The following is a 115,343-nucleotide window of genomic DNA, read 5'->3' as shown; positions in this document are numbered from 1 at the left end:
CGATGCGTCCGAAAACCAGCGCGCCGAACGGACGCACAAGAAAACCGGCTGCAAAGGCGAGCAAAACGAAGATGTTACGGGTTGTTTCCGGATATTCATTGAAGAACGCGGCACCAATGAAAGCAGCCAGTGTTCCGTAAAGATAAAAATCATACCATTCAAAAACTGTGCCGAGCGAAGAAGCGAAAATCACCTTCTTTTCTTCGCGCGTCATTTTTTGCGTGCCGACCTTGGCACTTGATGAAACTGACATAAGAGTCCTCCCAACAGCATTTTTGCTGACGTGCGCGAATGTTCTCCTCCAACTTCCGCACACTTTCTCACGCAGGTATGATGAACTGAATCGTTTGATCCGTTTATTATCTTTTAGTATGAGACGGTCCTGAGCTTAAGCACCGATCGCTCCGAGGGTTAGCTGTGGCGCGATCAAGTGCTTTTTTGAGAGCATAAAATAACGAAGTCGAGATTTGCTTCTTGCAGCCGTTATGAGCTTACCGTAACTATGAAATAGAAATAAGAATCTGTAACGCTGAGGCGTGGGCAGCGTAGTTAGCGGAGACCTATAACCGGTGTCAGGTCCGTCATTTTCTTTGTTAGGGGCATATTTCCCATCTTGGATGCTCTGTCTTTTCATTGCGATAGTGATCACTATTTTGGTGCGGGTGATTATGATCCGCATTGGTCTTGATGATATTCTTCCGTTTCGCCTGACTGCCTATACTGCAATGGTTATCGCGATCGCCTGCGGCCTCGCGCTTTTTGTGTATGGTCGATGAGCATGGAAAATAACGCTTATAGCAAAAGAGAATTCAGTACGGTTGGCGTTCTGCTCACCGGCATTCTGATCATTGTCGCCTTTGTGTTGGCATGGCTTTACCTGCGTGAGGCCAATCAGAATCCGCTTTCAAACGATGCCGTTATTGGTGCCAATATTGTTAATATTGCTGCAACGGTTCCCGGCAAGGTTATTTCAATAAATGTTAAAGAAAATCAGGAAGTCAAAAAAGGCGATATACTTTTCTCAATCGACCCGGTGCCGCTTAAGCTTCTCGTAGATCAGACGGCGGCTGATCTTGCAATTGCAGAGGCGGCACTTGATTCACAAAGGCGCGCCGTGCATGCTGAATCACAAAATGCCCAGATAGCCGACCAGCAAGTGGTGCGTGCGCGAACAAATCTGGATCTTGCAGAAGCCACGCTCAAGCGCCTTGAAGCACTCAGTCCCAAAGGCTATGTCACGCGGCAGCAGGTTGATGATGCGAAGACCCTGCGCAATGATGCGCAGATCAGTCTGGCACAGGCAGTCAAGCAGGCTGAGGCCGCAACAACAATTGTCGGTACGCTGGATAGCGCGCAGGCGTTGGTTCGAGCAAGGCAGGCCGCACTCGCACTGGCGCAGCACAATCTGGATAATGCTGTGGTCACGGCACCGCATGATGGTAGAATTGTGAGTGTTCTCAACGGGACCGGTCAGATCATTGCGCCGGGGCAGTCTCTGTTCACATTGATCGATACTTCAAGCTGGTATGCATCCGCTACGTTCCCGGAAACCGAGTTGGGGGGAATCAAGGTGGGAAGCTGCGCGCAGGTGCGAATTCTTGCCGACAGTTCGATTGTCGTCAAAGGCCGTGTTGAAGGTATCGGTTGGGGCGTTTCATCGGAAGATCTCATCAATATACCACGCAACCTGCCTTATGTGCCGAAGAATCTGAACTGGGTGAGAATTGCGCAACGGTTTCCAGTGCGCGTAAAACTGATTGATCCGCCAGCCGAGCTGACACGCTCCGGCGCATCAGCCGTTGTGACAGTGCATAATGGCAACGAGTGTTAACGACACGCTCTGGGACGCAATCCGCGAAACTCTAGCGGATCTGGCGCCTTTTCCGGGCCGCATGGCAACCGCATGGCGTGTTGCAGCGGTTTGCGCCCTTGTGGCAGGCATCGCGATGATGTTTCACATCCCGGAATCGGCTATTAGCTGCTACCTTGTTATCTTCCTCATGAAAGCCGACGGAGCCGAAAACACCGTTGTAGCAACCGCTGCCATCATTGCCATTACACTGCTGGTGGCTTTGATGGTGCCGGTGCTAGCATGGACCGTTGAATCCGCATTGCTGCGCATTCTCGTGATGATCGCCGTCTCATTTATATTCATTTTCCTTGGTGCTGCCAGCAAGCTTGGCGAAGGGGGCAGCATTGTCGCGCTGATCATTGCCTTTATTCTCAGCCTTGTGAATGAGGTCCCGATCAATGGCGTGATTTCGCTTGCTTTGCGATATGCATGGGAAATGGCCATCCTGCCGATGTTTGTGATTGCAGGCTTTAGCCTGTTTTTCGGGCGCTGGAGCCTGACACTGCTGCGCGAGGAGTTGCGTGAACGCCTGCTAGTGGCGCGCAAGGTGCTCGCAGACAACAATCCCATCATGAACCCTTTGTTGCGGGAAAAGCTTGGGGCCGCCAACGAAGACGAGAACAAACGTTCGATGCTTGTTAAAATATTGCATCAGACCACGAAAAAAAGACTGGCCCACATTCAGACGGATATTACCGCTTCTTATCAATTGCTTTTTGCAGCCTCTGCGCTTCCCGCTGATCTCTCAGCTGAGAAACGCCAGCATTATGCCGGGCAAATCGATAAAATGGTCGATGCGCTTGATAAAGACGCACCGCTTCCACCGCCCGAAGCGATGCCTGACACGTCTGCCCAAAGGCAGGAGGCGGGTATCTTACAGGCGCTTAGAAATATCGCTGGGAGCGAAAAAACCGATTATAGAAAAGGTTCTGGCGACTCGTTCTTTGCTGCAGACGCTTTTACCAATCCCATCTATCAACGTTTTGCGCTTAAAACGACTTTGGCGGCGATCCTCTGCTATGTGTTTTATGCGGCGATTAACTGGCAGGGCATTCATACGGCGATGGTCACTTGCTATGTCGCTTCCCTTGGTACGGCGGGTGATACAATCCATAAGCTGACTTTGCGCATCACCGGCTGTCTTGTCGGTGCTGCTATTGGCATTGCGTCGCTTATATTTCTTATGCCGCAACTTGAATCTGTTGGCAGTCTCATGGTTCTGGTCTTTGCGGTGGCACTGCTTGCGGCTTGGGTCTCTGCAGGCAGTGAAAAAGTGTCCTATGGTGGCGTACAGATCGGCCTCGCATTCACTTTGACCGTCTTGCAGGGCTTCGGCCCGACCACCGATATGGACACGGCGCGCGACCGTATTATTGGCATCCTGGTCGGGAATTTTGCGGTTTATCTGGTCTCGACGCTGATCTGGCCTGCGCCGGTTGTCACCGTCATTCGCCAGCGTCTCTCCGATGCTGCGCGAAAGATAGCTGAAATTGCATCGGTTGCACCGGACGAACGAGCGGAGATGATCAACACTGCCGCCGAAACAGAGCGTCTGCTTGATGAAGTGCGTTATTGCTTTTATCTGCTGCCTTTTGAGCCTGCGGCCCTTCGTCCATCAGAGAAACTTGAAAAAACCTTTGATGGCTTTGCCGATCAGCTTGCTTCACTCAACAAGGAAGTCTACTTTTCCGATCAGGTCATGCCTGATGCTGTTGAAAGATTGAATGCGCTCTCATTGCGCATAAAATCCGATGGCATACAAAGCGAAATTTCACTGGAAAAGCAGGCGTATTCTGCCGAGGACGCAGAAAATGAGGGGGCAAACAAAATCGATAAGCATCTTGCGCATATGGAAGCTCTTTTGGCAGGTGGTAAGGCATGAGAAAGTCTTCTGCTCCAGCCTCCATAGCGTTTCTTTCAGCTTTTGGTTTCGTGCTTAGTGGTTGTGCGACCGATGCTTTGAAGCTGGCGCCATCAGCACCTGATCAGCCGTGGAAGGCCGATCAGCACAAAGGCTCGCCCGCCAATGCGCCGTCGCGGACGAAAGATTTTAGTGTTCCTTCCAATCCGGAGCTGGCTTTGATTTCCAGCCCTGTGGCAGTTGATACGCGACCTTCTTATGATCTGGCGCAGTTGATCGACCTCGCGCAGCGCAGCAATCCGGGTACCCGCAATGCGTGGGAAAAAGCGCGGCAGGCGGCCCTTGCTGTCGGAATGGTCGAAGCGACAATGCTGCCGATCATCTCTGCCAATGTTATTGGCGGCGTGCAAAGAACCTCAACACCCGTCGATGTCCCGCTTATCGGTGAGCGTGACGTCAATACGACGCTGAAAGGCGTATCACCCTCTCTTGCCTTGCAATGGCTGGTTTTCGATTTTGGCCAGCGGGCAGCATTGGCAGAGGCTGCAAAACAGGTTTCGTTTGCAGCCAATGTCACGTTCAATGCGATGCATCAGAAACTGATCTTCGATGTTACACGAACATATTATGAATATAGCGCCGCAGTGGCTGGCCACCGCATCGCGCAACAGACCTTGCGTAACAGCAAGGCCGTTCTTGCGGCGGTTCAGGCCAAGCTCAATGAAGGACGAGCGACAACAGTTGAGCTTGCGCTCGCCAAACAGCAGGTTGCGCAGTCGGAATTGAGGCTCGTTAAGGCAGAGGGGCAGCAGCAGACCCTTTATCAGGCGCTTCTGGCGTCAATGGGCGTCAATGCCATGTTGAACATCAATGTTGAGAGTTCAATGAACAGACCGCTGCCTTCAAAATTTGATGGCGTGACACAATCGGTTGTAGAAACAGCTTTGTCGCGGCGACCCGATCTTATTGCAAGCTACGCTGCTTTGCAGGCCAGTAATTCCGGGATCAAGGTGGCGCAGGCGGAGTTCTTGCCGAAAGTCTTTGTGGCGGGTGCGCTTGCTTCCACATCCAACAGTTTCAACGCCGGAAGCCTGCCAACAATCGGTAATCAGTCGTCGGGCATGGGCATTCTCGTTGGCGCGACAATGCCCCTTTATGACGGAGGACTGCGTGCGGCACAGCTCAAGAATGCGCAATCCACGCACAGTGCAGCAACAGAAACTTTTCGTCGCGTACAACTTGATGCGGTTGCGGAAATTGTTCTTGCATCCAATAGTCTGAAAACGGCTCTGGCGGCAAATAAGGCCGCCAATGTACTGGTTCAGACATCTGGCACAGCTTTTGACGCTGCACTTGAATCCTATAAAAATGGATTGGGTACGATTACGGTGGTGAATGAGACGAACAATTCTCTGCTGGATGCAAAGCTGGCGCAAACGGATGCTCATGCGGCAGCATTGATTGCTGCTGCCAATCTTGCGTTTTTCACAGGTGCGTTGACATCAAGCACAAGCCTGCCGGGCGTTGCGTCTGCGCAGTAAGTGAAAACAGGCATGCGGGAGACGGGGTAAAATGGCGAAATACTGGATAGCTGCGGGTATTATTCTGCTTTTAACCGTTGCCGCCTTCGTGTTCTGGTTTCTCATCCGGCACAAAAAGGGGTGGTCGAGAAGTATTATCGCCCATCTCACATTTGTGGCGTCAATGTTCGGCTTGATCATGACGTTCAGGCAGGTCGCCTATATGTTGCTTGCGGATTACAAAATAACCGCGATCACACCGGAACTCATCAATACCCTGTCGACCTTCTTCATGGCTCTGATCGCCATGCAGCAGCTCTTCCAGTTGATCAACCGTTTGACCCATAGCCAGATTGACCGCGGCAATGACGTGACGTCCGCACGTATGGTTGCGCGCATATTAAAACTGGCAATATTCCTGATTTTGATGCTGCTGTTCGGGGAGCAATTCGGGATTGGTCTTTCCGGCCTGCTCGCTTTTGGTGGCATCGGTGGCATCGCTATCGGCGTGGCCGGCAAAGATGTTCTGAGCAATCTTTTTTCGGGCGTGATGCTTTATTTTGACCGCCCGTTCAGCATTGGCGATTGGATCAGCTCGCCAGATCGGAATATTGAAGGCACCGTTGTGGAAATTGGCTGGCGACTTACCAAGATCAAAACCTTCGACAATCGTCCGCTCTATGTTCCCAATGCAGCCTTTTCGACGATCAGCGTTGAAAATCCGGGCCGCATGACCAACAGGCGCATTAATACGACGATTGGTTTGCGATACGAAGATGGTGACAAAATTGCCGGGGTTGTCGACGACATAAGGTCGATGCTCAAGGCCAACCAAAAAATCGATCAGACACAGAGTCTGTTGGTTTATTTCGATGCGTTTGCAGATTCATCGCTCAATATCATGGTCTATTGTTTCACGAAAACGACCCGTTGGGCTGATTGGCTTCAGGCACAGCAAGAGGTCTATCTCAAGATCATCGAAATCGTGCATGCGCATGGTGCCGACTTCGCATTCTCATCTGAAACGCTTTATATTCAACCTGATAAGGCGGCACAGCAGAAGCCTGTTGAACAATAGGCTTCTACGCTGAGCGATAAGAAATGTGGGAGTCCATGCTGAAATATTAGTTATCAGTATAATTGCTAATATGTTATTGGAGTCCTTGCTTCGCCACTTTCCTAAGGCAAAAACCTTCGCTCTCTGGCGCTTTCGAGCACATTTGGTAATCGAGAAGGGTGCCCCCATTGAAAGACAGGTTTTTCTTCATTCCTATAGCGGGTGAAGCGGTTGAAGAAATCAAAAGAATAGATTGGTCAAAGAATCCGTTGGGCCAGCCGGAAAGCTGGCCGCGCCCGCTTAAGACAGCAGTTCAGATGATGCTGACGTCGCATTTTCCGAAAGCCATTGCCTGGGGGCCGGAATTTATCACGTTTTACAACGATGCTTTCAGAACGATTCTTCGCGACAAGCAGAACTGCATGGGCCAGCCATTCAATGAAATATGGGCTGAAGTATGGGAGGATATTGGGCCGATAGCCGAAAGGGCGATGCGGGGAGAGGCCACGTTTATTGAAGACTTTCCGTTGCTCGTTAATCGTTCGGGCTTTGATGAACAGTGTTATTTCACCTTCTGCTACAGCCCGATTTTAAATGAAGATGGCAGCGTTGGCGGCATGATGGACACTGTCATTGAAACGACTGGAAAAGTTGAGGCCGAGAAAAATGCGCGGATCATGAATGCCGAGCTTGCGCATCGCATAAAAAATACTTTTAGCATTGTCAGCGCAATCGCCAGCCAGACCTTTAAAAGCCAGGATAATGAAGACGAACTTAACGCATTTTCCAGACGCCTTTTTGCGTTAAGCAGTGCGCATAATGTCTTGCAGTTTGGAAAAAGTTCAAGTGGGTCATTGGCACAGATCATCGCTGAAATTACTGCTGCACTCGGTGTTGATCAGCGTGTTGATGTTGAAGGCAGCGACATTTTTATCGGGCCGAAAGCTGCAAGTTCAGTGTCGCTTTTGATCCACGAACTGACGACAAATGCTATCAAATACGGTGCATTATCCAATGATGCTGGGCGTATTTCCATCTGCTGGAATACCGCTGATCATGAGGGAACGTCCACGCTGCTTCTGAATTGGTGTGAGACGGGTGGGCCTGAAATAACCAAGCCTGGCAAAATTGGCTTTGGGTCAAAACTCATCCGAATGGGTCTTATGGGAACAGGCAATGTCGAGGCCGATTATGCTCCTTCCGGATTTCGGGCTAGAATGAGCGCCCCTATCGATCAGATGCAGGGCGAGGGGCGACTTTACAATGACGGTTAGAGCGCTCCCGAAAGGCGGAAACTGGCTTTCGGGACACGATGCGCGTTAAAACAAAGAAGTCAGTCTGCTGCGGAAAGCAATCCATCAATTATCCGCTGCTGCTATTGAGGGCCGTCTGGTCAAGTCGGTACAAGGCATCGCAATTTTTAAGATTATCTGCACAATACGGATTGTGCCGAATCTAATTGCAATGGAGCGTTAAGCCGATGCAAAGAATTACCATCACTGTCGATGATGATCTTATGACAGAACTGGACGCTTTGATTGCTTTAAAAGGCTACGCCAACCGCTCGGAGGCCGTGCGCGATCTTGTTCGGGCAAGTATAAAAGACACGGCAATTGCATCTGATGCGATGACAGAATGCGTTGGCGTCTTAAGCTATGTGTATCAGCATGAAGCGCGTGATCTGGCGAAAAAGCTGACCACATCGCACCATGAGCATCATCATATGTCGCTGGCGTCCCTGCATGTTCATCTCAACGAAGACCTGTGCCTTGAGGTGAGCCTGCTTCGCGGCGAAGCAAAAGCTGTAAAAGAATTCGCAAATTCCATCATTTCGCAGCGTGCAGTCGTTTACGGCGATGTTTCAATCATTCCCCACAATGCGCACCATGAATAGGCTTTGAGACCGAATATTCATATTAGAATCATTGATTTAGATTGCTCTGTCAGTCTAGGTTCGGGGCTGCGAAGAGTCATCTTTTAAAAAGCGAGTGATTATGGATCTGACAGTCATCGTCTTTATACTCGTATATCTTGCGATGGGCTGCGGAACTCTTCCCGGATTTAAGGTCGACCGCACGGGAGCTGCCATTATAGGCGCTCTCGCTATGCTGGTGACCGGTAGCATAACAGCACAGGCTGCGTGGAATGCCATCGATTACCGGACGCTGGGAATGCTTTTCGGACTGATGGTCGTGTCGGCTGGATTCTCGGTTTCGGGCTTTTATGGCTGGGCGGCGAAGCGCGTAACCGAGCTGCCATTATCACCGCCTTTGCTGGTTGGCGTTCTGGTTTTTATGGGCGCTGCATTCTCTGCTTTTTTGACAAAGGATGTCGTCGCGGTGGCGATGACGCCTTTGCTCGTGTCCGTTACCCTCACAAGAGGGCTAAACCCTGTGCCATTTCTTCTTGCGTTTTGTTTTGCAGTGAACACAGGTTCAACAGCAACGCTGATCGGCAGCCCGCAGAATATGATTGTTGCGCAGGAGCTTGGGTTATCATTCAATGGTTTTCTGAGTGCGGCCGCAGTACCGGCTCTTCTTTCGCTGCCGATCGTTTGGGGTGTCATCGTTCTGGCCTATCGCAATCGCTGGCAACTCACGCAGCAGCCGTCTTCGATGGCAGATGCAGGGCAGGACGGTGCGATTGATGCGCTTGAAACGGCAAAGACGGCAATCGTTGCGGTGATTGTCATTGGAATGTTTATTTTTAGCGACTTGCCGCGAGAGCTCATCGCCATGGCGGGCGCGGGGGTGTTGCTGGTCAGCCGCAAAATCTCTTCTCACGATATGCTTAAACATGTCGATGGTGATCTTCTGCTTTTGATCATGGGACTTTTTGTTGTCAATGCAGCCATTGCTGCGACCGGCCTGCCGCAAAATGTTCTCGGTTATTTCCGCGAAGCCGGGCTTGATCTTAACGAGCCGATCTCCCTGTTTTTTGTCGGTGGCGTTCTGAGCAATCTTGTGGGGAACAATCCTGCGGTTATGTTGCTGGTACCCTATCTTCAGTCAGGATCTGGGTCTGATGCCTTGGGTGCAGCGCTTGCGCTGGGGACAGGTTTTTCAAGTAATATGATTATTTTTGGCAGCCTCGCAGGAATTATTGTCGTAGAGCAGGCATCTGCGCGCGGTATCAAGATATCATTTGCTGAGTTTTCGCGCACCGGTATAGTTGTTATGGTTCTTTGTATGTTGATGGCAGCATCTTGGGTGATTTTTTTAACCAAAATGTAAGGACAATATGAAGTAGTTTGAAAGTTTTTTAAACTTTTTAATGATTTATATAAAAATTTATAGATCGGTTGTGTATTGTTATTTTTTTGTTCCTTTTATTCAATGTTTATTTGAGTTGTATGTAAAATACTTATTGCCCCTCGTAAAATAGATTGATAGCTTCTTCGTGATGGCTTTATTTTGGGGGTGGGCTTATAGAATGCCGATCTCCCCCTTTTCTTGGTACGGAGGTTACGTATGCATTTCACGCCCCGGGAAATCGACAAACTTATGATTCACACGCTGGCGATTGTCGCGCAGCGCCGTAAAGATCAGGGTTTGAAGCTCAATCATCCTGAGACTGTTTCTTTGATTGCTGCGGCTGCACTTGATGCTGCGCGCGCTGGCAAGACGCTCGAAGAAGTCATGGAACTCGCGCGCAAAACCATCACCAAAGATGATGTGATGGAAGGTGTTGTCGAAATGATTCCTTATGTGCAGGTCGAAGCCGTTTTCACCGATGGCAGTCGCCTGGTTACTGTCCACGATCCAATCCAGTAAATCCTACGGAGGCTCAGTTATGGCTGCAGATAAGGTAAAGACTCCTGTTGGAGGCTTGGTTCTCGGCAAAGGCGATATTGAAATCAATGCCGGATACCCAACAACCACTTTGAAAGTCCGCAATACCGGCGATCGTCCTATTCAGGTCGGTTCGCATTATCATTTCTTTGAAGTGAATGCCGATCTTGAATTTGATCGCGAGCAGGCGTTCGGAAAGCGCCTGAATATCCCCGCAACGACCGCTCTTCGTTTTGAACCGGGTGATGAAAAACAGGTTGTGCTCGTTCCTTATCAAGGCAAGCAGCGCGTGCTCGGCTTTAACGGTCTGGTGAATGGTTGGGTTGGCGATGAGAGCTACAACGATTCCCGTCCGCGCCTGACAGATGCGATGGAGCGCGTCGCGAAATACGGTTTCAAGAACAAGCCGTAATTGCCCGTCTGTGAGCGAATTTTGATCTGATTAATCAGTTCGACGCTCCAATCGTTTGTTTGACGTGCATCTTATCTGAAAGCCGATTCACACTTTTCGGGATGCGCTCTAGAATTTCAGCGAACAGGATACTGAGATGGCTAAGATTTCAAGGCAGCAATATTCGGATCTTTACGGTCCGACGACCGGCGACAAGATTCGCCTCGGCGATACGGACCTTTATATTGAGATTGAAAAAGACCTTCGTGTTTATGGCGAAGAAGCTGTGTATGGCGGCGGTAAAACGCTGCGCGATGGCATGGGGTATGACAATGAATTGACGAGCGCAGCCGGTGCGCCCGATCTGGTCATTACCAACGTGACCATCGTTGACCCTATTCAGGGTGTTATCAAGGCGGATGTCGGCATTAAGGACGGCCTGATCTACGGGATCGGTAAAGCTGGCAACCCCTCCACCATGTCGGGTGTCACGCTGCCGCTTGGGCCGGGAACGGATGCCATTTCAGGCGAACATCTGATCCTGACCGCTGGCGGTATCGATGCGCACGTTCATTTCATTTCGCCCCAGCAGGCTGAAGCCGCGCTCAGCAATGGCGTGACCACGCTGTTTGGTGGCGGCATTGGCCCGACAGATGGCACCAACGGTACGACCATCACGCCGGGAACGTGGAACATCGAAATGATGTTGCGCTCCTTTGATTCATGGCCGGTCAATGCCGGTGTGCTTGGTAAGGGCAATTCATCATCGGCATTGTCGATCGAAGAGCAGATTCGCGCCGGTGCCATGGGGCTTAAAATCCATGAAGACTGGGGCAGTACCCCAGAGGCTATCCGCACATCGCTGACCGTTGCCGATGAATATGACATTCAGGTCTGTATTCACACGGATACGCTCAACGAAGCCGGTTTTGTTGAAAATACCATTGCCGCTTTCGAAGGCCGCACCATTCACACCTATCACACCGAAGGTGCGGGCGGCGGACATGCGCCTGACATTATTCGTGTTGCAGGTCAGTCAAACGTTATTCCGAGCTCGACCAATCCGACGCTTCCTTATGGCATCAATTCGCAGGCCGAATTGTTTGACATGACGATGATCTGCCACAATCTGAGCCCGAAAATTCCAACCGACGTGGCCTTTGCTGAAAGCCGTGTCCGCCCGGAAACCATCGCTGCTGAAAACGTTCTGCACGATATTGGCGCGATTTCCATTCTCTCCAGTGACAGTCAGGCCATGGGCCGCGTCGGTGAAAACTGGATGCGGACCATTCAAACTGCACATCTGATGAAAACCCGCTTTGGTGCCTATGAAGGCGACAAGTCGGGCAATGACAATCAGCGCGTCTTGCGTTTTGTTTCCAAGGTGACAATCAATCCGGCGATTGCACAGGGCGTCTCTCATGTTGTCGGCTCGATTGAAATTGGCAAAATGGCAGACTTGGTGCTTTGGGAACCCGCCTTTTTCGGCGCGAAGCCCAAAATGGTTATCAAAGGCGGCATGATCTCATGGGCGCTGATGGGGGATCCGAACGCATCGCTTCCAACGCCACAGCCAGTCATCTATCGTCCGATGTATGGCTCATTTGGATCGGCTTTGCCGAAAACCCGCGCGACATTTACCTCGCTGGCTGGTTTCGATGCCGGTATCGTCAATCGTTATGAACTGAAGTCACAGGTCATCCCTGTCTACGGCACCCGCGCTATCAGCAAGGGCTCGATGGTTCGTAACAATGCTTTGCCGACCATTGAAGTTAACCCGGAAACATTTGCTGTTACCGTTGATGGCAAACATGCGACTGTTGAGCCTGCAACCAATGTTCCTTTGACGCAGCTTTACTTCTTCAGTTGATAAGACGCTCTCGGGAGGGAGCGAAAACGTTCCCTCCTGTTTTGATTTTGGATGCAAACACCGAATAGTGCTGGTCTTGCCGCATTTTCGACTGCCGATATGAAGCGCCTGCTTCCGGAGGAATTATGATTCTCGTTGAGAAAACACTCGGTAATATCAAGGATTCTGTGTGGCATGAGCGTTCGCATCATGCGCAGGTTGACTATCTCGCCCTTGAGCAGTGGGAAGCACCGAAAAGCCGTCTGCGCAAGGCGAGTGAAGGTGGCGTTGAGCTTGCAATCTCTTTGCCGCGGTCCGAGCATCTGCATGATGGCGATGTGCTGCATTATGATGAAGCCGCGAAACTCATTGTTGTGGCACGTATTGCCCTCAAAGAGGTGATGGTTATTGAGCTTGAAGGTTTGGAAGAGCTCGCGCCGCAGGACATCCTGCGCATTTGCTTTGAACTCGGCCATGGGCTGGGTAATCAGCATTGGCCAGCCGTGATCAAAGGCTCAACCGTCTATGTACCGCTGTCTGTTGATCAGAAGGTGATGGCATCGGTGATGCGCACGCATGCTTTTGAAAGAGTGAAGACCTATTTCGCTCCTGGCGAGGAGATTGCTGCAAAGCTCGATGCGAAGGAAGTTCGTATGCTCTTTGCCGGCGCCGATGCGACCCCGCATCATCATCATGATTTGCATAAGCATTCTCATGAACATCATCATGGTTCGGAAGCGCACACCCATGAACACAGTCATGAGCACACCCATGATCACGATCATGGGCATGAGCATCACCACGGGCACCATCACCACAGGTAAGTAATGTCAGGCATACAGAAAAGCGAACCACGTTGCGGGCAGGACATGGTTCTTCTGGCGAGATTGCTGCAATTTTCAGATTCAACCTTGCCGGTTGGTGCATTCGCATTTTCAAATGGGCTTGAATCCGCTTTGCAGACTGAGGTCGTAACCAATTCGGCAAGCTTGCATCAGTTCGTCGAGCTCGTTGTGCGTCAGGCTGCCCATATGGATGGTATCGCTTTTCTTCATGCGCATCGTGCCATTGTGGCGGGTGATTATGACAGCGTGCTTGCTGCGGATCATGAGATATGGAATCGCCGGGTTGGCGAAGAACAGCAGATGATGCTTGCGAGAATGGGAAAGAAATTCGCTGAACTCTCTCTCAAGATCAGCGATTTCCCACAGCTTGAGCGCTGGCTGAAAGACATTAAATCAGGCGAAACGCCGGGTTGTTTTCCAGTTGGTCAGGCGCTCGCGCTGGCGCATATGGGCGCGGATGAGAAACAGGCATTTGTTGTGCATCAATACGGCGTTGCGTCGATGGTTCTCAGTGCTGCGGTTCGACTGATGCGGATCGATCATCTGGATACGCAGCGCATATTATTTGCTTCGCAAAGCCGTGTTGAAAGCGACTATGCTGATGTGTGTGGTCTGGCGCTTGATGAAATGTCCAGTTTCGCGCCCGTCTTTGATGTTCTGGTTGCGCATCACACAAAAACGCATGTCCGGCTATTTATGAATTAAGGCATGTCTCCCACCGTCGAAATCGATTTTGTGAGACTTGCTTTCGGAAATTCAAACAGGAATGAACCATGAAAAAAATCACGCGTATTGGTATTGGTGGACCTGTCGGTTCGGGCAAGACGGCGGTTATTGAAACCATCACCCCACGGCTCATTGAGATGGGTATCAAGCCGCTCATTATTACCAACGACGTTGTTACGACTGAAGATGCCAAGCAGGTCAGGCGCACACTCAATGGCATTCTGATTGAAGAAAAAATCGTTGGCGTTGAGACCGGCGCGTGCCCGCATACGGCGGTGCGTGAAGACCCGTCGATGAATATCGCTGCGGTTGAAGAGCTTGAGGAAAAATATCCCGACAGTGATGTGATCCTGATTGAATCGGGCGGCGATAATCTCACGCTGACATTCAGCCCAGCACTCGCTGATTTTTACATCTATGTGATTGACGTTGCGGCCGGAGACAAAATTCCACGCAAGAATGGCGCTGGCGTCTGCCAGTCGGATATTCTGGTCATCAACAAGAAGGATCTGGCGCCTTATGTCGGTGCAAGCCTTGAGGTTATGGATCGCGATTCCAAACTGATGCGCGGCAAGAAGCCTTTTGTTTTCACCAATTGCAAAACCGGTGAAGGCATTGACGATCTGATGCAACTGATCCTTGATATGGCTCTGTTTGACGTGAAACCGGTTCAGGCGTCTCAAGCCTCTCAGGCGGCTGGGTAATGTCATGAGCTTACACGAGCGACTAAGCCGACTTGATGCAGCCCGTGAACTGAGCGGGTATCATACGCAGCCTGCACAGATGCGTGCTGCCGGACCCGGCAAAATCGGCGAATTGCGTTTGGGCTTCTCCTTACGCAATGGTCGCTCGGTACTGCACGATCTTTATCGTGTGGCCCCGCTTCTGGTGCAACAGGCGCTTTACTGGGACGAGGCGATGCCGGAATTGCCGATCTGCTCAATCATTTCGATTGGCGGCGGCATTCTTCAGGGGGATCGCTACAAGATCGATATTCATGTGGGTGAAGGCGCATGTGCTCAGGTCACATCACAGGGCGCTAATCGTGTTCATCAGATGGATGCCAATTATGCTTCACAATATCAGACCGTGACGGTGGAAGCAGGGGCATATCTGGAATATCTCCCTGATTTTACAATTCCCTATCGCAATTCCCGCTTCATCAATCAGACCGATATTGTGATTGATGAGAGTGCGACGCTCATCTATGGCGAGATGATGATGACGGGACGCAAGCATCATCATGAAAGCGAGCGTTTTGGTTTCGATCTGCTTTCCATGCTGATCTCGGCAAAGCGGCCAGACGGCAAGTGCCTGTTTACAGATAAGGTCCTGATTGAAAAGGGCAATCCGACCATCGATTTTGCTGCGGTCATGCGTGGCTACGACGCGTTTGCAAATATCATCTGCATAACGCCGCCCGATGTTGCTGCGCGGATCAAAGAGCGTGTTCAGGTGAACTTCAGTACCGACGCGCCACGCGCAATATCCGGGGTGTCAGCGCTGCCCAACAATGCGGGGCTCATTTTGCGCGCTGTCGGCATGGAGAGCTACGACGTGCGCGCTGAAGTGCGCAATTTCTGGCAGATTGTTCGGGAAGAGGCGCGCGGTCGCACGTTACCAGAGGAATTCCTTTGGCGTTAAAGCACTTGTGCTCAAAAAGTGCGAAGCGATTTTGTGGTGGGTAATGCGTGAAGGCAAATAGACAGAGCGGAGATCTGGCTAAGAGGGGTTATCGAAATGGCAGACAAGAAAGTGAGTTTTCCAATCGCCTGCCTGCGTGGGGCGGGACAGGTGTTCTTTATGGAGAATGCCTTTACCGGATTGCTGTTTGTTGCTGCAATTGCTTATGCATCCTATGCAACGGGCGGCTGGGCAATCACAATTGGTGCAGTCGTTGGTCTCATCGTCGCTACATTGACCGCACAATTGCTTGATTGCGATAAGCCATCCATTCATTCGGGCCTGTTTGGTTTTAATGGCATTCTTGTTGGTGTTGCTTTGCCGACATTTATCGCGGCCACGCCTCAACTCTGGTTTTATATCATCATCGGCTCGGCGCTCAGCACCGTTATCACAGCAGCATTCGGCGCAACGCTTACCAAAAGCTGGGGCATTCCGGGGTCTACAGGGCCATTTGTTTTGACGGGCTGGCTCATGGTTGCGGCTGCTTATTCTTTTGGCGCGCTTGATGTCACTGGCGACAGTCCCAAACTCGCCTCAGATTATTTGCAGGGGGCCGCTACAATTCCCGCAAATATTGAGCTGGTGCAAATTTTCTTCCGCAATATTGCGCAGGTCTTTTTGCTTGGCAACGAGGTCAGCGGCGCTTTAATTCTGCTCGGCATTTTTGTGGCGTCGAGGCAGGCAGGTATTGCAGCAGCGCTTGGATCGCTGATCGCGATGATAACCGCCATTGGCATGCGTGCTGATCCTGCGGTCGTCATTCAAGGGCTTTATGGTTTCAGTTCTGTTCTGACAGCCATTGCCGTGGGCGTTGTTTTCCTGAAGACGGATGGAAAGGTGATTGCCTATGCAGTGCTTGCAACCATCGTTACTGTTTTCATTCAAGGCGCTTATGATGTGATTATGTCTCCGATGGGACTGCCATCCTTCACGGCGCCCTATGTGCTCACACTGTATCTGTTTATCGCGCCGAAGAAGCTACTTGCACCGCATCCACATAAGCCGGTGGCGCAGCATCTGGTTAAAGATAACTAGATTTTCTTGTTAAAATTCAAATAGTTCAGAGTTCCAAATCTGAAGGAAAATAACATGCAGTCTATCAGCGCAGGCGATACAGCCTTTATTCTAATCTGCACCGCACTGGTGTGCATGATGACTCCCGCACTGGCCTTGTTTTATGGCGGACTTGTCCGCCAGCGTGATGTTCTTTCCATCATGATACAGAACTTTGTTTGTATGGGCGTGGTTGGCCTCATCTGGGTTTTTGGTGGGTTCAGTCTGGCTTTCGGTCCGTCCATAGGCGGCGTCATTGGTGATATCACCACCTATTTTGGCATGTATCATGTCGGTATTGAGCCAAATCCAACTTATGCAGCAAACGTTCCCTTCATTATGGTGTTTGCGTATCAGATGATGTTTGCGATCATTACGCCTGCGCTGATGACAGGGGCCTTTGTCGGACGCTTCAAGTTCGGGGCTTATCTGTTCTTTATCGCATTTTGGACGATCCTAGTTTATTTGCCAGCAGCCCACTGGGTTTGGGGCGGCGGGTTCCTTGCGAAACTTGGCGTTGTTGATTTCGCCGGCGGCATCGTTATTCATGCCTCCGCGGGCTTTTCAGCACTGGCCGCAGCCAAATATCTTGGAAAGCGCAAACTCGCTCCCGGCGAAACGGAATCGCGGCCTGCAAGCCTGCCACTTGTGGCCATCGGTGCCGGTCTTCTGTGGTTTGGCTGGTTTGGCTTTAATGCCGGCGGCGCATATGCAGCCGATGCGCTCGCGGCTTATGCTTTCACCAACACCATGCTTGCAGGCTCCATCGCTATGCTTGTCTGGATGTTCTGGGAATGGAAGGAATCCGGTCGTCCGTCCTTCTCCGGTGTTCTTGTGGGCGCAGTGACGGGTCTTGCAACGATTACACCTGCTGCAGGTTATGTGGAGCCGATCACAGCGCTTCTCATCGGTGCTATCGGCGCATCGGTCTGCTTTAATGCCAAATATGTGCAGAAATGGCTCAAAATTGATGACACATTGGAAGTCTGGCGTGCGCACGGCGTGGGTGGCATGACCGGCGCGGTCCTGATCGGTGTTACCGCGAGCTCCCATATCAACGCTGTGTCGGCAAGTGCCTATCAGCTTGGTATTCAGGTTCTGGCGGTTGTTATCGTTGCTGCTTATGCCTGGATTATCACGATGATCCTGCTAAAAATTCTGGATGCTTTTGGTCATCTGCGGGTGCCTGATGATATTCAGCGTGAAGGTTTGGATGACGAGCTTTATGGCGAAAATGCTTTCAGCTTGTGGGGCATGAAAAGACAGATGGATAAGTAATCTGGCATTATTTATTCGGAAAAGCATAAGTGAGCCCGTGTAAGATATTTCACGGGCTCGTTTGGCCTGCCTAGCAGTTGAATATCAATAAAAGTTTGAACTTTACCTATAAGTATATTGCGCCCGCCAAACACCCTCAGTAAGATGATTCTGTAAAAAGATCATACTTCGGAGAGTGCGATGAATTGGGTGTCGGTTGCGATTGCAGCGATTGTGACATGGGGTGCTGCGACACAGGCATGTGCCGCGCCAAAAGACAGCCTTGTTCTGGCAATCGGCGGCGAGCCGGATAATGGATTTGATCCTCTGGCGGGTTGGGGTGGCTATGGAAACCCCTTGTTTCAATCGACCCTTTTGCGGCGCGATGTCGATCTTGGCACTGTCCCTGATCTTGCAACCGAGTGGAAACTCTCCGACGACCGTAAAGTCTGGATCATCAAGCTGCGTGACGATGTGCGCTTTTCCGATGGATCGCCGCTCACTGCGGAAGATGTTGCATTCACATTCAATACCGCCAAAGCATCAGCCAATGCGATTGATCTGAGTGTCATGGAAAAAGCGGAAGCCGTTGATAAAAACACGCTTCGTATTTCGCTCAATAAACCATGGATCACTTTTGTTGAGGCGTTTTACACACTCGGCATTGTTCCGGCTGCGACCTATGGAACGGAATATGCACGCAAGCCGATCGGCTCCGGGCCTTATAAACTGGTCGCGTGGAATGAAGGTGAACAGCTTATCGTCGAGCGCAATGACGCCTATTATGGTGACAGAGGACCGTTTGAGAAAATTACGTTCCTTTTCACGGGTGAAGCGCCGGGGCTTGCGGCTGCAAATGCTGGCGCGGTTGATATGGTTGCCGTTCCTGCACAGCTTGCCGACACCATTCCCAATGGATTTAAGGCTATACCGGTTCAGACCGTCGATAACAGAGGGCTCAGCCTGCCTTTTGTAAAGCCGCATGACGTGAATGGTCGCAAAGTGGGCAATGCAGTGACTTCCGATCCTGTCGTCCGCAAAGCGATCAATATGGGGCTGGATCGGAAGCTCATTGTCGATGTGGCGCTTCATGGTCATGGAACGCCAGCATTCGGTCCTGCCGATGGATTGCCGTGGGCAGGTAAGGCGGATACCGTCGAGTTCAATCTGGATGCTGCAAAAGCGCTGCTCGATGAAGCGGGCTGGGTTGCCGGTGATGATGGCATTCGATCCAAAGACGGCATAAGAGCCGCTTTCCCGATCAATTACCCTGCCAGTGATGCAACCCGGCAGGCATTGGCTGAGACATCAGCCGAATTACTGCGCCCATTGGGTATTGATGCGACGCCAAAAGGTGGAAGCTGGGACGCGATTGAACGCGTCATGCATTCCGAGCCTGTGGTTTTTGGCTTTGGCAGTCACTCACCCTACCAGCTTTATAGCCTCTTTGCTGAAAAGCTGCGCGGGGTCGAATATATGAACCCAAGCTATTATGCGAACAGCCAGGTTGAAGCGCTTTTTGAGAAAGCGCAGGGCGCAGAAAGTCTTGAAGCTTCGCTGCCTTATTGGTCGCAGGCTGCTGATTATTATGGTCTGAAGGGCGACAATTCATGGGCGTGGCTGGTCAATCTCGATCATGTCTATCTGGCCAATAAATGTCTCGATATTGGAAAAACCCAGATCGAACCGCATGGGCATGGCTGGCCGGTGACTGCAACAATTGCAAACTGGCGGTGGACCTGCGAGTGAATGTTGCGATCATCACTTTAATTGCATTGCGGGTTTTGCGCCTTGGCGCCTTGGTCGTGTGCGTTGCTTTCGCAGTGTTTTTGCTGATGAAAGCTTCGCCGATCGATCCGGTTGACGCTTATCTCGGACCAGCCATGGCCTATGTCGGTCCTGAACAGAAGATGCAGATTGCCGCCATCTGGGGGCTGGATCGTCCTATTTATGAGCAGTTTGCGCGATGGGCAGGAAATATTCTGTCGGGCGATCTGGGTTTCAGCATCACATACAACGCACCGGTAAGCGAAGTGATGAGCAGCCGCATTGGCGCTTCGCTGACATTGACGGGGCTTGCATGGCTTTTGTCCGGTCTTCTTGGCTTTGCCCTTGGACTGGTTTCAGCAGCTTATGAGGGGCGCTGGATCGACCGCACCATCCGATTGTACTGTTATATTCTTGCGGCAACGCCAACGTTCTGGCTCGCCATGCTGATGCTGGCGCTGTTCTCGGTTAAGCTCGGCTGGACACCAATCTGTTGCGCAGGTCCGATTGGCGTTCCTTCTGACCAGGTGAGTTTTCTTGAGCGTGTCCAGCATCTGATATTGCCATTATCGGCATTGACGCTTTTCGGGGTTGCGCAGATTGCTCTGCACTCCCGTGCCAAGCTTATTGAAGTGCTGCAATCGGATTATATCACGTTTGCGCGTGCCCAAGGCGCGCGTCAGGGCGACATTATCCTGCGTCACGGTGTTCGAAATGCCGCTTTACCAGCCCTGACGGTGCTCTTTGCTTCAATAGGCGAGATTTTTGGCGGGGCCATTTTGGCCGAACAGGTTTTTGCATGGCCGGGATTGGGACGTGCCACGGTTGAAGCAGGCATTCGGGGCGATGTGGCTCTGCTGCTTGCCATCGCAATGCTCATGACTGTGATTGTTTCGACCGGGAATATGATTGCCGATCTTCTGTATCGCGTTGTTGATCCACGATTGAGAGAGGGAGCATGATGTTCATCCCTCTCAATGGACGCATACGTGCATTGATCAGTGCGCTGTTTTCGCTGGCAATAATCGTTGCGATCTCTATTGCTGCATGGGCCTATGGTGAAACGGGTATTCGCTCCGATTTTGCGATACGCAATATGGAACCCTCCCTTTCGCACTGGTTTGGAACGGATCAGATGGGACGGGATATGTTTGCCCGTACATTGCACGGTCTTACGCTGAGCCTGCGCGTTGGAATTCTTGCCGCAGGCTTTTCCGTGGTCATCGCCCTTGTGATTGTCCTTTTATCAGGCCTTGGTAAAACTGCGGATGCGATTGGCAGTTTTGTCACCGATGGCATGCTGGCTATGCCGCATTTTGTTTTGCTTATTCTTATAAGTTTCGCACTGGGTGGCGGTACGGGGGCAGTTATTATCGCCGTTGCGATCTCTCACTGGCCACGTTTCGCGCGTATTCTGCGCGCTGAACTCATACAGGTGCGTGCCGCACCTTTTGTCGAAGCATCGCGCAGTTTTGGAAAATCGCGCCACTTTATCTTGATAAACCACATTCTTCCGCATCTGTTGCCGCAAATGCTTGTTGGCTTTCTGCTGATGTTTCCGCATGCAATTTTGCATGAAGCCGGTCTGACCTTTCTGGGATTTGGGCTTGAACCATCGCGGCCAGCCATTGGCATTATGCTCTCAGAAGCGATGCGTCATATCAGCGGTGGCCGTTGGTGGCTGGCGCTTTTTCCCGGTTTGGCTTTATTGATCATGGTGCTGTGCTTTGACGTGCTCGCCAATGGATTGCGCCGCCTGACCAGTCCGAGGGAGGCTCAGACCTGATGCTTGAAATCAATAATCTTTGCGTTTCGTTTCGTCGCTATAACGGTTTTTTTAGCCAGGATATGATTACCCGGCTGTCGGATATTCACCTCAGTATTGCGCCGGGCGAGATTGTTGCAATGATCGGGCATTCAGGGGCCGGGAAAAGTCTGCTTGCTCATGCGATTTTGGGACTTTTGCCAAACAATGCCATTGCGGAAGGCGATATTTGTTTTCACGGAAAACCGTTGTGTAAGAAGAGCTTGAGTGAAAAGCGTGGCCGGGAAATCGCGCTTCTGCCACAACAAACGACTTATCTTGACCCAACGGCAAGTGTCGGTGCGCTGATTGGCTGGGCCGCAAACCGCGCTGGCAAGCCGCCTGCGATTGAAAGTCGCCTGATGGATGTGGGCTTGAGTGCTGATGTTGCCCGCCTTTATCCGCATCAGCTTTCAGGAGGCATGGCGCGGCGCGTTTTGATGGCACAGGCGATCTCCGGCGGGGCTAAATTGCTGATCGCAGATGAGCCGACAGCAGGGCTGGATCCCACCAATCGCGATATTATTCTGGCTAAACTGCGCAAACATGCTGATGAAGGCGGTGCCGTCTTGCTCATCACACATGATTTGATTCCTGTGCTTTCCTATGCGGATCGTATTGCGATTCTGAATGACGGGAAAATGTGTTGTCTGGCGCCAACATCAGCCTTCAGCGGAAGAGGAGAAACGCTCGGTTCTACCTATGCGCAATCACTCTGGCGTGCGCTGCCACAAAATGACTTCCATGCCTATGCTTGAAGCAAAAAACATCACGGCCGGCTATGGCAAACGAACGATCTTCACCGATGTTTCGCTGAGCCTGAGCGCGGGAACAATCTATTGTATTTCGGGACCATCGGGCTGCGGCAAGACCACGTTGGGTCGTATTCTTGCGGGGCTGAACCGTCCTGTTTCCGGTGCAGTCTCTTTTGGTCAGCAAAACCTATCGGACGCAAAACTTTGGCCGGTACAATATCTCTATCAGTCGCCGCTTGCAGCGATGAATCCACGCTGGCAGATCCGAAAAATCATTGCTGAATCTGGTCCGGTCGATCCCGATATTGCGCGGACTCTTGGCGTTGAAACAGAATGGGAAAACCGTTATCCGCACGAGTTGTCAGGCGGACAATTACAGCGTGTCTCAATCCTGCGCGCACTTGGCGCAAAACCTGCATTTTTGATTGCTGATGAAATTACCTCGGCGCTCGACCCCGTTGCACAAGCACAGATATGGCAACTGTTGTCGATGCTTGCAGAGAAGCACAGTCTTGGTATTGTCGCGATCAGCCATGATGAGAGCCTGCTTTCAAGAATAGCTGGCGCAAACAATCACTTCCGATTGGGTCGGTAGAGACGTGGACAAAAAAAGCCGGGAAAAATTCCCGGCTTTCTGACTATTATGCAATCACACAGGTAATCTCTGGCGGACCAAGGTCGTCCAATACGAAGCCCCCCAGGCAATCACATCGTCGTTAAAGTCATATTCCGGGTGATGCAGATTGGCACTTGGACCATTGCCAATATTGATCATTGCGCCCGGCACTTCATTGAGCATGAATGCAAAATCTTCGCCGCCAAGAGTGGCGGGCATGTCGCGCGCGACGCGGTCCGCACCGGAAACCGCCTCAGCGGCGAGGGCTGCCAGTTCGGTTTCACGTTCGTGATTGATGGTGACGGGATAATTACGCTGATAATCAAGTGTGGCCTTCGCGCTAAAAGCATCAGCAATACCAGCAACAGCACGCGTCAGCCGCTCCTCGATGTGATTGCGCACTTCTTCGCGCAATGTGCGGACTGTACCGGTCAATTTAATCTTCTGCGGAATGACATTAAAGGCGTCACCGCCATGAAGCGTGGTGATCGAAATGACGGCGGAATCAAGCGGATCGATGGTGCGTGCGCTCAAGGTCTGAATCGCCTGAATAAGCGCTGCCGTCACCGGAATTGGGTCAATCGTATGATGCGGGGAGGCGGCATGTCCGCCAACACCTTCGATGGTTATCTCCAGCACATCGACCGAGCCCATGATCGGACCGGAGTTGATAATGAAGTCACCGACCGGCAGGTTTGGACGGTTATGCATGCCGTAAACTTCATTGACCGGCCAGCGCTTGAAAAGGCCGTCATCAATCATCGCTTTGGCACCCGCGCCGCCTTCTTCCGCCGGCTGGAAGATCACAATGACGGTGCCGTCGAAAGCGCGGCTTTTTGCCAGTTCACGTGCCGCGCCTAAAAGCATCGTCGTGTGACCATCATGGCCGCAGGCATGCATTTTACCCGGAATTTTTGAGGCCCATTCAGCGCCGGTTTCTTCATGGATTGGCAGCGCGTCCATATCGGAGCGAAGGGCAATAGCGCGGCCTGATTTGTTGGTCTGTCCGTGAATGACACCGACAACGCCGGTGCGGCCAATGCCGGTCACGACTTCATCAAGGTCTGCCGCACGCAGCGCTTCCGCGACTTTTTCCGCTGTGCGATGAACATCATAGAGCAGTTCCGGATTTTCATGCAGATCACGTCGGAAGGCAATCAGTTCGTCGAGCTGGTTCGAGGTCCAGTTTTCAACCGGCATATCAGGCTCCTTTTTCTGCAGCGTCGAGTGTGTATCGGAAGTCGCAATGACTTGCGCCCTGCATGATGGTCTGGGTGCGTTCAAGCTTCATTTCCGGATTGTAGCCAATGCAGAAATCGCCATCGCGATTACATGATAGAAGGTGCCCGATATGGCCCAGTCCCATATCCCGGTACATTTCTGAATAGCGGCAGCGCTTTACATTGAAATCGAAATGATCTTTGCCCTGTGACAGCACTTCAATTTCCAGCGCATCATCCTTGGTCCAAAGCGGTAGAATATCGGCAAAGTCCTGAAGGTCCGGCGTGTGGCCCAGTTCCTGCGCAAAACTGCGACCCTGTTCAATCGCCGAGCGCGTTACCGCTTCGCCGATGGCAGCCTGAGCTTCTTCCTCGCCTGCCCGCTCGCGAAGAACCTCATAAACATTTTTAAGAACAAGCGCCTCAATGCGGCGACGTTCGAGAATTGGCATCTGATTCATGGATCAACCTTTCGCATGAATGTTATTCAACTTCGCTTATAACTGAGGCTCTGTTTTATCCTTACGCCGCAACCAGGCGAGATAGAACGGCGCAATCTTTCGCGCAATTTTGTGGAAGGGCAGAGGGGCAGGGTCTGAAATCGGAAGTGCGAGCTCCTGTAATGGTTCGCCATCAAGCGCGCGTGCAAATTCGCGTCCAAGTGCTGTGCCAAGCGCGACCCCGCGGCCATTGCAGCCTATCCATGCCCAGCCGTTGGTTCCAAGCTGATGCATGCGCGGAAAGCGATCCCACGTCATGCCGATATAGCCGCTCCAGACATGGGTAATTTCGGGTTCACCCAAGGCCGGAAATGCTTCTGCCATATTGCGGGCGGCTTTGCGTTTGACGCGTTCGGCAACATTATAATCACCCATCACCACGCCGCCGGTGATCAGCCGGTTACGCGCGTCATAGCGGAAAAAGCGCAGATCGCCGCGTGTATCAGAGACAGCTTGACGGCCCGGAAGAATTGTTGCACGCAGAGTATCACTGAGCGGGGCCGTTGCCATTTGCCATGAAAGAACCGGCACGATGGAGCGCGCCAGACGCGGTGCAAGGCTTTCACGCAATTCGCCTGTATAGGCATTGGTTGCAAGCAAAAAGCCTTTTGCACGAACCGTTGCATTACCAACGCGCACGATCCAATGGTCGCCTGTTCTTTCGAAAGATGTGACAGGGCTTTGCTCATGGATGATCGCGCCGTGACGCTCCGCAGCAGCGGCCAGACCACGCGCAAGGGCGAGCGGATTGATGTGGCCACCCGTTGGGTTAAACATGCCACCATACCAGAAATCGCTGCCCAACAACTTCGATGTCGCGGTGCTATCAAGATATTGCGCTGGAAAGCCAAACCGCTTCCATGCCTCCACACGTGATTGCGATAGTTTCACGCGGCCCGGTGAATGCGCAGGCTGGAACCAGCCGGTCTGTTCAGCCTCGGCATGGATGTTTTCGTTACGGATGATGGAAAAAAGAATGTCGGCACTGTTGCCGATCAATTTTGCAAACCGTGTTCCGGCATCGCCATACCGTGCGGCAATGGCGTCTGGTTCTGCGGCGGTCATTGTCGGAATAACCTGACCATTGTTGCGTCCCGATGCACCCCAGCCAACAGCTTTTGCTTCAAGCAGGATCACCCGTTTGCCACGTTTCGCAAGATGAAGTGCTGCTGATAGGCCCGTGAAGCCACCGCCTACAATGACGAAATCCGCTTCCGCATCGGCTTTGATTGGCGCAGAAGGAACGCGCTCGGGTGCGGTTGCAGCCCAGATGGAAGGAGGAAATTGGATATTCTGCATAGGGGCGTGAACCTTCATTCTGTGCTGTCAAAGCGCGGCGGCGTCCAGCTTTTGCCGGGGATTGAGGCAAGAAGGCGCTGTGTATATTCGTGCTGCGGATGAGCAAAAACTTCGGCTGTCGGTCCGGTTTCAGCAATTTCGCCTTTCGACATCACGATGATGCGGTCGCATAATTGGGATGCGACGCGCAGGTCATGTGTTACGAAAAGAAGCGAGAGGTTGAGCCGTTCACGCAGATCGGCAAGAAGCCGCAAGACCTGTGCCTGAACCGAGACATCAAGCGCGGAAACCGGCTCGTCAGCCACGATGATGCGTGGTTCCAGTGCCAATGCCCGTGCGATGCCAATGCGCTGGCGTTGGCCGCCGGAGAATTCGTGCGGGAAACGATCAGCCGCAGCCGGTGAAAGCTCGACCAGTTCAAGCAGGTCGCGCGCTTTCGCATGCGCCTGTCTTTTTGGCATACCGTGGACGATTGGTCCCTGTGCAATCAGATCGACGACACGGCGGCGAGGATTGAGTGATGCCATCGGGTCTTGAAAGACCATTTGAATATCCTTGCGCATGGCGCGCACTTCGCGCGGGCTTGCACTGAGGAAATCGCGGCCATTCAAATCGACCTTGCCGCTGTCCGCTTCCAGAAGCCGCGTGACAATGCGCGAGACGGTGGTCTTGCCAGAGCCGCTTTCGCCGACCACACCGAGGGTTTCGCCTTGTCGCAGTTCGAAGGACAAGTCTTTTACAGCTGGCACAGCACTGCGTTTGCCACTGAATATTCCACCGCGCGCCCTGAATGTTTTGGACAAAGCATCCGCTTTAAGAACGACGGGCTGAGCATCACCGAATGGTCGAACGGCAGGTGGTATCAGCGCGGGAACGGCTGCGATAAGGGCTTTCGTATAGGGATGTTGCGGGTTGTTGAGCACATCCTTTGCTGGCCCTTCCTCAACAAGTTCTCCAAGCCTGAGCACAGCAACGCGATCGGCAATTTCTGCCACTACGCCAAAATCATGCGTAATGAACAAAATACCGGTGCTCTGTTCGCGTTGCAGATCACGGATGAGTTTGAGAATCTGCGCTTGTGTGGTCACATCAAGCGCAGTGGTTGGCTCGTCCGCGATGAGAAGGCGTGGCTTGAGGATCAGCGCCATGGCGATCATTACCCGCTGACGCTGCCCGCCGGAAATCTGGTGGGGATAGGCATTATAGGCCGACTGCGGATCGGGAATTTTGACGTCATGCAAAATGTCCATAACCGCGGTGCGACGCTCTTTTCGGCCAAGCCTGGTGTGTAGCCGCAGCACTTCATCAATCTGCCAGCCAACCGTCTTTTGCGGATTAAGCGCTGTCATCGGTTCCTGAAAAATCATGCCGATGCGGTTTCCCCGCAGAGCCTTCATTTCCTTTTCGCTCAGCGCGTAAAGATCGGTGCCTTCAAGCAGAACCGTGCCATTGGTAACGCGCACATGTGGTTCGGGCAGTAGGCGCATGATCGCGCCTGCGGAGAGCGACTTGCCTGAACCGCTCTCACCAACGAGGCAGACAATCTCACCCGGATTGACGGTTAATGTCAGGTCATGCAAGGCAAACGGACGGTCCGCACCGGTTGGGAGCGCTATTTGCAGATTTTTAATTTCAAGAACCGGGCTGGCTGTCATTTTTTCTGTCTCGGATTAAGCGCATCGTTGAGTCCCTCGCCGAGCAGACTGAAGGAGAGGACGGTCAGCAGAATGGCAATGCCGGGAATGACCGAGCAGAACCAGTCTGTGCGCAACACCGCGCGGCCCTGACCGATCATGTTGCCCCAGCTTGCATAATTGGGATCGCCCAGACCAAGAAACGCCAATGCGCTTTCCATCAGAATGGCTGTTGCCATCACGACGGATGCAAACACGATCACCGGCGGCAATGCATTGGGCAGAATTTCGCGGAAAATGATCGATGCGTTTCCAATACCTAAGTTGCGCGCCGCATCGACAAACTCACGTTTGCGAAGGGCCAGAAATTCAGCGCGTACCATGCGCGCAGGTGCCGTCCATGAAACAATGCCGATGCAAATGATAATGTTTTCAATGGATGATCCGAAGATTGCTACCAGTGCCAGCAACAAAACGAAACTTGGAACCGTCTGGAAAGCTTCTGTAACGCGCATCAGAACATCATCGACCCATCCGCCATAATAGCCGGCAAAGGCGCCAATCAGCACTCCGATGAAGATGGAAATGAGCGTGGCCACCACGCCGATCAGCAATGATATGCGGGCACCGTGAAAAATGCCGGACATGATGTCACGACCAAGCTGGTCAGTTCCGAGCGGTGTAGCCATATTCACGAATGGCCAGACAAGCGGATCACCGGCACGGCGCAGCGGATCGCCGGGTGTGATCACGTCAGCGAAAACTGCGATCAGCACAACAAGAATGAAAAGCAAAAGACCGAGCACGGCAGCGCGGTTGCGTTTGAACCTCTGCCAAAGAATCTTTGTGCGGGAGGTCTGCGGGCGCGGGAGAGTGAAGTCTTGCGATGTCATGACAATTCGATCCTGGAATCAAGCCGCGCATAGATAAGATCGGTGAGGAAATTGACGATGATGACAAGAATGGAGCACAGGAAGATAATGCCCATCAATGTGTTTATATCGCGTTTTATCACCGACATATAAGCAAGCTGGCCAAGTCCCGGTAGAGAGAAGATTGTCTCAATAACCACGGAGCCGCCAAGCACGGTGGAGAATTGAAGTCCGAGCAATGTGACAACCGGCAACAGCGCATTGCGCATGATGTGGTGAAACATAAGACGCGTGCCACTTGCACCCTTTGCGCGTGCGGTGCGCACATAATCAAGGTCTTCGACTTCCAGAACGCTGGTGCGCATCAAGCGCATATAAAATGCCAGATAAATCAGTGCCAGCGCTGTGGTTGGCATGATGAGGTGCATTGCAATATCGACCACATTATCCCAGCCCGAATAGAAGGCACCCAGCGTCTTCAATCCGCCCACCGGCAGCCAGCCAAGCTTGACGGAAAACACCAGCATCAGAAGAAGGCTGAAGAAAAAGCTCGGCATCGCATAGAAAATGAGGCCGAGTGTTGAGATTGCATTATCGGTCAGCGTATAGGCGCGGCGCGCAGCAATTGCGCCCAATGCAACGCCGAAAATAAAGGCCACCGAGAGCGAGGAAACCATCAGGAGCAATGTGGGCACCAGACGGCTCATCAGCACATCCCAGACGGGCAGCTCGTAAACATAAGACCAACCAAAATCCAGCTGTGCGATTTTGCTCATATAAAGCCCGAGTTGCATCCACACAGCCTGGTCAAGACCATATTCGGTCCGCAGATTGGCAACGAGTTGCGGGTCCGCCCCGCCCATGTCACCGACAAGCGCGTCAACGGTATCGCCGGGGGCAAGCTTTATAATCAGAAACGACCCGATCATGATGAGAAGTATGACGGGGATCGCCTGCAAAATGCGCCGCAGCGCAAAACGCAATAGGGGAGGCAGGGGCATGACGGAGCATCCGATGGATTTTATAGGCAATACCGCCGACGGACTGTCCACCGACGGTATTGTTTGTTCAGTTTATTGGTCGATCCACAGATCGTACCAGCTTGAAGAATCCCAACGTGGCGTGTTGTGGTGGTTCTTCAAAGCCTTGTTGGTGACGCCGATGAACGGATGCTCAATGGCGAAAATAACCGGCAGATCTTTCATTTCGAGCTGCTGAACCTGATGGTAAAGCGCTGCACGCTTTGCAGGGTCGAGCTCGGATGCGGCCTGATCGATCAGACTGTCCATTTCGTCCGACTTGTAATCGAACTGGTTTGACCATGCGGTCCCGGCCGGAGTGCCGGACCGCAGCCAGACTGTGGTTGAGACGGCCGGATCCGAACGGAATTGGTGCCAGCCACTGGCCGTGTCAAAATCATGATCGCGATAGACACCATTGAGAAAGCCCGGCGCATCATTGGTCACGAGCTGAACATCGATGCCCACTTCTTTCATGGCTTGTGCATAATATTCAGACCAGAGTTGGGTATATTCGCCCCATGGTGCTGCGCGATGGCGCAATTTGAAGCGGATGCCGTCCGGCCCTACTGGATAGCCAGCTTCATCAAGCAGTTGCTTGGCTTTTTCAACATCATAAGGATAGGTCTGAACCTGATCGGTGTAATTTGCACCACCCGAACTTGGGATCGGGCCACGGCCCGGCTTGGCATAGCCCCGCATGATCGACTGGATCGCAAAATCGATGTCGAGGGCGTGGTAGATCGCCTGACGAACTTTCAGATTTGCTAGGATCGGATTGCGCAGATTAAATTCAACGGTCGAGTGAGCGACGTTGTTTTCAAAGCCCTTGGTGCCTGTGTCGAAACGGCCATCTTTTGCAAGGCGCTCTGTATCCGACATGGAGATGCCGTTGAAAGCAGTTTCCATGATTTCGCCTGATTCAAGCGCTGCTGCAGCGGCCGCCTTGTCCGGCATGAAGCGCCAGATTACGCGATCAAGATACGGATATTCCTTACCGCGCCAGTAATCGTCATTGCGCTGAGCAATGATGTGCTGTCCGCGCTCATATTCAACGAATTTGAATGGGCCAGTGCCGACAGGTGCCGAGTTATACTTGTTCTTGAGGATATCGGTGCCTTCATAAAGGTGCTTGGCGACAGGATGGCCAAGGTCAGGCATCGCGGCGACCAGAAGATCAAGCGGCATCGGCTTTGAATAACGGAAAACAGCCGTGTGCGGGTCTGTGCAATCGACAGCTTCCAGATTGGCCTGAAGCGTTGTCGAATAGTTGAGCAGCTTCTTCCACAGATTCATCGCACTGAACGAAACATCATCGCAGGTGAAAGGCTCGCCATCATGCCAGCGTACATTTTCGCGCAGCTTAAAAGTAATTTCCTTGCCGTCTTCCGATGAAGCCCAGCTTGTCGCCAGCACAGGCACATAGCCTTCATAGGTGCGATCGATCAGTGGCTCCATGATACGGCCCGTGATCTGATAAATACCTGTGGAGGCACGCAAGGCCGGATTAAGGATACCTTGCTCGGTATTCATATGGACGATGACTGTGCCGCCGCGTTTCACGTCTTCAGCATGGGAGGGTGCCGTTGTGAGCGAAAAAGCAGCGAGAAACAGGCCAAGGCCAGCTTTCCTGATATGCATTGATGTTCCCCTAAAAGAACGTTGAGGGAGGGCTTTCCAGCCTCTTTTCCCGCAGGTTCCATTCTTGTTCAAGTCCCTGATTTTGCTAGAAAATGCCTGATTCCAGCTTGAATGTTCTATGCAAGCACGCCTATGCTAGAATCTATATGAAAAATGTCAATATAAACTAACATTTGTCTCAAAAATGGAAAATTATATCGGAATTTCTGCGTTAATAAGTCTCAATTTCTTCAACGCAGGTTTGTCACAGCGCGCGTTGCGTTGCTTTGCATAAGTGTGTGCCATAACTTTCGCTGAAAGAACGAATTCACTGCCTGTAAAGAAAAAGGAGAGCTTGTATGTCCCATCCTGTCAAAGGTGTTGATCACATCTTCCTGCTTGTTAAAAATCTGGAGCAGAGTGCTGAGCAATATCGCCGTCTTGGTTTTACGCTCAGCCCTCGTGGTCTTCACAGCAAGGAAAAAGGCTCCGGCAATTATACAATCATGTTCCCGAAGGATTATTTCGAGCTTTTGGGTATGGTTGCTGAAACGCCCGGAAATCTGCATCTACGTGAGAAGCTTTCTGCACAGGGGGAAGGTGTGCATGCCGTAGCCTGCCGCATCGATAGCGCGTCACAGGCTAAAGCGGAACTGGCGGCTCTTGGACTTGAAACAGGGAACGTGGGGGCCTTTTCGCGTCCGGTTCAGTTGCCGAATGGCGGTGAGGGCGTTGCGGCTTTTGAGACTGTTTCATTTGCCGATCAGGAAGTGCCGCAGGGCATGGTTTTCATGTGCCAGCATAAGACACGTGAGACTGTTTGGCTTCCTGAGTTGATCGAGCATGAAAATGGTGCAAACGGATTATCGGCAGTGCTGGCAGTTTCTACTGATCCTGAAGCATCGGCGAACGGCTTTGCAAAGCTTTTTGCTGAAGGAAAAGCAACAGGCAGCGGCGGCGAGTGGCGCGTTTCCACGGGGCCGGACTCTGCTGATATTCTTGTTTATGATCGTCCTCATGCGGAGCAACTCTATGGAGCTGCGGCGTTGGACAAGACTTCGGTTCAAGCATTTTCCGGCTTGCGTCTTCGCGTAGCATCGCTCGACAAGACCCGCGCAGTTCTTAATGCCAATCATGTCCCTTATACTGAAAGATCAGGCAATATTGTCATTTCACCCGATGAGGCGAATGGGACAATTCTCGAATTTACGCTCTGAATGACAGCATTTCCAGCAAAAGTGCGCAGCAGTTTTGCGTGGGATGATGTGTGAAAATAAACAGATAGAGCATTTCCAATGATTCAATCAAACAGGAAATGCACTAGGGCTTTGTCGCAAAATTTTCACTTCTCCAGAGCTAAATTCGGATCAACGGCATATTTGAGTGAGGTGAAGGGCAATGTCGATTGATTTCAAAGGAGCTCATTTCCCTAAAAGTGTGATCCTCTATGCTGTTTACTTTTACGTCCGTTATGCGGTCTCGTATCGAGACCTTCAGGAAATTATGGCTGAGCGTGGTGTTGACGTTGACCATGCAACACTGAACCGTTGGGTGGTTCTATATTCTCCGCAGATCGCGGAACAAACTCAGAAACGCAAACACCCAACGCTTGGATCCTGGCGTGTTGACGAGACCTACATAAAGGTCAAAGGGAAATGGACGTATTTATATAGGGCCGTTGATCGTGACGGACACACGCTCGATTTCATGCTCTCTGAACGTCGAAACCTTGGCGCTGCACGGCGTTTCTTTAAGAAAGCCATTGCAAGCAATGGTGTTCCGCACAAGGTCGTCCTTGATAAAAGCGGAGCGAACTTCGCTGGCGCACAGGTTGTCAATAGTATCCTGAAGATCACCGGTACGGGCAAAGTGATGGAAATCTTGCAGGTCAAATATCTAAACAATATTCTTGAGCAGGATCATCGGTTCATCAAGCGGATCACCAAACACATGTTAGGCTTCAAAGCGTTTCATTCAGCATCAGCTACAATTGCCGGTATTGAAGTGGCCCACATGATTCGCAAAACCGATTCGCAAACGACCACCGCTCGCCATTCGAAGTCTTTGCCGAACTCGCAGGATAATTGCGTCAAAAGGTCAGGCCGCCTTTAACCTGTGAAAATTTGCGACACAGCCAAAAAGAGCACAAACGATGCCGATTGTCTGATCAAATATCTGGCGAGGTTCGATCTCAATTTCGATGGAGTGAGAATCCGAGTTCAAGACTCTTGACGGTGCCAGAGTCCAGTAGCTGACCGTGCCTTTTCGAGAGTCGTTCTCAAAACCTGACAGTCCGGCTACGGCCCCATTCTGGTCATTAATCTGGCAGTATGACTTTGCTAAACAGTTCAGGTATTGTCGTTTTCATGTTCCGGCAATCCAGCTTCTCACCCTTAGTGTTTTTGTCTCCTGCTTTGTGCCAACAGATGTTGGCAGCAAGTCCTCTTGCTATTAATGGAATGTAGCTTCTGTTTTATTGTGAGGAGAACGGCGGTATTTCATTAACGCAGTCGCTGGGCGCCTTTCATCGAAAATGCGTTGAATGGGCAGCGAATGAATTCCAGTGGCCGGGATATGAACCGGAGCAGCTTTATGCGGTGAACAAGGTTCTCAACGAGCCGGATTTCCCGCCGCTTTCCACTTTACACTGGGCGTTGCAAGATCTTCGTATTATCCGCCACTATAAGGGCAGGGCGGTGCTTACAAAGCGTGGAAGATCGATGCTCGGTCATCATGGTGAGTTGCAGGCGGTCTTGGCCGAATGGATACTGACTGCACCACTTCAGGATAATCTATCGTCAGAGGCAGCTGCATTGTTCTGGGACTTGAGGCATATGCTTGGGATTATCAAAAATCGGTTAGGCGACTGGATGGCGGTAAGCGACTTCACTGAGTTGGCGCTTCCGGTTGATCTTTTTCCAGCCCGAAGCCCACTCGGACCTCGATACGAGGCCGGGTTCTTTCTTGCGCGTAATTTTGTGCAGCCTTTAATGCGGCTCGGCTTGCTGGAACAATCGCCGACAAATATGCTCGGTATTTCAATGATGGATCGGCAATTGCTTAAAACGGCGTTGTTTGACGCCTTCTTCAGAATTACACTTCCAAGTGGGATTACCGCGGCTGTGGTACACTGAGCTCCTATGACATATACGTCGCAACAATTTCGTCGCGCTGCGTTTTAATCAGAATTCATATTGACCCAGAAGATCGCGATCGTTCAGATGACGGATAATCAATGAACGCTGGTGGATATTTGCCAAGCAGTTTGTAACAAGGTTAATGGAAACGCTCATGCACGATATCATCTGCCCGCATTGCAATAAGGCCTTTAAGATTGATGAGGCTGGATATGCAGATATTTTAAAGCAGGTGCGGGATAGTGATTTCGAAAAACAATTGCATGAACGATTGGAGTTGGCTGAGCAGGACAAGCGTAATGCTGTAGAGCTTGCAGAGGCAAAGATTACTAGGATAGGGACCTGATCAAACAATTGTCTTTATTGAGTGTTTTTATTGATTTTTAGGTTTTGACAGTAGGGAGGCTTATTATGAGCGATCTTTTCTGGCTTTCAGATGCTGCATGGAATGCAATCGAACCCACATTTACCCAAGTACCAACCCGGTGCTCGATGTGTCGATGATCGGCGTGTAATTTCTGGTATCTTGCATGTTCTCAAGGTCGGTTGTCGCTGGCGTGATGTTCCGGCCGAATATGGTCCTGCAAAAACCGTCTACAACCGATATCACCGCTGGGCACAACGGCGTATTTGGCATCGTATATTTGAGACGATGGCAGCCCGGGGTCCGGTTCCACAGGAGCTTTCCATAGATAGCACACACGTCAAAGCGCACCGTTCGGCACAAGGCTCAAAAGGGGGGCGTGGACGCAAGCGATTGGCACGTCGCGCGGTGGAAGAACAAGCAAAATCCATTGCTTGGCCGATGATTGCGGCAGACCGGTCGCGTTCAGCTTAACACCGGGAAACATTGCCGACATAAAAATGGCAATTCCATTATTAGAAGTCGCTCGCCCTAGCAGGCGTCTGTTAGCCGACAAGGCATATGACGCTGATAGTCTTCGAGACTAGCATTAATAATGCCCGCATCAAGGCTGTCATTCCTTCTTCGCTAGCACGAAAGAAACCCTATCCTTTAGATTATAGCGCATACAAGCGTAGAAATGTCATCGAACGGCTTTTCTGCAGGCTCAAAAACTGGCGATGCATTGCAACGAGATATGATAGCCTCGCAATAAACTATCTCGCCGCAATTGCTCTTGTTTCTACAATCATCGCATGGGCGTAATTGAGTCCCCATCCTAATGGTATCGAGAGTAACGTCGTCGACGCAGCTTCCATCGCGACCTCCCGCCGACGTCGGCGGGCGTGGACCTTTGCCGTAAAGCCGCCGCGTGATCGACCAAAAGCCTCCTTATAAGTCCCCCTTTTGCGCCTGCCGTCTGAGGATGCCCGTGAATAGTCGTGCTGTCGATCATATGTTGCCAGTCATCAGTTAAGGCCAATTCGACGAGTGTTTCCAAAAGAGCATCCTATACGCCCTGTTCCGCCCAGCGTCGAAATCGGACATAAACCGAATTCCATTTGCCGTAGCGCTCATGCATATCGCGCCAGGGACATTGGAGCGCAGTGTCGGCGTCGTGATGATCGCTGCTTGTTCTGGCCCCTCATGCAACAGTGACGCAAAAGGGGCTGACGGGAGGCCTCGTACGAATTGGAATGTAATCGACTATAGGGCAATCATGCGCTGCTCCATTAAATGACAGGGCTCGCGTTGTAGGCTAGAATTTGCGAGGGCATATCCCGCTTGCGGTGGACCAAGCTCAGAGCACGAGACCCGCGTCGAACTAATTGGATCGATGAAATGCTTTATCAAAAGGAACTGTTTGGCGGAGGAAAAGTTGAGGCAGTACTTTCCAAGCGCTTTGAGTACACCAATGACGTTGTCTTCGATCTCGAGGATTTTGCCGTGGCGGAAGAAGTGCAGAAGCGGCTCCGGTTCGGCGACAACGACTTCCATACGCTCTGATTGGATGAAGGTCTTCTCACAGTTTTCCAACAAAGCATCGACCAGGCACTCAATCGGTCATCGGTAATACTAACCAGGCATGAATGGTCACAGAACGCCTGATACAAATGGATGGATGACATGGATGATCTTCTCTCGTTTGCACACCAGATCTTGGGTGCCCAGCCGTTCAGCCAGTTCATGGGCGCACGTCTGACCAAAGCCGAACCGGGAAACGCGGAACTGCGCCTTACGATCTCCCACAATTTGAAACAGCAGCATGGTTTCGTCCATGGTGGGGTGCTCAGTTATTTGGCGGACAACACCATTACTTTTGCCGGCGGGCTCGCATTAGGCGGCGATGCCCTGACGTCGGAGTTCAAGATCAATTACCTCAGACCTGCACGCGGAACGGAATTGATTGCGCGGGCGAGCGCCAAGAACACTGGCAAAAGGCAGGCGGTCTGCCAATGCGAGATATTCGCAGTTGTCGATGGAAATGAAACTTTATGCGCTCTGGCCCAAGGCACCGTTGTCGGCACATCCGGTTGAACCGCCGTCCTCAAGATTACAATTTCGATCTCAATGAGGTGGCGGCACGATTGGACGCTTTGGTCTTCCCTTTGGCTGTCGGCTGGGTTTCACGAGTACGTGCGCCGAGGTCGAGCCAATGCTGAACGTCCTTCTCATGAAGGCCTGCGGAATGGTAGGCGCACTTATTTTCATCAAGGAAATCAAAGCTGAGTCAACCCTGTTCCGAAGGCCGAGAGCACTGTCGCGGCCGCACCGGCTATCGGCTGATTTGCGGAGAACCCGTCGAGAGGGCGTGCCTGTCGACTCTGAGTAACAGGTCCTCATCCTAGTGTCCGAACCCCTCCACTAAATCAGGGCAAGTCCAGTCTTGTCTAACAGAAGCCCTCCATTTTTGAAGGGGAAGTCCACTATCATGTCGAAAGAACAAGCGTCTCTACTGGGTGAACTTATGATGCTCAAAGCGCACCATCCAACCTTTCAGTCAAAAATTGGCTTTGTGGATGGCAAGGTCTTCTTTGAAGCGGAGTCGGTCAAGCAGCCATTCGCCGTCAAGGATGATGAAGTGCATATGGAACCGGCGGAAGTCGATTATGAAGCGATCGGACGGGATGTCGTAAAGCTTATTGGCTTTAACGTGTTCGACCCGCGCAAGCACCTCGGCGACACGTTCGATGAAACTGTCAAAAGCTGGCGCGATGATATTGCCAGCGGGGCGGCTGAACAGTCTGACAATCTTAAAGTCGACGTCGAATCGCTCAAGGTCGAAGGTGCGCTCACGCCCGACGATGTCGCTCAAGCATATCTTGAAACCATTGGCGACACGGCTGAGCCTTTGTCAGATATTGTCATCAGCATTGGCACTCTGAACGTGAACTAACTTGAATCAGCTGCTACCGACCGCCGGTTGACCAAGCACGAGGATAACAAAGCCCCGCCTGACCAAATGCCGGGCGGGGCCGATTTGGTGACATAATGCGTTTCTTTTCGCTTCTCAACTGGTGGCTACCCGGTGGCTACCGGCGCGCACTAGACACGAAAATCTAAGTAGTTGAATTTTCTGTGAAAAATGGTGCCGCTTAGCAGACTCGAACTGCTGACCCCATCATTACGAATGATGTGCTCTACCAACTGAGCTAAAGCGGCAAGGAACAAGGGTTCCTAACTCCGGTGGGAGTATCGATTGTTTTCAAATCGAACGCTGCGCTGATAACCAAAACCGTAAAGGAAAGCAAGGCCCAAAACGTGCAATCTTGATGTTTGTCTCAGACCTTGCCTTATAACGTTAAAATGAGTGCTATTATCCGTTCGTGCAAATGCGAGCACGCGCTGCAATATATTCATGTTCAAGTTTGTCAACAAGCTTACCTGCAGGCGTAATCTCTTTCACAGCACCAATTCCCTGTCCGCACCCCCAGATATCTTTCCACGCTTTTGCACCTTCCTGCTGGGCCTTTTCGAAGTCCATTTTCGATGGATCTGCTTCGGGAAGATGATCCGGATCAAGGCCGGAGCCCGCTATGGATGGTTTAAGATAATTGCCTGAAATACCTGTGAAATAGTTCGAATAAACGATGTCTGAAGAGTTTGAATCGACAATCATCTGTTTATAGCCATCAGAAGCGCGGGACTCTGTGGTCGCAATAAAGGGAGAGCCGATATAGGCAAGGTCTGCGCCCATGGCCTGTGCAGCGAGAATTGCGCCACCATTGGCGATTGCGCCGGAAAGCAGCAGCGGTCCGTCAAACCATTCGCGGATTTCCTGGATGAGTGCGAAAGGCGAGAGCGCCCCTGCGTGGCCGCCAGCACCTGCTGCAACAGCTATAAGGCCATCTGCACCTTTGCGGATGGCGGAATTGGCATGACGATTGTTGATAACGTCATGGAGAACGATGCCGCCATAGGAGTGAATTGCATCATTTACTTCCGGCACAGCACCCAGTGATGAAATAACGATGGGGACTTTGTATTTCACGCAGAGGCCAATGTCGTGTTCAAGCCGTTTGTTGGAGCGGTGGACAATTTGGTTAACCGCAAAAGGTGCGGCAGGGCGATGCGGGGTTGCCGCATCATGAGCGGCAAGATTTTCGGTAATCTCGGCCAGCCAATCATCAAGCTGGGCTTCGGGCCGTGCATTGAGCGCGGGAAAAGAACCGACAATACCTGCCTTGCATTGCGCCAGCACTAAAGCCGGATTTGAGATGATAAACAGTGGCGCTCCGACCACGGGAATGCGCAGCCTGTTTTTCAAAATATCCGGCAATGCCATTTTATCCTCCAAAAATTGACGTTTGCGTAAACGTAATAGTTTTAACATGGCTTTCGCCAACCACAACATGAAAATTTGAATGGATATAAAGGGCTGCATAAGGCGTGAAATGGTGGTTTTTCCACCAAAGGTTGGGGGAAAATACGTCTTAAAGTTAAGAATTGGTATCTTTGACAGGTGTTGCGGGTAGCCAAAATGGGTTCAGAACAGGTAAATGCCTTGATTCAGACGTTAATTTCGCTGAGGCTTATCTAATATTACCGTATCTAAGGACTCAGGTAGAATACGCAAACTCGGAATATGAGAACCCAGGAAGAACGGCCCTTTGGAAAGTATCGAACGCGCAATCAGAAATGCATTCGCAAAGTCGGATGCACATAACCCTGCCACCCGTCAGCGTATCTACGAAGCGGCCTGGGGCGCGCATGAGCGCGCGCTGGTGTCCAATTCAGCGCTTAGCGAAGAGCAGAGGCAGCAGCGTCGTCAGAAGGTGAAAAATGCGATCTCGGAAATAGAAGCCGAGTTTAAGTCTTCTCAGGCGGCCAGTGCTATGCGCGAGCCAACGCTGGACTCGCCTTATTCCGCCGACCCTGTGTTGGATGGAGGCGCTTTTGACGCTGGTCCCGCGCTCGATACTGCGGACATTCGTTCGGCATCCAAAAAGAACAAGCGTGCATCGGCCGATCTTGGTTATGAAGCGGGTGTTTCGCGCAAAGACCGCAAGAAAAAGCGGCGTTCGCCGTTTTTGAGTTTCGGTGTTCCAGTGCTGGTCATCGTTGTGCTGGGACTGATCGGCTTTTCGCTCTATAACAGCTTTGCCGATTTCACACGCGGCGGCAGTTCAAGCCCGCTTCTGACAGACAATCGTATGGCTCCGATCAAGGAAGGTGAAGATCCGGAAGGACGCACCTGGATCAATATTTTTACACCCGCCGATGCAACGCGGATGTCAGTGCAGGGCGGTGCCACGGCTGAAATCATGCGCGAAGGCACGAACAGCTTTGCGCGGCTTCAGTCGAAGGGCCCAAATGACAGCGTGACGTTTGATGTGGGCGAGGGCGTGCTCAGCCAGCTTGCAGGCAAGAAGGCAACGTTTGACATTGTTGCCCGCAGTGAAGATGGCAAGCCAACACAAATGTCGGTCAATTGTGATTTCGCGGGTCTCGGCGATTGCGGACGCCGACGCTATGACGTTCGGGATTCTGTGAGCGACTTTCTGTTCGACCAGGATTTTGCGAAGGCTGAGGCCGGTGGTCGCGCAGGCAAGATTACCATCAATTCCGATCTCAGTGGCGCAGGCAAGCCTGTTGATATTTTTGCTATCCGCGTCACAACGGCTGTTGAGTAATCAGCTTAACAGTTTTTCCAGCGTTTCAAGCCGATCCGCTTCGCGCGGCGGCTTGTCCCAGCGCAGCCGAGAAAAGCGCGGAAAGCGCATGGCGACACCAGACTTGTGACGGCTGGAGCGGTTGAGGCCTTCAAAGGCAACTTCCACCACCAATCCATGATCGGGCTCGGCCCGAACGGACCGCACCGGACCAAAGCGCTCAAGCGTGTTTTCGCGCACAAATTTGTCGAGAAGTTTTAGCTCCTCATCGGTGAAACCGAAATAGGCTTTTCCGACCGGGACGAGAGCGGGATTTTCTTCCGGTCCTGTCCACACGGCGAAGGTGAAATCTGAATAATAGCTTGAGCGCTTGCCATGCCCACGCTGTGCATAGACCACAACAGCATCGACTGTGAATGGATCGCGCTTCCATTTGAACCATGGGCCCTTTGGGCGTCCCGGCACATAGGCGCTGTCATGCCGTTTGAGCATAAGCCCTTCGATCACCGGATGCGGTGGATTAAGACGCAATTTCGCGAGTTCATCAAAGTTCGAAAATTGAAGGACCGGCGACAGATCAAAGCGTCGTTTATCAAGCTTTTCAACGAATTGAGTGAGCCGCGCGCGTCGTTCTGAGAAGGGCAGTGCGCGCAGATCTTCACCAGATTGCTGCGTGCCCTCGTGCAAAAGATCATAGGCACGGATGAAGGCCGGATATTCGCGCAATTGTTTGGCTGTCACCGTTTTGCGATTAAGCCGCTGCTGTAAATCGGAAAATGTCGCAGTTTCTAGACCCGTTTCGCCATGGTGGCCAACAAGCAATTCGCCATCAATAGAGCCTTCGAAATCCATGGCCTCCAGCACATCGGGAAAGGCGGAAGAAATATCGTCGCCGGTGCGCGAATAAAGCCGCCGCACACCGTTTTCTGCAACGGCCTGCACGCGAATTCCATCCCATTTCCATTCGGCGCTATAGGCAGATGGATCAAGCGAGGGAATTTCGACCTCATCCAGCGCCGTTGCCAGCATGACGGGTCGGAATGGTGCGTCGGCAGTGGCGGCAGGCTTTGGGCCATGACCCTCAAGCCATGCAAAAAGTGCCGTGAAGGGCGGCGTCTGTCCGTGCCAGAGTTCTTCGATTTCCACCACATCCACACCGCCAAAATCTGCCAGTGCCTGCTTGGCAAGACGGGCGGAAACGCCGATGCGCAAGCCCCCGGTCACTAGCTTCAAAAGCGCATAACGCTCTGATATGCCAAGCAGATCGAGCCAGCCAGCCACAAGCTGCGGCCCCTCACGGCGTGAGGCGTTTTGCAACTCATGCACGACAACGCTGAGCGGCAGGTTGGCACCCGCAGGCGTTTCTCGCGGACCGGGCCAGATCAGCGAAATCGTTTCGGCAAGATCGCCGACATAATCATAGGAATAAGCAAAAAGCGTAGGGTCCGTGCGCTCGGTAATCAGTGCGCGCAGCATAGCAGGCTTGACGCTTTGCAATTCCAGATCGCGGGTGATGGCTGAAAGTGCAAGGCCACGATCAGGATCAGGTGTGGTGCGGAAATAATCGATCAGCAGTCGCAATTTGCCATTGCGCTGGGGTGTGAGGACAAGGCGGTCGAGAAGTTCAGCGAAAGCACGCATCAATCGCCCTCATCTTCGTAGCCGATAAGATGGAGCGGGCGCGCTGGGATATTTTGCAGCTCGCACCAGCGCACCAGCGCTTCTTCACGCCCATGTGTCACCCAGACTTCCGCAGGTTTTATCTCGCTGATGGTTGTGGTCAGCTCGTCCCAGTCACAGTGATCAGATATGATGAGTGGCAGTTCGACACCGCGTTGCTTTGCGCGCTGGCGGATACGCATCCAGCCCGATGCAAAGGCGGGTAGTGGATCGGGGAAACGTCGTGCCCAGCGATCGGCAAATGCGGAGGGTGGGCCGACGACGATCTTGCCAGCAAAATCGGGCGCAGCTTCACCACGTTCGAGCGTTGCAGGTTCCAACCGACCAAGATCGATCTCTTGTGTGCGATAATAATCGCAGAGCTTTTGCAGGCTGCCGTGAATATAGATTGGCTCGTCATAACCCGCATCGCGAATGAGTTTTATAACGCGCTGCGCTTTGCCAAGCGAATATGCCCCCACCAGATGCGCGCGTTCAGGAAATTGTGTGAGTGATTTCCGCAAAGTTGCAATTTCATGCGCCGCTTCGGGATGGCGAAATACGGGCAGTGCAAAGGTCGCTTCGGTGATAAAAACATCACAGGTAACAGGCTCAAAGGGCGCGCAGGTTGGATCGGCGGCACGTTTATAATCGCCTGAAGCGACAATGCGCGTGCCATCTTTTTCAACTGCAATTTGTGCGGAGCCAAGCACATGGCCTGCCGGATGAAAGCTGACGGTGACGCCGTTTACATTTAGCACTGCGCCTAAATCGGCCGATTGTGTGCTGCCTGCGAAATCTGCACCATAGCGGATTGCCATGATGTCGAGCGTCTGTTGCGTCGCAAGCACATGAGCATGTCCGGCACGCGCATGATCGGAATGTCCGTGGGTGATCAGCGCGCGATCAACAGGCCGCACCGGATCAATGTAAAAATCGCCGGGCGGGCAATAGAGACCTTTGGGTGTGGAACGCAGCAACTGATCATAGCGCATGATTTATTAGATAGGTCAGTAACTTCCCGCTGAAAAGAGCGCGCAAAACGAACTTCTCACAAAATGAGAACAAAAGTGAACAAATCTCTTGGCGAGACGCCTCGTGAGCACTAGATTGAGTGCGTGACACTGAACCTGACACCCACTTCTAAGGCCGCTGCCTTTCACTTGCCAGACCGTTTTATAAAATGGTTTGCGCAAAAGGGCTGGTCGCCGCGCGCGCATCAGCTTGAATTACTATCGCGCGCCGAGCAGGGGCAATCGACACTGCTGATTGCGCCAACGGGGGCGGGCAAGACGCTTGCAGGTTTTCTGCCTGCGCTGGTCGATCTGGAGCGGAGTGGCAGCAAAAAGCCTGGTATGGCAAAGCGCGGTGTGCATACGTTGTATATCTCGCCTCTAAAGGCGCTTGCGGTCGATATTCATCGAAATCTGACCATACCCGTCGAGGAAATGGGACTCGACATCACGATTGAGACCCGGACGGGTGATACACCCGCACATAAGCGTCAGCGGCAGAAACTCGCACCGCCTGATATTTTGCTCACTACGCCGGAGCAACTGGCTTTGCTTATTGCCTCTAAAGGGGCTGAGCAGTTTTTCAAGGGTCTGCGTTATGTGGTGCTGGATGAACTGCACTCACTGGTTATCTCAAAACGCGGTCATCTGCTTGCGCTGGGGCTTGCGCGTCTGCGCCTTCTGCAACCGCAAATGCAGACAATCGGTTTGTCGGCGACTGTGGCGCAACCTGACGAGTTGCGTCGCTGGCTGGTCGAGCAGGATGATACAGAGCCAAAATCCGGTCTGGTTACGGTTGATGGCGGGGCCAAACCCGAAATTACTATTCTCGATTCAGAGGAACGGGTGCCGTGGGCGGGGCATTCGTCGCACTATGCGATCCCGGATATTTATGAGGCTGTCCGCACGCATCGCACGACGCTGCTGTTCGTTAACACGCGCAGTCAGGCGGAGATGCTGTTTCAGGAGCTTTGGCGCGTCAACGAGGACACGCTGCCGATTGCCCTGCATCACGGCTCACTCGATGCCAGCCAGCGCCGCAAGGTGGAACAGGCGATGGCGGCGAATACTTTGCGCGCTGTCGTTGCCACCTCAACGCTCGATTTAGGCATTGACTGGGGCGATGTCGATCTGGTCATTCATGTCGGCGCACCAAAGGGCGCAAGTCGACTTGCGCAGCGGATCGGTCGCGCCAATCACCGTATGGATGAGCCGAGCCGTGCCATTCTGGTGCCTGCCAATCGCTTCGAGGTGCTGGAGTGCCGTGCGGCGCTCGACGCAAATTATCTTGGCGCGCAGGATACGCCGCCGCTGATTGATGGCGCGCTGGATGTTCTGGCGCAGCATGTGCTGGGCATGGCCTGTGCCGAGCCCTTCAACGCCGACCAGCTTTATCGGGAAGTACGAAGTGCAGCACCTTATTCCAGTCTCTCACGCGAAACCTTTGACCAAATTCTCGATTTTGTGGCGACCGGCGGCTATGCGCTCAAGACCTATGAGCGTTTTGCTAAAATCCGCAAGACTGTTGATGGCACATGGCGGGTTTCAAACCCGCGCATCGCGCAGCAATATCGCCTGAATATTGGTACGATTGTCGAAGCGCCGGAGTTGAATGTCCGGCTTACGCGTGGCGGCAAGGGCGCAAATGCGAGAGGCGGTCGTGTGCTGGGCCGCATTGAAGAATATTTCCTCGAAACGCTGACACCGGGCGACACATTCCTATTTGCGGGCAAAGTGCTGCGATTTGAAGGCATTCGTGAGAACGAATGCATGGCTTCCAACGCTGCCGGACAGGATGCCAAAATTCCCGTCTATGCAGGTGGAAAATTTCCGCTTTCCACTTATCTCGCATCTGAGGTGCGCGCCATGTTGGCGGATCGTTCGCGCTGGCAGTTCCTGCCGGAACAGGTGCGCGAATGGCTGGAAGTGCAGGCGTTTAAATCCGTTCTGCCGCGAGAAGACGAGTTGCTGATCGAAACGTTCCCCAAAGGCGGGCGTTTCTATATGGTCGCCTATCCGTTTGAGGGCAGGCTGGCGCATCAGACGCTTGGCATGTTGCTGACCCGCCGTCTTGAGCGCATGGGTGCGCATCCGCTCGGCTTTGTCGCGACCGATTATTCGCTGGGGCTTTGGGGCCTCAAAGACATGGGTGCGATGATTGGTTCTGGCAAATTAAGCCTCAAACAGCTGTTCGATGAAGACATGTTAGGGGACGATCTCGAAGCATGGCTTGATGAAAGCTATCTCCTGAAGCGCACCTTCCGCAATTGTGCCGTGATTTCGGGGCTTATCGAGCGACGACATCCGGGGCAGGAGAAAACGGGCCGTCAGGTGACGGTTTCGACTGATCTGATCTATGATGTGCTGAGAACCCACGAACCGGACCATATTTTGCTACAGGCAACGCGTGCCGATGCGGCAGCCGGGCTTCTCGACATCAAGCGTCTTGGCGACATGCTGGCGCGTGTGAAGGGCCATCTGCTGCATAAGCCGCTGGCGCGTATTTCTCCGCTGGCGCTGCCTGTGATGCTTGAAATCGGGCGCGAGCGCGTGGCCGGTGAGGGCGATGATATGCTGCTTGAAGAAGCAGCCGATGATCTGATTAGAGAAGCAACGCAATGAGTATAGCAGTCTGGGGAAATGGTGAGGCTTATAGTCTGGCGCATGCGGAATTGTGCGGCGTTGCGACGATCTACGATCCTTGCGGCGCACTCTTTCTGCCGGACCTCGATATGCTGGTGGTTTCGGATTTGCATCTTGAAAAGGGCTCGTCTTTTGCCCGGCGTGGACAGCTCATTCCGCCTTATGATACGGCTGCCACACTCGACATGCTGGCTTCGGTCATTGCGCGCTATCAGCCGCGAACCGTTATCAGTCTCGGCGACAGTTTTCACGATGCAAAGGCCAGCGAGCGTCTCCCATCGTTATATGCGATCCGTCTTAAATCGTTGATGGAACGCCGCGACTGGTTCTGGATTACCGGCAATCATGACCCTGATCGCCCAGCCGATTTGCCCGGCGATTGCGTTGAGGAGCTTGCAATCGGACCGCTGAGTTTCCGTCATGAGCCATCGCGCTCAAAGGCAGAAGGCGAGGTGGCAGGCCATCTTCATCCGGCAGCACGGATCATCCGGCGAGGGCGGTCGGTGCGGCGTCCATGTTTTGCGAGCGACGGCGAAAGGCTGATCATGCCTGCATTTGGTGCTTATACGGGCGCGCTCAATGTGCTGGATCGCGCGTTTCGCGGGCTGTTCGTTGATGCAAGCTTGCGTGCCTATATGCTGGGGCAGGGCAAAATTTACCCGATTGCGCATAGTGCGCTGGTCGGTGGTTAGTCTTTTCTGAAAAGAATTCGTCCGGCCCAACCGGTGAAGACAGCTAAAAACACGGCAAATAAACCGTAATAGAAGCTGTATTTGTGCGCTGCATCATAGATGCTCTGCTCCACACCGGCTTTCACAATTTCAAGGCTGGCATTGGCTTCGCGCAGAAAAACACCGTTGCGAAATAACAGCGCTCGCGCCTTATGACGCCCCACGGGAACATTGGCAGAAAGGTTCAGCGTTGCACGAAACAGGGTGCGGGAGAGAAATTCAACACCGCCGATGCGCTGACTGTAAAGGCCTTGGCGGATTTTCATTTCGCGCAGTTCATTACCAAAGGTCAGGATATTTCCTGAAAGGCTCGCCGGATCTTCGGGCCTGAGATAAAAATTACGAACGCCGACCGAAAGCTGGCGGTATAGCTTGTCATCTGCGATGTCCTGAAGATTACGCGTCGAAGCGAGCGAATAGGACAGTGGCACGCCAAGAAATGTTTCAGAATCTGCATTGACCCAGACACCGAGATAACGCTCCTTCTTGCGCACGACGAGATCGCGGGATGGGCCTTGTAGCACGACGATAATGTCATAGCGCCCCTGACGCTGGATCACTGGGTCGGCATTGTCGAGTGCGCCGAAAATGGTAAGGTCTGTACCGCCAAAATTAGAAGTGATGGCAATTGTTTCGGTCGAAAGACCGATCTCAATTGTCTCTTCGGCCGGGTTTTGCAATTGCGGCACAGTATTTCCATCGCCGCTTGAATTGATCTGCGCAGATGCCGGGAATGCTGCAAAGCTGAATAACACAACTGATATGAGCGTGAGTTTCCTCATGTCACATATCCGCAATCGAGATCGAGAACAGATTGTCGGGCCGTACGAACAGGCCGAAAGCAAGGCGTAAGCCCACGGCAAGCACCAGCAAAGCCAGCAGCAAGCGTAACTGTTCGCCACGCAGCTTCTGTCCTGCGCGTGCGCCATATTGCGCACCGATCACGCCGCCAAGCATCAGCAGGAATGCCAGCACGATGTCGATTGACTGGTTGGTCGTCGCCTGCATCACCGTGGTGAAAGCCGTGACAAAGGTAATCTGAAACAGCGATGTACCGACAACCACATTGGTTGGCACATGCAGCAGATAAATGAGCGCAGGCACCATGATGAAGCCGCCACCGACACCCATCACGGATGACAGAAGGCCGATGAAGAAACCAATACCAAGCACCGGAATGATGCTGACATAGATTGTTGAAGCGCGGAACCGCATCTTGAAGGGAAGCTTGTGTATCCAAGTGTGCTGGCCGGGGCGGCGAATGGCACCCGCCTGTCCCTTTTTCACGCGGCGCAGCGCGCGTACGCTTTCAACCAGCATCAATCCGCCGACTGTGCCTAAGAAGAAGACGTAGAGGATCGAAACGATCAGGTCGAGCTGTCCGAGATCACGCAACCACGAGAAAACGAAAATACCGAGGAGCGATCCCAGTATACCGCCGGCGACCAGAAACAGCCCGAGTTTTATATCAAGCGTTCGCCGTTTGAAATGCGCGAGAGCACCTGAAACCGACGAAGCGATAACCTGATTTGCGCCGGTTGCAACGGCAATAGCGGGCGGGATGTTATAAAAGATCAGCAGTGGCGTGATGAGAAACCCGCCGCCCACGCCGAACAATCCCGATAGAAAGCCCACGGCTGCGCCCATGCCGAGCAGAACCAGCATGTTGACCGACAATTCCGCAATGGGAAGGTAAATACCCAATTCCGAACCCGGTTTTTTACAACGCACACCATTCAGCACTTTGCGGTCGCGCTATGCCGCAAGAGCTGTATTAGAGCGTGTCCGGTCTGATAAAATCAGATCGGCGCTCTAATCTTTTGTTTTAACGCGCATCTTTTCCTAAACCCGTTTAACACTTTTCAGGATGCGCTCTAACCTGTTCAATTGTCTTGCTCTTTCACCAAGGGGAAGTCAAACTCCGATTGAGAATAGAGTTACTTTGCTGAATGATGGGTGAAGAAAATGGCACATTGTTGTTTATGAACAACAATGTGGAGTGCCAATCCTATGCATTGGGCCCAAAACTGAGGCCTATTTGTTCTTTTCGAGCAGGAGCTGCACGAGTTGCTGGTTGACTTCGCCGGTCGGCTCCTGCCCATTGGCTTTCTGAATTTCCGCGATCGCGTTGCGGGTTCTGTTCCCCATCACGCCATCGGCTGTGCCAACATCATAGCCGTTTTTTTGCAGGATGAGCTGGATATTGCGAACAGCTTTTTTCATATCCACAGAAGCCGTTGTGACAGGCTTTTCGTCTGACCAACCTTCAGGTATGTCGAGCGAATTGGCGTCCGGATTAAGTGGCTTCGCCTTCCAGAGTTCCACTGTGCCTTTGGCACGCTCAAGCTTCTCAGGCGTCAGTGCGGCGCCAATCTGATCACGCTTGTCGGCTGCGTCCTTGTCTCCAGCTTTTGCCGCAAGTGCAAACCACTTGTAGCTTTCTTCGAGGTTAACCGGCATTCCAAGACCTTTGGCAGCCAGAATTCCCAGATTATACTGGCTGTCCTTGACGCCCCGTTCTGCCGCTTCGGTAAACCAGTGTACAGCCGATGCATTGTCCGGCGAGCCGCTGGCACCCGAAGCATAAAGCACAGCCAGATTGTGCATTGCGCTGGCATTGCCCGCTTGTGCTGACTGCTGATAAAAATCGATGGCTTTGGCGAGATTACGGGAGATGCCAAGCCCCTTTTCATTCATGTTCCCAAGGCGATAAAGCGCAGGGGCAAAGCCTTTTGAAGCCGATTTTTCAAACCAGTTTGCCGCTTGCGTCAGGTCTTTTGTAACGCCCTGACCTTCCGCATAGCGATTGCCGATTTCAAACAAGGCGCGTGGATCGCCCGCAGCTGCTGCTTCACGCAACGCGGCAGGGCCAGCATCCACAGGCACATCTTGCGTTGTTGCTTCAGGTTCCTGAGCTACAGCCGTATCGGGAATAGCCTGTTCCTGTGGTTCGGTCGGTGCCTGCGGCGTTAAAAGATTGCTTTCCTGCTGTGGCTTGGCAATCGTTGTCTCAGGCGCAACCATTTCCGGCATGGGCTGCATGGTTGCTGGCGCAGGCTCAGAAGCAGGGGCGAGGGAAGCTGTGGTCGCTTTATCGATTTCCGGCGCTGCTGTTTTTGCAACAAGCTCGGCCTGCTCTTTGTTTTCAAGAAAAGCAGCACCCACCTGCAAACCAGCGATTGCCATCATCACCGCACCCATTGCCATCAGGATCGGCTTGCGCTGACGGGTGAAGAGACTGCTGATCGATCCCTTCTTTTCTGCTGCTGCTTTTTCGGAGCTTTGTTCAAGCTTGCTCGATTCGTCGGCAGCTTGCTGTGCCGCACGGCGCGCAACGCTGATCAGGTCGGCTTTGCCGCTTGGTTTGGCTTTGGCGTCGTCCTGTTGGTTGCGCTCTTCGCGCACGCGCTTCATGATCGTGTTCAGATCAAGCAGGCTGTCATTATCGGGCTGAACAGAATCAAGTGATGCGCTCAGTTCCGGTTCCTGCCGTGTCTTTGGTGAAAGCGTGTGCGGCGCCAGTGTTTTGGGTGTCAGTTTTGCAAGCTTTTCCTCACCATGCGCTGTATCGGTTGCAGCTTTTTCAGCCGGCTTGGTTTTAAGCGTTGGGAGTGCATTTGCTGCTGTAGAATACGGATTTGCAACGGGCTTGGACTTGGGCGACGTGTCGGCGTTGATGACGATCTGCTGCTCAAGGGTAGCCAATCGATCAACAACTTTGACCAGCGTCTCATGTACGATGTCGAATGTCCTGGCATTGCGCTCGTCCGCATTGCGCGCGAGTGCTTCAAGCGACTTCATATCGTTGGCAAGCTGGAGTGCAATCGCGGTGTCGTGCTGCGAACCGTGCTTTAAAACACTGGCAACGGCGGCTTCGGCGGCTTCTCTTGCCGCATCCAGCACCGTTTCGCGGTTGTTCACAATAGCATGTTCGATTGTATCAAGACGCGGCTTTAATTCTTCAAATTCTGCCGATGGTCTGGCAAGCTGGAGTGCAAGATTTGCGATCTGGTTTTCGAGACCGCGAATGGCTTCGCTTTCAGCAAACGAAGATTCGTCGACATGTGGTGTCTGCAGAAGGCTGAGTGAAATCTGCTGTGATATATCGTCGAGCCGTCCTTCAAGCGTATGCAAAACACCGCCATCGGCGTAGTGGCTTGCATATTGCGCATCCAGTCGCTTGGTCAATTCCTTAAAGCGGTTATCGATCTTTTCCAGAAGGCCAGGGTTTGGATCGCGCGTCCATTTCTCAACCACTGCAAGCTTTTCACCGATGGCCTCAAGTCGCGCATCGACGCTGTCATAATCGGACTGATTCAGATTTTCCATAACCTTGCCGACCTGATGGGCAAGGAGATTGATCTGTTGTGCCAATTGCTCAATTGTATTTTCGGGCAGGTGCGCCTCTTGGCTTAAAGCATCAATACGCTGCGAAAGTTCGCCGAGACGACGAAACAGCATATCGGCATTCTGTGCGGCGTCTGAACTGTCAAGCTGCTGGGCCAGCTCCGTAAGGCGGCGTTCAATGCGCTCCAGACGCATTGCTTCTTCGTGATTGGAGTGCTGGTGCTGATTGGCTGCAATGACGCAGCGACTGATATCATCCAAACGCTGGTCAATCTGGCGCAGTGTGTTGCGTTCCAACGATGATGTGCGTGGTTCGTCGCGCAGTTCTGCAAAGCGCGGTGCTGGCTGGCTTGCAAAATGTCCTGCTTCGCTCTTTTCCCTTTCGAGACGCCGCAGATGGTCTGCAATTTCTGCAAGACCTTCAATGCGATTATCAGGGCGTTTATCGGGCACAACGGCGCGTGGGCGAGGGGCCGCTTCTCCAAGATTGGCCAGGCGTTTTTCAAGTTCAGCCAATGTGTTGCTTAGCTCGTCCAAGGCACTTTGTTTTGGGGCAACGGGTGCTGCATGACGCTCACGCAGGGCGTTGAGTTCATCGATGATGGAACGAGAACCGGATGCCTGATGTGTGTTTGCCATGTGAAATTCACTTTTCAAAAACAGTCGAAATTACGGGCCGAATTCACGAACAGGTCGACATAATGATTTGCTAAGTTCATTTTCTTACAAACGTAGTAAATAAGTCGTTAAGAAATGGTTTGATTTTGATGATTGCGACCCCTTCGTTGGGGCGCGTGCGCGCTTTTAAGCACCGGAAAATATTGATTATTCCGTGATGGCGATCTCATGCTGGCGCAATGAGTGGAGCGCTGAGACCGTATCCCCGACGCAGTATCATGGCAGTGCCGGTGACTGCGGCGCACGAAAAATGACGGTGGAAGGCAGCTCTTGTGTTGTTACAATGATGTTCCAAACGAGCTTTCACAAGAAATGCACTTCGATATTATGCTTTGCTGAAAGGCAATTGTTTAGGTTTCTGTTAACCCCAGCAATGGGCTGCAAGCCCATACACCCAAGGGGTGTCACTCTTTCTGTTCAGAAATGGCTTGCCTTTCGACATTGTGGTGACTGTGCTGAAAACACCAAGCCGACATTGTGCAAGATAATCTGCAAACGGACCGGTTTTCTCGCGCGTATCGACACGGGCAAAGGCTCCTCTGAGATTATGCAGATGGATTGCAGTGAGCTGGATTGCATCCTCATCGTTACGCGCCACGATTGGGCCGATAACTTTGCCCCGACCGAATTCGCGGCAGAAGGAATAGCCGACCAGTTGGCCATTGCGTTTCAAGCCAAAGATTTCTGCTTTGTCAGACAGGTGCTTTAACAAACCGGCGCGATTGACGCCGAAAGCCTGAGCGTCCAAATGAGCCAGCGTTTCAAATTCGCTATCCGAAAGACGAACAATGTCACCGTCAGCAAAGGGAATTTCGGGAAGCGTGAGCGCTGTTTCACCCTGACACTGATAGACGGTTGCTTCATTCTTAAACCCTAGCGAAATGTAAAGACTATAGGCGGCATGGGTTGCGTTGAGACTGAGATTTCGACCGCTGCAACGTTCAAGCACCTGATCCATAAGCCAGCGTCCGTTTCCCTGGGCCTGCGCGCGCGGCGATGTGATCACCATCCCAATGGTTGCAAAATCGTCCCCGTAGGGAAACCACATCGCACTTCCGAACACGCGTCCGATCCCGTCAACGGCCACGATACCCCGACCCGTTTGCAGAAGTTGCTCCCAGTCATTGGGACGATGCGGCCAGCGGACGCCCATGGAAAGCGCATGCAGCATGCTGACATCGACATTTGCGATGTCTTGCGCCATCAGTTCAAACGATTTCAGCCGCACTGAATTCTGCATATCAGCGTCCTAACCCAATTCCCTAGCCTGCAATAAGTAGTGTTTTTGATCCTGCCAATGAATGCAATCCGTCTGGCAGACGTATTTTGCCGCATCATCACATGGCGCTCGCGGCAGGATTTGCTTCTTGGCAGGGGTAATTCGCAATCTTTGTTTAAAGCTACGCCTTATTCGGCACGGAACACTGGGCGGCGCTCTTATGCTGGTAAAAATCCGAAGAGTAACCTTGCATGTGGTATTCATGAACGTCGAAGAAATTCTTGCCGCATTGATCGGGTTTCCCTCCGTCGTGGGCACCGCCAATGACCCGATTGTCGGTTGGATCAGTGCCTATGCAAAAGCGCATGGAGCGCAGGTTGATATGCTTCCGGGACCGGAAGGTGACAGGGCGAACCTGTTCATGACTGTCGGTCCACGCGATGTGCCGGGCTATATTCTTTCCGGTCATATGGATGTGGTGCCTGCCGGAGAGGCTGAATGGTCAACCGACCCATTCAAGCTCCATAAGGATGGCGAAAAGCTTTATGGTCGTGGCACGACTGACATGAAAGGCTTTCTGGCATGTGCTTTGGCGGCTTTGCCCAAATTGTCGTCCAGTTCCTTGCAGCGGCCGGTTCACCTGGCATTTTCCTATGATGAAGAGGCAGGCTGTCGGGGTGTACCGCATATGCTCGCGGAGCTTCCTAAGCTCTGCGCGAAGCCGCTTGGTGCGATCATCGGAGAGCCAAGCCGGATGCAGGCTGTGCGTGCGCATAAAGGCAAGGCTGCTGCGCGACTTGAAGTCATCGGGCGTTCAGGGCACTCGTCGCGTCCCGATCTGGGGTTGAATGCTGTTCATGCTATGGCCACTGTCATTGCGCAGGCTGCGGTCTATGGTCAATCACTGCAAAACGGACCGTTCGATCATAATTTCGAGCCGTCTTATTCCTCTTTGCAGTTTGGCGTGGTTTCCGGCGGGCAGGCTGTCAATATCATCCCGGATCGCTGCACCGCAGATATCGAGGTGCGCGCAATTTCCGGTGTATCGCCTTTGTCTTTGCTTGAGCCGGTGAGAAAGCAATTGCTCGCTTTGCGCGACGATGGATTTGAAGTGCATTGGCATGAGCTGAGTTCTTATCCTGCCTTGTCGCTGTCTGACGAAAGCGCACTTTCACAATTGATGGTGGAACTAACGGGGCGGGAAGCAATGGCTGCGGTAAGCTATGGCACAGAAGCCGGGCTTTTTCAGCAAGCGGGTATTGATGCGATTATCTGCGGTCCTGGTGATATTGGCCGCGCGCATCGCCCCAACGAATATATCGAAATCAATGAACTTCATGCGTGTCAGAAAATGATCGACGATCTTGGCGCGCGCTTGATCATATAACCCAAGTTGGCGGCAGAATCGTATGGCGTTTCTCTTTAATTCGGATGCCGCGCGCGGCGCTGTTTTTCGCGACGCTTTTGTTCAGGCGCTGCCGGATATCGCGTTTTATCAGGCGGGAGAAGATGTCGATCCTGACAAAATCCGCTATCTTATCAGTTGGGTAGCGCCAGATGACATAGCGCGCTACCGCAATCTGGAAATTCTTTTTTCAATTGGTGCTGGTGTCGATCAGTTCAAGCCGGGAACTGTTCCCGCGCATGTCAAGCTTGTGCGCATGGTTGAGGACGGCATTGTTCGCATGATGCAGGAATATGTGACGCTTGGCGTGCTGACCTTGCATCGTGAAGCCATCGCCTATCGTCAACAGCAGAAAAATGAAGACTGGCGCGCACTTTCGATCGTGCAGGCCAGTGAGCGCCGCATAGGCTTTCTGGGGCTTGGCATGCTTGCACAGGCAGCTATTGAACGGCTGCTACCGTTTCAGTTTCCGATTTCAGGCTGGAGCCGGAGCAAAAAAGACATTGAAGGTGTTGCGTGTTTTTATGGTGAAGAACAGTTTGCGCCCTTTCTGGGGCAAACAGATATTCTCATATGCCTGCTGCCGCTGACCTATGAAACACGCGGTATCCTGAATGCTGATCTGTTTGCGTTGCTGCCAAAGGGGGCGCGCTTGCTGCATACAGGACGAGGGCCGCAGCTCGATCAAAATGCACTGATCCAAGCCTTGGATAGCGGACATCTTGCAGCGGCAATGTGTGACGTAACCGATCCTGAGCCGCTGCCTGTGGGGCATCCGCTTTGGTCCCATCCGAAAGTGCTCATTACGCCACATATCGCTTCCGTCACGCAGCCGCACACGGCTGCAAAATCCGTCATTGAGAACATCCAGCGTTATCTCGCCGGGGAAAAACTGATCGGCCTGATCGATCGCACACTTGGTTATTAATCTAAAAGGGGAATTCCATGTCGCTTCTGATTACCATTGATCCAAATCCCGACTTTGTACCGAAAGAAGCGTTGCCAACGCCGGATCGTCTTATTTCGGGTTCTCCTGAATTCAAGACATGGGCACAGGATGCTTCCAAAAATGATAAGGTTCTGACGGGAGTCTGGGAAGCAACGCCGGGCGAAACGCATTCCATTAAGGGGACGACACTGGAGTTCTGCCACATCCTTTCCGGTCTCGTCGAGATTGAGGAAAAGGGTGGTGAAACCAAGACATATCGCGCAGGCGACAGCTTTGTCATGAAGCCGGGTTTTGTCGGTGTCTGGCGCACGATTGAAACGGTGCGCAAAATTTACCTCTGCGTTTACGAGTAAGCCAGAATAATCCGCCGCATAAAACCCGCTTGACGCGCATAAAAGCCGTCGGGCGGGCATTTCTTGATCGAAAATGCGGCGTCAGCGGCACTAAGGTCTTAAGCAAAGAAAGTGCGAGGTGCGCGATGACTTTAAGCTTTAATCCCGAAGCGCTTGAACTCCCGTTTTACCATTATATCGGCGGAGAGCGTATCGATGTTTCCGGCGGGATGGAAATGCGCCGGCCTTCTGACGGTAGAGCTTACGGGGATTGTCCTATCGCCGATGAAGGGGTGGTTGATCGGGCAGTTCAGGCCGCCAAGGCTGCATTGAAAACGAGTGGTTGGGCCGATGCTCGCCCACGCGAGCGCCTTAATGCGATGCATCGCTGGGCTGAGCTTATTGAACAGGAAGCACTGACGCTTGCACGTCTGGAAGCCGTTTCTTCAACACGCCCGATTGCACAGCTTATTGAAGGCGATATTGCTGTCACGGCTGAGCAAATCCGTTTCTTTGCTGAATTTGCCGACAAGGAGGGCAGCGCTGTTGTGCCGACAAGCGCGAGCACATTCGGCATGACGCTGAGCGAGCCTTATGGTGTGATCGGCGCAATCACGCCATGGAATTTTCCGATCTCTATGGCGGGCTGGAAGCTTGGACCGGCACTTGCCGCAGGCAATGCCGTTGTTCTGAAACCGTCTGAAATGACGCCGTTTTCCACCCTTTATATGGCTGAACTTGCGGTCAAAGCGGGAATTCCGGCAGGGCTTATCAATATCGTGCTGGGTGATGGACCAACCACTGGCAATGCCATGACCGGCCATTCTGATATTTCAAAGGTCAGCTTCACCGGATCGACGGCTGCGGGTGCTGCGATTATGGAGAATATTGCGCGCACCGGCATCAAGCCGATGACGCTGGAGCTTGGCGGAAAAAGTCCGCAGGTGGTGTTTGCCGATGCAGATCTGGAACTGGCTGCAACTGTCATCACGCGTGGAATTCTCAGCAATGCCGGACAAGCCTGTGTGGCCGGTTCGCGCCTGATTGTTGCAGAGGAAATTGCCGACGCATTGAGTGAAGCGATTGCGCGGCATATGGCCAATATCAAGCCGGGCGTGACCTGGGATGAGAACACGCAATATTCGCCCATTATTTCCGAACGCCAGATTTGTCGTATTGACGAGATTGTGCAGAAGGCTGTCAGGCTTGGCGCACAAAGTGTTGTCGGTGGAAAACGGATGGACCGCGAAGGCTATTTTTATGAGCCGACGCTTTTGCGTGGTGTCACTGAAAGCTCACCAGCCGTTACCGAAGAAATTTTTGGTCCTGTTCTGACGATCCAGACATTTGGCGAAGAAGACGAAGCTTTAGCACTTGCGGATCATCCGACTTATGGGCTGGCAGCAGGTCTTTTCACGCGTGATCTGTCACGCGCAATCCGCGTAACAAAAGCATTGCAGGCAGGCACCATCTGGGTCAACCGCTATGGGCGATCGCGCGATCATATCCTGCCAACCGGCGGCTATAAAAGCTCCGGTATTGGCAAGGATCTCGGTCGTGAAGCCTATCTCGCAAATCGTAAATCCAAAAGCGTGCTTATCGATTTATAAGGGAGCGAACAATGACAACCTATTCGATTGCACTTATTCCGGGTGACGGTATCGGTAAGAATGTGACGGATGCGGCGTGGCAGGTTTTGCAAGCGGCTGCAAAACGCACTGGCTTCACGCTGGAAGGCAAAAGCTTCCCGTGGTCTTGCGCCTATTATCATGAAACTGGCGCGATGATGCCTGCTGATGGCATTGAGACATTACGCAAGTTCGACGCGATTTATCTTGGTGCTGTTGGCTGGCCAGCGGAAGTGCCGGATTCTGTCTCTTTGCATGGCTTGCTGCTGCCGATCCGTAAGGCGTTTGTGCAATATGCCAATATTCGCCCGCATCGTCTCCTTGCAGGCGTAACAGGGCCGCTGCGCTCTGAAGGCTTTGATATTCTGTGTATCCGCGAAAACACGGAAGGCGAATATTCGGGTGCTGGCGGACGCGTGCATTCGGGTACGAAAGATGAAGTGGCAGTCGAAACTGCGATTTTCACACGCGCGGGTGTTGAGCGGATCATCCGCTTTGGCTTTGAACAAGCACGTTTGCGCCGCAAGAAGCTGGCTTCGGTGACCAAATCCAATGCGCAGAAATACTCGATGGTTTTCTGGGATGAAGTGACAAAAGAAGTCGCCAAAGAATATCCTGATGTCGAGGTCTCGCATTATCACATTGATGCTATGGCAGCACGTATGGTGATGGCACCGGAAAGCCTTGATGTGATCGTGGCCTCCAATCTCTTTGGCGATATTCTGACCGATTTGGGCGCTTCCATTCAGGGCGGTCTTGGCTATGCGGCTTCGGCCAATATCAATCCGGACCGCACAGCACCCTCCATGTTTGAGCCGGTTCATGGTTCAGCACCCGATATTGCGCATCTTGGTATTGCCAATCCAATTGCAGCGATCTGGTCAGGAGCGATGATGCTTGAGCATCTCGGCGAGCATCAGGCCGCCAAAGACGTCATGACGGCGATTGAATTGGCGACGGCGCAAGGTATCGGCACAGTTGCAGGCAAAGATAAGACGGAGGCGATCACGCAGGCCGTGCTTGCAGCTCTCGGATAAAAGGGAACAGAAGAATGTTAAAAGATCAGAGCCTTTTCAGACAACAAGGCCTCATTGGTGGTGTCTGGCAGGATGCGGCGTCAGGTGCCACTGTCGATGTAACCAATCCCGCAAGTCTTGGCACATTGGGTACGATCCCCGATATGGGGGCATCCGAAACACGCGCGGCAATTGACGCCGCGCACGCCGCATTCAAGCCATGGAAAAAGAAAACGCATGCCGAACGTGCAGCTTTGCTGGAACGTTGGTTTGATTTGATGATTGAGCATGAGCAGGATCTTGCGCTGCTTTTGACGCTTGAACAGGGCAAGCCGCTCAATGAGGCTGTTGGCGAAATTCGCTATGGCGCCTCTTTTGTGAAGTGGTTTGCAGAAGAAGCCCGTCGTATTGATGGTGGTAGTATTCCTTCGCCGACGGCAGATCGCCGTATTCTGGTGCTCAAAGAGGCTGTCGGCGTTTGCGCGATCATTACACCTTGGAATTTTCCCAATGCGATGATCACGCGCAAAGTGGCTCCAGCGCTGGCTGCCGGTTGTACAGTCGTCATCAAGCCATCGGAGTTTACGCCGTTTTCAGCGCTCGCGCTCGGTGTGTTGGCGGAACGGGCAGGGATACCGGCAGGCGTCATCAATATTGTCACCGGCATGCCGACTGAGATCGGCAATGAACTGATGGCCAATGAAACCGTGCGCAAGATATCCTTCACTGGTTCGACACGTGTTGGCTCGCTTCTGATGAAGGGGGCTGCTGACAGCATCAAGCGTCTGAGCCTTGAACTGGGCGGCAATGCGCCATTCATTGTGTTTGATGATGCTGATCTTGATCAGGCGGTTGAAGGCGCTATCGCTTCCAAATTCCGCAATGGTGGCCAAACCTGCGTTTGCTCAAACCGCATTCTGGTACAGGCCAGTGTTTATGATGCTTTTGCGGCCAAACTTTCAAGCCGTGTCGCGCGGATGAAAGTGGGCGTTGGCACACAAAAGGGCGTGGTGATTGGCCCGATGATCAATCAAGCAGCGATTGAAAAAATCGAGCGTCATGTTGCCGATGCACTGGAACGTGGGGCAAAAATTCTTGCGCAAAGCGAGACTATGCCGGAAGGCCGCCAATATGCACGACCGATCGTTTTGGGCGACGCCACGACCGATATGCTGCTTGCTTCTGAAGAGACTTTCGGGCCCGTCGCGCCGCTTTTCCGTTTCGAGACAGAGGAGCAGGCGATTGAAATTGCCAATGGGACGCCTTTCGGCCTAGCAGCGTATTTCTATACCGAAAATCTCAAGCGGTCATGGCGTGTCGCGGAAGCGCTGGAGTTTGGCATGGTTGGCCTCAATACAGGCCTCATTTCGACCGAAGTTGCACCGTTTGGCGGTGTTAAACAGTCCGGGCTTGGTCGCGAGGGATCAAAGCTTGGTATAGAAGAATATTTGGAAATCAAAACACTGCATGTTGGCGGTTTGTGAAATTAAAAGGGCGGTTTATCCGCCCTTTTCCTATCCTGAACTTATTGGAATTTATCGAGCATCTTATAATAGAAACCAACCATCGGCAGAAACCATGGCTTGCCCGAATATCCCGGAATGGTTGGCCAATCGAGACCGGAAATTGGATTGTTATCGCCCCGGCCAAGGATTGCATCAGCAAGGTAAATACCCATCTGGGTAGACATCTGCGCGCCGTGCCCGGAATAGCCCATTGCATACCACACGCCATCGGCAAAACCTGCACGAGGATAGCGATCCTGTGTCATATCAACCAGCCCGCCCCAGCAATAATCTATTTCTACATTGGCGAGATGCGGGAAAATTTTGACGAGGCTTGCACGCAAAATGGCACCGCTTTTGCCATCGGAGCGCTGGTCGGAAGTGGCTGAAAAGCGCGCGCGGCCACCAAAAATCATGCGATTATCAGGTGCAAGACGGAAATAATTCCCGATATTCATCGACGTCACATAGGTGCGATTGCCGGGCATCGTGGCCGCAATTTCACTTGGCGTGAGTGGCCGGGTCGCAATGATGAAACTACCAACAGGTATGATGCGCTTGCGGAAATAGGCGAAGCTATCTGTTGTATAGGCACCGGTTGCCACAATGACGTTGTCAGCCGTCACCGTGCCGCGCGATGTTGTAATCTGGTGTTTGCCTTCGATTTTGCGGCGTTCAAGAACAGTGGTATTTTCGAAAATGATCGCGCCGTGACGCGCTGCCGCGCCCGCCAGACCTGTCACATAGCGCCCCATATGCATCATGGCGCTTTTCTTTGAAAGCATAGCGCCATGAAAGTCATTCGAGCCGACTTCACCGATAAGCTGATCGCGGCGCAACAGCGCTGTATCGGGGTCAACTTCCGCGTGAATGGCTTCGAAATTACGCGCAAGGCTATCAAAATGGGCTGGCTTTGAAGCAAGTTTCAATTTTCCTGCGCGCCGGAACGAACAATCGATATTTTCCTCCCGCACGATACGTTCAATCGTGTCGACGGAATCGTCAAACGCCTTATAGAGTGCCTTGGCGCGCTCTGCGCCAAGGTGTTGTTTTGCAGCAATAAAACTGTGCGCGAGACCATTGTTGAGATGCCCCCCATTGCGCCCTGAAGCACCTGAGCCGACAAGGCCTGTTTCAAAGACGGCAACGCGGCTGCCTGCTTTGGCAAGATGCAATGCAGCCGAAATTCCTGTGAAGCCGCCACCAATAATGGCTACATCATAATGCCCTTCCGGTGGGGTGTTTTCCGCAAGAGTGAAAGGCGGAGTCGTGTCGTGCCAATAGGGCTTGAATTGCATCTTGCTAAGCCTTGTTTATAATCCGATTACGTCGGCCAAGCTGGAAATACCCTTGATTTCGGTATAGCCGTAATAAGGATTTGCTGGCTCATGACCGCGATTGACCCAGACCTTGTTTTTGATACCAAGATCATGTGCCGACATCAGATCGTAACGGAATGACGACGAGACGTGCAAAATGTCTTCCGGATTGGCATTGAGCTGGTCGAGCATATATTCGAATGCCTTGAAGCGGGGCTTATAGGCCTGTGCCTGCTGCGCCGTATAAACCGCGTGGAACGGGGCGCCCAGCTTTTCGACATTGTGGTGGATCTGCTCATTCATGGCGTTTGAAAGGATGACGAGCGGGATTTCCTTGGCGACCTTGGAAAGACCGGCTGGCACGTCGGGATGTGGACCCCAGGTTGGAACGCGTTCATAGACTGTGCGCGCATCTTCCTCCTTGAACGTCACATTGTTCTTCTTGCAGGTCCGCTCAATCGCATTGTGCACAACTTCATTATAAGGCTTCCAGTCGCCCAGGATTTCATCAAGGCGATAGGCTGCAAAGTTCTTGATGAACTCTTGCATGTGCTCTTCATCAAGTTGTTTGCCGTAAAGATCACGCGCCGCTTCTGCCATCTGGAAGTTGGTTAGTGTGCCGTAGCAATCGAAGGTGATGTATTTGGGTCTAAACTGGGCCATGATTTGATCCTTCCAAGCCTTGCAGGCACCGCGGTGCCGTTCTCATACATCATAATGAGCGGCGTATGGACTAATCACTGCATTCACACTGTTGCAAAGCAGATTGTTTCGTATGTGGCGTGCGCTTTGGCAGAGAGTTTTGTCTGTACGATCTTCAGGTGGCGCAGAAGGCGGCTTGTTGCTGTGGTTCTGTGTATGTCGCGGCATAAGATGCGGCGCGGGCATCCAAGGAAAGTCGAAATACATGGCATTTCGACGCTGGTCGGGATGAACTGCTGCAAGCGCTATTCTAATTTGGACCTAAGAAGAACGCTACTCGGAAATAACCATGACTGCATCGCAAATCACTCTTGAAACGATGACGCCGGATCACCTTGATGGGGCCGTTGGCTTGTCGCAGCAGGCAGGCTGGCCGCATCGTCGTGAAGATTGGGCATTTGTGCTGGCACTGAGCAATGGCGTGGTTGCGCTTGAAGACGGACGTGTTGTCGGTACGGCAATGTCCACGCCTCTGGGGGAGGCTGTTGCAACGGTTAATATGGTTATAGTTGATGAAGCCATGCGCGGACGCGGGCTTGGCCGCAAGCTGATGCAGGCAGCACTCGATGCCGCCACAGGGCGCACGTGTCTGCTTGTTGCCACACACGAGGGCCTCCCGCTTTATGAAAAGCTTGGCTTTGTGGCAAATGGCGAGATCGTTCAGCATCAGGGTCTGGCTCTCAAGGTTGCTGCACCGAGTAACATTTCATGGGCTGCAAGCGATGATTTTGCGCGTTTGGCTGCGCTTGATCATTTGGCAACCGGCCACAATCGCACAAATATCATGCAGCTTTTGAAAGAAAACGCGAAATTCGCGGTTCTTCGTAAAGAAGATGATGTCGATGCATTTGCCGGAATTCGCCCTTTTGGGCGTGGGCTTGTTATTGGTCCGGTTGTTGCAAAGACCGGCGATGAGGCACGTTCGCTGATTGATTTTCTGCTCGCGCAGCATGCAGGTGAATTTGTTCGCATTGATACAAACATTGCAACGCATCTCGGTCCTTGGCTCACCGGGCGCGGACTTGTGCATGTCGGCGGCGGGATACCGATGTGCCGTGCAGTTGAGCAGAGCGAAGACAATAGCGGCAGTGAATACCGCACATATGCGCTTGTAAATCAGGCATTAGGTTGATTTGGAGAATATTATGCTGAGCAATTCGTTGATCGAACTTGATCGCGCCCACTTGGTGCATCCGGTCTCATCATTCCGCAGTCATGAAGCCGCTGGCGTGCGTGTTCTGAAGTCCGGCAAGGGGGCGACAGTCACGGATGCATCCGGGCACACGCTGCTCGACGGCTTTGCGGGTCTTTGGTGTGTGAATGTTGGCTATGGGCAGGATAGTATTGTTGAAGCTGCGACTAAGCAGTTACAAGAGCTTCCCTATGCAACCGGCTATTTTGGCCTGGGGTCAGAGCCTGCCATTCGCCTTGCGGCTGAACTGGCTGATCGTGCGCCGGGTGATCTCAATCATGTCTATTTCACGCTGGGCGGTTCTGATGCGATCGACAGCACGATCCGCTACATTCGTTATTATTATCACGCCAAAGGGACACCGCAGAAAGACCAGTTCATCTCGGTGGAATATGGTTATCACGGCTCGTCCACTGCCGGGGCTGGTTTGACAGCACTGCCGGCATTCCATGCGGGGTTTGGCGTGCCATATGACTGGCAGCATAAAATTCCATCGCATTATGCTTATCGCAACCCGGTCGGCACCGATCCGCAGGCAATCATTGATGCCTCTGTTGCAGCATTGCGTGCCAAGATCGAAGAACTGGGTGCGGAGCGTGTCGCAGCATTTTATGTTGAACCTATTCAGGGTTCCGGCGGTGTGCTGGTGCCGCCGGCAGGCTGGCTCAAAGCTATGCATGCTGTTTGTAAACAATATGATGTTCTGTTTATTGCCGATGAAGTGATCACCGGCTTTGGCCGCACGGGCCCGCTTTTTGCGTGTTCTGAAGACGATGTGGTGCCCGATTTCATCACCACGGCGAAGGGACTGACATCGGGTTACGTGCCGATGGGCGCGCTCTTTATGTCTGAGCATGTCTATAACACCATTGCCGATGGCGCCGGTAAGGCCGCTGTCGGTCACGGTTATACCTATTCCGCACATCCGGTCAGCGCAGCGGTCGGTCTTGAATGCCTGCGCCTTTATGAAAATGGCTTGCTTGAAAATGGCCGCAAGGCAGGCCAGCGCCTTATGGCAGGTTTGCAGTCGCTTTCCGATCATCCGCTGGTCGGCGATGTGCGTGGTCGCGGGATGCTGGCAGCCATTGAACTTGTGACTGACAAGGAAAACAAGACGCCGCTTCCGGCAGCAGCCGATCCGGCTCGCCGAATTTTTGACCGCGCATGGGACAATGGTCTTGTCATCCGCGCCTTCGCCAATGGTGTTCTTGGTTATGCGCCGCCGCTTTGCTGCACCGATGACGACATTGATGCGATTATCGAACGCACGCGCAAAACGCTGGACCAGACGCTTGCTGACGAAGATGTTCGTGCCGCGATGAAGGGATAGGTTTGCGGATAGCAGCAAGAGGTTGCGAACCGGAATTTCGTCAGCGCACGAGATTCGCAATATTATGCTGCGGTCCTTCATCAATTCAGCGCAATTAATGCGCTTGTTCATAACAAACTAATAAGGCTGCAAAAGGTGAAGACGAAAGGCAATCTGCTGGATTGAGTTTGGATGACCGAATAATGCGCATTAGATGCATGGTCGCTCTCTCACTCAAATGCTTTTCCGATCGACGTGAGCATGAGGTGCTTGAAACAACGGATCTTTAAAAAATGCGGTGAAACCGGTGGCAATAAACCGGAGCACCAGATGCAATTGTTAAACAAGGGGAACTGCTATGAGCGAGAAGATTACCAACTGGACTTCTTCCGACGACCGTATGATTGAAAATGCAATTCGACGCGGGGCAACCCGGCGTGAATTGTTGCAGATGATGTTAATGGGTGGGGTTGCGGCTACAGCGGGCACAACAATCCTGGGCCGCGCGACCTCCGCATATGCTGCGACGCCGGTCAAAGGCGGTTTTATCAAAGCTGCGGGCTTTAGCTCTTCCACTGCCGATACGCTTGATCCTGCCAAAGCTTCAAATGCTACTGACTATGTGCGCTGCTGTGCGGTTTATAACCGCCTGACCTTTCTTGACGGGCATGGCGAAACGCAGATGGAACTGGCCGAAAGCGTCGAAAGCGCGGATGCAAAGGTCTGGACAGTCAAGCTGCGCAAGGGGGTGACATTCCATGATGGCAAGTCGCTGAGCGCAGATGATGTGGTGTTTTCTCTTCAGCGTCACCTTGACCCGGCTGTTGGCTCCAAGGTCAATGCGATTGCCAAGCAGATCACAGGCGTCAAAAAGATTGACGACACCACAGTCGAGATCACGCTTGAAAGCGCAAATGCCGATCTTCCAACCATTCTCGCGTTGCATCATTTCATGATTGTTGCCGATGGCACGACGGATTTTTCTAAGGGCAACGGGACGGGTCCATTTGTCTTAAAAGAGTTCCAGCCGGGAGTTCGTTCGATTGCTGCGCGCAACGAGAATTACTGGAGGAATAACGGACCGCACCTTGATTCCTTCGAATTCTTTGCGATCTCTGATGAGAGTGCCCGTATGAATGCGGTTCTTTCCGGCGATATTCAGCTTGGTGCGAACCTCAATCCGCGTTCGCTGCGCGTGCTTGAAAACAACCCTGCTGCGACCCTTTTTATCTCGAAGCTTGGCACTTATACCAATCTTAATGCCCGCCTTGATATGGCACCGGGCGACAAGGCTGGCGTGGCCGAAGCGCTGAAATATCTCACCAATCGTGAAGTCATTCAGAAGTCTGTGTTGCGCGGTCTTGCAGAAATCGCAAACGATCATCCGGTGCCTGCAACCAGCAAATACTTTAATGCCGAACTCAAACAGCGCGAGTTTGATCCGGAGCGTGCAAAGTCCCTGCTTGGAAAAGCCGGTGTGCTTGGTCAGGAAATCCGCATCACTGCCGCAGAAGCTGCATCGTCATCGCTGGACTATGCAATGGTTCTTCAACAGGCCGCATCAACCATCGGTCAGAAGATCGCCATTGATCGCGTACCATCGGACGGCTACTGGTCAAATCATTGGCTGAAGGATGCTGTTCATTACGGCAATATCAACGCTCGTCCAACGCCGGATATTCTGTTCTCGCTGCTCTATAAGTCCGATGCGCCGTGGAACGAAAGCCGGTATAAGTCCGAGAAATTCGACTCGATGCTGCTTGAAGCACGCGGTCTGCTCGATGAAAACAAACGTAAAGAAATCTACGGCGAAATGCAGGCCATGATTTCCAATGAAGCGGGAACGGTCATTCCGGCCTTCATGTCGAATGTGGATGCAACCTCGCCGAAGCTTAAAGGTCTCGAGCCAAATCCGCTGGGTGGCATGATGGGCTATACATTTGCCGAACATGCCTGGCTGGAAGCCTGATTGTTCATCCGGTAAATTCGTTCTTCGAGTTCGGGCAAGGCATGGATTTTGCCCGAACTGATCGTTTCCCCAAAATATTGGGCCGCGCATGACCATGAAATCGCCTTTGCTGATTCTCGTCGCCAAACGCCTTGTTGTTGCATTCGTTACGCTGCTGATTGTTGCATTTACGATTTTCTTTGCAACAGCGATGCTGCCCGGTGACGTCGCCGAAATTCTTCTCGGACAGGCCGCAACGCCGGAGGCTGTTGCAGGACTTCGTCACGCGATGAATCTCGACCAGCCTGCCTTCCTGCACTTCATATTCTGGCTGGGCCATCTGCTTACCGGCGATCTTGGCGTGTCCTATGCCAACAATCTGCCCATTGCCGATCTCATCGGCAGCAGGCTTGTGAACTCGCTCAAACTTGCCGGCGTGACGGCCGTAATATCGGTGCCGATCGCTCTGTTTCTTGGCATCACTGCGGCCATCATGCGCGGTACGATTTATGATCGGGTTGTTTCCATCATCACGATCTCGGTGATTTCCGTCCCTGAGTTCATGGTCGCGACCATCGCCGTGATTGTGTTTGCAGTTTATCTTGGCTGGTTGCCAGCCCTCTCAATGGCCAATGAAGTCACGTCTTTCATAGGGCTTCTCAAAGTCTTTGCCATGCCGGTGATCACGCTGAGCTTTGTGATTTCAGCGCAAATGATCCGCATGACGCGCGCCGCCGTTCTTGAAACGCTTAACACACCCTATGTTGAAATGGCGCTTCTTAAAGGTGCTTCGCGCCGCCGTATGGTCATGGTTCATGCGTTGCCAAATGCGCTCGGGCCGATCGTTAATGCGGTTGCGTTGTCGCTGTCTTATCTGCTGGGCGGCGTCATTATTGTCGAAACCATCTTCAATTATCCCGGCATAGCCAAGTTGATGCTCGATGCTGTCGCAACGCGTGATCTGCCGTTGATCCAGACCTGCGCGATGATCTTCTGCTTTGGCTATCTTCTGCTCATTACGATGGCGGATATCATTGCTATCGTTTCCAACCCGAGGCTGCGATAATCATGACCGCTTCCGTTTCAAGTCAGCGAAAGACTAAGTCTCAACGCTTTGGTTATCGGGTTAATCTGGTCGGCACAGTTTCGTTCCTGATTATTCTCTGCTGGGCACTGGTTGCCATTTTTGCGCCGTGGATCGCGCCCCATCCGGTGGGTGAAATCGTCGATTTCGACTTTTTCGGACCGATGAGTGCACAGTTTCCGCTTGGCACCGATTATCTTGGCCGCGATATGCTTTCCCGCATTATCTATGGCGCGCGCTTTACGGTTGGCATTTCGCTGGCAGCGGTGTTTCTGGCGTGTTTTTTTGGCGTGACACTTGGCATGATGGCCGCAGTTATCGGCGGCTGGTTTGATTCAGCATTGAGCCGCTTTCTTGATGCGCTCACATCCATCCCAAGCAAGATATTGGCGCTGGTGATTGTTGCGGGTATCGGCTCGTCCATTCCGGTCCTCATTGTCATCATGGCGGTGATCTATACGCCGGGCAGCTATCGCTTTGCGCGCGCATTGGCGATCAATATCAACACCAGGGACTATGTGACCGTCGCCCGCGCACGCGGCGAAAAGATCGGCTATCTTATCCGTTCAGAGATTTTGCCGGGTATCATCGGACCAGTCCTTGCCGATTTTGGCCTACGCTTTGTCTTTATCGTCCTGCTTTTGTCGAGCATGTCCTTTCTGGGGCTTGGTGTGCAGCCGCCATTTGCCGATTGGGGGGCTTTGGTAAAGGAAAATATTGGTGGTCTTTCCTTTGCGGCCCCTGCCGTTGTGTTTCCGTCCGTCGCGATTGCGAGCCTCACCATCAGCGTCAATCTGCTGATCGACAATCTCCCGCAAAAAATCCGCGACAGGAGCGAATGAATGAGCAATCTGGTTGAGATCAAAAACCTGCGCGTGGATGCAAAAACCGATTCAGGTCGCACCGTCGAAATTATCCGTGACGTGAGCTTTGAAATTGCCAAAGGTGAAATTGTGGCTCTCATTGGCGAGAGCGGCTCTGGCAAGACAACCATTGCGCTTACACTTATGGGCTATACGCGTCCGGGGTGCCGGATCGTGAGCGGCAGTATCGACGTTTCAAAGCAGAATCTTGTCTCGCTCTCAGAGCGTAAACGCGCGAAGAAACGGGGCACAGAAGTGTCCTATGTGCCGCAAAGTGCGGCTGCCTCTTTCAATCCTGCCCATCGCATTATGGATCAGGTCATTGAAGTGACCAAAATTCACAAACTGATGTCGAAGGAAGAGGCACGCAAAAAGGCAATAGACCTGTTCAAGGCGCTTGCCTTGCCAAACCCCGAAACAATTGGTGACCGCTATCCGCATCAGGTATCGGGCGGGCAATTGCAGCGCCTTTCGGCAGCTATGGCGCTCATCGGTGACCCCAAGCTTGTGATTTTCGATGAGCCGACGACGGCGCTTGATGTGACGACGCAAATTGAAGTTCTGCGCGCTTTCAAGTCGGTGATGAAAAAGAACCATATTGCTGGGGTTTATGTTTCGCATGATCTCGCTGTCGTAGCCCAGATTGCAGACCGCATCGTGGTACTCAAAAGCGGTGAAGTTCAGGAGGTGGGCTCCACACAGGATATTCTGCATCATCCGCAGCACCCTTATACGCAGGAATTGCTTGCAGCTTTTGAGCCGGTTTTGCATGCGCGGCCGGAAATTGTCGAAGCTGAAAAGCCATCGCCGCTTCTCGTCGTTGAGAATGTTCTTGCCGGTTATGGTATTGTCGGAAAATCCGGCGATCCGGCGATGATTGCGGTCAACAATGTCAGTCTTGAGCTATCGCGCGGGCAGAATCTGGGCATCGTCGGAGAATCCGGTTGCGGCAAGTCTACGCTTGCACGCGTAATTGCCGGTATCCTGCCAGCCGCGCGCGGAAAGATTATCTTTGAAGGTAAGGAAATGCAGAGCGCTCTGCGTCATCGCACGCGCGAGCAATTGCGCGAATTGCAGATTGTCTTTCAGTTTGCGGATACCGCGCTCAATCCTGCCAAGTCGATTGCCGATATTCTTGCGCGCCCTTTGTCATTCTATCACGGCATGCATGGCAAAAGCCGCGATGCCCGCATTGATCAGCTGCTTGATATGGTGCGGATCCCGCGCAATTTGCGGTACCGCAGGCCGGGTGAGCTTTCCGGCGGGCAGAAGCAGCGCATCAATCTTGCGCGTGCACTTGCTGCTGATCCCAAGATGATCATCTGCGATGAAATCACCTCCGCACTGGATACGGTTGTGGCTGCGGCCATTATTGATCTCTTGAAGGAGTTGCAGCGCGAACTGTCGCTGTCATATCTCTTTATCAGTCATGACCTCTCTACAGTGCGTGCGATCTGCGACGAAGTTGTGGTCATGTATGCCGGTAAAAAGGTTGAGCAGCTAAGTCCGGCCCTGATGGGCAATGCCGCCAGCCATCCTTATTCGCGGCTTTTGTTCTCATCCGTACCCAAGCTCGACACCGGCTGGCTCGACGGACTGCAGCAGGACCCGGAACTGGTGCGTGAGTTTACCAGAAGCTGAGATTGGCGTGCTATTCTGTGAACATCACGTCTAGCGGCAGATGTGCTTTCACAATGGGTGACTTGAGCACGACGAAGCTGAAATATTTGTCGATGCCGACATCCATATCGATCAGGCGCTCCATGATCGTCTGATATTCGACAATTCCGGCGGTCACGAATTTCATAAGATAATCGTAACCGCCCGAAACCAGGTGGCACTCAATAACAGAATCGATCTTTTCAACTGTTGCCAGAAAACGTGCAAAATCGATCTGGCGGTGGTTCTTGAGCGTGATCTCGGTGAAGACTGTCAGTGTCTGGCCCAGTTTCGAAACATTGATCTGTGCCGAATATCCGGTGATATAACCTTCCGATTGCAGCTTTTTTACCCGCATCAGGCATGGGCTGGGCGAAAGATTGACCAGTTCTGCGAGTTCGACATTGGTTATCCGCCCATTTTTCTGCATTTCGGATAGGATTTTTATGTCGATTTTGTCGAGCTTCATAGCAAAACCACTCATGCTGTATTCTGAAATCAGATTATTATCTTTTTCGCTTCAAGCTGCAATCGCGCCAGATGCGGTTTTCCATATTCAGTGATCGAGCGAAGCAGACGGGCTTTCTGCGCAATAATCGCCTGTCGCAGCCGCAGCAAACCATATGAAATTCTGTGTAAAGGCAAACTCCGATGCACGTCTTGGCGCGGCGGGCAGTAGGATGTGCAAAACACTGGAGTTCCACACATGTCTGCACCGCTCTTGCACATTGAAACCAGCCCAACCTTGCCAGAGGCAGCGGACGTGGTTGTGATTGGCGGCGGCGTTGTTGGCGTGTTTACAGCCTATTACCTCGCCCGCAGTGGCGTGAAGGTTGCGCTTGTTGAAAAGGGCCGCATTGCAGCCGAACAATCGAGCCGAAACTGGGGTTGGTGCCGCCAACAAAACCGCGATGCGCGCGAGCTTCCGATGGCGACCAGAAGCTTGGAGCTCTGGGATAAAATCGCCGAGGAAACGGGGGAAGATCCCGGTTTTCGCCGTTGCGGGCTTCTTTATCTGTCGCAGGATGAAGCGGAGATTGCAGGCTGGGCGCGTTGGCGTGATTTTGCACAGACTGTTGGTGTAACCACGCATATGTTGAGCGCAGCGGAAGCGGCAGAGCGTGGCAAAGCGACGGGGCGCAGCTGGAAAGGCGGCGTTTTCTCGCCGACCGATGGTATCGCCGATCCGTCACGTGCGGTGCCGGTTGTGGCACGCGGGATTATGGCGGCAGGTGGCAGCGTTCATCAAAACTGCGCTGCGCGCGGTCTTGAGCTGAGCGGCGGACGCGTCAGCGGTGTGGTGACCGAAGCAGGCACAATTGCGACGAAAACCGTGGTGATGGCGGGCGGTGCATGGGCATCTTCCTTCTGCAACCAGTTGGGCATTCGCTTTCCGCAGGCAGCCGTTCGCGCTTCGATCCTGTCGGTCGCGCCCGGTGCTGTCGGTTTGCCTGATGCATTGCATACATCTCAGGTATCGCTCACACGACGCTATGATGGCGGCTATACGCTGGCAATCAGCGGTCGCGCGCGGGTTGATACGACCCCGCAGCAATTGCGTTTTGGCCGTGAATTCATACCGATGTTCATGCGTCGCTGGCGCAGTCTTGCTCCGGGCGGTATTCAGGGCTGGTGTTCAGGCCACGAAACGTTGAGGAAATGGTCGCTCGACAAGATTACACCCATGGAAAGAAACCGTATCCTCGATCCGAAACCGGATGAGGGGCAGATCCGACTGACCTATCGAAGAGCGTGTGACCTCCTGCCGGAACTGGCAAAGACACCGATTGCGAACCGCTGGGCGGGCTATATTGACAGCACACCGGACGGCGTTCCGGCGATTGGTGAGATTGAAACTGTTCCGGGTTTCATTCTGGCGGCAGGGTTCAGCGGACATGGATTTGGCATCGGTCCCGGTGCGGGGCATATGATTGCGGATGTGGTTTTGGGACGTAAGCCGATTGTGGACCCTAAACCTTACACGCCGGAACGCCTGAACCGCAGCGCATGGGGCAAGGTTGCTGACTTTTAAACCAATTCAAGCCAAAGCGCGCATCTATCAGCGATTTAATTTTTCGAACCGCTTAAGCAGCCGTTCGCGCCGCAGACGTGAAAGCCGCTGCACCCAGAAAGTGCCATTGAGCTGATCGATTTCATGCTGATGGCAAACGGCAAGCAATCCTTCGGATTCTTCCGTTTTTTCAGTGCCATCTAGGTTTTGATAACGAATTTTGATGCGTGCATGCCGTTCGACGTCTTCGACAATGCCGGGCATTGAGACGCTGCCTTCCTGATGCTTGATCGTCTCGTCGGAAGCCCAGATTATTTCCGGGTTTACATAAATATGTGTGCCGGTTTCTTTTGAAAGCTCAAGAACAACAACCCGTTTGGCGACACCAATATGCGGTGCCGTGATACCGATGCCGGGTGCTGCACGCATTGTATCGAGTAGGTCGTTTGCGAGATTGCGCAAGGCTTGATCAAATGCGGTGACAGGTTCTGCCACTTCGCGCAGGCGTTGATCGGGATATTGGACGATAGGGCGAACGGGCATAGAGCTACTCTGTTTTGTTGATCATAATGCTGTAGCCAAGCCTGTCAGATTCCGCAAAGTGTTTTGGAGCGATCAAGCGGGAATGACGAGCTTGAGAGCAATCAGCCACATGACGGCTGCAATGAGTAATTCCAGAATGCGCCATGAGGATGGTCTGGCGAAGACCGGACGAAGCCAGGACGCGCCATAGCCAAGTGTGAAGAAAAACAGGAAAGAGGCTGTCACAGCACCGGCCGCAAAAGAGAATTCCTCTCCGGGAAAGCGCGTCGAAATTGTTCCAAGCAGCATGACTGTATCGAGATAGACATGCGGATTGAGCCATGTGAGGGCAAGGCACGTGATCAATGTTTGCGTGTGGCTGGAAGCACGCATTTCCGCCGATATCAGCGCGCTGGACGATCTTAGCGCCGCGTAGAGGCTTTTTGCACCATACCAAAACAGGAAGGTCGCTCCGCCATAGCGCATCACTGGATCGAGCCATGGCATGAGCAAGGCAATTTTCTGAAAGCTGGTCACGCCCAGAACAATGAGAAAAGCATCCGAAATCGCGCAGGCAAGCACGACCGTGAGAACATGCTGATTGCGGAGTCCTTGCCGCAGAATGAAAGCATTTTGCGCTCCAATTGCAACAATCAGGCTCAGGCCCATCATCAGGCCGGTCACATAAACTGAACTATTCACCACTTTAAGAAGTCCCGAATTATCATTCAGGCTGTTGCTATCGTATCGGGAATGATTAGGCTAATTAATGTGACTTGTTCAGATTAAGAAAAACTAATCCATGCTTGATTATCCGGCACTGCGCGCGGTAACCACTGTTGTCCAGACTGGCAGCTTTGAAAAAGCAGCCATTGCACTCAACATCACGCCATCCGCTGTTTCACAACGCGTCAAGCATCTTGAAGAGCGGCTTGGTGTGGTCCTTATTGTGCGCGGCAATCCGTGCCTCGCGACTGAAAAAGGTGAATGGCTATGCCGCCATATGGAAAATGTGGGCATGCTGGAGAGCGAGTTGTTCAGGCATTTGCCCTCACTGGTCCGCGAAGACGACACGCAGCAACGCGTGACGCTGCATATCGCAACCAATGCGGATAGTCTGGGCACATGGTTTGTTGAAGCCATGTCCAGCTTTTCCAAACAAACCCGCTATTTGCTCAACATAGCTGTCGATGATCAGGATCATACGGCGGAATGGCTGCAACGGGGACGGGTGCTTGCGGCCGTTACAAGTCTGGAAAAGCCGATACAGGGATGTCGACGCCTTTCACTGGGCGCGCTTCGCTATCGCGCGACTGCCAGCCCGGCGTTTGTTGCGCGTTATTTTTCGAAGGGCGTAACGCAGGTCACATTGGCCGATGCGCCTGCGTTGACCTTTAATCAGAAGGACAGATTGCAGTCGCAATGGATCGCTCAGGTGATGGGCCGCGATCTTGCGCATCCCACGCATTGGCTGCCATCCACGCAGGGCTTCATCGAGGCCAGCCTGTCTGACATGGGCTGGGGTATGAATCCTGAGCACCTGGTGAAAGAGCATTTACAGGCCGGGCGGCTTGTCGAGCTGATCCCAAACACGCCGCTGGATATCGCACTTTACTGGCAGATGAACCGGCTGGCTGCGGATCATTTAAGCGAGCTTACGCGCGAGGTTGTGCGTACAGCAAAGGCTGCTCTCGTCACAGCATAAGCATCATCAGGCCTTCTTTCGGAATGAAGACGCGTCGATATTGAGCTTTTGCAGGCGTGCATAGAGGCTGCGACGCGGAAGTTGCAGTATCTCTGCTGCTTCTCCCACATCGCCATTAAGACGCGTGAGCGTGTCCTGCAAAACTTTGGTTTCGAACTGATCGAGTTGCTGGGTAAGCGGCAGGGCGCTCGGCTCGCGCGCCTGATCGACGTCCAGTCCCAGCACGACTTGTTTTGCAAAATTGCGCAGCTCGCGCACATTGCCCGCCCATTCATCGGCGTTGAGCCGCGTTTCTATTGCCCCATCTATGGTCGGTCGCGGCTGACCGAATTGTTTTGCGGCCTCATCAAGGAAATAAGCGAACAAAAGGCCGATATCCTTGCGACGTTCACGCAAGGGCGGAATACGCAGCCTTACGGTTTCGAGCCGATAAAGCAGATCGGACCTGAAACGCCCTGCCTGTACCGCACCTTCAAGCTCGCCTTTTGCGGCAGCAATGATCCGCAGATTAACGGCTCGGGGCTCGCCTGAAACGCTTGGCAATTCGCGCTCTTCGACAACGCGCAAAAGTTTGCCTTGCAGGACGGGCGACATGCTGTCGACCTCATCAAGAAAAAGTGTGCCGCGCTCAGCGTCAATGATGCGGCCACGCTGGATGCGGTTGCCAAACAGCACCTCATCAGCAATGGCATCGGGTAGCGCTGCGCAATCGATTGCAACAAAGCCACGGGCATGGCGTGCGCTCCAGCGGTGCAAAAGACGTGCGACCAGTTCTTTGCCGGTGCCGGTTTCGCCTTCAATCAGCACATCCACATCGACACTTGCAAGCTGGCGGATGGTTTCGCGCAGTCGCACCATGACGGGCGTCTCGCCCAGCAACGGGAAGCCCTGTTCAGCCTCTGCGGCCGCTTTGCGCAGGCGACGGTTTTGGAGAACCAGACGGCGCATTTCCAGCGCGCGCCGCACGCTTGAAATCATATGATCCGCCGCAAAGGGTTTGGCTATAAAGTCGAAAGCCCCTTTTTTAAGCGCTGTCACTGCCATGCCAATATCACCATGTCCGGTCATCAGGATGACCGGCAGTTCGGGATCGCGCGTAAGCAGCGCTTCCATGACCGCATGTCCATCGATGCGCGGCATACGAATATCGGTGACGACAATACCGGGAAAGTCTGCACTCAGATTGGCGAGTGCCGAATGGCCATCGCCGAAGGTCTCGATGTCCAGTCCGGCAATTTCGAAAGAATCCGCAAGAGCCGTGCGAAAGGCCACATCGTCATCGATGAGCATGACGCGCAGTGATTGTGTGTCCGTCATGATTGTTTTGCCTGTTTTAACATGGCTGAGAAGGCAGCGCCGCCTAAGGGGGAAGGCACGATGCGCAAACTGCCTTCGAGTTCTGACATGATGTCGCGTGCAATGCCCAGCCCCAGACCCAGCCCATCCGGTTTGCCGGTGACAAAAGGGCTGAACACATCATCGCCAACCGCAGGATCGATGCCCGGTCCGTTGTCGGCAACGATCAGCGATATATGTTCATTTGCTTGCAAGACATGCAAAGCAACGCGCGGTTTAGATTGGCCTGCCACGGCATCAAGTGCGTTCTGTAAAAGGTTGACCAGAACCTGTTCCAGTCGCACGCGGTTTGCCCGAACTGTGAAGTCGCAGCCATTCGGCATTTCAAGCTCAATACCGGCAGTACGAAAGCGATCGCCCATGATGAGAAGCGTGCCCTCCAGCAATTCATCAAGTCGGATCGGGCCGAGTTGGCCATGCCCACGGCGTGCAAAACGGCGCATTTCCTGCGTGATTGATCCGATGCGGGCGGTGAGTTCGATGGATGTGCTCAGGTTGGTTGCAACCTTGTCCAGTTTGCCTTTTGCCAGATGATGCTGTGCATTCTCGGAAAGCGTCTGAATGGTCGCGACAGGCTGGTTTATCTCATGCACGAGGCCTGCGGTAATGGATCCAAGCGATGCAAGCCTGTTTGCCTGCGCCAGTTCCTCGCGGGCTTTGCGAAAACGCTGATCGGCACGCCCGCGTTCTGCTATTTCAGAACGAAGCTCTGCTGTGCGCTCCATGACCGCTGTTTCAAGTGCCGCCCTGTCGGCTGCCAGACGAGCGGCTCGCGTCATGCGCCAGTAAACAGCGCCTGAGAGCATTGCAATAATGAGCAGTGCTGCCACTGTAATCAGCCGTGCCAGATCCTTTGCTGCGCGCATTACGGGAGCGATGGCCTCAATATGCAGAAGCCTTAATTCCGTTCCGGCGATCTGTTCGCCAACCGTGCGAAATTCTGTGCCTGAGGCACCCCGCATCATGCTTTCAGGTTCGAATGCATAATGGCTGGGTTGCAGATCGGCGATGTTGAACTGCCCGCTTTGGGCTATTTTTTCGCGCTCGGCTGCGGAGATTGGTTGAAAGGACCGAAGGTCTTCCGCTTTGTCTGTGGATGCGAGAATGATGCCGCGCGGATCAACCACGAATGTCTGGCCGGGATCGTTCGCCCAGGTCTGAACGAGTCGGTGAAATTCGAATTTAACGACGACAACACCAGCCGGATTGGGCTTATCGCCTATTCGCTGCGCGAGAAACAGGCCGAAGCGCCCACTGACGTCTCCGATAGCGTAATATTCCGCTGCACCTGAATTCATGGCACCCTGAAAATAAGGGCGGAAGCTATAGTTGCGACCGACGAAACTTTCCGGCGTGTTGGCATTGGACGACGCAATCACGGTGCCATCGCGTGCGATCACATAAATGATAGGCGAGCCGATTTCGTCAGCAAGAAATTCGAGTTTTTTGTTTAATCGTGATGTTGCATTTTGCGGCCCGCCGGCAAGCACATCGTGAAGGTCGCCATATTCTTTCAACACGACCGGCAGAAGGCGAAACTTGGCAAGCTCACTGTCGATAAGCCGGGTCTGCTGCCGTGCAATAAGCGTCGCATCCTGACTGAGCCGTTCAAGCGCGCTTGCCTCTGTCCAGGAGCGCGCAGCCGTCCAGACGCCCGCAACAAGCAGGAAAGCCAGCAGGATCAGCAGGACTCTGCTGAGTTTTGACAGTGTCTTCATTTGTGCAGGATTATGCAATTATCTTTGAAAAGTCACGCAGAATTCTGCACAAAATACAAGTAAGAACTGTGGCGAAATTGTGAATAATTCAACCAATTCAAATGATTAAACTTTTTAATCTGTTGCACTGGCGATCAAAAACGATGTCACGCATTTTAGCGCCACTTCGAAATGGGAGTTTCGTAGGGAGGAGCTTATCCGCGTAACCACGAGAATATGATTATTTCTTGTTCGGCATTTACACCGGCAGCCAGGTTTTGTGTGCAACGCACCTGACCGAGGGCAATCAAATATACCCGGAAGCCTGCGTACTTTGTGGCGTGCTTACAACGGGTGGAACCTCAAAGACTGAGAGATTTGAAGGAGTGACCGCATGGTCTCAATGACATCTGAACGGAGCGATGCGACAAGCACCAATAGCCGTCTTAAATCCATTATCGGTGGATCAACCGGCAATCTGGTCGAGTGGTTTGACTGGTATGTGTATGCCGCCTTCACGCTCTATTTCGCACCGCATTTCTTTCCATCGGAAAGCCAGACTGCGCAACTTCTCAGCGCTGCAGCGGTTTTTGCCGTGGGCTTCATCATGCGTCCGATCGGTGCCTGGATCATGGGGATTTATGCGGATCGCAAGGGCCGCAAGGCTGGTCTTGCCTTGTCCGTGACATTGATGTGTGCAGGCTCCCTGATCATTGCGCTCACACCCGGTTATGAAACGATTGGTATTGTTGCGCCAGTGCTGCTGGTTCTTGCGCGTTTGATGCAGGGCCTGTCTGTTGGTGGCGAATATGGTGCGAGTGCGACCTATCTTTCTGAAATGGCAGGAAAAAGCCGCCGTGGATTCTTTTCATCGTTCCAGTATGTAACGCTGATTTCCGGCCAGCTTCTGGCTATTCTTCTGCTGATTGTGCTGCAAAGAACAATGGAAACCTCAGCGCTTGAATCATGGGGCTGGCGTATTCCGTTCTTCGTTGGAGCATTGCTTGCAGTGGTTGTTTTCTGGCTGCGTCGTGGTCTTGCTGAAACCGAAAGTTTCAAGAATGCGAAGACGAAAGATGCACCAAAGTCCGGCTTCTGGACACTTATCAAGTATCATCCGAAAGAAACGGCTCTGGTCATGCTTTTGACCGCCGGTGGTACGCTCGCATTCTACGCATATTCGATTTATATGCAGAAATTCCTTGTCAACACATCCGGCTTCAGCCGTGAAGTTGCAAGCCAGATCAATGCGATTACGCTGTTTATCTTCATGTGTCTTCAGCCGCTGGCTGGTGCGCTGTCGGATAAGATTGGCCGTAAGCCGCTGATGATCGCCTTTGGTACTGCAGGCGTGCTGTTCACCTATCCAATCTTCTCGACCCTTGAGCAGACGCGGGATCCATGGATCGCCGGTCTTCTGGTCATGGGTGCACTGGTCATCGTCACCGGTTATACATCGATCAACGCGGTCGTTAAGGCCGAGCTTTTCCCGGCACACATCCGCGCGCTTGGTGTAGCCTTGCCTTATGCTCTTGCAAATACATTGTTTGGCGGAACGGCCGAATATGTTGCGCTCAGCTTCAAGAACGGCGGTTGGGAGCGTGGTTTCTACTGGTATGTAACGTTTATGATCGGCATATCTCTGATTGTGTATTTGCGGATGCGTGACACCAGCAAGGACAGCTTGATTTCGGAAGATTAAAAACAAGTATGCCGGGCCAAAAGCCCGGCATTTTCATAGAGCGTTACAACAAAGGATTAGAGTGCTGATCCGATCCAATCAGATCGAAACGCGCTCTAAGATGTCGCTTTACGTTGCCGTGTGAGCATCGGTCCATATTCCAGAACATAGAGGCCAAAAGCCAGTATCCATAACAGCGCCGAACCTGCGAGCAATGTATGAAAGAAATTCGGCATCATTTCTGCAAAGGGCCGCAACAGAGCAGCAAGAATAATACATAGATAGGCAATCTGTGTGCTGGGTGTAGCGGTTAATGGCCGACCGGTATGCCCGCGAGTTGCACGTGTCATAACTGCAAGCATCATGGTGCCGATGACGCCAACTGTCATGACATGGAGCGCTGAATAAGGGTTGAGATGGCCAAGAGCTGCACATGCAATGGCAATGTAACCCAGCGGCACGAAAGCATAGGCCACGTGCAGAACCAGCAGTATCTTTTCACGTGCCACGCTCCAGCCGCGCCAGCGATAGAGCCTTATCGTGTGCAGGACTGCCGTAATGATTGCAAGAATGGCAGTAAGAGTTGATTCAGGTGCCACAACCCATGAGATGCACGCCAAAGCCGCAACCATAATGCACAGGACATCGTACCTGTTAAATGGAACCGGAAACCGGGTTGATCCGGTTTTGTTAAGCCAGTTGCGGGTGAAGCTTGGAATGATACGTCCACCAATCAACATGACCAGCAGGACATAGGCGCTGACCCCGATGCGGTTTGCCATCGCAACATCGCCGTCCGTCATTGCCAGATAGTGAAATGTGAAATTGGCAATTGTAACCACGCTGACGGCAATCAGAACTTTTAGATTTTTCCACTGACGACCCGCAATGATCTCGCGTGCGCTGATAAAAAGCAGCATTGGCAGAAACAGGCTTTCTATTGCAACTGCCAGATAAAGATTGGTGATGTCTGGATTGAGAAAGAGGACGCGCCCGATAAGCCATGTGCCGAAAAGTATCGCAAGCGGAGCGCCGGAAACCGGCAGCCTGCCTGTCCAGTTGGGTATGGCGGTCATTAGAAAACCTGCGAGAACTGCAGAAGAAAAGCCAAAGACCATTTCATGTGCATGCCAGTTCAGCGCGCCATAAGTGCCCCCGACTGAAACGCCGAAAGTCAGCGACAAGATCCAAAGCAGCATGGCCAGAACGGCCCAGATGGCTCCGCCCAGAAAAAATGGGCGGAAGCCATAGCTGAAAATTGCCGGCCCGGTCTTTTTGAAGCCGCGCGCTATTGCGCCGCGGCGTTCGGAGGGCATCGCTGCGGAGGTGGCCAGCAGGCCTTCCTGTACTTTCATAGTATCCTCTCACTGACCGGTTTTAATGCAATTATCGGCAGTCTTTTATTGGGCGTCTGCAATCGCCTTTTCCAGCCGCTTCTGGACCGGCTTTGGCTTCTTGGCCGCGACAATAGCATCAAGATTTGCCGGGTTCTCGCCGACAACCAGCAGCGCAACCATACCCATTGCGTAATGTGGTGTGCATTTTACGAAATAGGCGCCGGGTTCGGTGACCGTGAGTGTGTAGTTTTCGTTAACCTTGCTCTTAAACGCTTCCACGCCTTCCGGGATCATGCCCTTGACCGACTCCACATTGTGGCCCTTGTCGGTAGGAATGAAGGTAATCGTGTCGCCGGGGTTGGCCTTGATATAGGCAGGCTCAAAAACCATCGCACCTTCTGCGCCTTTGTTGAGCATATGAACTTCGATGTTTTCCGCGAGAACGGGTGCTGCCATCATCAGGCTCAGCCCAGCAGCGGCGAGGGAAATAGCAAATTTGCGCATCTTTTTTGATCTCCATAGCTGGCTCAGGCGACATCACAGCGGTGCCTGATAATGACCAGTCTGATGCAGACTTAGAACGGCTTGGCGCTCACATCTTTGATTGGGATCAAATATATTCACATAGTTGAGAATAAAACTCAGATATCGCTTTCCACCATGTGCTTTGAGGTGTTTTTTATCTGATTTCAACTGCCTGCGCTTAGCAGATTGTTGCAACTTCTTTAACAAGCCAGTCGCGGAAGAGCTGCAATGCAGGATTGCTGGCAATGTTCTCGTGGCTGCATATAAATTTGTATGATTCTCTGGGCTCGAAATACCGCTCGGATACGATGCAGAGCGCTCCGCGTTGTACGTCGCTCTCGACGAGTGGACGATGAGAAAAACCAATGCCCTGTCCGGAGCGCACTGCGGCCAAAAGCGTGTGTTGATCATCAAAAAACAGGTTGGAGTTGGCAGCTAAATCGTCAAAGCCATGATGCGACATCCATCTCTTCCAGTCGCTTAAGTCCCTATAATGTAGGCGAGGAATATTCGGGTTAGCCAGAACATCTTCTGCGTTGACTACACCATCCAGGAGTGAGGGATTGCAAATGGGTACTAATTTTTCTTTTAAAAGTTCTATGCTGTAGACGCCTACAGGCGGGTGCAAACAGTATTTTATCTGCGCGTCTTCTCTATCCTGAGCGATGGAATCTATATCAAGATTATTCAGATGAAGCTGTATACTGGGGTTTTGCTTCAAAAAGCCTGCAATCCTGCTCGCGATAACCTCCATTGCAAAAAATGGACCGGCACGAACTCGTAGAACTTGCGCCTTGCTATCTTGGCCTATCAGTGCGGTCACAGCATTGATTTCATCAAATGCGCGCGTACAGACTTCCAGAAGAAGAGCGCCTTCAGGCGTTACGGATACTCCGCGAGGGCTGCGGACAAGCAGCTGACGGCCCAACGCTTGCTCAAGAAGCTTGATTTGATGGCTTACGGCGCCTTGGCTTATTGCAAGTTCTTCTGCTGCCAGGGTGAAGCTTTGGCAATGTGATACCGCTTCAAAAGCCCGTAGGGCCCTCAAACTTGGAAGGCGTCGTTTGGCTCGTGAAGTCATCCAGCTATTAATTTTTCTAATGGCATTAAATAGATCTTTTGCATTGATCGCCCTTCGGCGCAAGCATATTCGTTAAGCAATAAAAGTCGCCCTTGGATATCCGCGTTTATCTGCTCTCGATCGTAGTACGCGTCGGTTACCAATCAGGCAGGCATATAAAAGGAGAACGAATGTGATCAAAAAAACGAAAATGGGGTTTGCTGCCGTTTTTGCCGTCTTGTGTGGAGTCCTTCCAGTCCAAGCCGATGAAATCAGGATGGGAGCTGAGGGTGCCTATGCCCCCTTTAATTATCTGGACCCAAACGGGCAGCTGAAGGGCTTTGATATCGACGTCGGGAATGCGATCTGTGAAAAGCTGAAAGCCAATTGCGTATGGAGTGCGAACGAATGGAGTGGAATAATCCCCGCGCTCCAGTCGAAGAAATTCGATATCATGGCTTCTTCAATGGCCATCACTGAATCGCGCAAGGAGCAAGTCAACTTCTCCAATCCCTATTACTACAACACCATGCGGTTTGGTGCGTTGAAGGATCTAGGCCTAAAAGATGTGACACCCGAAAGTGCCAAAGGCAAAGTGATAGGCACCCAGACAGGCTCAATTGCAGCTGACGTGTTGCAGCGCTTCTTTCCGGACAATGAGGTGAAGCTGTATCCGACATTGGGCGAGGCTTTCATGGATATGGAGAGCGGCCGTATTGACCTTTTGCTAGAATCCAAATTCGCACTGAGTGATTGGCTCTCAAAGGGGGCGGACTGCTGCGAATTTGTTGGTGAAGAATTTCTTCTGGACGGCACATTGGGAGCGGGGATGGCTTTCCGCAAAGAAGACGAGCAGCTGCGAACACGTGTCAATCAGGCTCTCGAAGAGATTCTTAAAGACGGCACCTACGATAAGATCAGCGCTCTTTATTTTAACTTCGATATCAGGGCCAAACCAAAGTTCGCTAGTGAAGTTTTTGCAAATTAAACTGATCCCAACGGCTCACCTGATTTGAAACACCACATCAAATCGGGTGCCCCTGCGCGAGGAATAACGAGTTTCAACCGTTCCTTTTCAATTAGCCAAGACTGATCTTCACCGAAAAATAAAGGTCGCCTCGTGTCCTATCGTGTTGCCATCATCGAATTCATAAACGAAAATAATACCTTCACAGAAAATCGGACCAGCATTAATGATTTTCGCGCGTCGCATTATTTCAAGGGCGATGAGATTCCAGCCAATTTTCGAGGCACAGGCTCGGAGGTTGGCGGCGCAATAAAGGTCGCGGATGAAAAGGGCTGGGTACCTGTTTATATCACCGCTGCGCATGCGGAGCCAAACGGTATTGTGCTTGAGGATGCGCGTCTGGAAATTACTGGCGAGTGCCTGAGGCGGCTGCAGCAAGCTGGACCTTTGGACGGCATATTTGTCGCTCTGCATGGTGCCATGGTAACCGAGACGGATCAGGATGGCGACAGCCAGTTTCTTCGAGAGATACGGTCGGTTGTTGGATATGATGTACCCATAGCCATCACACTTGATCTCCATGCCAATACTTTTGATGAACTTGCTGATCTGGCACAGATCGCCGTTTCATTTCGCACATATCCCCATGTTGACATGAGCGAAGTTGGTGTAGAGGCCTGCCTTTTGCTGCATCGCGCGATGAGCGGCGAAATTAGGCCTTCATTGATTATTGCGCGACCGCCAATGCTGCTTGGATGTGACGACGGTCGCACAACCGATAATGGGCCGATGTGTCGGCTGCTCGAAAGCGCGGCTCGTGAAATGCAGCAACCCGGTATTTTGAATGTGGCGGTTAATGCAGGATTTACCGATGCCGATGTTTGGGCTGCTGGTCCCAATGTTATCGTGACGGCAGATCTAGAGAGTGTGTGCCGACAAACGGCTCGCAAAGTTGCGGGTAAGATTTGTGATGAAATCTGGTCGTACAAAGATCAGTGGTCGCAGCCGATGCCGCTTGATGAATGTATTGAGCAGTTGAAACAGGAGCAGGGCAGGGAAGGTACGATTGTCGTCGCCGATTTCTCCGATAATCCCGGTTCAGGTGCATACAGTGACTGCACAGCACTCATTGCGGCGATGCTCCAAGCTGGTGTGACCAATGCCGCCGCGGGTGCACTTCTTGATCCTGAGGCCGTGGTCGAGATTTCAGCCAGACCGGTAGGTGAGAGCATCACGGTAACGATCGGTGGCAAATCCGATCCATCCATTGGTGGTGGCCCACTGACGGTGACGGGCCGCGTGATGGCTAAAAGCAATGGGTCTTTTTTCTTTGAAGGCCCAATGTTTACAGGTTTGCCTGGAACAACCGGGAAAGCTGTGTGCCTGCATGTGGATGGGATCGATATTCTGATCGTATCGGAGCGTATGCAGATGCTTGATAAGAACATTTTCCGTGTTGTTGGCATCGAACCGAAGGAAAAGTCTGTTCTGGCGGTCAAGTCGATGCAGCATTTTAAAGGAGCATTCGGGCCGATTGCAAGGCAGATCATTGTTACCGATGCTGGCGGTTTGAGCTCACCAGATCTGTCGAGACGAACCTATTCCAACGTGCGGCGCCCGGTTTTCCCGTTGGACACATTGCCAGATCAGCTTCAGTTGAAGGGCTGACGAATCCATTGGACTTTAGCGGAGAACAGTGAATTTAATTCGCTCGAACGGGCCAATCAGGATGGCGTGTCGCCATCACCAAAGTCTTGGACCAGATCGATCATTTATGCTCACAGATGGAAAATTCGATGCACGCAGCGCCAATTTTCGCCGGATTAAAAATAGACGCAGCTGAAATACGGGTCATACGTTTGCCGCTGCTCGTGCCTTTTGTGATCTCCACCGGCACGATGACTGAAAAGATCATCCCGATCCTTACCTTACGGGCTGAGGGGCTGGAGGGTTATGCCGAAGGCGTGATGGATCCATTACCAGATTATCTGGAGGAGACGATCTCCGGCTCACTCTCTTTTCTACGTGAAGTCATTCTACCGCAAATCGTTGGGAAGCGCTTTAATGGGCCAGCTGATATTGCGGCCATTCTCGATCCGTGGCGCGGTCATCGAATGAGTAAGGCCATGGTTGAAATGGCCGTGTGGGATCTGTGGGCGAAAGCACTCAACCTGCCATTAAGCGTAGCGCTTGGTGGTGTTCGTGATGCTATCGATGTGGGTGTCAGCTTGGGCATTGCAGACATTGCAACTACCATTGAAAGGATCGCCGCTTCGCTCGACGCCGGTTACAAACGCGTTAAACTGAAGATTAAGCGTGGCCATGATCTTGCTATGCTCCAAGTAGTACGGGATCATTTTCCTGACGCAAAGCTGACGGTAGATGCGAATGCAGATTATCACCTTTCTGATCTACCCCTTCTTAAGGCGATGGACGCTTTTGCGCTTGACTATATCGAGCAACCGCTGGCCTTTGACGACATTACCGATCACGTGCATGTGCAGGAAAAATTGTTGACCGCCATCTGTCTTGATGAGAGCATCCGGTCTTGCGTTGATGCACGAAAGGCACTTGTAGCGGGTGCGTGCCGCGTCATTAATATCAAAGTGGGCCGTGTCGGTGGCCACAGCGCATCACGCGCAATTCACGATGTCTGTGCCGCTTTCGATGTGCCTGTATGGTGCGGCGGGATGCTTGAATCCGGCATTGGTCGGGCGCATAATATTCATCTGTCCACACTGCCGAATTTTACAAAGCCGGGCGACACATCATCCGCCAGCCGATATTTCCCGCGTGATATCGTCAACGAGCCGCTCGAAGCAAAGAATGGCCAAATGGCCGTTCCTCACAATGGTTCGGGTATCGGTGTGACTTTGGATTATGCATTTCTCAATACAGTTACCAGCCAACGAGAGGATTTCGTCGCATGAGCGAAATCCTGATCCGAGAGCTTGCGTCTCTCGTCGAGATGAAGAATTCGGAGGATGTGCAACGGCTGGTGTGGGGAGAAGAGGACCCTGTCGATGCCGCAGATCTATTGCTTGCGATTCAGCACGAAGGCGGCCTTGTCGCTGGTGCGTTTGAAGGCGCAAAGATGATTGGTTTCATCTTTGGTTTTCCAAGTGCAACGCCGGGAGTTCAACATTCTCACCGTCTGGCTGTTCTTCCGGAAGCAAGAGGGTTGAAACTTGGTGCCCGGATGAAATGGTTCCAACGCGCTTGGTGCCTTGCGAGGGGCATCACGCATGTCCGCTGGACCTATGATCCGATCCGCGCGGTCAATGCGGGTTTAAATATTGCAAGCCTTGGCGCAACATCATCAATCTATCATATCAATTATTATGGTCCCATGGTTGGCATCAATGCTGGCTTGCCTTCGGACAGGGTCGTCGCTGACTGGCAATTGGATGATCCCCGTGTAAAAGCGCAATCTCAAGGCCAGAAAGCTGAGCTTCCGACGGAGGCTCAATGTGTAAAAATACCAAGCGATATCGATCATCTGCTTGCAACTGATCCGGCGGCAGCGATGCATGCCAGGTTGTCGCTTCGCCACCAGCTTCTTACTGCCTTCGATGAAGGTAAGCGTATTGTCGGCTTCGATAGACAAGCCTCTGCTTACTTATTGGTTTAAGGCAATAAATCAAATTAAATGCAGCTCTGATGCGCATTCTCATGGACCATGCGCGAGCCTTTGTGATGCAGATGACAGCCGGAAATCCGTCCGCCACCGCTCGGTTGTGCTGTGCTCAATACAATTGAGCACGAAGGGTTTCGACAAGTTTTGAGCGGTTGGGCGGTCTCTTCGCAAACCGCTTACGCCAGCGGAGCAATAAGCTTCTATTGTCGGCGATGTGTGCGGTTGACCTCGTTAACGACCGTGACTTGCTTGAGCCGGTACCGTTAGCTCTGATGGCGAAAACCATATATCGTAGCTATTCTAGAATGTATTGGAAAGAAGCGGCAAGGGCTTTTGCCATGTCCGCTTCTTTTAAGCATGAATGGATTGGCACTATAAGCCTACTTCCTTTCGCATAGTCTCTAGGCGTTCCATAGCAACAACCCCATCAGCGATGTTTGGGGCGGGTGTTTCCGCTCCCATAAGCGCGGGCACGACATCTGCCAACAATGAATGATAGCCCTTGGGGTCTTCATTGGCCGCTGCGGTAAAGTTAGGCTTCCAAGTGAGTGTATCGCAGTCGCCTGACAATGTCGCATTCGGATCGTCAATTTTGAATGCTGGATTACGATGCCAGCGCACGTCGATAACATCGTCCACCTCAATACGCTGGTGATCTCCCATCAGTTCAATGCGTTCGACGGGGGTTCCGCGCGACTGAATCGTCCCCATCGCAATGGTGCCGATAGCGCCACATTCAAAATCGAATGCCGCGTGGATCAACAGCTTACCCGGTTCTTTTTCGACTTTCTTGGCTGTCAGCTTTCGAACAGGGGAAACCAAGTGGGAGACGAGGTCCATATAATGGACGCAGTGGTGCAGGAAAAAGCCAGTGTAATCGACGTTGCCCGCGAAATAACCGGGGGCTGTCATGTAATAGCCGGTTAGGCCCAGAACATCGCCGAATTGGCCCGATTTTATGATATTGGCTGCGATTTTGTTGCCGATCGAATAGCGTTTCATGAAGCCGAGCAGCAGTGGCTTTTTTGCTTTTTCGGAGGCTTTGAGAAGTTCACGTGCGCCTTCGGCAGACCCCGAAGGTGGTTTTTCCATGAATACAGGCAAGCCGCGTTCCAACGCTGCCTTGCCAAATGCAAGGTGTTGATCAGGGCCAACAGCCATGCCAATGGCATCAAGACCGCGTGTGTTGAGGAGGGCTTCAACATCATTTGTCAGTGTTCGCACCCCGAACTGCCGTCCGGCATTCGCAAGTCGTGTCGGGTCTATGTCGCAAAGCGCGGCAATTTCCACATCGTAACGAACAAGCTGCGGGAGCAACATCTGGGTTGCGTGGATACCGCAACCAATCCAACCAATTTTGAGGGTCATCGACGATACTCCGTAAGCAGGAGGTGGCTTTTCATGAAGGCGGTGCTGGCTGACAGACGATCACTTTCGTCCTCGTGTGGCGCTCTCCATTGCGCAAAAGGAACGCCAAAGCGATCATCCTGACGGCGGAATGGTTCAAGCGATATTGGGCCGGTATAAGCGATCTCGTGCAGGGCGCGACAAACCGCAACCCAGTCTGTTGCGCCTGTGCCGGGAAAGCCGCGGTGATTTTCATTGGCCTGAAAATGCACAACCAGATCGCCTGCAAGCCTGATCGCTTCTGGAATTGAGCTTTCTTCCATATGCATGTGGAAAGTATCGAGCATCAGTTTTATCGCTGGCTTGTCAACTGCATCCAACAATTCGATTGCTTGCTGGGTTGTGCAAAGGACATCGCTTTCAAAGCGGTTAAGTGGCTCGACTGCGAGCAGAACATCGCTTCCCTGCGCATATTCACCGGCAATTTTCAGCGCTTTTACGCAGCTATCTTTACGGCGCAAACGCTCATCTTCTGAAACTGGCTGTGGCGGGCGGCCAGCAAAGACGAGAGGGTTTCCGGTCAGAGGTCCACCAACAACCTGCGCTCCAAGCGCATGGGCGCAATCAACCGTGTATTTGAGATAATCAATGCCGCCCTGATAGGCATTGTTGTCGGCGGAAGAGATATTGCGTTCAAGATTAACGCGTGCTGCAAGCACGACGAAAAGTCCTGCGTCATCGAGGGCTTTGCGTGTTTCTTTGAGGTCCAGTTCGCCGGGTTCTGGCACCAGCAACTCAACAAATTCAAATCCGTGTTCACGCATTTTATGGAAAAGGGAAAAATGCTGGGCTGTGAAAGGCCGCGCATATTGCATTGAAATCAACCCGATGGGGTTCATGATATTTCCTCGATTGCTTGAAGAACTATTGGGGAATGTAGGGGGTGTCAGCCTTTGACTGCCCCTTGTGTAAGGCCGCCGATAAGGCGTTTTTGAACGAGAAGGAAAAGAATGGTTGCGGGCATGGCGCCAACAACAGCACCCGCTGCGAGCAGTCCCCATTCGATTTGGTATTCACCAATCAGGGTCTGAATTGCGACGGTAACAGGGCGCACATTTCTGCCGCCAAGTGTCAGCGCATAAAGATATTCGTTCCATGCGGTGATGAAGATATAGATGCCAGTGGAAATAATACCGGGCATCATCAAGGGTATAATCACGCGCCGTAAAGCGGCGAGACGTGAGCAGCCATCCATCATCGCGGCTTCATCAAGGCTTTTGGGGATTGCCGCGACGTAGCTCGTCAGCATCCAGACTGAAAACGGAATGGCAACCGTGGAATTCGCAAGAATAAGGCCGAAATAGGTGTCCAGAATGCCATATTTTCGCATGATGATGAAAAGCGGCAGGATGAGCAGCACAATGGGGAACATGTTGATGAGCAGAAATTGCATCATGAACAATTTGCGCCCCAGAAAGCGAAAACGCGAGAGTGCATAGGCCGCGGTTACAGAAACGGCGAGGCCCAGCACCACTGTGCCAACCGCAATAACCAGGCTGTCGAGCATATTTTTGTAGAACTGCGCTTTGTTAAACAGCCGTTCGTAATTATCGAGGCTCCAGCCCGATGGTGAGAGCGAAACACCATTGGCTGAAAGCGCCTCGGTGGGCGTTAGCGACGTGAGCACCATCCACGCAAATGGTGCCAAAGCAAACAGCACGATGCAAGCGACGGGTAAGTCGGTGGTCAATATGCGTTTAAGCGTGCTTTGACGTTTCATTTTTCGACCTCTCGCATTGTACGAGCCAGATAAAGAACGACCAGAACGCCGAGCAGCAGCGTGAAGGTGACAGCGATAGCGGTGCCATAGCCGAAGTCGAGGTTTTGCCGCGCTTTTACGAATGCATAGAGAGGCAGCGTATAGGTTGAGTAGCCCGGGCCGCCGCCTGTCATGACGAAGATGACGTCCATGGAGTTTGCAACCCAGATCACGCGGAGCAAGCCTGCTGTTGCAAGCACAGGCGCTATGCCGGGCAGAGTTACGTTTACAAACTGACGCCAAGGCGAAGCACCATCAATGGATGCTGCCTCATACTGGCTTTTGGGAATGCCCTGTAAGCCCGCCAGGATCATGATCGCAAAGAACGGAAAGCCCTGCCATGTCAGTGTGGCGATGATTGCGTAAAGGGCGATATTTGGATCGGCCAGCCAAGGAACTGCCTGGCTTACAACTGAGAGATTGAGCAGGATGTCATTGAGAACGCCGGTGTTGGGATCGTAAATCCAGCGCCACATGAGCGCAATCACGACACTTGGCAACGCCCACGGAATGATGACCAGCGCACGCGCCAGACCACGCCATGGAAACTCTCTGTTGAGTAGCAGCGCCGTAATCAGACCAAGACCCATTTGAAGCGGGACGGTCAGTCCGATCCAGATGCATGTATTCCAGAATGCAGCCCAGAATACCGGATCTTGCAACAGCTTGATGTAGTTGCCAAGGCCAACAAATGCCGTCGCTTTGGGTTTGAACAGAACCAAATCGTAAAAACTTGTCCAAACTGCCTGCACCATCGGCAAGAAGACAATCACCAGCGTCACGATAACGGCAGGGCTCAGCAACCAGTAAGGCAACCATGTTTTGCTTCGGCGGCGAAGTCGCGTCGGTGCAATGGATGTGGAGGGCAATGCGGACATAGGTTATCTATCCATGCTAATGAAAGAACGGGATCTCGAAGGGGCAAGGGGAGGCATGGCAGCACAATTGTTTGCTGCCATATTGCTCACGCGCTTCAATCGATTAGTTTTGGAAAAGCTTTTCCAGTTCCTGCATCATCTGTTCGGAGGTGATTTGCCCAGCGAGTGCGCGTTGCATTTCAATTTGCCAAGCCGTGTTCACGAATTCCGATGTGCCCTCATTTTGTGGAAGCACATGTGCGAAGGGCAGTGAATCAACCGTGGCATCAACGAAACGGCGTTCGTGCAGCTTCCAGTCTTTGGCACCGCTTTTTGTCACGGTCATCTGACCGGTTGCACTGTTGAAGGAGACGTTATTTTCGCCTTCTGCAAGGAAGGAAATCCATTTCCAGGCAGCGTCTTTCACTTCTGAGGATGAGAATATCGCAAGCGATTCATCACCATAGGAGGTCCAGCGATTGCCTCCGCATTCAGGCACAGGCACTGCCGACACCTTGTCGCCTAAAGCGGCAACGAGGTCTTTGGACGATCCGATATGGTGGATTGTCATCGCCGTTTTTCCGCCTTTAAAGGCCGAGATAATCTCCTGAAAGCCGTCATTGGGTGCTGATGGTGGAATGACTTTGTCCTTCTGGAAAAGATCAATTACCCATTGATTGGCTGCCACCGCAGAGGGCGTCGTCAAGCCACCCGGCTTCAGCTCACCACCCTGTGAAAGAACAAAAGCGCCCCATTGATCCCATCCGCCTTTGCCTCCGCGAAGGCCAAAGCCGTAGCGATTTGGGGCCTCTGTGAGCTTGATGGCTGCGTTGCGGAAGTCTTCACAGGTTTTAGGAGGCTCAAGGCCTGCTTCTTTGAAGAGGTCAGCGCGATAATAGAGATAAAGGACGACATATTGAATAGGTAGATAGTATTGGCTGCCGTCTGCTGCTTTGTTCAACTCAAGGAGATTGTCGAGCAGGTCGTCTTTTCCGGCCCAGCCATTGATCCGCTCGCCAAGCGGCTCAAGTGCTTCCATTTCGGTCAAACGTGGCTGTGCAAACAGCTTGACCATGGCAGCATCAGGCGCGCTGCCACCAATAATCGACGTATAGAGATTATCGTAGTAGCTATTCCACGGAATATTTTCCGCCTCGATTTTGATGTCTGGATTGGCCTTTTCAAACTTGGCAACCAGTTCGGACATCGGATTTTCCGGGTTGTCGAAATGATACCAGAAGCGGACGGTTTCAGCAGATTGCGCGGAAAATGTCAGTGCAGCGGTAAATGCCGCACTGAGCATAAGAGATTTCAACATTTCAACTCCTCCCAGTTGTTTAAAAGGCCTCTCTTGTTCAGGCCATTCGGCTTAATGCCTGCGCCGCGTCCTCCAACGCTGCTTCAGCTGCCGTCAGTTCATTTGTGTATTGTAGAAAGCCATGCACCACGCCTTTTGTGATGGCTATTTCGTCCTTGCGGCCAATTTTTAACAGTCGCTCATGCAGCAAAATCGTATCGGAAAAGAGGGGGTCAATGCCTGCGGCTGTAAGATAAAGCGCGGGCATTTTTTCAAGAGCTGCATCTTCAGCGTGAAGTGGACAGGCCAGCGGATGTGAAGCAATGTCTTGCCCGCTCGCATACCAGTTCCAATAACGCTTCATTCTGTCGGTGGTAAGCCCCGGACCATTGATGAAGGCTTGATAAGATGGAGTTTCAAAATCCATGGCATAGTTGCCATAAAAGAGCAGGGCGCCCTTGGGCAGCGCATAATTGTTTTGCGCCGCGTGCAGCATCGCTGAGAGGGAAAGATTTGCGCCAGCGGAATCGCCTGCGATATAAACGGGGCCATCCAGCCCTTCTAATTGTCCATCAATTAATGCCCGCATGGTGCCGATGACATCGTGGAGGCCGGCGGGAAAAGGGTTTTCCGGTGCTAGCCGGTAATCAGGCAAAACAACGGTTAAACGGGTCTTTTCTGCGAGCACCCGTGCGCAGCGCTCATGCGTTTTGGGGCTGCAAAAGGCAAATCCGCCACCGTGAATGAAAAGAAGGGTTCCGGGCCTTTTGTTGATTGGTTCCAGAACGAGCAATGGGGTTTGTTGTGAGCCGATGGACGGGTTCGCAGCTATTTGCGTTAAACGCACGGCCTGCATTTCTGGAAGATTGATATTCCAGCGCTGGTTGTTTTTTTCTGCAAGCGTGCGACCCTCCGCAGGCGGAAGTGTCGTCGGATCAGGGGCGCCAGATAACTCAACAGCGATTTTTTCTAGAAGAGCCCGCATTTCTGGCAACGGTTCATGATCGAGGATATGTGTCATTGCGACTGACCTTCTTCCGGGAATACAGCTGGCCCAAAATCGACAATGGTTGCAATATGATGGCGCATGGCGATCTGTGCAGCTTCAATGTCCGCTGCTTCAAGTGCATCAATAATTGCGCAATGACGTAGCGCGGTTCCACGCAGGTCGCGTGCACTGCCGCTTTGTGAGATTTTGAAGCGATGATTATGCACGAGGCAACGATGTAAAATGGGGTTCAGAGCGGGCAGGTCTGCTTCGTCGAAAATGCGCCGGTGAAAATCACGATCGATTGCAGCTAGACGATATTCGTCTTTTTCATCAGCTGCCTGCAGCATCCCCTCCAGCATTTCTTTAAGATCATCCGTCAGCTTTTTGGATCGCCGCATCATCACGCGTGGAATACCATTGCATTCAATGGAATTGCGCAGGCGAAACATTTCAACAGCTTCATCCGGCGTACAAAGAGAAACTTGTGTTCCCCTATGTCCTTGTCTCAGCACAAGGCCTTCTTCCTGCAATTGGAGCAACGCTTCACGCACCGGTCCTTGGCTGCACTGAAAATGCGCGGCGATTTCCAATTCTGTCAAGTTGGCCCCAGCGGGCAATGTGCCAAGCATAATATCCCGCTTGAGCGCTTCAAATACGACTGCTGCTTTTGGAGGCCTGCTCTGAACGAGTTTGGGTGAAAAATATGCCACGCCGATGTCTGAGCCTCCTTGCCTAATGTCTCAATTATCATTATTGATAATAATATCGATAAAAGACGTCAAGCGAAAACTCTGGGAGGAGAAGGCATGATCGCCATCGCGTTGGAACGTATCCAGAAGACTTATGGCACCCATAAAGTCATCCACGATCTCGACTTTCGGATCGAGAGTGGAGAGTTTGTTGTTCTGGTCGGTCCCTCCGGTTGCGGCAAATCCACTTTGCTCAGAATGATCGCGGGTCTGGAGGATATATCGGGCGGTGAATTGAAATTTGGCGATGCCATCGTCAACGAGCTTTCGCCCTCGGAGCGTAACATTGCGATGGTCTTTCAGGATTACGCGCTCTATCCGCACATGAGTGTGGAAGAGAATATGGCGTTTGGACTCAAAATGCGCGGCTCGAATGATAATGACGTATCATCTCGCATTGGAACGGTGGCCGAAACGCTTAAAATTGGCGAGTTTCTTGCGCGTCGCCCTGCACAACTTTCAGGGGGGCAACGCCAGCGTGTCGCTATGGGGCGCGCGATTGTGCGAGAGCCCAATGCATTTTTGTTCGATGAACCGCTCTCGAATCTTGATGCCGCTTTGCGTGTTGAAATGCGGCTGGAAATTGCGAAACTACACAGAAAGATTAAAGCGACCACCGTTTATGTGACGCATGATCAGGTCGAGGCGATGACACTTGCTGATCGAATTGTGGTTATGAACAAGGGCAATGTCGAACAGATTGGCAAGCCGCTCGATATATATCGGAAACCTGCCAGTCTTTTTGTTGCGCAATTCATTGGCAGCCCGACCATGAACGCTCTTCCTGCTGAGGTTCGACAGAACAGTGGAGAAACTCTCGTGCTGTCCTGCACAGGGAGGGACATTTCTCTGCGTTCCCACTTCGCGCCGCTCAATGTTCAGGGTCATGTTACGCTGGGCATTCGGCCAGAAGACCTGGCGGCTTGTTCAGCACAAGACGCTTGGTTCAGCGGTGAGCTTGCGGTGGTTGAACGCTTGGGAAGTCAGATGTTTGGCTATATCGAAATTGGCCAGCCTAAAATGCTGACCGTTGAGTTCCCGCGTGATAGCGAGTTGGAGCTAGGGCAACAGGTGCACGTCAAAGGAGACGAAAGCCGGGTCCATCTATTTCATATTAAAACGGGTAACAGGGTTTAAAACTTTTGCGCTGAGCCCCAACATTGGGCCATTGAAAGGAATTATATTTCTATCGAAAACAGTGGCAAATTGATAGCTCAGCAAATAAGGATATTGTCGTAAAGGCTGTCATGTCGCGAACTGATCAAAGCTAGCAAACAGGATCCAAACGAGATCATCAGCTATTACAGTTTGTGCCATATAAATTGATACAGGAACTCTCATTTGGCAGTTGGCCGGCAATCCATTCCGCCTCTCAATGCACTTGTGGTGTTTGACAGTGCTGCCCGTCTTGGCAGCTTCTCACGCGCGGGCCTTGAACTTGGTCTCACGCAGAGTGCGGTCAGTCGTCAGATCGGCAAACTCGAAGCTTTCATTGGTTCGAAATTGTTCAACCGTTTGCCCATTGGCGTTCAATTGACAGCGATCGGTGAAAGCTATGCCTCAGAAGTCAGTCGTCTTCTCGGAGATCTGACAACCGTAACGGACGGGCTGAGGGCATGGACCGGCCCGCGTCAGATTACCATTGCCTGTTCACGCGGCATTGCCGATCAGTGGTTTCTCACACGTGTCGGCATGTTGAAAACGGAAATTCCGGGTATCGAAATCAGGCTGCGGGTCACTGATGACGTAGCGCATTTGCGGCTTGATGAATTTGATCTCGCTCTTTTTTATCGAAAAGAACGACCTATCGGGGTCAACCTGACAATTCTGGGACGTGAAGAGGTAGTGCCTGTTTCCGCACCTGGCTGTGGAAACATCATGGAGTTGAAAGCTCCCGTCCTGCTGGCAATCGAAGACACGATGCGCGATTGGCAAGGCTGGCCGGAATGGTGGCAGGATGCAAAGCTGTCACCGCCCGCCGGCGCATTGGAGTGGCGTCTTGGCGATTACGGATTATGTGTCGCTGCCGCAACGCAAGGCATTGGCATCACGTTGGGGTGGACATGGCTGATTAAGGAGCAGCTGGCAGCTGGTACGCTTGTGCCTGCTCACGACCACATGATGCGCTCTGATGCCTATTTTTACTTGATGCGTCCAGCCGACCGCCATCAACGCAGAATCGTTCGTGAAGTGTCTGACTGGCTTATTGCCAGCAACGGGAATGATCCCGTTACATAAAGATGATTTGGGTTATTCCCCAGGTGTTGTGGCACGGCGACGAGCCATGACGCGGTAGCGTGCGTAGCCTATAATCGTAAAGAGCAACCAGGCAACCTGCGTGATGATGGAGCCGAGGTTGAAATTCCACGAGAGTGAGTAGATCAAAGCCACGCCACCCAGAATGTTAAGCAGCGTGATAATGGCGTCATCCACCGTATAAATGCGCAGCTGAATCAGGGCGTAAGCCGTGAGATAGAAGACTGCGCCCAACAGGCCGATAATATCCGGCAAGCTCATTTTGATCTCCACGATCATAGAAAATCCGATGCAGGAAGTGCTTCCCAAATTGTGGACGGCGCATCCTTGAAACGCTCCTTTATCCGTGTCTGAAAAAATGCCAAGCCACACATTTTACATGGGGGTATGCAGAAAAGTCATATCAGAAAAAGCTCACGCAACCCTTGAAAACAGGGACACGTCTAAGGTACGCAACCCTGAAAATCGCTTGAGCTATGAATTAATCACAAGCTGAAAGTCTAAGGGGTAACGTATGTCTGAGCAAAAGAGCCAGTTTCAATTAACGCGCCGATCCTTCATGTCTGGTGCAGCAGGCTTCGGCCTTGTTGCCGCCAGTGGCATGAGTGGATTGATCAATTCTGCAATAGCTGCAGAAGCGGATGGTACGCCAAAGAAAGGCGGAGTTCTCAAGCTCGGCATTGGCGGTGGTTCCACCACCGACAATTTCGACCCGCGCCTGCTGAAAGACTGGGTTCCAGTCAATCAGGCCTATATGCTGATGAATGGTCTTGTCGAAATCGACGCCAACAACAAAGCAGTGCCTGAACTGTTTGAAAGCTGGGAACCGTCAGCCGACGCCAAAGAATGGACTTTCAAAGTTCGTCAGGGCGTAACCTTCCATAACGGTAAGACGCTTGATGCCGACGATATCATCTACTCTATCAATCTGCATCGCGGTGAAACGACCTCAGGCGCGCGTTCGCTTGCGGCTGCTTTCACCGATGTGTCAAAAGATGGTGACGACAAGGTCAAGATCACGCTCGAAAGCGGCAATGCCGATCTGCCTTACATCCTGTCCGACTATCACTTCCTCGTTGTTCCCAAAGGCTGGACGGACTTTAACAAGCCAGTTGGCACCGGACCTTTTGTCTATGAGCGTTTTCAGCCTGGTGTGCGTTCGCGTTTCACGCGGAATGAGAGCTATTGGAAGCCAAACACGGCGTGGGTCGATGCGGTTGAAGTTATCGTTATCAACGATGTGTCTGCCCGTACCAACGCCATGATGTCCGGTCAGGTTCATGCGATCAATCAGCTCGACTTCAAAACCGTCGATCTGTTGAAGCGCAACCCGAACCTCAACATCGTTCAGTCGGCCTGCGGTCAGCATTTCTCATTCTTGATGGATTGCACGCAGGCACCATATACCGACAACAATGTCCGCCTCGCGATCAAATATGCTATTGACCGTGAACAGCTGCTAAAAACCGCTCTGCGCGGTTACGGCCGTATCGGCAACGACAACCCAATTCCAAGCTCCGACCCATATTTCAATGCTGATTTGCCACAGCGTGCCTACGATCCTGAAAAAGCAAAATTCCATCTCAAGCAGGCTGGTATGGATTCGCTTAAAATCCAGCTCGCGGCCTCCGATGCTGCTTTCACCGGCGCAGTGGATGCGGCTGCAATTTTCCGCACTGCCGCTGCAAAATCCGGTATTGATCTCGACATCAAGCGAGAGCCAGCAGATGGATATTGGGACAATGTCTGGATGAAGGCACCGTTCTGCATGTCCTATCGCGGTGGTCGTCCAACCGCGGATCTTGCGCTTTCTGTAGCTTATATCTCAACAGCCTCACAGAACGACACACATTGGAAGAATGAAAGCTTTGACGCCAAGCTGCTTGAAGCCCGCGCCATGCTGGACGAAACCAAGCGCAAGGAAATCTACGCTGAATTGCAGACCATGATCAGCGACGAAGGCGGTGCGCTTATTCCAATGTTCGGCGACTATCTCGACGCCACATCCAAAAAGCTCAAAGGCGTGACCACCCATCCGATGTTCAATCTGATGGGTGCCCGCCTTGCCGAAAAAGTCTGGCTGGAAGCATAAATGTTCGTTCTTATTCTCAAGCGTGTGGGGCTCGGGCTTCTCACGCTCTTCCTCGTGTCGGCGTTGATTTTCGCCGGCACGCAGATCCTGCCGGGTGATGTGGCTTCCGCCATTCTCGGCCAGAATGCAACACCGGAGGCGCTGGCCACATTGCGCGAAAGCCTTGGCCTTAATCAGCCACTGCTTGCGCGCTATTTCTCTTGGCTTGCAGGCTTCGTGACGGGTGATCTGGGCACTTCGCTCGCCAATCAGCAGCCTGTTGCAGAATTGCTTTGGCCGCGGTTTTGGAACACAATGGCGCTCGCAGCCTTTGCAGCGGTCGTCAGCGTTCCAATCGCAATCCTTCTCGGCCTTATTACAGCTGTCAAGCGCGGTGGTATTTTCGATCGTGTTATCAACATCGTGGCGCTAGCCTTCGTTTCACTGCCTGAATACTTCCTTGGCCTCTTGCTGATCCTGTTTTTGTCCATCCGCTTCAACATCCTGCCAAGTCTTGCCGACACTTACGAAGGCATGACCGTATTTCAATGGATGCAGGCAACAGCCCTGCCGGCGCTGACACTGGTTCTTGTAACGGTCGCGCAAATGATGCGCATGACACGTACCGCCGTCTTGTCGGTTATGGATCAGGCCTATGTCGAAACCGCTTATCTCAAGGGACTTCGCACCAAACGCGTCGTAACCAAGCACGCTTTGCCGAATGCCGCAGCCCCAATTGTTAATGTGGTAGCGTTCAACATTGCTTACCTCATCACTGGTGTTGTGCTTGTCGAAGCTGTCTTTAACTACAACGGCCTGGGCCGCTTTATGGTTGATGCTGTTTCCAAGCGTGACCTTCCTCTCGTACAAGCAGCAGCTCTCGTCTTCGGCGCAGCCTACGTCATTCTTAATATCATCGCAGATGTTGCTGCCATCGCACTCAATCCGCGTCTGAGGCACCCACGTTGAAGAAATCTATCCCCCTCACGGCGTGGATTGGCCTCGCCATCGTCACTTTCTGCCTGTTAATGTTCCTGTTTGGGCCAATGATCGCGCCTTATGGTCAGGAAGAAATCGTCGGCGCGCCATTTGACCCTCCGTCGGCGCAGTTCTGGTTCGGTCTTGATCAGAATGGTCGTGACATGTTGTCTCGTCTGCTTTTTGGTGCGCAGATGTCGATTGGTGTATCCCTCGCTGCATCACTGCTCTCGTTTAGTATTGGTGTGCCGCTTGGTTTCCTCGCGGCTATCTTTGGTGGCTGGATCGATACAGTGCTTTCGCGCATCGTTGATACTGTCATGTGCATTCCGGTGCTCATCTCGGCGCTCGTCATCCTTCAGGCACTCGGTTCTTCACTGCCGGTTCTGATTATCACCATTGCATTGCTTGATTCCACGCGTGTTTTCCGTTTAGCGCGTATCGTAGCGCAGGGCGTCAATGTGCTGGAATATGCTGAAACCGCACGTCTTCGTGGTGAAGGTCTGGGTTGGCTGATCTGGCGTGAAATTCTGCCGAACACGCTGCCACCGCTGATTGCGGAATTTGGTCTGCGTTTCTGCTTCACTTTCCTTTTTGTTGCGGGCTTGTCGTTCCTTGGCCTTGGTATCCAGCCACCATTTGCAGACTGGGGCGGCATGGTGAAGGATAATCAGCAGGCTATTCTCTACGGCCTTTACGCACCACTGTTTCCGGCAGCTACAATCGCCATCCTGACCATTGGCGTCAACCTCGTCGTCGACTGGCTGCTGGCCGGACGCACGACCACGCAGGGAGCGGATCGATGAGCAAGGATATCGTTCTTTCCATCTCTGACCTCATCGTCAAAGCACCGAACGGTGCAACGCTTGTCGATCATGTCGATTTGACACTGAAACGCGGTGAGGTGCTTGGCCTGATTGGCGAATCCGGTGCAGGCAAATCCACCATTGGGCTGGCTGCAATGGGTTATGGCCGTGGCGGTTGCAAAATCGCCCACGGGACCGTTGTCGTTGATGATATTTCACTGATGGACGGCACCCGCGAAACCCGTGAAGAGGTGCGCGGCGCACGCATCGCCTATGTGGCGCAAAGCGCAGCGGCGTCTTTTAATCCAGCGCATCGCATTGGCGATCAGATCATGGAAGGCCCACTTTATCACGGCCTGATGAGCAAAGCCGAAGCAAAAGCATGGATGCTCGAATTGCTGCATACATTGCAGCTTCCGGATGCCGACACTTTCGGTGACCGTTATCCGCATCAGGTTTCTGGTGGTCAGCTGCAACGTGCCATGGTCGCCATGGCGATGTCCTGTCGCCCGGACATTCTGGTGCTGGACGAACCAACCACCGCACTGGACGTGACGACCCAGATTGAAGTGCTGGCACTCTTGCGCAGCCTTATCCAGCGCTACAACACGGCCGCTCTTTATATCACGCATGACCTTGCTGTCGTGGCGCAGATCGCAGATCGCATCATGGTTTTGCGTCATGGCAAAATGGTCGAGCTTGGCTCCGCAGAGGAAGTTCTCGAAGCACCTAAGCAGGATTATACCCAGCGACTGGTGTCCGAGCGTGAATCAAGCATTTCAGGCGAACAGGCCGAACACAAAACCGGCGATATCCTGCTCGACGTTAAAAACGCGACTGCTTACTACGGTAAGAAGCTCGTTCTAAATGATGTGAACTGCCATATTCGCCGCGGTGAAACGCTTGCAGTTGTGGGTGAGTCCGGTTCTGGTAAATCAACGCTTGCACGCATCATTGCCGGTCTTCCGCCGCACTCTAGCGGCCTCATTACGCTTGCGGGGCAGCGGTTGGATGCCAGCTATAAAAAGCGCTCGCGCGAAGAATTACGCCGCATTCAGCTTGTTTATCAGCTCCCGGATGTAGCGTTGAATCCGAGGCAGACGGTGGGCGAGATCATTGGCCGACCGATGAAGTTCTATTTTGGAATGAATGAGGACCAGCGCGAGATTGAGGTGAAAAGCCTGCTTGAACTTATTGGCCTGCCTGCCGATTTTGCAAGTCGCCTTCCGGGTGCGCTTTCAGGCGGGCAGAAGCAGCGGGTATGCATTGCACGTGCGCTGGCAGCAAAGCCTGATCTTATCATCTGCGATGAAGTAACGTCTGCGCTTGATCCTCTTGTTGCTGAGGAAATTCTGCGGCTTTTACGCAAGCTCCAGGATGAATTGCATGTGTCCTATCTCTTTATCACTCACGATCTTGGTGTTGTGCGCAGGCTCGCGGACAGAACCATGGTCATGCAGAAGGGCAAGGTGGTTGAAACCGGTACCACAAAGGCAATTTTTGAGCCGCCTTATGAGCCTTATACGGAGCAGCTTATAACATCCGTACCGGAGCTGCGCCGTGATTGGCTCGACGACATCCTCAAAGCACGCGCCGCTAGTTAAACTACAGATGCGGCGCAGATGCCGCATCGAAATATTCATTATAAAGTGGACCCTATCATGACCGTAAACGTCACTGAACATCTGTGGATCACCCTTAAGGACGGCACGCGCCTTGGTGCGCGCCTTTGGCTGCCAGAAGGCGCCGAGGCAAATCCCGTCCCGGCCGTTCTCGAATATATCCCTTATCGCAAGCGCGATGGAACACGGGGCCGCGATGAGCCTATGCATGGCTATTTCGCACAGAACGGCTATGCTGCTATCCGTGTCGACATGCGCGGTACGGGTGAATCCGACGGCCATATGGCTGATGAATATATTCAGCAGGAACAGGATGATGCGCTTGAAGTCATCGCCTGGATTGCGGAACAATCATGGTGCAGTGGCAATGTTGGCATGATGGGCAAAAGCTGGGGTGGTTTCAATGGCCTTCAGGTTGCCGCCCGCCGACCGCCAGCATTGAAGGCGGTCATCACCGCCTACTCAACCGATAATCGCTTTACAGATGACATCCATTACATGGGCGGTCTTCTGCTCAACGACAATTTGTGGTGGGGCACGATCATGCTCGCCTATCAGTCGCGGCCGCTTGACCCGGCAATCGTGGGTGACGGCTGGCGTGATGCGTGGATTGAACGTCTCGAACGCCTGCCATTCTTCCCGGCCCTATGGCTGGAACACCAGCATTATGATGGCTATTGGAAACATGGCTCAGTTTGTGAAGATTGGTCCGCGATTCAGTGTCCGGTCCTCGCCATTGGCGGATGGGCAGACAGCTACACAAATGCTGTTCCGCGGCTGCTTGAAAATCTTAAAGTTCCTGCGCGCGGCATCATCGGTCCTTGGGGGCATGTCTATCCTCAGGATGGTATCCCAGGCCCGGCCATCGGTTTCCTTCAGGAAGCGGTTCGCTGGTGGGATCAGTGGTTGAAGGGCAAAGATACAGGCATCATGGACGAGCCAAAGCTGCGGGCCTATATTTGCGACACGATCGAGCCAACCGGCTCACGCGACTTTACCAATGGTCGCTGGGTCGGCGAAAAGAGTTGGCCATCGACTGAGATTGTGCCTCAGCCTTTTGCACTTGGTGCCGACTTCTCGCTCGGTAAAGCCGATGCAATTAACGCTGTTCTTTCGATTTCATCGCCAGCAAGTCACGGCAAAGCGGGTGGTGAATGGATGGCGACCGGTTGCCCCGGCGAGCACCCAACCGACCAGCGCCTTGATGATGGTGGTTCTCTCAACTTTGACACAGCAGTACTGACCGAAGACCTGGAAATTCTCGGCGCGCCGGTCGCTCGTCTCACATTCACTGTCGATCAACCAGTCGCTCAGGTTTCACTGCGTTTGAGCGATATTCTGCCTGATGGTCGTATCACGCGTATCAGTTATCAGGTCTTCAATCTCAATCACATCAACGGCCATGATAAGCCTGAAATGTTGGTGCCGGGTAAGATTTACGAAATTGCAATCAAGCTCAACGATACCGGTTACAGCTTCAAAAAAGGCCATCGTATCCGTCTTTCTGTTGCAACTGGTTACTGGCCAATGGTCTGGCCATCGCCAAAGCGTGTGACGCTCTCGCTTGATACTGCGGCATCGCTTCTCCAGCTTCCCGTCCGTAAAGCTGCTGTTGATGATGCAGGAGTAGCGTTTCAACAACCAGCGCATGGTCCTGCTACTCCCCTCACACAACTCGATCCCGGTAGCGTCCGCCGCTGGACCGAGCAAGATCATGTCACGGGTGAAACACTCTACGTGACAGAAGGCATTGGTGGTCTGTTTGGCGAAGGAATTCTGCGGTTTGACGATATCGGTACAGAACTAAGCCACAGCCTGAAGCGAGAGCTTCGCGTGCGTGACGAAGACCCAGTAACAGCGTCCTATGTGCTGACACAGGCTTATCGTATGGGACGTGAAGACTGGATGATCGATATTGAAACGACGACCAGCCTACATTCGGATCACCAGAATTTCTATATTTCAGGCATTCTGAGCGCGAAGGAAAATGGCAACGAAGTCAAAAAACGCGAATGGGGACAGACTATTCCCCGCGATCATCTGTAAGTTTTTTAGCACCGGGCTACTTTCTAAGGCTCGGTGCCATTTTCATGCTATCCGTCCTCGCGTATCAACCGGTAGGCTGGAATACTGTGTATTCTCGTTAAAACTCTGGGGGGCGGGCGCATATAAATCCATCGAACGGTTGTTTCGAGGGAAGCATATCAATGCTATTTTGGGCGTGTATAAAAGATACTGCTATTTCCATTCAATGAATGAGTCTTGAGCCTGCGGACCACTTTGCAAAGGCGTTCATGACTGTTTTGCGATTCGGATGTAAATCCCTTTGAATCGTCATTCAAAACCCCAGGACCTATACGCCTTTTCTATTCTGCTGATAGGTTTTTGCGCGCCAAACTCAAAGGTTCCACTTTGCTCATACGTCGACTTTACTTTCTACAAAATTACCCTTTCATAGCGCGCATGTTCCAGTAGACGCTCAGGAGGAAGCTTTGAAAGCACTTGTTCTCGAAGAAAAGGGAAAGCTCTCGCTTAGAGAATTCGATATGCCGATGACGCTTGGACGCAAGGATGTGCGCATCAAGATTCACACAGTCGGCATATGCGGATCAGATGTGCACTATTACACTCATGGGCGTATCGGTCATTTCATAGTCAACGAACCGATGGTTCTTGGTCATGAAGCATCGGGAACCGTAATTGAAGTGGGTGAAGATGTAACAAATCTTGCTGTGGGTGACCGTGTCTGCATGGAGCCGGGCATTCCTGATCCGACCTCGCGCGCATCGAAACTCGGTATCTATAATGTGGACCCGGCCGTTCGTTTCTGGGCGACGCCACCCGTTCATGGCTGCCTTGTGCCGGAAGTGATCCATCCCGCTGCCTTCACCTATAAGCTGCCGGATCATGTTTCATTTGGTGAGGGTGCAATGGTCGAGCCTTTTGCCATTGGGATGCAGGCGGCCTTGCGTGCACGCATTCAGCCCGGCGATGTGGCTGTCGTTACCGGGGCAGGTCCCATTGGCATGATGGTAGCGCTGGCGGCACTTGCCGGAGGTTGCGCAAAAGTGATCGTCGCCGATCTGGCCCAGCCCAAACTGGATATCATCGCTGCCTATGACGGTATTGTGGCAGTAAATATTCGAGAACGCAGTCTTGCGGAAGCCATCGCAGACCATACCGATGGCTGGGGTTGCGATCTGGTTTTCGAATGTTCTGGTGCCGCATCTGCCATTCTCAATATGGCAAGCTTGGCGCGACCAGGAGGCGCGATTGTGCTTGTCGGCATGCCGGTTGATCCTGTGCCGGTGGATATTGTCGGGCTTCAGGCCCGCGAGTTGCGCCTTGAGACAGTTTTCCGTTATGCAAATGTCTATGACCGCGCCATCGCGTTAATTGCTTCGGGAAAAGTTGATCTCAAGCCGCTGATAACGGCTACATTGCCTTTTGAAGACAGCATTCGTGGCTTTGATCGAGCAGTCGAAGCACGGGAAAATGATGTGAAGCTTCAGGTCACCTTTCCACAATAAAGGAAAACCATATACGTTGGAACATCGGCGTTTGCTCTGAGGGAGCAGCGTCGATTAGTTTCCGGTGCATCCATTGATGGCTGTGCCATAGAACATCGATCAGAAGACATTTTCTCGCCGCCAAAACTGTGTGCGGAAATAGTATCTGATCCTAAACTGGTATCAGCGCATGCTAAAAAATATGAAGACAACCATGTCGCTTATTGGCGCCTGAAAGCTTTGTTGATATTGCAGTCTCACGTTCAAAAAGCTCGATAATATGGGGTTTTTATGCCGCGAAGACCGGAAAAATAAGGTGCCGATGCACAGAAACAGCGTTGTTTGGTGCTCCGACTTTCTCAAATCACTGAAATTGTATGTAAAAAAAGTATCATAATATTCTATGTTGTGATGTAGCCCTTGGCGTTCACACCACCCAGAATGCATTCATCATGAGACATGGCCTGGAGCAGAGGAGCCCAGGCCTTGCAACTGTATCATGATCTGCGTCAGGGAGGATGTCATGCAACCAGATTTGGAGCTTGTGCATATCCGCAAAGGAGAGTCCTTTGCGGCGTGGATGCATGGTTATCCATTTCGCACTGTGCGCTGGCATTACCATCCCGAATATGAAATCCATCTCGTGGTGGCAACTTCTGGCACCTTCTATATGGGCGATCATGTCGGGCGTTTTGCTCCGGGGCAATTGATCATGACTGGCCCTAATCTACCACATAACTGGATTAGTGAGATCGAGCGAGGTGAAAGAGTACCCACGCGTTCCATGGTGATTCAATTCCCGGAAGCTTTTATTGAAAATGCGCTCGCAATCATGCCGGAAATGGGTGATCTGGGGCCCTTACTGGAGCGCAGCCGTCGCGGATTGTTGTTCGATGACGAAACAAGCATCAAAATCCGCCCTCTCATGGAGCGTCTCATCGTGGCGCAGGGACTGACGCGAATTGCGCTTTTCTGGGAAATTCTGGATCTGCTCTCAAATGCGTCTGAGCCGGAAGTGCTCGCGAGCCTGAGTTATGAGCTTGATGTAACACGTTTCAGCCCTTGCGGGATCAATCGCGCCCTTGCTTATCTGCGAGAACATCTGACCGAGCAGATTGAGGAAACGGAACTCGCTGACATGCTGGGGCAGAGTCAGAGTGCGTTTTCCCGCGCTTTCAAGCGCCATACAGGGACGACGCTGGTGCGCTATCGCAACCAGTTGCGTGTCGATCTCGCCTGCCAGATGCTGCTGACCATGCCGGAAGTGCGGATCACCGATATTTGCTACGAGATCGGCTTCTCCAACCTGTCCAATTTCAACCGGCATTTTCTCAAGTTCAAGGGCATGTCTCCTTCGCAGTTTCGTACCACTTTTGCCGCAAACAAAATTCTGGTGATGCAAGATCAAACAGAGCCGGAGGATGCGGTTATTCGCAATTTGGGCGGGCGGGTTTCTGCCCAAACTATGCAGGCGTTGCCTGTCAATCTGTAACGGGAGGTAAATCTCAATGAAAAAAGCCATTTTAACTGTGAGCACTGTTCTTGCTCTTCTGGCGTCCCCTGCTATTGCGCAGGAAAAGCTCAAGATCGGGATGACATTTCAGGAACTGAACAATCCCTATTTCGTTTCGATGCAGGAAGCGCTCCGCGGTGCAGCCGAAAGCATTGGCGCTGACGTTGTTGTCAGCGACGCTGGCCATAATGTCGCCAAGCAGATTTCCGACGTGGAAGATATGCTCCAGCAGAACATCGACATCCTGCTGCTCAATCCTACCGACAGCGCTGGTGTTGAAGCAGCCGTCGTTGCTGCCAAGGAAAAAGGCGTGATTGTCGTTGCGGTCGATGCCAACGCCAATGGTCCGGTTGATACTTTCGTTGGCTCCAAAAACCGCGATGCGGGTTACCAGTCGTGCAAGTATCTTGGCGAAAGCCTTGACGGCAAGGGCGAGGTTGCCATTCTGGATGGCATTCCGGTTGTTCCTATCCTTCAGCGCGTTGAAGGCTGCAAGGCAGCGCTTGAAGAGTTCGAGGGCATCAAACTGGTCGACACACAGAATGGTCGTCAGGATCGGTCAGTGGCGCTTGGTGTTGTTGAAAACATGATCCAGTCCCACCCTAATCTCAAGGGCATTTTTTCGGTCAATGATGGTGGCGCTATGGGCGCTCTGGCTGCAATTCAGGGCTCAGGCCGTGATATTAAGCTGACTTCTGTCGATGGCGCGCCAGAAGCTGTTCAAGCCATCAAGGACGGCACGCCTTTCATCGAAACAACGGCACAGTTCCCGCGTGATCAGGTGCGCGTTGGTCTTGCGATGGCGCTGGCGCAGAAATGGGGTGCACGCGTTGTTCCTAAGGAAGTTCCGATCGACGTCATGGTGATCGATGCCAAGAACGCTGAAGGTTTCAGCTGGTAATCATCCTCCCTGCTCCCGTTCCGGTTCAATGCATTGGCAGCACAAGTGTGAAACGCTTTTGCTGAGGAGAATGCGAAAAGCCGCTGCGCCCGAAAGGGCGCACGTGGGACGGGAGCCACTTATTGGTTAGGAACAAATCGTGCTTGAGCTGAAAGGCATCAAAAAAAGCTTTGGCCGGATCGAGGTTCTCCACGGTGTGGATCTAAATGTGCGTGCTGGTGAAGTTCACGCCCTTCTCGGGGAGAACGGTGCGGGCAAATCTACACTGATGAAGATACTCTCCGGTATCCTGCGCCCTTCCGAGGGTGAAATCCGGGTTGACGGTAAAGAGCGCCATTTCGCCGACTACGACGATGCCATTCGAGCTGGCATCGGTATTGTGTTTCAGGAATTCAGCCTGATTCCGTATCTCAATGCAGTCGAAAACATGTTTCTGGCGCGTGAAATGCGCAATCGCCTCGGGCTTCTCGACCGGGCGGCCATGCGCAGCCGTGCGCGCGAAATTATGGCAAAGCTTGGCGTGGATGTGCAGCTCGACGTGCCGATCAACCGGCTTTCTGTGGCAGAACAGCAATTTGTCGAAATCGCCAAAACACTGGCACTTGATGCGCGCATTCTTATTCTCGATGAACCGACGGCCACATTGACTCCATCCGAAGTTGAGCACCTTTTCAAAGTGATGCGCGAGTTGCGCCGTCAGGGCGTGGCAATTATTTTTATCTCCCATCATCTTGAAGAGATTTTTGAGATCTGCGACCGGATTACGGTTCTGCGCGACGGGAATTATATCAAGTCCTGTGATGTCTGTGATGTCGATAATGACCGCCTGGTCGAGATGATGGTCGGGCGTCGTCTGGAAGCCGGTTTTCCACCCAAAGCCGACATTGATGTGAGAGCGCCGGTAATCATTGATGTGGAAGAATTACAATTGCGTAAAGGCGGACCCGTTTCGCGCTTTAGCCTGCGCAAGGGCGAGGTTTTGGGTTTTGCCGGGCTGGTCGGCTCAGGCCGGACGGAAAGCGTTCTGGCCATGCTCGGCGCACATGCGTCTGTTCAATGCAAGATGAAATTGGATGGCGTGGCGACGCGGCTTTCCGGCCCTGATCAGGCGCTTGAAAACGGTATCGGGCTTTTGCCGGAAAGCCGTAAAGAGCAAGGGCTGATCACCAGCTTCTCGATCCTGCAAAATATTTCCCTCAACAATTACGGCAAATATCGCCGCCTGCACTGGTTTGTCGACCTTAAAAAAGAGCTCAAAGCCACACAAGTTGCCATGCAGCAGGTGCGGGTGAAGGCGCAGGGACCTTATGCGCGCATTGATACGCTTTCGGGGGGCAATCAGCAGAAAGTGGTCATCGCGCGCTGGCTCAATCATGACATGCGCGTGCTGATTTTTGACGAACCCACACGCGGTATTGATGTCGGTGCGAAGGCAGAAATCTATGCCCTCATGCGCGCTTTCACCAATGCCGGATATTCGATCATCATGATTTCTTCCGAACTGCCGGAGATCATCGGCATGTCAGACAGGGTCTGCGTGTTCCGTTCCGGCGGTATCGTCGCAACGCTCGAAGGTGAAAAAATCACGTCTGAGGAAATTATGACCCAAGCCACAACGGGGAAGCCGCACTATGTCCAATAATGCAAATATTGCCACAGCTGAAAAGAAGAGCGGCTTTTCACTGCGCCATTGGCTGCATTCGCCGCTCATATTGCCCTTGGCGGGCCTGATCGTCGTCTCCGTCCTGATGGGACTTGCCAGCGACAATTTCTTCAGCGTGCCGAACATCCTCAATGTGTTACGGCAGGTCTCTATCGTCGCTGTATTGGCGGTCGGTATGACTTTTGTCATCCTCACTGGCGGTATCGATTTGTCCGTTGGCGCGGTCATGGCGCTGGTTGGAACGCTTGCATCGGGCCTCATGGTGCATGCCGGGATTCCGGCAAGTGCTGCCCTTGGTCTTGGCCTGCTCATCGGGCTTGCGATTGGCACCATCAATGGTGTCCTTGTTGCATGGGGGCGAATGCCGGCAATTATCGTGACGCTTGCCACTATGGGCATGGCGCGTGGTCTTGGTCTTATTTATTCCGGCGGTTATCCGATCAGCGGCCTGCCGAGCTGGGTGTCATGGTTTGGTGTGGGGCGCATCGGCATGATCCCTGTGCCGGTTATCATTATGTTTATCATCTACGCGATTGCATGGGTGCTGCTCGAACGCACTGCTTTTGGTCGCCATGTCTATGCGCTGGGCGGCAATGAGACCGCAGCGCGGCTTTCGGGCGTGAAAACATTGCGCGTCAAACTTGCCGTCTACGCGATCTCTGGTCTCACATCGGCTCTCGCCGCAGTTATTCTGACCGGGCGTCTGATGAGTGGTCAACCGAATGCGGGCATGGGTTTCGAGCTCGATGCCATTGCGGCAGTTGTTTTAGGCGGCACTGCGATTGCCGGCGGTCGTGGTCTGGTGCTTGGCACACTGATTGGCGCGATCCTGTTGGGTATCTTGAACAATGGCCTCAACCTGATGGGCATCAATCCGTATCTTCAGGATGTGATCAAAGGCGGCATCATCCTGCTTGCGATCTATATCGGGCGCGAGTGGCGCTAATCATTATGAAATTTGCCGGAAACAGTCCGGTGCATACACAGGAGAATAAAATGGCGGAATCGCTTCAAGGCAAGATTGCAGTCATTACGGGGGCTGCTTCGGGTATTGGTTTGGCTACGACCAAAACGTTGCTTGCCGCAGGAGCCACGGTCGTTCTGGTGGACCGCAATGAAGCAGCTCTGAATGCGTTGGTGGGTGAGTTGGGCGAGAAGGCTATCGCACAGGTGACGGATCTGTTGAATGCCGAAAGCTGCGCTGCGATGGTGCCTGAAATCCTGAAAAAGGTCGATCATATCGATATTCTGTATTGCAATGCAGGCACCTATATTGGTGGTGATCTGACAGAGACAACCGCAGAAGCCATTGATCAGATGCTCAATCTCAATGTCAATGCGGTCATGAAAAATGTTCATGCTGTCGCGCCGCATATGATTGAACGCAAGACAGGTGACATCATTGTGACCTGCTCGATTGCAGGCCATTACCCGACCTATTGGGAGCCGGTTTATGCATCGTCCAAGTGGGCGGTGACCTGCTTTGTGCAGACAATGCGCCGACAGATGATCCCGCATGGCGTCCGTGTGGCTCAGGTGTCGCCGGGTCCAGTGGTTTCGGCCCTGCTGGCCGACTGGCCTGAGGAAAACCTGCGCAAGGCCAAGGAATCGGGCAGCCTGATCGATCCGAGTGAGGTGGCGGATGCGGTTGAATATATGCTGACACGCAAGCGCACAGTCACGATTCGCGATATGCTGGTGCTGCCGACCAACTTTGATCGGGTATAATCGCGTTTCACGGAGGGTATTTCCAATGGTCCCAAAATATCTGATTGGCGTGGATGTCGGCACGGGGTCCGCCCGTGCGGGTGTTTTTGATCGCTCAGGCAAGCTTCTGGCGACAGCCAAACGACCGCTCGATCTTTATCGGGATGATCGCGGCTTCGTCGAGCAATCAAGTCAGCAGATATGGCGTGCCGTTTGTGAAAGCGTGCGTGAAAGTGTTGCAAGCGCCGCTATCGATCCGGGTGAGGTGGCAGGCATTGGTTTTGATGCCACCTGTTCGCTTGTCGTTCTTGGCGAAGGTGAGAAAACGCTGCCAGTGAGCAGCGAGAGCGAACGCGATGTTATCGTATGGATGGATCATCGCGCGCTCGCACAGGCTGAGCGGATTAATGCAGGCGGCCATGATGTGCTCAAATATGTCGGCGGACGTATCTCGCCTGAAATGCAGACACCTAAATTGCTGTGGCTGCGGGAAAACAATCCCGACACCTATGCGAAGGCACGGCATTTTTTCGATCTCACGGATTTTCTGACATTCAAGGCAAGCGGTGCACTTGAGCGTTCATCCTGCACCGTCACATGTAAATGGACTTATCTCGCGCATGAAGGGCGCTGGGATGCGGAATATTTCCGTGCTATCGGACTGGGTGATCTGGCAGACGATGGTTTTAGCCGTATAGGACAGACGATCGTTGCGCCCGGCACCCCACTTGGTCACGGATTGAGCCCAGAGGCCGCCTCCGCGATGGGACTTGTCGCTGGCATTGCTGTTGGGGCAGGGTTGATCGATGCCCATGCCGGTGGTGTGGGAACAGTGGGAGCACGGGATGGCGTTGCTCATCCTGTGAAATGTCTCGCTTATGTGTTCGGCACGTCTTCGTGCACCATGACAACGACAGTTGAACCGGCATTCGTTCCCGGCGTATGGGGGCCTTATTATTCGGCGATGTTGCCAGGCAAATGGCTGAATGAAGGTGGACAATCGGCTGCGGGGGCAGCGATTGATCATCTTGTGCAATGTCATCCGGCAGCACTTGAAGCAGGCATGCTCGCAAAAGCCGAAGGCAAATCCTTGCCGCAATGGCTTGGCGACAGAGCATTGATGCTGGCAAATTCGCCCAGCGAGGCCGTCAGGCTCGCTGATACATTGCATGTGGTGCCGGAATTTCTGGGCAATCGTGCGCCCTTTGCCGACCCGCATGCGCGCGCTGTTATTGTCGGGCAGGGCATGGAGACAGGCGTGGATTCCCTTGTCGCACTTTATATTGCGGGTCTTTGCGGCCTTGGCTATGGCCTGCGTCAGATCATTGATACGCAAAGCAAAAATGGTGCAATCGTCGAAGCCATCAGTGTCAGCGGTGGCGCAGGTACCCATCCGCTCATTCGTCAGCTTCTGGCTGATGCGTCAGGTCTGCCTGTCGAGGTGATCGATTGTGAAGAGCCGGTCCTGCTTGGTTCGGCAATTTTGGGCGCAATGGCCGCAGGGCTGTTTGCAGATATGGAAACGGCTATGTCGACCATGTCGCGCGTTGGCACGCAGTGCCTCCCGCAAGTGCGCATCAGTGCCGTGCACGATGCACGTTATAGGGCTTTTCTGGCATTGCAGAGCAGCGCGCGCGACATACGCCAGAGCATGGCACAAGCGCTGTCTGCATAATCCATTATTCAACATCAGGCGGTAAAATCACGCCGAAGAGGTTATTTCTATGCAGTTTTCTGGAAAATCCGTCATTGTGACAGGAGCAGGCAAAGGTATTGGTCGTGCATGTGCGCAGTTGATGGCCAGCCGTGGCGCGGAAGTGGTCGCACTGAGCCGTACCCAGTCTGATCTCGACAGTTTGGTTGGTGAAATCGGAGGGCGTTCGATACGGGTTGATCTGTCTGATGCGCGGGCTGCGCGTGACGCGATCCGCGAGGCGGGAGCATGTGATTATCTCATTAACAGCGCAGGCATCAATGTGCTTGAAAGCGTGTTTGATATGACCGATGCCGGTTATGAGGCTGTTATGGGCATCAATTTGCGCGCAGCGCTGATTGCGTGTCAGGAGTTTGCCCGTATGCGCGTGGCAGCAGGCGGCGGTGGCGCCATCGTCAATATTACATCTATTGCCGGCCATCGCGGTTTTCAGGATCACTTGTGCTATGCCGCATCCAAGGCAGGCCTTGAAGGTGCAACGCGAGTTCTCGCTAAGGAGTTGGGACCGCATGGTATCCGTGTCAATGCGGTGGCCCCCACAATCACATTGACCGAACTAGCGGTTGAAGCCTGGAGCGACCCTGCAAAAAGCACACCGATGATGGTGCGCCATCCGGTCAATCGTTTTGCGCAATCCGAAGATGTTGCGCAGGCCATTGCGATTCTTTTAAGCAACGACAGCGCAATGGTCACAGGGGCTACTTTACCAGTCGATGGTGGTTTTCTGGCCGTGTGATAAGTCGCTGGTGATGGCATCAATGTCTTGAATATTTGCGAAAATTTTCGTGATAAGTTTTACTGCCTGGCTCCGTTGGTAACGGGGCATTCTTTCAGGCTGACTCTGATCGCCTGTGAGAAACCGCGTTCTGTCTGTTCGCTAACTTTCAGTGACCGAGCACAAAATCAAACAGAATGTGGGGTCGGAATGCCGATTACGCAGACGTGGCATTTTGCATAAAACAAATCGCTCCCGGCTTGGCACCGGGAGCGATAATTTGATTGCGACTATGGGTTTTCTACCACTTCACCTTGAAGCCGACATTGCCTTTGAGGGCGTAGCTGTCGGAGAAATGGTTGAGTGACGTGTTGATGGAACCTTCGCCATAGAGCATGTATTTATTGTCGGCCCAGGCATAGGTGCCACCTGCGCCAATCCCACCCCATGTATCATCGCTGTCAGTGGCCATATGGGTTCCCGCATAATTCATGCGCGCGTCACCCATGAGCTCCTGATAAAGATTGGCAATGCCATAGAGTGATGTATTGACCATCCGCCCATCATGGCCCTTCCAGCTATTGGCATAGTTGGCAGCAAGACCAAGCCGGGCTGTCAGGCTATCCCCGTCTCTATTGGAGATGCGCGCGCCATAGCTATCGGTAAAGGTGTCAAAATCCACCGATGACCACATGAGCTGTGCCTGCGGTGTCAGCGACCAGTTCTGGTTGATGGCAAAACGCTGACCCGCTTCGAGGCTCAGAGCGTAACCGAAGCCCTTATTGCCGTTGCTGAGAGTCTTGTTGACTGCATCGACATGAAGATCGCTGTCATACCAGTTGGCCTGTGCCTGTGCATCAAGATAGAAGCCGGACGTACCATACCATGTGGCCGTGGCACCAAGCCCCCATCCTTGCGTGCTGATGCTGCCCGAACCGTCACCGGTCCGGTTGTCGATATCCGAGCGTGCATTGCCGTATTGCCCGGTAATGCCAGCAAACAGTGTGCCATTCTCATCCTCATAGAACTGACCATCCACACCGGCCTGCATGATGAAAGTGTTGATATCCTGATGCAGATCACCTGCCGTGGAGGCACTTTCATGACGGGTATGCGCGCCTTCAATGCGACCCCAGATCGCCTTGCTGTCGGTTTCACCCACATTGGCACCCGAACTGGCCTGATCAGAGCCTCCCAGATAACGCTCACCCACACGCTGTTGCAGTGTCGGCAGCTTGTTCAGAGCCTGCAGCGTCGAGCCATAGGATTCATAGATCGGAGCCGCGGGGCTGTAACGGCCCGGATTAGGACCAGGGTTAGGACCTGGAGGACAGGTATTGGTCTTCTCGCAATCCGGATCGACCGGATTGACCGGATCGTTCGGATTCTTGCTGACCAGATACCAGTTGCCGTCATTTGGCGTATTGGTACCGCCTTTTTGCAGCGTATAGGCATAGGCCGAGTCAGTCATAATAGCCTGCTTGCCGTCTTTGGTGACATAATCACCATTGAGCGTGAACAGACCATCAGAGTTCCCCCCCACGGAGATGATCTCGATGCCGTTATTGGTTTTAGCGCCAAAACCGTGACGGTTGGTGATGTCGACTTTGGAAGTGCCGGCTGTGTTGCCACTGACATTCATCCGGTCAATCAATGAACTGTCATCACCAAGCACACCCCACATATGCAGCGTACCGCCTTGTCCGTTATAATCGCCGGACACATTAAGCACCGTGCCGCCATTGCCGCCGAAGAAAACATCGCCCCCATTGGATAAGCCGGCCATGGTGCTGGAGAAACCGCCAAGTTTGAGCGATGCCCCACTGGCCACGCTATAGCGCGAAGCAGCTGAGAAGCCACCGGCTGCCCCCTGAACCAGCGCGCCCTCATTGACAGCAGTGTTGCCCGAATAGTCATTGGCACCATAAAGCACCAGATCACCATTGCCATTCTTGGTGATGCCACCCGTGCCGGAAATCTTACCGGAGAAATCGCCATGCAGGTTCTGATTGAGCGTTAATGTGCCCGAACCAAGCGTGATAGTGCCGTCACCGGCTTTCTCACCCACAAGACTGCCAACGGTTTCATTAAAGTCGGCAAGATCAAGCACCCCACCGCCCTTGATGGTCACATTGCCCGAACCAAAAGCATTCTCCGCAATGCCAGCTTTGGCAGCGCCTGCTGCAACCGTCAATCCGCCACTGAACGTGTTATTGCCAGAGAAGGTCGTCGTGCCGATGCCATCTTTGGTAACGGCACCAACGCCGCTCACCTTGTTTGCAAATGAAAAATCCTGATCCTTGTTGATCAGCAGCTTGCCACGGTCAAACTCTGTGCTTGCAAGAACGATCTCTGCGCTGTTTGCAATGCTGCCGTTTCCGCTCAGCTCCAGCGTGCCCTCTTGCACCGTGGTGGTGCCGCTATAGCTGTTCTGGCCTGTCAGATTCAGTGTTCCATAGCCAGATTTGGTAAAGCCATTCTGCCCGTCGAGAATGGAAGATATGGTTGCCACATAGTTGGCATGCTCCATCACGCCGTCACCAACGTTGATCCGAACATCCGTTCCACCCAGCGTGATTGTGCCTCCCTCAACGCTGTAACCATCAACGAAGAACTGCATGCCGTTGACACGCGGCGTAAAGCCATTCTCAATCATGACCTTACCACCGGTGCCCTGAAACACGGCAAAAACGTCATCCGCCCAGGGAGTATTGCCGTTGCCGTTCTGGTCGGTCCAGTTCGAGTTCGCTGCGTTCCATGTTCCATCGCCGCCATGGACGGTGCCATCGCCTATCATCTGGCTTCCATCCCAGTAGGACATGGTCCGACCGCCACTGTTAACCAGATTGACCTGCCCCTGAGGTTGCAGCACTTGCAGGCTATAGTCCTGATCGCTTCCCGCAGCCATCTGCATACCGTTATCGGTCAGTGGATTGTCTGACTGGAAAATACGATAGACCCCGACATCCATCTGGCTATTCTT

At 52.6% G+C, this 115,343-nt stretch carries 98 protein-coding genes, 1 tRNA gene and 4 pseudogenes (1 of these 103 running past the window's edge); 67 read left to right on the top strand and 36 right to left on the bottom strand.

Annotated elements, in window-relative coordinates; translation table 11 throughout:
• A protein-coding gene (locus OPR82_RS15445; RefSeq protein WP_265985823.1) for an MFS transporter crosses the window boundary here: on the bottom strand, nucleotides 1–253 show its beginning. Its footprint begins 1,637 nt before the window's first position; the window shows 253 of its 1,890 coding nt (coding positions 1–253); its start codon is at nucleotides 251–253; the stop codon falls past the left edge of the window.
• Between the two features lie 316 nt (nucleotides 254–569).
• Here OPR82_RS15445 and OPR82_RS15440 point away from each other — a divergent pair, with 316 nt between their 5' ends.
• From OPR82_RS15440 to OPR82_RS15335, 22 genes are all read left to right on the top strand, one after another.
• A complete protein-coding gene (locus tag OPR82_RS15440; protein ID WP_265985822.1) occupies nucleotides 570–776 on the top strand; it encodes a YtcA family lipoprotein in 207 nt (68 codons plus the stop codon).
• 2 nt (nucleotides 777–778) lie between these two features.
• Nucleotides 779–1,831: a multidrug transporter subunit MdtN gene (gene mdtN, locus OPR82_RS15435; RefSeq protein ID WP_265985821.1), complete on the top strand. Its 1,053-nt coding sequence runs from the start codon at nucleotides 779–781 to the stop codon at nucleotides 1,829–1,831.
• Nucleotides 1,815–3,734: an FUSC family protein gene (locus tag OPR82_RS15430; RefSeq protein WP_265985820.1), complete on the top strand. Its 1,920-nt coding sequence runs from the start codon at nucleotides 1,815–1,817 to the stop codon at nucleotides 3,732–3,734. Before mdtN ends, OPR82_RS15430 begins: the two co-directional genes overlap by 17 nt.
• Nucleotides 3,731–5,254: a TolC family protein gene (locus tag OPR82_RS15425; protein ID WP_265985819.1), complete on the top strand. Its 1,524-nt coding sequence runs from the start codon at nucleotides 3,731–3,733 to the stop codon at nucleotides 5,252–5,254. The genes OPR82_RS15430 and OPR82_RS15425 overlap by 4 nt, the downstream gene beginning before the upstream one ends.
• Before the next feature lie 31 nt (nucleotides 5,255–5,285).
• Nucleotides 5,286–6,311, top strand: coding sequence for a mechanosensitive ion channel family protein (locus OPR82_RS15420; RefSeq protein WP_323054558.1), 1,026 nt, complete (start codon nucleotides 5,286–5,288; stop codon nucleotides 6,309–6,311).
• A 167-nt stretch (nucleotides 6,312–6,478) separates the two neighbouring features.
• A complete protein-coding gene (locus OPR82_RS15415; RefSeq protein WP_265985818.1) occupies nucleotides 6,479–7,564 on the top strand; it encodes a PAS domain-containing sensor histidine kinase in 1,086 nt (361 codons plus the stop codon).
• Nucleotides 7,565–7,770: 206 nt separating this feature from the next.
• Nucleotides 7,771–8,184, top strand: a complete 414-nt coding sequence (gene nikR / locus OPR82_RS15410) for a nickel-responsive transcriptional regulator NikR (protein WP_265985817.1) — start codon at nucleotides 7,771–7,773, stop codon at nucleotides 8,182–8,184.
• A gap of 100 nt (nucleotides 8,185–8,284) precedes the next feature.
• On the top strand, nucleotides 8,285–9,523 hold the full coding sequence (locus OPR82_RS15405) for an ArsB/NhaD family transporter (protein ID WP_265985816.1): 1,239 nt from the start codon (nucleotides 8,285–8,287) through the stop codon (nucleotides 9,521–9,523).
• A 237-nt stretch (nucleotides 9,524–9,760) separates the two neighbouring features.
• Nucleotides 9,761–10,063, top strand: coding sequence for an urease subunit gamma (locus OPR82_RS15400; RefSeq protein WP_265985815.1), 303 nt, complete (start codon nucleotides 9,761–9,763; stop codon nucleotides 10,061–10,063).
• 19 nt (nucleotides 10,064–10,082) lie between these two features.
• Nucleotides 10,083–10,493 carry an urease subunit beta gene (locus OPR82_RS15395; RefSeq protein WP_265985814.1) on the top strand — a complete coding sequence of 137 codons (411 nt, stop codon included), beginning with the start codon at nucleotides 10,083–10,085 and terminating at the stop codon, nucleotides 10,491–10,493.
• Nucleotides 10,494–10,629: 136 nt separating this feature from the next.
• On the top strand, nucleotides 10,630–12,342 hold the full coding sequence (locus OPR82_RS15390) for an urease subunit alpha (RefSeq protein WP_265985812.1): 1,713 nt from the start codon (nucleotides 10,630–10,632) through the stop codon (nucleotides 12,340–12,342).
• Nucleotides 12,343–12,467: 125 nt separating this feature from the next.
• Entirely contained in the window at nucleotides 12,468–13,145 is a 678-nt protein-coding gene (gene ureE, locus OPR82_RS15385; protein WP_265985811.1) for an urease accessory protein UreE, read from the top strand.
• Between the two features lie 3 nt (nucleotides 13,146–13,148).
• Entirely contained in the window at nucleotides 13,149–13,871 is a 723-nt protein-coding gene (locus OPR82_RS15380; protein ID WP_265985809.1) for an urease accessory protein UreF, read from the top strand.
• Nucleotides 13,872–13,939: 68 nt separating this feature from the next.
• On the top strand, nucleotides 13,940–14,596 hold the full coding sequence (gene ureG / locus OPR82_RS15375) for an urease accessory protein UreG (RefSeq protein WP_265985808.1): 657 nt from the start codon (nucleotides 13,940–13,942) through the stop codon (nucleotides 14,594–14,596).
• Between the two features lie 4 nt (nucleotides 14,597–14,600).
• Nucleotides 14,601–15,536: an urease accessory protein UreD gene (locus tag OPR82_RS15370; RefSeq protein WP_265985806.1), complete on the top strand. Its 936-nt coding sequence runs from the start codon at nucleotides 14,601–14,603 to the stop codon at nucleotides 15,534–15,536.
• A gap of 96 nt (nucleotides 15,537–15,632) precedes the next feature.
• Entirely contained in the window at nucleotides 15,633–16,613 is a 981-nt protein-coding gene (gene yut, locus OPR82_RS15365) for an urea transporter (RefSeq protein WP_265985804.1), read from the top strand.
• A 54-nt stretch (nucleotides 16,614–16,667) separates the two neighbouring features.
• Entirely contained in the window at nucleotides 16,668–17,909 is a 1,242-nt protein-coding gene (locus OPR82_RS15360) for an ammonium transporter (RefSeq protein WP_265985803.1), read from the top strand.
• A gap of 180 nt (nucleotides 17,910–18,089) precedes the next feature.
• A complete protein-coding gene (locus OPR82_RS15355; protein WP_265985802.1) occupies nucleotides 18,090–19,637 on the top strand; it encodes an ABC transporter substrate-binding protein in 1,548 nt (515 codons plus the stop codon).
• The gene (locus OPR82_RS15350; protein WP_265985801.1) at nucleotides 19,634–20,617 is read left to right on the top strand and encodes an ABC transporter permease; all 984 of its coding nucleotides are present in this window, start codon (nucleotides 19,634–19,636) and stop codon (nucleotides 20,615–20,617) included. The genes OPR82_RS15355 and OPR82_RS15350 overlap by 4 nt, the downstream gene beginning before the upstream one ends.
• Nucleotides 20,614–21,441 (top strand): ABC transporter permease, encoded by an 828-nt coding sequence (locus OPR82_RS15345; RefSeq protein WP_265985800.1) that lies wholly within the window; start codon nucleotides 20,614–20,616, stop codon nucleotides 21,439–21,441. Before OPR82_RS15350 ends, OPR82_RS15345 begins: the two co-directional genes overlap by 4 nt.
• On the top strand, nucleotides 21,441–22,217 hold the full coding sequence (locus OPR82_RS15340) for an ATP-binding cassette domain-containing protein (RefSeq protein ID WP_265985799.1): 777 nt from the start codon (nucleotides 21,441–21,443) through the stop codon (nucleotides 22,215–22,217). Before OPR82_RS15345 ends, OPR82_RS15340 begins: the two co-directional genes overlap by 1 nt.
• Nucleotides 22,210–22,809 carry an ABC transporter ATP-binding protein gene (locus tag OPR82_RS15335; RefSeq protein ID WP_265985797.1) on the top strand — a complete coding sequence of 200 codons (600 nt, stop codon included), beginning with the start codon at nucleotides 22,210–22,212 and terminating at the stop codon, nucleotides 22,807–22,809. Before OPR82_RS15340 ends, OPR82_RS15335 begins: the two co-directional genes overlap by 8 nt.
• A gap of 54 nt (nucleotides 22,810–22,863) precedes the next feature.
• On the opposite strand, the gene OPR82_RS15330 is transcribed toward OPR82_RS15335, so the two are convergent.
• The 7 genes from OPR82_RS15330 to OPR82_RS15300 all read right to left on the bottom strand — a co-directional run bounded on the left by OPR82_RS15330 (nucleotide 22,864) and on the right by OPR82_RS15300 (nucleotide 31,015).
• On the bottom strand, nucleotides 22,864–24,030 hold the full coding sequence (locus OPR82_RS15330) for a M20 aminoacylase family protein (protein WP_265985795.1): 1,167 nt from the start codon (nucleotides 24,028–24,030) through the stop codon (nucleotides 22,864–22,866).
• 1 nt (nucleotide 24,031) lies between these two features.
• Nucleotides 24,032–24,511: an L-2-amino-thiazoline-4-carboxylic acid hydrolase gene (locus OPR82_RS15325; protein WP_265985794.1), complete on the bottom strand. Its 480-nt coding sequence runs from the start codon at nucleotides 24,509–24,511 to the stop codon at nucleotides 24,032–24,034.
• A 36-nt stretch (nucleotides 24,512–24,547) separates the two neighbouring features.
• Complete coding sequence (locus OPR82_RS15320; protein ID WP_265985793.1) at nucleotides 24,548–25,849, bottom strand: NAD(P)/FAD-dependent oxidoreductase; 1,302 nt, start codon at nucleotides 25,847–25,849, stop codon at nucleotides 24,548–24,550.
• A gap of 14 nt (nucleotides 25,850–25,863) precedes the next feature.
• The gene (locus OPR82_RS15315; protein WP_265985792.1) at nucleotides 25,864–27,504 is read right to left on the bottom strand and encodes an ABC transporter ATP-binding protein; all 1,641 of its coding nucleotides are present in this window, start codon (nucleotides 27,502–27,504) and stop codon (nucleotides 25,864–25,866) included.
• A complete protein-coding gene (locus OPR82_RS15310) occupies nucleotides 27,501–28,376 on the bottom strand; it encodes an ABC transporter permease (RefSeq protein ID WP_265985790.1) in 876 nt (291 codons plus the stop codon). Before OPR82_RS15310 ends, OPR82_RS15315 begins: the two co-directional genes overlap by 4 nt.
• Complete coding sequence (locus OPR82_RS15305; RefSeq protein ID WP_265985789.1) at nucleotides 28,373–29,356, bottom strand: ABC transporter permease; 984 nt, start codon at nucleotides 29,354–29,356, stop codon at nucleotides 28,373–28,375. The genes OPR82_RS15310 and OPR82_RS15305 overlap by 4 nt, the downstream gene beginning before the upstream one ends.
• Before the next feature lie 72 nt (nucleotides 29,357–29,428).
• The gene (locus OPR82_RS15300) at nucleotides 29,429–31,015 is read right to left on the bottom strand and encodes an ABC transporter substrate-binding protein (RefSeq protein WP_265985787.1); all 1,587 of its coding nucleotides are present in this window, start codon (nucleotides 31,013–31,015) and stop codon (nucleotides 29,429–29,431) included.
• 338 nt (nucleotides 31,016–31,353) lie between these two features.
• Here OPR82_RS15300 and OPR82_RS15295 point away from each other — a divergent pair, with 338 nt between their 5' ends.
• The 5 genes and pseudogenes from OPR82_RS15295 to OPR82_RS15275 all read left to right on the top strand — a co-directional run bounded on the left by OPR82_RS15295 (nucleotide 31,354) and on the right by OPR82_RS15275 (nucleotide 35,299).
• Nucleotides 31,354–32,211, top strand: a complete 858-nt coding sequence (locus tag OPR82_RS15295) for a VOC family protein (RefSeq protein WP_265985786.1) — start codon at nucleotides 31,354–31,356, stop codon at nucleotides 32,209–32,211.
• 181 nt (nucleotides 32,212–32,392) lie between these two features.
• Nucleotides 32,393–33,078, top strand: a pseudogene (locus OPR82_RS15290) (IS6 family transposase).
• 513 nt (nucleotides 33,079–33,591) lie between these two features.
• Nucleotides 33,592–34,128, top strand: coding sequence for a hypothetical protein (locus OPR82_RS15285; protein ID WP_265985785.1), 537 nt, complete (start codon nucleotides 33,592–33,594; stop codon nucleotides 34,126–34,128).
• A gap of 157 nt (nucleotides 34,129–34,285) precedes the next feature.
• Nucleotides 34,286–34,459 (top strand): annotated as a pseudogene (locus OPR82_RS15280) (DUF2130 domain-containing protein); the annotation flags it as partial.
• An 83-nt stretch (nucleotides 34,460–34,542) separates the two neighbouring features.
• Nucleotides 34,543–35,299, top strand: a pseudogene (locus OPR82_RS15275) (IS5 family transposase).
• A 74-nt stretch (nucleotides 35,300–35,373) separates the two neighbouring features.
• On the opposite strand, the pseudogene OPR82_RS22875 reads toward OPR82_RS15275, so the two are convergent.
• A pseudogene (locus OPR82_RS22875) lies at nucleotides 35,374–35,630 on the bottom strand (transposase); the annotation flags it as partial.
• 245 nt (nucleotides 35,631–35,875) lie between these two features.
• On the opposite strand from OPR82_RS22875, the gene OPR82_RS15265 reads away from it, so the two are divergent.
• From OPR82_RS15265 to OPR82_RS15255, 3 genes are all read left to right on the top strand, one after another.
• Entirely contained in the window at nucleotides 35,876–36,040 is a 165-nt protein-coding gene (locus OPR82_RS15265) for an SRPBCC family protein (protein ID WP_265985784.1), read from the top strand.
• A gap of 120 nt (nucleotides 36,041–36,160) precedes the next feature.
• Nucleotides 36,161–36,571, top strand: coding sequence for a PaaI family thioesterase (locus OPR82_RS15260; RefSeq protein ID WP_265985782.1), 411 nt, complete (start codon nucleotides 36,161–36,163; stop codon nucleotides 36,569–36,571).
• A 394-nt stretch (nucleotides 36,572–36,965) separates the two neighbouring features.
• Nucleotides 36,966–37,430, top strand: a complete 465-nt coding sequence (locus tag OPR82_RS15255; protein ID WP_265985781.1) for a hypothetical protein — start codon at nucleotides 36,966–36,968, stop codon at nucleotides 37,428–37,430.
• Between the two features lie 190 nt (nucleotides 37,431–37,620).
• On the opposite strand, the gene OPR82_RS15250 is transcribed toward OPR82_RS15255, so the two are convergent.
• Both OPR82_RS15250 and OPR82_RS15245 read right to left on the bottom strand, forming a co-directional pair.
• Nucleotides 37,621–37,696 (bottom strand) — tRNA-Thr (locus tag OPR82_RS15250).
• A gap of 154 nt (nucleotides 37,697–37,850) precedes the next feature.
• Nucleotides 37,851–38,819, bottom strand: a complete 969-nt coding sequence (locus OPR82_RS15245; RefSeq protein ID WP_265985780.1) for an NAD(P)H-dependent flavin oxidoreductase — start codon at nucleotides 38,817–38,819, stop codon at nucleotides 37,851–37,853.
• Between the two features lie 325 nt (nucleotides 38,820–39,144).
• Between OPR82_RS15245 and OPR82_RS15240 the strand changes: the two genes are divergently transcribed.
• Nucleotides 39,145–40,167: a hypothetical protein gene (locus OPR82_RS15240; protein ID WP_265985779.1), complete on the top strand. Its 1,023-nt coding sequence runs from the start codon at nucleotides 39,145–39,147 to the stop codon at nucleotides 40,165–40,167.
• Here OPR82_RS15240 and OPR82_RS15235 read toward each other — a convergent pair whose 3' ends face one another.
• Together OPR82_RS15235 and OPR82_RS15230 are read right to left on the bottom strand one after the other, a co-directional pair.
• A complete protein-coding gene (locus tag OPR82_RS15235; RefSeq protein WP_265985778.1) occupies nucleotides 40,168–41,787 on the bottom strand; it encodes a cisplatin damage response ATP-dependent DNA ligase in 1,620 nt (539 codons plus the stop codon).
• A complete protein-coding gene (locus tag OPR82_RS15230) occupies nucleotides 41,787–42,800 on the bottom strand; it encodes a ligase-associated DNA damage response exonuclease (RefSeq protein WP_265985777.1) in 1,014 nt (337 codons plus the stop codon). The genes OPR82_RS15235 and OPR82_RS15230 overlap by 1 nt, the downstream gene beginning before the upstream one ends.
• Before the next feature lie 123 nt (nucleotides 42,801–42,923).
• On the opposite strand from OPR82_RS15230, the gene OPR82_RS15225 reads away from it, so the two are divergent.
• Nucleotides 42,924–45,440, top strand: coding sequence for a ligase-associated DNA damage response DEXH box helicase (locus tag OPR82_RS15225; RefSeq protein WP_265985776.1), 2,517 nt, complete (start codon nucleotides 42,924–42,926; stop codon nucleotides 45,438–45,440).
• Nucleotides 45,437–46,153, top strand: coding sequence for a ligase-associated DNA damage response endonuclease PdeM (pdeM, locus tag OPR82_RS15220; protein WP_265985775.1), 717 nt, complete (start codon nucleotides 45,437–45,439; stop codon nucleotides 46,151–46,153). Before OPR82_RS15225 ends, pdeM begins: the two co-directional genes overlap by 4 nt.
• Here pdeM and OPR82_RS15215 read toward each other — a convergent pair.
• The 4 genes from OPR82_RS15215 to OPR82_RS15200 all read right to left on the bottom strand — a co-directional run bounded on the left by OPR82_RS15215 (nucleotide 46,150) and on the right by OPR82_RS15200 (nucleotide 52,457).
• The gene (locus OPR82_RS15215; protein ID WP_265985774.1) at nucleotides 46,150–46,974 is read right to left on the bottom strand and encodes a TIGR02186 family protein; all 825 of its coding nucleotides are present in this window, start codon (nucleotides 46,972–46,974) and stop codon (nucleotides 46,150–46,152) included. The two genes, pdeM and OPR82_RS15215, sit on opposite strands and share 4 nt — an antisense overlap.
• A 1-nt stretch (nucleotide 46,975) precedes the next feature.
• Nucleotides 46,976–47,857, bottom strand: coding sequence for a sulfite exporter TauE/SafE family protein (locus tag OPR82_RS15210; RefSeq protein WP_396998447.1), 882 nt, complete (start codon nucleotides 47,855–47,857; stop codon nucleotides 46,976–46,978).
• A 369-nt stretch (nucleotides 47,858–48,226) separates the two neighbouring features.
• Nucleotides 48,227–51,178, bottom strand: a complete 2,952-nt coding sequence (locus OPR82_RS15205) for a peptidoglycan-binding protein (protein WP_396998422.1) — start codon at nucleotides 51,176–51,178, stop codon at nucleotides 48,227–48,229.
• A gap of 400 nt (nucleotides 51,179–51,578) precedes the next feature.
• On the bottom strand, nucleotides 51,579–52,457 hold the full coding sequence (locus tag OPR82_RS15200; RefSeq protein ID WP_265985771.1) for a GNAT family N-acetyltransferase: 879 nt from the start codon (nucleotides 52,455–52,457) through the stop codon (nucleotides 51,579–51,581).
• Between the two features lie 241 nt (nucleotides 52,458–52,698).
• Here OPR82_RS15200 and argE point away from each other — a divergent pair, with 241 nt between their 5' ends.
• From argE to OPR82_RS15170, 6 genes are all read left to right on the top strand, one after another.
• Nucleotides 52,699–53,823, top strand: coding sequence for an acetylornithine deacetylase (argE, locus tag OPR82_RS15195; RefSeq protein WP_265985769.1), 1,125 nt, complete (start codon nucleotides 52,699–52,701; stop codon nucleotides 53,821–53,823).
• Nucleotides 53,824–53,845: 22 nt separating this feature from the next.
• Nucleotides 53,846–54,769 (top strand): 2-hydroxyacid dehydrogenase, encoded by a 924-nt coding sequence (locus tag OPR82_RS15190; RefSeq protein ID WP_265985768.1) that lies wholly within the window; start codon nucleotides 53,846–53,848, stop codon nucleotides 54,767–54,769.
• 17 nt (nucleotides 54,770–54,786) lie between these two features.
• Nucleotides 54,787–55,143 carry a cupin domain-containing protein gene (locus OPR82_RS15185; protein ID WP_265985767.1) on the top strand — a complete coding sequence of 119 codons (357 nt, stop codon included), beginning with the start codon at nucleotides 54,787–54,789 and terminating at the stop codon, nucleotides 55,141–55,143.
• Between the two features lie 125 nt (nucleotides 55,144–55,268).
• Nucleotides 55,269–56,732 carry an aldehyde dehydrogenase family protein gene (locus OPR82_RS15180; protein ID WP_265985766.1) on the top strand — a complete coding sequence of 488 codons (1,464 nt, stop codon included), beginning with the start codon at nucleotides 55,269–55,271 and terminating at the stop codon, nucleotides 56,730–56,732.
• Between the two features lie 11 nt (nucleotides 56,733–56,743).
• A complete protein-coding gene (locus tag OPR82_RS15175; protein ID WP_265985765.1) occupies nucleotides 56,744–57,787 on the top strand; it encodes a tartrate dehydrogenase in 1,044 nt (347 codons plus the stop codon).
• A gap of 14 nt (nucleotides 57,788–57,801) precedes the next feature.
• Entirely contained in the window at nucleotides 57,802–59,250 is a 1,449-nt protein-coding gene (locus tag OPR82_RS15170; protein ID WP_265985764.1) for an NAD-dependent succinate-semialdehyde dehydrogenase, read from the top strand.
• Nucleotides 59,251–59,291: 41 nt separating this feature from the next.
• Here OPR82_RS15170 and OPR82_RS15165 read toward each other — a convergent pair whose 3' ends face one another.
• Entirely contained in the window at nucleotides 59,292–60,569 is a 1,278-nt protein-coding gene (locus OPR82_RS15165; RefSeq protein WP_265985763.1) for an NAD(P)/FAD-dependent oxidoreductase, read from the bottom strand.
• Nucleotides 60,570–60,584: 15 nt separating this feature from the next.
• On the bottom strand, nucleotides 60,585–61,253 hold the full coding sequence (locus OPR82_RS15160; protein ID WP_265985762.1) for a haloacid dehalogenase type II: 669 nt from the start codon (nucleotides 61,251–61,253) through the stop codon (nucleotides 60,585–60,587).
• Nucleotides 61,254–61,581: 328 nt separating this feature from the next.
• Between OPR82_RS15160 and OPR82_RS15155 the strand changes: the two genes are divergently transcribed.
• From OPR82_RS15155 to OPR82_RS15130, 6 genes are all read left to right on the top strand, one after another.
• The gene (locus OPR82_RS15155) at nucleotides 61,582–62,424 is read left to right on the top strand and encodes a GNAT family N-acetyltransferase (RefSeq protein ID WP_265985761.1); all 843 of its coding nucleotides are present in this window, start codon (nucleotides 61,582–61,584) and stop codon (nucleotides 62,422–62,424) included.
• Between the two features lie 13 nt (nucleotides 62,425–62,437).
• Nucleotides 62,438–63,814 carry an aspartate aminotransferase family protein gene (locus OPR82_RS15150; protein WP_265985760.1) on the top strand — a complete coding sequence of 459 codons (1,377 nt, stop codon included), beginning with the start codon at nucleotides 62,438–62,440 and terminating at the stop codon, nucleotides 63,812–63,814.
• Between the two features lie 337 nt (nucleotides 63,815–64,151).
• Nucleotides 64,152–65,762 carry an ABC transporter substrate-binding protein gene (locus OPR82_RS15145; RefSeq protein WP_265985759.1) on the top strand — a complete coding sequence of 537 codons (1,611 nt, stop codon included), beginning with the start codon at nucleotides 64,152–64,154 and terminating at the stop codon, nucleotides 65,760–65,762.
• Nucleotides 65,763–65,856: 94 nt separating this feature from the next.
• Nucleotides 65,857–66,807, top strand: a complete 951-nt coding sequence (locus OPR82_RS15140) for an ABC transporter permease (protein WP_265985852.1) — start codon at nucleotides 65,857–65,859, stop codon at nucleotides 66,805–66,807.
• 2 nt (nucleotides 66,808–66,809) lie between these two features.
• Nucleotides 66,810–67,667, top strand: coding sequence for an ABC transporter permease (locus OPR82_RS15135; protein WP_265985758.1), 858 nt, complete (start codon nucleotides 66,810–66,812; stop codon nucleotides 67,665–67,667).
• Nucleotides 67,668–69,329 carry an ABC transporter ATP-binding protein gene (locus tag OPR82_RS15130; protein WP_265985757.1) on the top strand — a complete coding sequence of 554 codons (1,662 nt, stop codon included), beginning with the start codon at nucleotides 67,668–67,670 and terminating at the stop codon, nucleotides 69,327–69,329.
• A 10-nt stretch (nucleotides 69,330–69,339) separates the two neighbouring features.
• On the opposite strand, the gene OPR82_RS15125 is transcribed toward OPR82_RS15130, so the two are convergent.
• Nucleotides 69,340–69,816: an Lrp/AsnC family transcriptional regulator gene (locus tag OPR82_RS15125; RefSeq protein WP_094508510.1), complete on the bottom strand. Its 477-nt coding sequence runs from the start codon at nucleotides 69,814–69,816 to the stop codon at nucleotides 69,340–69,342.
• A gap of 237 nt (nucleotides 69,817–70,053) precedes the next feature.
• Between OPR82_RS15125 and OPR82_RS15120 the strand changes: the two genes are divergently transcribed.
• Nucleotides 70,054–71,379, top strand: coding sequence for an NAD(P)/FAD-dependent oxidoreductase (locus OPR82_RS15120; protein WP_265985756.1), 1,326 nt, complete (start codon nucleotides 70,054–70,056; stop codon nucleotides 71,377–71,379).
• Between the two features lie 27 nt (nucleotides 71,380–71,406).
• Here OPR82_RS15120 and OPR82_RS15115 read toward each other — a convergent pair whose 3' ends face one another.
• Both OPR82_RS15115 and OPR82_RS15110 read right to left on the bottom strand, forming a co-directional pair.
• Nucleotides 71,407–71,901 (bottom strand): peptide deformylase, encoded by a 495-nt coding sequence (locus OPR82_RS15115; protein WP_265985755.1) that lies wholly within the window; start codon nucleotides 71,899–71,901, stop codon nucleotides 71,407–71,409.
• A gap of 72 nt (nucleotides 71,902–71,973) precedes the next feature.
• Nucleotides 71,974–72,552 carry a LysE/ArgO family amino acid transporter gene (locus OPR82_RS15110; protein WP_265985851.1) on the bottom strand — a complete coding sequence of 193 codons (579 nt, stop codon included), beginning with the start codon at nucleotides 72,550–72,552 and terminating at the stop codon, nucleotides 71,974–71,976.
• 130 nt (nucleotides 72,553–72,682) lie between these two features.
• Between OPR82_RS15110 and OPR82_RS15105 the strand changes: the two genes are divergently transcribed.
• Entirely contained in the window at nucleotides 72,683–73,585 is a 903-nt protein-coding gene (locus OPR82_RS15105) for a LysR family transcriptional regulator ArgP (protein ID WP_265985754.1), read from the top strand.
• A gap of 6 nt (nucleotides 73,586–73,591) precedes the next feature.
• Here OPR82_RS15105 and OPR82_RS15100 read toward each other — a convergent pair whose 3' ends face one another.
• Together OPR82_RS15100 and OPR82_RS15095 are read right to left on the bottom strand one after the other, a co-directional pair.
• Nucleotides 73,592–74,902, bottom strand: coding sequence for a sigma-54-dependent transcriptional regulator (locus tag OPR82_RS15100; protein ID WP_265985753.1), 1,311 nt, complete (start codon nucleotides 74,900–74,902; stop codon nucleotides 73,592–73,594).
• A complete protein-coding gene (locus OPR82_RS15095) occupies nucleotides 74,899–76,659 on the bottom strand; it encodes a sensor histidine kinase (protein ID WP_265985752.1) in 1,761 nt (586 codons plus the stop codon). The genes OPR82_RS15100 and OPR82_RS15095 overlap by 4 nt, the downstream gene beginning before the upstream one ends.
• Before the next feature lie 373 nt (nucleotides 76,660–77,032).
• On the opposite strand from OPR82_RS15095, the gene OPR82_RS15090 reads away from it, so the two are divergent.
• On the top strand, nucleotides 77,033–78,340 hold the full coding sequence (locus OPR82_RS15090; protein WP_265985751.1) for an MFS transporter: 1,308 nt from the start codon (nucleotides 77,033–77,035) through the stop codon (nucleotides 78,338–78,340).
• Nucleotides 78,341–78,435: 95 nt separating this feature from the next.
• On the opposite strand, the gene OPR82_RS15085 is transcribed toward OPR82_RS15090, so the two are convergent.
• From OPR82_RS15085 to OPR82_RS15075, 3 genes are all read right to left on the bottom strand, one after another.
• Nucleotides 78,436–79,674, bottom strand: a complete 1,239-nt coding sequence (locus tag OPR82_RS15085) for an NnrS family protein (protein WP_265985750.1) — start codon at nucleotides 79,672–79,674, stop codon at nucleotides 78,436–78,438.
• A 45-nt stretch (nucleotides 79,675–79,719) separates the two neighbouring features.
• A complete protein-coding gene (locus OPR82_RS15080) occupies nucleotides 79,720–80,160 on the bottom strand; it encodes a pseudoazurin (RefSeq protein WP_265985749.1) in 441 nt (146 codons plus the stop codon).
• A 199-nt stretch (nucleotides 80,161–80,359) separates the two neighbouring features.
• On the bottom strand, nucleotides 80,360–81,325 hold the full coding sequence (locus OPR82_RS15075; RefSeq protein WP_265985748.1) for a LysR family transcriptional regulator: 966 nt from the start codon (nucleotides 81,323–81,325) through the stop codon (nucleotides 80,360–80,362).
• Nucleotides 81,326–81,434: 109 nt separating this feature from the next.
• On the opposite strand from OPR82_RS15075, the gene OPR82_RS15070 reads away from it, so the two are divergent.
• From OPR82_RS15070 to OPR82_RS15055, 4 genes are all read left to right on the top strand, one after another.
• Nucleotides 81,435–82,229, top strand: a complete 795-nt coding sequence (locus tag OPR82_RS15070; RefSeq protein WP_265985747.1) for a transporter substrate-binding domain-containing protein — start codon at nucleotides 81,435–81,437, stop codon at nucleotides 82,227–82,229.
• Between the two features lie 132 nt (nucleotides 82,230–82,361).
• Nucleotides 82,362–83,876, top strand: a complete 1,515-nt coding sequence (locus tag OPR82_RS15065) for a M81 family metallopeptidase (protein WP_265985745.1) — start codon at nucleotides 82,362–82,364, stop codon at nucleotides 83,874–83,876.
• Nucleotides 83,877–84,004: 128 nt separating this feature from the next.
• Nucleotides 84,005–85,138, top strand: a complete 1,134-nt coding sequence (gene menC, locus OPR82_RS15060) for an o-succinylbenzoate synthase (protein ID WP_265985744.1) — start codon at nucleotides 84,005–84,007, stop codon at nucleotides 85,136–85,138.
• The gene (locus OPR82_RS15055) at nucleotides 85,135–85,839 is read left to right on the top strand and encodes a GNAT family N-acetyltransferase (RefSeq protein WP_265985742.1); all 705 of its coding nucleotides are present in this window, start codon (nucleotides 85,135–85,137) and stop codon (nucleotides 85,837–85,839) included. The genes menC and OPR82_RS15055 overlap by 4 nt, the downstream gene beginning before the upstream one ends.
• Nucleotides 85,840–86,217: 378 nt before the next feature.
• Here the strand turns inward: OPR82_RS15055 and OPR82_RS15050 are convergent, their stop codons facing one another.
• The 7 genes from OPR82_RS15050 to OPR82_RS15020 all read right to left on the bottom strand — a co-directional run bounded on the left by OPR82_RS15050 (nucleotide 86,218) and on the right by OPR82_RS15020 (nucleotide 92,866).
• Entirely contained in the window at nucleotides 86,218–87,213 is a 996-nt protein-coding gene (locus OPR82_RS15050; RefSeq protein WP_265985741.1) for a Gfo/Idh/MocA family protein, read from the bottom strand.
• Nucleotides 87,210–88,091, bottom strand: coding sequence for a sugar phosphate isomerase/epimerase family protein (locus tag OPR82_RS15045; RefSeq protein ID WP_265985740.1), 882 nt, complete (start codon nucleotides 88,089–88,091; stop codon nucleotides 87,210–87,212). Before OPR82_RS15045 ends, OPR82_RS15050 begins: the two co-directional genes overlap by 4 nt.
• Nucleotides 88,092–88,138: 47 nt before the next feature.
• The gene (locus tag OPR82_RS15040) at nucleotides 88,139–88,972 is read right to left on the bottom strand and encodes a carbohydrate ABC transporter permease (RefSeq protein ID WP_265985739.1); all 834 of its coding nucleotides are present in this window, start codon (nucleotides 88,970–88,972) and stop codon (nucleotides 88,139–88,141) included.
• Nucleotides 88,969–89,889, bottom strand: a complete 921-nt coding sequence (locus OPR82_RS15035; protein ID WP_265985738.1) for a carbohydrate ABC transporter permease — start codon at nucleotides 89,887–89,889, stop codon at nucleotides 88,969–88,971. The genes OPR82_RS15040 and OPR82_RS15035 overlap by 4 nt, the downstream gene beginning before the upstream one ends.
• Nucleotides 89,890–89,992: 103 nt before the next feature.
• A complete protein-coding gene (locus OPR82_RS15030; RefSeq protein ID WP_265985737.1) occupies nucleotides 89,993–91,186 on the bottom strand; it encodes an ABC transporter substrate-binding protein in 1,194 nt (397 codons plus the stop codon).
• A 37-nt stretch (nucleotides 91,187–91,223) separates the two neighbouring features.
• Nucleotides 91,224–92,186, bottom strand: coding sequence for an alpha/beta hydrolase (locus tag OPR82_RS15025; protein WP_265985736.1), 963 nt, complete (start codon nucleotides 92,184–92,186; stop codon nucleotides 91,224–91,226).
• The gene (locus OPR82_RS15020; RefSeq protein ID WP_265985734.1) at nucleotides 92,183–92,866 is read right to left on the bottom strand and encodes a GntR family transcriptional regulator; all 684 of its coding nucleotides are present in this window, start codon (nucleotides 92,864–92,866) and stop codon (nucleotides 92,183–92,185) included. Before OPR82_RS15020 ends, OPR82_RS15025 begins: the two co-directional genes overlap by 4 nt.
• A gap of 96 nt (nucleotides 92,867–92,962) precedes the next feature.
• On the opposite strand from OPR82_RS15020, the gene OPR82_RS15015 reads away from it, so the two are divergent.
• Together OPR82_RS15015 and OPR82_RS15010 are read left to right on the top strand one after the other, a co-directional pair.
• Nucleotides 92,963–94,042 (top strand): ABC transporter ATP-binding protein, encoded by a 1,080-nt coding sequence (locus tag OPR82_RS15015; RefSeq protein WP_265985733.1) that lies wholly within the window; start codon nucleotides 92,963–92,965, stop codon nucleotides 94,040–94,042.
• A 204-nt stretch (nucleotides 94,043–94,246) separates the two neighbouring features.
• The gene (locus OPR82_RS15010; RefSeq protein ID WP_265985732.1) at nucleotides 94,247–95,143 is read left to right on the top strand and encodes a LysR substrate-binding domain-containing protein; all 897 of its coding nucleotides are present in this window, start codon (nucleotides 94,247–94,249) and stop codon (nucleotides 95,141–95,143) included.
• A 12-nt stretch (nucleotides 95,144–95,155) separates the two neighbouring features.
• Here the strand turns inward: OPR82_RS15010 and OPR82_RS15005 are convergent, their stop codons facing one another.
• Nucleotides 95,156–95,422: a CBU_0592 family membrane protein gene (locus OPR82_RS15005; RefSeq protein ID WP_265985731.1), complete on the bottom strand. Its 267-nt coding sequence runs from the start codon at nucleotides 95,420–95,422 to the stop codon at nucleotides 95,156–95,158.
• A gap of 253 nt (nucleotides 95,423–95,675) precedes the next feature.
• Here OPR82_RS15005 and OPR82_RS15000 point away from each other — a divergent pair, with 253 nt between their 5' ends.
• From OPR82_RS15000 to OPR82_RS14940, 13 genes are all read left to right on the top strand, one after another.
• The gene (locus OPR82_RS15000; RefSeq protein ID WP_265985730.1) at nucleotides 95,676–97,253 is read left to right on the top strand and encodes an ABC transporter substrate-binding protein; all 1,578 of its coding nucleotides are present in this window, start codon (nucleotides 95,676–95,678) and stop codon (nucleotides 97,251–97,253) included.
• Nucleotides 97,254–98,201 (top strand): ABC transporter permease, encoded by a 948-nt coding sequence (locus OPR82_RS14995; RefSeq protein ID WP_265985728.1) that lies wholly within the window; start codon nucleotides 97,254–97,256, stop codon nucleotides 98,199–98,201.
• Nucleotides 98,198–99,016, top strand: coding sequence for an ABC transporter permease (locus tag OPR82_RS14990; protein ID WP_265985727.1), 819 nt, complete (start codon nucleotides 98,198–98,200; stop codon nucleotides 99,014–99,016). The genes OPR82_RS14995 and OPR82_RS14990 overlap by 4 nt, the downstream gene beginning before the upstream one ends.
• The gene (locus tag OPR82_RS14985; RefSeq protein WP_265985726.1) at nucleotides 99,013–100,620 is read left to right on the top strand and encodes an ABC transporter ATP-binding protein; all 1,608 of its coding nucleotides are present in this window, start codon (nucleotides 99,013–99,015) and stop codon (nucleotides 100,618–100,620) included. The genes OPR82_RS14990 and OPR82_RS14985 overlap by 4 nt, the downstream gene beginning before the upstream one ends.
• Nucleotides 100,621–100,677: 57 nt before the next feature.
• Nucleotides 100,678–102,684, top strand: coding sequence for a CocE/NonD family hydrolase (locus tag OPR82_RS14980; RefSeq protein ID WP_265985725.1), 2,007 nt, complete (start codon nucleotides 100,678–100,680; stop codon nucleotides 102,682–102,684).
• A gap of 446 nt (nucleotides 102,685–103,130) precedes the next feature.
• On the top strand, nucleotides 103,131–104,168 hold the full coding sequence (locus OPR82_RS14975; protein ID WP_265985724.1) for an NAD(P)-dependent alcohol dehydrogenase: 1,038 nt from the start codon (nucleotides 103,131–103,133) through the stop codon (nucleotides 104,166–104,168).
• Nucleotides 104,169–104,670: 502 nt separating this feature from the next.
• Nucleotides 104,671–105,639 (top strand): AraC family transcriptional regulator, encoded by a 969-nt coding sequence (locus OPR82_RS14970; protein WP_265985723.1) that lies wholly within the window; start codon nucleotides 104,671–104,673, stop codon nucleotides 105,637–105,639.
• Between the two features lie 16 nt (nucleotides 105,640–105,655).
• Nucleotides 105,656–106,561, top strand: a complete 906-nt coding sequence (locus OPR82_RS14965) for an ABC transporter substrate-binding protein (protein ID WP_265985722.1) — start codon at nucleotides 105,656–105,658, stop codon at nucleotides 106,559–106,561.
• Nucleotides 106,562–106,700: 139 nt separating this feature from the next.
• Entirely contained in the window at nucleotides 106,701–108,203 is a 1,503-nt protein-coding gene (locus tag OPR82_RS14960; protein WP_265985721.1) for a sugar ABC transporter ATP-binding protein, read from the top strand.
• Complete coding sequence (locus OPR82_RS14955; RefSeq protein WP_265985720.1) at nucleotides 108,193–109,170, top strand: ABC transporter permease; 978 nt, start codon at nucleotides 108,193–108,195, stop codon at nucleotides 109,168–109,170. The genes OPR82_RS14960 and OPR82_RS14955 overlap by 11 nt, the downstream gene beginning before the upstream one ends.
• A gap of 50 nt (nucleotides 109,171–109,220) precedes the next feature.
• Entirely contained in the window at nucleotides 109,221–109,952 is a 732-nt protein-coding gene (locus OPR82_RS14950; RefSeq protein WP_265985719.1) for an SDR family oxidoreductase, read from the top strand.
• A 25-nt stretch (nucleotides 109,953–109,977) separates the two neighbouring features.
• A complete protein-coding gene (locus OPR82_RS14945; RefSeq protein ID WP_265985718.1) occupies nucleotides 109,978–111,606 on the top strand; it encodes an FGGY-family carbohydrate kinase in 1,629 nt (542 codons plus the stop codon).
• A 49-nt stretch (nucleotides 111,607–111,655) separates the two neighbouring features.
• Nucleotides 111,656–112,381 carry an SDR family oxidoreductase gene (locus OPR82_RS14940; RefSeq protein WP_265985716.1) on the top strand — a complete coding sequence of 242 codons (726 nt, stop codon included), beginning with the start codon at nucleotides 111,656–111,658 and terminating at the stop codon, nucleotides 112,379–112,381.
• Between the two features lie 280 nt (nucleotides 112,382–112,661).
• Here the strand turns inward: OPR82_RS14940 and OPR82_RS14935 are convergent.
• Nucleotides 112,662–115,343: autotransporter family protein (locus OPR82_RS14935; protein WP_265985715.1), on the bottom strand; the 2,682-nt coding region annotated here is incomplete at its 5' end.

Source organism: Ochrobactrum chromiisoli, assembly GCF_026241335.1.
GTDB lineage: Bacteria > Pseudomonadota > Alphaproteobacteria > Rhizobiales > Rhizobiaceae > Brucella > Brucella chromiisoli.
Note: the sequence above shows the minus strand (reverse complement) of the source record. Positions and strands in the feature narration are given on the sequence as shown.

Bases quoted from the DNA above. Each gene is read 5' to 3' on its own strand.
- mdtN (WP_265985821.1), top strand. From the start codon at position 779: ATGGAAAATAACGCTTATAGCAAAAGAGAATTCAGTACGGTTGGCGTT.
- OPR82_RS15430 (WP_265985820.1), top strand. From the start codon at position 1,815: ATGGCAACGAGTGTTAACGACACGCTCTGGGACGCAATCCGCGAAACT.
- OPR82_RS15425 (WP_265985819.1), top strand. From the start codon at position 3,731: ATGAGAAAGTCTTCTGCTCCAGCCTCCATAGCGTTTCTTTCAGCTTTT.
- OPR82_RS15420 (WP_323054558.1), top strand. From the start codon at position 5,286: ATGGCGAAATACTGGATAGCTGCGGGTATTATTCTGCTTTTAACCGTT.
- nikR (WP_265985817.1), top strand. From the start codon at position 7,771: ATGCAAAGAATTACCATCACTGTCGATGATGATCTTATGACAGAACTG.
- OPR82_RS15405 (WP_265985816.1), top strand. From the start codon at position 8,285: ATGGATCTGACAGTCATCGTCTTTATACTCGTATATCTTGCGATGGGC.
- OPR82_RS15400 (WP_265985815.1), top strand. From the start codon at position 9,761: ATGCATTTCACGCCCCGGGAAATCGACAAACTTATGATTCACACGCTG.
- OPR82_RS15395 (WP_265985814.1), top strand. From the start codon at position 10,083: ATGGCTGCAGATAAGGTAAAGACTCCTGTTGGAGGCTTGGTTCTCGGC.
- OPR82_RS15390 (WP_265985812.1), top strand. From the start codon at position 10,630: ATGGCTAAGATTTCAAGGCAGCAATATTCGGATCTTTACGGTCCGACG.
- ureE (WP_265985811.1), top strand. From the start codon at position 12,468: ATGATTCTCGTTGAGAAAACACTCGGTAATATCAAGGATTCTGTGTGG.
- OPR82_RS15380 (WP_265985809.1), top strand. From the start codon at position 13,149: ATGTCAGGCATACAGAAAAGCGAACCACGTTGCGGGCAGGACATGGTT.
- ureG (WP_265985808.1), top strand. From the start codon at position 13,940: ATGAAAAAAATCACGCGTATTGGTATTGGTGGACCTGTCGGTTCGGGC.
- OPR82_RS15370 (WP_265985806.1), top strand. From the start codon at position 14,601: ATGAGCTTACACGAGCGACTAAGCCGACTTGATGCAGCCCGTGAACTG.
- yut (WP_265985804.1), top strand. From the start codon at position 15,633: ATGGCAGACAAGAAAGTGAGTTTTCCAATCGCCTGCCTGCGTGGGGCG.
- OPR82_RS15360 (WP_265985803.1), top strand. From the start codon at position 16,668: ATGCAGTCTATCAGCGCAGGCGATACAGCCTTTATTCTAATCTGCACC.
- OPR82_RS15355 (WP_265985802.1), top strand. From the start codon at position 18,090: ATGAATTGGGTGTCGGTTGCGATTGCAGCGATTGTGACATGGGGTGCT.
- OPR82_RS15345 (WP_265985800.1), top strand. From the start codon at position 20,614: ATGATGTTCATCCCTCTCAATGGACGCATACGTGCATTGATCAGTGCG.
- OPR82_RS15340 (WP_265985799.1), top strand. From the start codon at position 21,441: ATGCTTGAAATCAATAATCTTTGCGTTTCGTTTCGTCGCTATAACGGT.
- OPR82_RS15335 (WP_265985797.1), top strand. From the start codon at position 22,210: ATGCTTGAAGCAAAAAACATCACGGCCGGCTATGGCAAACGAACGATC.
- OPR82_RS15330 (WP_265985795.1), bottom strand. From the start codon at position 24,030: ATGCCGGTTGAAAACTGGACCTCGAACCAGCTCGACGAACTGATTGCC.
- OPR82_RS15325 (WP_265985794.1), bottom strand. From the start codon at position 24,511: ATGAATCAGATGCCAATTCTCGAACGTCGCCGCATTGAGGCGCTTGTT.
- OPR82_RS15320 (WP_265985793.1), bottom strand. From the start codon at position 25,849: ATGCAGAATATCCAATTTCCTCCTTCCATCTGGGCTGCAACCGCACCC.
- OPR82_RS15315 (WP_265985792.1), bottom strand. From the start codon at position 27,504: ATGACAGCCAGCCCGGTTCTTGAAATTAAAAATCTGCAAATAGCGCTC.
- OPR82_RS15310 (WP_265985790.1), bottom strand. From the start codon at position 28,376: ATGACATCGCAAGACTTCACTCTCCCGCGCCCGCAGACCTCCCGCACA.
- OPR82_RS15305 (WP_265985789.1), bottom strand. From the start codon at position 29,356: ATGCCCCTGCCTCCCCTATTGCGTTTTGCGCTGCGGCGCATTTTGCAG.
- OPR82_RS15300 (WP_265985787.1), bottom strand. From the start codon at position 31,015: ATGCATATCAGGAAAGCTGGCCTTGGCCTGTTTCTCGCTGCTTTTTCG.
- OPR82_RS15295 (WP_265985786.1), top strand. From the start codon at position 31,354: ATGTCCCATCCTGTCAAAGGTGTTGATCACATCTTCCTGCTTGTTAAA.
- OPR82_RS15265 (WP_265985784.1), top strand. From the start codon at position 35,876: ATGCTTTATCAAAAGGAACTGTTTGGCGGAGGAAAAGTTGAGGCAGTA.
- OPR82_RS15260 (WP_265985782.1), top strand. From the start codon at position 36,161: ATGGATGATCTTCTCTCGTTTGCACACCAGATCTTGGGTGCCCAGCCG.
- OPR82_RS15255 (WP_265985781.1), top strand. From the start codon at position 36,966: ATGTCGAAAGAACAAGCGTCTCTACTGGGTGAACTTATGATGCTCAAA.
- OPR82_RS15245 (WP_265985780.1), bottom strand. From the start codon at position 38,819: ATGGCATTGCCGGATATTTTGAAAAACAGGCTGCGCATTCCCGTGGTC.
- OPR82_RS15235 (WP_265985778.1), bottom strand. From the start codon at position 41,787: ATGCGTGCTTTCGCTGAACTTCTCGACCGCCTTGTCCTCACACCCCAG.
- OPR82_RS15230 (WP_265985777.1), bottom strand. From the start codon at position 42,800: ATGCGCTATGATCAGTTGCTGCGTTCCACACCCAAAGGTCTCTATTGC.
- pdeM (WP_265985775.1), top strand. From the start codon at position 45,437: ATGAGTATAGCAGTCTGGGGAAATGGTGAGGCTTATAGTCTGGCGCAT.
- OPR82_RS15215 (WP_265985774.1), bottom strand. From the start codon at position 46,974: ATGAGGAAACTCACGCTCATATCAGTTGTGTTATTCAGCTTTGCAGCA.
- OPR82_RS15210 (WP_396998447.1), bottom strand. From the start codon at position 47,857: ATGCTGGTTCTGCTCGGCATGGGCGCAGCCGTGGGCTTTCTATCGGGA.
- OPR82_RS15205 (WP_396998422.1), bottom strand. From the start codon at position 51,178: ATGGCAAACACACATCAGGCATCCGGTTCTCGTTCCATCATCGATGAA.
- OPR82_RS15200 (WP_265985771.1), bottom strand. From the start codon at position 52,457: ATGCAGAATTCAGTGCGGCTGAAATCGTTTGAACTGATGGCGCAAGAC.
- argE (WP_265985769.1), top strand. From the start codon at position 52,699: ATGAACGTCGAAGAAATTCTTGCCGCATTGATCGGGTTTCCCTCCGTC.
- OPR82_RS15190 (WP_265985768.1), top strand. From the start codon at position 53,846: ATGGCGTTTCTCTTTAATTCGGATGCCGCGCGCGGCGCTGTTTTTCGC.
- OPR82_RS15185 (WP_265985767.1), top strand. From the start codon at position 54,787: ATGTCGCTTCTGATTACCATTGATCCAAATCCCGACTTTGTACCGAAA.
- OPR82_RS15180 (WP_265985766.1), top strand. From the start codon at position 55,269: ATGACTTTAAGCTTTAATCCCGAAGCGCTTGAACTCCCGTTTTACCAT.
- OPR82_RS15175 (WP_265985765.1), top strand. From the start codon at position 56,744: ATGACAACCTATTCGATTGCACTTATTCCGGGTGACGGTATCGGTAAG.
- OPR82_RS15170 (WP_265985764.1), top strand. From the start codon at position 57,802: ATGTTAAAAGATCAGAGCCTTTTCAGACAACAAGGCCTCATTGGTGGT.
- OPR82_RS15165 (WP_265985763.1), bottom strand. From the start codon at position 60,569: ATGCAATTCAAGCCCTATTGGCACGACACGACTCCGCCTTTCACTCTT.
- OPR82_RS15160 (WP_265985762.1), bottom strand. From the start codon at position 61,253: ATGGCCCAGTTTAGACCCAAATACATCACCTTCGATTGCTACGGCACA.
- OPR82_RS15155 (WP_265985761.1), top strand. From the start codon at position 61,582: ATGACTGCATCGCAAATCACTCTTGAAACGATGACGCCGGATCACCTT.
- OPR82_RS15150 (WP_265985760.1), top strand. From the start codon at position 62,438: ATGCTGAGCAATTCGTTGATCGAACTTGATCGCGCCCACTTGGTGCAT.
- OPR82_RS15145 (WP_265985759.1), top strand. From the start codon at position 64,152: ATGAGCGAGAAGATTACCAACTGGACTTCTTCCGACGACCGTATGATT.
- OPR82_RS15140 (WP_265985852.1), top strand. From the start codon at position 65,857: ATGAAATCGCCTTTGCTGATTCTCGTCGCCAAACGCCTTGTTGTTGCA.
- OPR82_RS15135 (WP_265985758.1), top strand. From the start codon at position 66,810: ATGACCGCTTCCGTTTCAAGTCAGCGAAAGACTAAGTCTCAACGCTTT.
- OPR82_RS15130 (WP_265985757.1), top strand. From the start codon at position 67,668: ATGAGCAATCTGGTTGAGATCAAAAACCTGCGCGTGGATGCAAAAACC.
- OPR82_RS15125 (WP_094508510.1), bottom strand. From the start codon at position 69,816: ATGAAGCTCGACAAAATCGACATAAAAATCCTATCCGAAATGCAGAAA.
- OPR82_RS15120 (WP_265985756.1), top strand. From the start codon at position 70,054: ATGTCTGCACCGCTCTTGCACATTGAAACCAGCCCAACCTTGCCAGAG.
- OPR82_RS15115 (WP_265985755.1), bottom strand. From the start codon at position 71,901: ATGCCCGTTCGCCCTATCGTCCAATATCCCGATCAACGCCTGCGCGAA.
- OPR82_RS15110 (WP_265985851.1), bottom strand. From the start codon at position 72,552: ATGATGGGCCTGAGCCTGATTGTTGCAATTGGAGCGCAAAATGCTTTC.
- OPR82_RS15105 (WP_265985754.1), top strand. From the start codon at position 72,683: ATGCTTGATTATCCGGCACTGCGCGCGGTAACCACTGTTGTCCAGACT.
- OPR82_RS15100 (WP_265985753.1), bottom strand. From the start codon at position 74,902: ATGACGGACACACAATCACTGCGCGTCATGCTCATCGATGACGATGTG.
- OPR82_RS15095 (WP_265985752.1), bottom strand. From the start codon at position 76,659: ATGAAGACACTGTCAAAACTCAGCAGAGTCCTGCTGATCCTGCTGGCT.
- OPR82_RS15090 (WP_265985751.1), top strand. From the start codon at position 77,033: ATGGTCTCAATGACATCTGAACGGAGCGATGCGACAAGCACCAATAGC.
- OPR82_RS15085 (WP_265985750.1), bottom strand. From the start codon at position 79,674: ATGAAAGTACAGGAAGGCCTGCTGGCCACCTCCGCAGCGATGCCCTCC.
- OPR82_RS15080 (WP_265985749.1), bottom strand. From the start codon at position 80,160: ATGCGCAAATTTGCTATTTCCCTCGCCGCTGCTGGGCTGAGCCTGATG.
- menC (WP_265985744.1), top strand. From the start codon at position 84,005: ATGCACGCAGCGCCAATTTTCGCCGGATTAAAAATAGACGCAGCTGAA.
- OPR82_RS15055 (WP_265985742.1), top strand. From the start codon at position 85,135: ATGAGCGAAATCCTGATCCGAGAGCTTGCGTCTCTCGTCGAGATGAAG.
- OPR82_RS15050 (WP_265985741.1), bottom strand. From the start codon at position 87,213: ATGACCCTCAAAATTGGTTGGATTGGTTGCGGTATCCACGCAACCCAG.
- OPR82_RS15045 (WP_265985740.1), bottom strand. From the start codon at position 88,091: ATGAACCCCATCGGGTTGATTTCAATGCAATATGCGCGGCCTTTCACA.
- OPR82_RS15040 (WP_265985739.1), bottom strand. From the start codon at position 88,972: ATGAAACGTCAAAGCACGCTTAAACGCATATTGACCACCGACTTACCC.
- OPR82_RS15035 (WP_265985738.1), bottom strand. From the start codon at position 89,889: ATGTCCGCATTGCCCTCCACATCCATTGCACCGACGCGACTTCGCCGC.
- OPR82_RS15030 (WP_265985737.1), bottom strand. From the start codon at position 91,186: ATGTTGAAATCTCTTATGCTCAGTGCGGCATTTACCGCTGCACTGACA.
- OPR82_RS15025 (WP_265985736.1), bottom strand. From the start codon at position 92,186: ATGACACATATCCTCGATCATGAACCGTTGCCAGAAATGCGGGCTCTT.
- OPR82_RS15015 (WP_265985733.1), top strand. From the start codon at position 92,963: ATGATCGCCATCGCGTTGGAACGTATCCAGAAGACTTATGGCACCCAT.
- OPR82_RS15005 (WP_265985731.1), bottom strand. From the start codon at position 95,422: ATGAGCTTGCCGGATATTATCGGCCTGTTGGGCGCAGTCTTCTATCTC.
- OPR82_RS15000 (WP_265985730.1), top strand. From the start codon at position 95,676: ATGTCTGAGCAAAAGAGCCAGTTTCAATTAACGCGCCGATCCTTCATG.
- OPR82_RS14995 (WP_265985728.1), top strand. From the start codon at position 97,254: ATGTTCGTTCTTATTCTCAAGCGTGTGGGGCTCGGGCTTCTCACGCTC.
- OPR82_RS14985 (WP_265985726.1), top strand. From the start codon at position 99,013: ATGAGCAAGGATATCGTTCTTTCCATCTCTGACCTCATCGTCAAAGCA.
- OPR82_RS14980 (WP_265985725.1), top strand. From the start codon at position 100,678: ATGACCGTAAACGTCACTGAACATCTGTGGATCACCCTTAAGGACGGC.
- OPR82_RS14970 (WP_265985723.1), top strand. From the start codon at position 104,671: ATGCAACCAGATTTGGAGCTTGTGCATATCCGCAAAGGAGAGTCCTTT.
- OPR82_RS14965 (WP_265985722.1), top strand. From the start codon at position 105,656: ATGAAAAAAGCCATTTTAACTGTGAGCACTGTTCTTGCTCTTCTGGCG.
- OPR82_RS14955 (WP_265985720.1), top strand. From the start codon at position 108,193: ATGTCCAATAATGCAAATATTGCCACAGCTGAAAAGAAGAGCGGCTTT.
- OPR82_RS14950 (WP_265985719.1), top strand. From the start codon at position 109,221: ATGGCGGAATCGCTTCAAGGCAAGATTGCAGTCATTACGGGGGCTGCT.
- OPR82_RS14945 (WP_265985718.1), top strand. From the start codon at position 109,978: ATGGTCCCAAAATATCTGATTGGCGTGGATGTCGGCACGGGGTCCGCC.
- OPR82_RS14940 (WP_265985716.1), top strand. From the start codon at position 111,656: ATGCAGTTTTCTGGAAAATCCGTCATTGTGACAGGAGCAGGCAAAGGT.